At 64.0% G+C, this 114,083-nt stretch carries 113 protein-coding genes, 4 tRNA genes, 1 other RNA gene and 1 pseudogene (1 of these 119 only partly in view); 57 read left to right on the top strand and 62 right to left on the bottom strand.

Going from position 1 to position 114,083, the window contains the following annotated elements; genetic code table 11:
* Positions 1-25 precede the first annotated feature (25 nt).
* A complete protein-coding gene (locus AC1D75_RS01740; RefSeq protein ID WP_495513602.1) occupies positions 26-1,378 on the bottom strand; it encodes a cytosine permease in 1,353 nt (450 codons plus the stop codon).
* A gap of 194 nt (positions 1,379-1,572) precedes the next feature.
* On the opposite strand from AC1D75_RS01740, the gene AC1D75_RS01735 reads away from it, so the two are divergent.
* Positions 1,573-2,244: a GntR family transcriptional regulator gene (locus AC1D75_RS01735; protein WP_495513601.1), complete on the top strand. Its 672-nt coding sequence runs from the start codon at positions 1,573-1,575 to the stop codon at positions 2,242-2,244.
* Between the two features lie 37 nt (positions 2,245-2,281).
* Here the strand turns inward: AC1D75_RS01735 and AC1D75_RS01730 are convergent, their stop codons facing one another.
* Positions 2,282-3,337, bottom strand: coding sequence for a beta-ketoacyl-ACP synthase 3 (locus AC1D75_RS01730; RefSeq protein WP_495513600.1), 1,056 nt, complete (start codon positions 3,335-3,337; stop codon positions 2,282-2,284).
* Positions 3,338-3,585: 248 nt separating this feature from the next.
* On the opposite strand from AC1D75_RS01730, the gene AC1D75_RS01725 reads away from it, so the two are divergent.
* Positions 3,586-4,611 (top strand): alpha/beta hydrolase, encoded by a 1,026-nt coding sequence (locus tag AC1D75_RS01725; protein WP_495513599.1) that lies wholly within the window; start codon positions 3,586-3,588, stop codon positions 4,609-4,611.
* A gap of 13 nt (positions 4,612-4,624) precedes the next feature.
* Here the strand turns inward: AC1D75_RS01725 and AC1D75_RS01720 are convergent, their stop codons facing one another.
* Together AC1D75_RS01720 and AC1D75_RS01715 are read right to left on the bottom strand one after the other, a co-directional pair.
* Entirely contained in the window at positions 4,625-5,539 is a 915-nt protein-coding gene (locus AC1D75_RS01720) for an oxygenase MpaB family protein (protein ID WP_495513598.1), read from the bottom strand.
* Between the two features lie 135 nt (positions 5,540-5,674).
* Positions 5,675-6,262, bottom strand: coding sequence for a TetR/AcrR family transcriptional regulator (locus tag AC1D75_RS01715; RefSeq protein WP_495513597.1), 588 nt, complete (start codon positions 6,260-6,262; stop codon positions 5,675-5,677).
* Between the two features lie 71 nt (positions 6,263-6,333).
* Here AC1D75_RS01715 and AC1D75_RS01710 point away from each other — a divergent pair, with 71 nt between their 5' ends.
* On the top strand, positions 6,334-7,764 hold the full coding sequence (locus tag AC1D75_RS01710) for a guanine deaminase (RefSeq protein ID WP_495513596.1): 1,431 nt from the start codon (positions 6,334-6,336) through the stop codon (positions 7,762-7,764).
* Between the two features lie 8 nt (positions 7,765-7,772).
* Positions 7,773-8,729 (top strand): antibiotic biosynthesis monooxygenase, encoded by a 957-nt coding sequence (locus AC1D75_RS01705; RefSeq protein ID WP_495513595.1) that lies wholly within the window; start codon positions 7,773-7,775, stop codon positions 8,727-8,729.
* A gap of 72 nt (positions 8,730-8,801) precedes the next feature.
* On the opposite strand, the gene AC1D75_RS01700 is transcribed toward AC1D75_RS01705, so the two are convergent.
* Both AC1D75_RS01700 and AC1D75_RS01695 read right to left on the bottom strand, forming a co-directional pair.
* Positions 8,802-10,262, bottom strand: a complete 1,461-nt coding sequence (locus AC1D75_RS01700; protein WP_495513594.1) for an aldehyde dehydrogenase — start codon at positions 10,260-10,262, stop codon at positions 8,802-8,804.
* 161 nt (positions 10,263-10,423) lie between these two features.
* Positions 10,424-10,711 (bottom strand): annotated as a pseudogene (locus AC1D75_RS01695) (hypothetical protein); the annotation flags it as partial.
* 96 nt (positions 10,712-10,807) lie between these two features.
* Between AC1D75_RS01695 and AC1D75_RS01690 the strand changes: the two are divergent.
* Entirely contained in the window at positions 10,808-11,722 is a 915-nt protein-coding gene (locus AC1D75_RS01690; RefSeq protein WP_495513593.1) for an alpha/beta hydrolase, read from the top strand.
* A gap of 15 nt (positions 11,723-11,737) precedes the next feature.
* Here the strand turns inward: AC1D75_RS01690 and AC1D75_RS01685 are convergent, their stop codons facing one another.
* Together AC1D75_RS01685 and AC1D75_RS01680 are read right to left on the bottom strand one after the other, a co-directional pair.
* Positions 11,738-12,052: an ANTAR domain-containing protein gene (locus tag AC1D75_RS01685; RefSeq protein WP_495515946.1), complete on the bottom strand. Its 315-nt coding sequence runs from the start codon at positions 12,050-12,052 to the stop codon at positions 11,738-11,740.
* Positions 12,053-12,083: 31 nt separating this feature from the next.
* The gene (locus AC1D75_RS01680; RefSeq protein WP_495513592.1) at positions 12,084-12,461 is read right to left on the bottom strand and encodes a hypothetical protein; all 378 of its coding nucleotides are present in this window, start codon (positions 12,459-12,461) and stop codon (positions 12,084-12,086) included.
* 236 nt (positions 12,462-12,697) lie between these two features.
* On the opposite strand from AC1D75_RS01680, the gene AC1D75_RS01675 reads away from it, so the two are divergent.
* From AC1D75_RS01675 to AC1D75_RS01665, 3 genes are all read left to right on the top strand, one after another.
* A complete protein-coding gene (locus tag AC1D75_RS01675; RefSeq protein WP_495513591.1) occupies positions 12,698-13,144 on the top strand; it encodes an Hsp20/alpha crystallin family protein in 447 nt (148 codons plus the stop codon).
* 83 nt (positions 13,145-13,227) lie between these two features.
* Positions 13,228-14,271, top strand: a complete 1,044-nt coding sequence (locus AC1D75_RS01670) for an isopenicillin N synthase family dioxygenase (protein WP_495513590.1) — start codon at positions 13,228-13,230, stop codon at positions 14,269-14,271.
* 122 nt (positions 14,272-14,393) lie between these two features.
* Positions 14,394-14,957, top strand: coding sequence for a dihydrofolate reductase family protein (locus AC1D75_RS01665; RefSeq protein WP_495513589.1), 564 nt, complete (start codon positions 14,394-14,396; stop codon positions 14,955-14,957).
* A 17-nt stretch (positions 14,958-14,974) separates the two neighbouring features.
* On the opposite strand, the gene AC1D75_RS01660 is transcribed toward AC1D75_RS01665, so the two are convergent.
* Together AC1D75_RS01660 and AC1D75_RS01655 are read right to left on the bottom strand one after the other, a co-directional pair.
* Complete coding sequence (locus tag AC1D75_RS01660; protein ID WP_495513588.1) at positions 14,975-15,976, bottom strand: magnesium transporter CorA family protein; 1,002 nt, start codon at positions 15,974-15,976, stop codon at positions 14,975-14,977.
* 18 nt (positions 15,977-15,994) lie between these two features.
* On the bottom strand, positions 15,995-17,083 hold the full coding sequence (locus AC1D75_RS01655; protein WP_495513587.1) for a D-alanine--D-alanine ligase family protein: 1,089 nt from the start codon (positions 17,081-17,083) through the stop codon (positions 15,995-15,997).
* Between the two features lie 79 nt (positions 17,084-17,162).
* Here AC1D75_RS01655 and AC1D75_RS01650 point away from each other — a divergent pair, with 79 nt between their 5' ends.
* From AC1D75_RS01650 to AC1D75_RS01640, 3 genes are read left to right on the top strand one after another with little or no spacing between them, the layout of a single operon-like run.
* Positions 17,163-18,488, top strand: a complete 1,326-nt coding sequence (locus AC1D75_RS01650; protein WP_495513586.1) for a UDP-N-acetylmuramoyl-tripeptide--D-alanyl-D-alanine ligase — start codon at positions 17,163-17,165, stop codon at positions 18,486-18,488.
* 10 nt (positions 18,489-18,498) lie between these two features.
* Positions 18,499-19,614: an acyltransferase family protein gene (locus AC1D75_RS01645; RefSeq protein WP_495513585.1), complete on the top strand. Its 1,116-nt coding sequence runs from the start codon at positions 18,499-18,501 to the stop codon at positions 19,612-19,614.
* A gap of 35 nt (positions 19,615-19,649) precedes the next feature.
* Entirely contained in the window at positions 19,650-20,903 is a 1,254-nt protein-coding gene (locus tag AC1D75_RS01640) for a hypothetical protein (RefSeq protein ID WP_495513584.1), read from the top strand.
* Between the two features lie 15 nt (positions 20,904-20,918).
* Here AC1D75_RS01640 and AC1D75_RS01635 read toward each other — a convergent pair whose 3' ends face one another.
* Positions 20,919-21,371 carry an acyl-CoA thioesterase gene (locus AC1D75_RS01635; protein WP_495513583.1) on the bottom strand — a complete coding sequence of 151 codons (453 nt, stop codon included), beginning with the start codon at positions 21,369-21,371 and terminating at the stop codon, positions 20,919-20,921.
* A gap of 142 nt (positions 21,372-21,513) precedes the next feature.
* On the opposite strand from AC1D75_RS01635, the gene AC1D75_RS01630 reads away from it, so the two are divergent.
* Positions 21,514-22,497 carry an alpha/beta hydrolase gene (locus AC1D75_RS01630; RefSeq protein ID WP_495513582.1) on the top strand — a complete coding sequence of 328 codons (984 nt, stop codon included), beginning with the start codon at positions 21,514-21,516 and terminating at the stop codon, positions 22,495-22,497.
* A 99-nt stretch (positions 22,498-22,596) separates the two neighbouring features.
* Here AC1D75_RS01630 and hisC read toward each other — a convergent pair whose 3' ends face one another.
* Positions 22,597-23,661 carry a histidinol-phosphate transaminase gene (gene hisC, locus AC1D75_RS01625; RefSeq protein WP_495513581.1) on the bottom strand — a complete coding sequence of 355 codons (1,065 nt, stop codon included), beginning with the start codon at positions 23,659-23,661 and terminating at the stop codon, positions 22,597-22,599.
* Positions 23,662-23,778: 117 nt separating this feature from the next.
* Between hisC and AC1D75_RS01620 the strand changes: the two genes are divergently transcribed.
* The 3 genes from AC1D75_RS01620 (at position 23,779) to AC1D75_RS01610 (ending at position 24,468) form a co-directional block, all read left to right on the top strand.
* Positions 23,779-23,870, top strand: a tRNA-Ser gene (locus tag AC1D75_RS01620).
* A 55-nt stretch (positions 23,871-23,925) separates the two neighbouring features.
* A tRNA-Arg gene (locus AC1D75_RS01615) sits at positions 23,926-23,998 on the top strand.
* Positions 23,999-24,096: 98 nt separating this feature from the next.
* A complete protein-coding gene (locus AC1D75_RS01610; RefSeq protein ID WP_495513580.1) occupies positions 24,097-24,468 on the top strand; it encodes a hypothetical protein in 372 nt (123 codons plus the stop codon).
* 91 nt (positions 24,469-24,559) lie between these two features.
* On the opposite strand, the gene AC1D75_RS01605 is transcribed toward AC1D75_RS01610, so the two are convergent.
* From AC1D75_RS01605 to AC1D75_RS01540, 14 genes are all read right to left on the bottom strand, one after another.
* Positions 24,560-25,096, bottom strand: coding sequence for a glutathione peroxidase (locus tag AC1D75_RS01605; protein ID WP_495513579.1), 537 nt, complete (start codon positions 25,094-25,096; stop codon positions 24,560-24,562).
* A gap of 88 nt (positions 25,097-25,184) precedes the next feature.
* Positions 25,185-25,496, bottom strand: a complete 312-nt coding sequence (locus AC1D75_RS01600; RefSeq protein WP_495513578.1) for a hypothetical protein — start codon at positions 25,494-25,496, stop codon at positions 25,185-25,187.
* Between the two features lie 181 nt (positions 25,497-25,677).
* Complete coding sequence (locus AC1D75_RS01595) at positions 25,678-26,223, bottom strand: phage tail protein (RefSeq protein WP_495513577.1); 546 nt, start codon at positions 26,221-26,223, stop codon at positions 25,678-25,680.
* Positions 26,224-28,161 carry a putative baseplate assembly protein gene (locus tag AC1D75_RS01590; protein WP_495513576.1) on the bottom strand — a complete coding sequence of 646 codons (1,938 nt, stop codon included), beginning with the start codon at positions 28,159-28,161 and terminating at the stop codon, positions 26,224-26,226.
* Positions 28,162-28,166: 5 nt separating this feature from the next.
* A complete protein-coding gene (locus tag AC1D75_RS01585; RefSeq protein WP_495513575.1) occupies positions 28,167-28,628 on the bottom strand; it encodes a GPW/gp25 family protein in 462 nt (153 codons plus the stop codon).
* A gap of 6 nt (positions 28,629-28,634) precedes the next feature.
* Positions 28,635-28,916 (bottom strand): PAAR domain-containing protein, encoded by a 282-nt coding sequence (locus AC1D75_RS01580; protein WP_495513574.1) that lies wholly within the window; start codon positions 28,914-28,916, stop codon positions 28,635-28,637.
* 11 nt (positions 28,917-28,927) lie between these two features.
* The gene (locus AC1D75_RS01575; RefSeq protein ID WP_495513573.1) at positions 28,928-30,634 is read right to left on the bottom strand and encodes a VgrG-related protein; all 1,707 of its coding nucleotides are present in this window, start codon (positions 30,632-30,634) and stop codon (positions 28,928-28,930) included.
* Positions 30,635-30,639: 5 nt separating this feature from the next.
* Positions 30,640-31,404 (bottom strand): CIS tube protein, encoded by a 765-nt coding sequence (locus AC1D75_RS01570; RefSeq protein WP_495513572.1) that lies wholly within the window; start codon positions 31,402-31,404, stop codon positions 30,640-30,642.
* Positions 31,401-31,841, bottom strand: a complete 441-nt coding sequence (locus AC1D75_RS01565) for a phage tail protein (protein WP_495513571.1) — start codon at positions 31,839-31,841, stop codon at positions 31,401-31,403. Before AC1D75_RS01565 ends, AC1D75_RS01570 begins: the two co-directional genes overlap by 4 nt.
* A gap of 43 nt (positions 31,842-31,884) precedes the next feature.
* A complete protein-coding gene (locus tag AC1D75_RS01560; RefSeq protein WP_495513570.1) occupies positions 31,885-33,897 on the bottom strand; it encodes a hypothetical protein in 2,013 nt (670 codons plus the stop codon).
* Between the two features lie 74 nt (positions 33,898-33,971).
* Positions 33,972-34,115, bottom strand: a complete 144-nt coding sequence (locus AC1D75_RS01555) for a DUF6760 family protein (RefSeq protein ID WP_495515945.1) — start codon at positions 34,113-34,115, stop codon at positions 33,972-33,974.
* 11 nt (positions 34,116-34,126) lie between these two features.
* A complete protein-coding gene (locus AC1D75_RS01550) occupies positions 34,127-34,558 on the bottom strand; it encodes a hypothetical protein (protein ID WP_495513569.1) in 432 nt (143 codons plus the stop codon).
* Positions 34,551-35,003, bottom strand: a complete 453-nt coding sequence (locus AC1D75_RS01545; protein WP_482136936.1) for a phage tail protein — start codon at positions 35,001-35,003, stop codon at positions 34,551-34,553. Before AC1D75_RS01545 ends, AC1D75_RS01550 begins: the two co-directional genes overlap by 8 nt.
* A gap of 34 nt (positions 35,004-35,037) precedes the next feature.
* Positions 35,038-36,570: a phage tail sheath subtilisin-like domain-containing protein gene (locus AC1D75_RS01540; RefSeq protein WP_495513568.1), complete on the bottom strand. Its 1,533-nt coding sequence runs from the start codon at positions 36,568-36,570 to the stop codon at positions 35,038-35,040.
* Positions 36,571-36,734: 164 nt separating this feature from the next.
* Between AC1D75_RS01540 and AC1D75_RS01535 the strand changes: the two genes are divergently transcribed.
* Positions 36,735-37,376, top strand: a complete 642-nt coding sequence (locus tag AC1D75_RS01535) for an eCIS core domain-containing protein (RefSeq protein ID WP_495513567.1) — start codon at positions 36,735-36,737, stop codon at positions 37,374-37,376.
* A gap of 5 nt (positions 37,377-37,381) precedes the next feature.
* On the opposite strand, the gene AC1D75_RS01530 is transcribed toward AC1D75_RS01535, so the two are convergent.
* Complete coding sequence (locus tag AC1D75_RS01530) at positions 37,382-38,353, bottom strand: cation diffusion facilitator family transporter (protein ID WP_495513566.1); 972 nt, start codon at positions 38,351-38,353, stop codon at positions 37,382-37,384.
* Positions 38,354-38,509: 156 nt separating this feature from the next.
* Here AC1D75_RS01530 and AC1D75_RS01525 point away from each other — a divergent pair, with 156 nt between their 5' ends.
* The 5 genes from AC1D75_RS01525 (at position 38,510) to AC1D75_RS01505 (ending at position 42,332) form a co-directional block, all read left to right on the top strand.
* Positions 38,510-38,851 (top strand): ArsR/SmtB family transcription factor, encoded by a 342-nt coding sequence (locus AC1D75_RS01525; protein ID WP_495513565.1) that lies wholly within the window; start codon positions 38,510-38,512, stop codon positions 38,849-38,851.
* Positions 38,848-39,303 carry an SRPBCC family protein gene (locus tag AC1D75_RS01520; RefSeq protein WP_495513564.1) on the top strand — a complete coding sequence of 152 codons (456 nt, stop codon included), beginning with the start codon at positions 38,848-38,850 and terminating at the stop codon, positions 39,301-39,303. The genes AC1D75_RS01525 and AC1D75_RS01520 overlap by 4 nt, the downstream gene beginning before the upstream one ends.
* Before the next feature lie 11 nt (positions 39,304-39,314).
* Entirely contained in the window at positions 39,315-39,671 is a 357-nt protein-coding gene (locus AC1D75_RS01515) for a nuclear transport factor 2 family protein (RefSeq protein ID WP_495513563.1), read from the top strand.
* 133 nt (positions 39,672-39,804) lie between these two features.
* A complete protein-coding gene (locus tag AC1D75_RS01510; protein ID WP_495513562.1) occupies positions 39,805-40,197 on the top strand; it encodes an SRPBCC family protein in 393 nt (130 codons plus the stop codon).
* Positions 40,198-40,427: 230 nt separating this feature from the next.
* Positions 40,428-42,332: a hypothetical protein gene (locus AC1D75_RS01505; RefSeq protein WP_495513561.1), complete on the top strand. Its 1,905-nt coding sequence runs from the start codon at positions 40,428-40,430 to the stop codon at positions 42,330-42,332.
* A gap of 5 nt (positions 42,333-42,337) precedes the next feature.
* Here AC1D75_RS01505 and AC1D75_RS01500 read toward each other — a convergent pair whose 3' ends face one another.
* The 6 genes from AC1D75_RS01500 to gad form a co-directional block, all read right to left on the bottom strand.
* Entirely contained in the window at positions 42,338-44,377 is a 2,040-nt protein-coding gene (locus tag AC1D75_RS01500; protein ID WP_495513560.1) for an ATP-binding protein, read from the bottom strand.
* The gene (locus AC1D75_RS01495; RefSeq protein WP_495513559.1) at positions 44,374-44,982 is read right to left on the bottom strand and encodes a Pvc16 family protein; all 609 of its coding nucleotides are present in this window, start codon (positions 44,980-44,982) and stop codon (positions 44,374-44,376) included. The genes AC1D75_RS01500 and AC1D75_RS01495 overlap by 4 nt, the downstream gene beginning before the upstream one ends.
* Positions 44,983-44,985: 3 nt before the next feature.
* Positions 44,986-45,612 (bottom strand): response regulator transcription factor, encoded by a 627-nt coding sequence (locus AC1D75_RS01490; RefSeq protein ID WP_482136946.1) that lies wholly within the window; start codon positions 45,610-45,612, stop codon positions 44,986-44,988.
* Positions 45,613-45,662: 50 nt separating this feature from the next.
* A complete protein-coding gene (locus AC1D75_RS01485; RefSeq protein WP_495513558.1) occupies positions 45,663-46,958 on the bottom strand; it encodes a trypsin-like peptidase domain-containing protein in 1,296 nt (431 codons plus the stop codon).
* 49 nt (positions 46,959-47,007) lie between these two features.
* On the bottom strand, positions 47,008-48,072 hold the full coding sequence (locus AC1D75_RS01480; RefSeq protein WP_495513557.1) for a DUF6777 domain-containing protein: 1,065 nt from the start codon (positions 48,070-48,072) through the stop codon (positions 47,008-47,010).
* A 121-nt stretch (positions 48,073-48,193) separates the two neighbouring features.
* The gene (gene gad, locus AC1D75_RS01475; protein ID WP_495513556.1) at positions 48,194-49,564 is read right to left on the bottom strand and encodes a glutamate decarboxylase; all 1,371 of its coding nucleotides are present in this window, start codon (positions 49,562-49,564) and stop codon (positions 48,194-48,196) included.
* A 132-nt stretch (positions 49,565-49,696) separates the two neighbouring features.
* On the opposite strand from gad, the gene AC1D75_RS01470 reads away from it, so the two are divergent.
* From AC1D75_RS01470 to AC1D75_RS01445, 6 genes are all read left to right on the top strand, one after another.
* Positions 49,697-51,055, top strand: a complete 1,359-nt coding sequence (locus AC1D75_RS01470; RefSeq protein ID WP_495513555.1) for an MFS transporter — start codon at positions 49,697-49,699, stop codon at positions 51,053-51,055.
* Positions 51,052-52,548, top strand: a complete 1,497-nt coding sequence (locus AC1D75_RS01465) for a pyridoxal phosphate-dependent decarboxylase family protein (RefSeq protein ID WP_495513554.1) — start codon at positions 51,052-51,054, stop codon at positions 52,546-52,548. The genes AC1D75_RS01470 and AC1D75_RS01465 overlap by 4 nt, the downstream gene beginning before the upstream one ends.
* Before the next feature lie 54 nt (positions 52,549-52,602).
* Entirely contained in the window at positions 52,603-53,856 is a 1,254-nt protein-coding gene (locus AC1D75_RS01460; RefSeq protein ID WP_495513553.1) for an alpha/beta fold hydrolase, read from the top strand.
* A gap of 99 nt (positions 53,857-53,955) precedes the next feature.
* Positions 53,956-54,900: a hypothetical protein gene (locus AC1D75_RS01455; protein WP_495513552.1), complete on the top strand. Its 945-nt coding sequence runs from the start codon at positions 53,956-53,958 to the stop codon at positions 54,898-54,900.
* Between the two features lie 13 nt (positions 54,901-54,913).
* Positions 54,914-55,666 (top strand): class I SAM-dependent methyltransferase, encoded by a 753-nt coding sequence (locus AC1D75_RS01450; protein ID WP_495513551.1) that lies wholly within the window; start codon positions 54,914-54,916, stop codon positions 55,664-55,666.
* A gap of 243 nt (positions 55,667-55,909) precedes the next feature.
* The gene (locus AC1D75_RS01445) at positions 55,910-56,461 is read left to right on the top strand and encodes a putative glycolipid-binding domain-containing protein (RefSeq protein ID WP_495515944.1); all 552 of its coding nucleotides are present in this window, start codon (positions 55,910-55,912) and stop codon (positions 56,459-56,461) included.
* A gap of 30 nt (positions 56,462-56,491) precedes the next feature.
* On the opposite strand, the gene AC1D75_RS01440 is transcribed toward AC1D75_RS01445, so the two are convergent.
* Entirely contained in the window at positions 56,492-57,451 is a 960-nt protein-coding gene (locus tag AC1D75_RS01440) for a prephenate dehydrogenase (RefSeq protein ID WP_495513550.1), read from the bottom strand.
* Positions 57,452-57,545: 94 nt separating this feature from the next.
* Here AC1D75_RS01440 and AC1D75_RS01435 point away from each other — a divergent pair, with 94 nt between their 5' ends.
* The 4 genes from AC1D75_RS01435 (at position 57,546) to AC1D75_RS01420 (ending at position 59,132) form a co-directional block, all read left to right on the top strand.
* On the top strand, positions 57,546-58,055 hold the full coding sequence (locus tag AC1D75_RS01435) for a tRNA adenosine deaminase-associated protein (protein ID WP_495513549.1): 510 nt from the start codon (positions 57,546-57,548) through the stop codon (positions 58,053-58,055).
* Positions 58,056-58,070: 15 nt separating this feature from the next.
* On the top strand, positions 58,071-58,529 hold the full coding sequence (locus tag AC1D75_RS01430; protein WP_495513548.1) for a nucleoside deaminase: 459 nt from the start codon (positions 58,071-58,073) through the stop codon (positions 58,527-58,529).
* A 225-nt stretch (positions 58,530-58,754) separates the two neighbouring features.
* Positions 58,755-58,964 carry a CsbD family protein gene (locus AC1D75_RS01425; RefSeq protein WP_482136958.1) on the top strand — a complete coding sequence of 70 codons (210 nt, stop codon included), beginning with the start codon at positions 58,755-58,757 and terminating at the stop codon, positions 58,962-58,964.
* Positions 58,965-59,041: 77 nt separating this feature from the next.
* Positions 59,042-59,132: transfer RNA gene (locus AC1D75_RS01420), tRNA-Ser, on the top strand.
* Positions 59,133-59,194: 62 nt separating this feature from the next.
* Here the strand turns inward: AC1D75_RS01420 and AC1D75_RS01415 are convergent.
* Positions 59,195-60,187, bottom strand: a complete 993-nt coding sequence (locus AC1D75_RS01415) for an NAD-dependent epimerase/dehydratase family protein (RefSeq protein WP_495513547.1) — start codon at positions 60,185-60,187, stop codon at positions 59,195-59,197.
* A gap of 176 nt (positions 60,188-60,363) precedes the next feature.
* On the opposite strand from AC1D75_RS01415, the gene AC1D75_RS01410 reads away from it, so the two are divergent.
* The 8 genes from AC1D75_RS01410 (at position 60,364) to AC1D75_RS01375 (ending at position 67,218) form a co-directional block, all read left to right on the top strand.
* The gene (locus AC1D75_RS01410; RefSeq protein ID WP_495513546.1) at positions 60,364-60,978 is read left to right on the top strand and encodes a TetR/AcrR family transcriptional regulator; all 615 of its coding nucleotides are present in this window, start codon (positions 60,364-60,366) and stop codon (positions 60,976-60,978) included.
* A 330-nt stretch (positions 60,979-61,308) separates the two neighbouring features.
* On the top strand, positions 61,309-62,655 hold the full coding sequence (locus AC1D75_RS01405; RefSeq protein WP_495513545.1) for an aromatic ring-hydroxylating oxygenase subunit alpha: 1,347 nt from the start codon (positions 61,309-61,311) through the stop codon (positions 62,653-62,655).
* Between the two features lie 29 nt (positions 62,656-62,684).
* Positions 62,685-63,164, top strand: coding sequence for a hypothetical protein (locus AC1D75_RS01400; protein WP_495515943.1), 480 nt, complete (start codon positions 62,685-62,687; stop codon positions 63,162-63,164).
* The gene (locus AC1D75_RS01395) at positions 63,161-64,447 is read left to right on the top strand and encodes a cytochrome P450 (RefSeq protein WP_495513544.1); all 1,287 of its coding nucleotides are present in this window, start codon (positions 63,161-63,163) and stop codon (positions 64,445-64,447) included. The genes AC1D75_RS01400 and AC1D75_RS01395 overlap by 4 nt, the downstream gene beginning before the upstream one ends.
* On the top strand, positions 64,444-64,653 hold the full coding sequence (locus AC1D75_RS01390) for a ferredoxin (RefSeq protein WP_495513543.1): 210 nt from the start codon (positions 64,444-64,446) through the stop codon (positions 64,651-64,653). Before AC1D75_RS01395 ends, AC1D75_RS01390 begins: the two co-directional genes overlap by 4 nt.
* A gap of 41 nt (positions 64,654-64,694) precedes the next feature.
* Positions 64,695-65,450 carry an SDR family NAD(P)-dependent oxidoreductase gene (locus AC1D75_RS01385; RefSeq protein ID WP_495513542.1) on the top strand — a complete coding sequence of 252 codons (756 nt, stop codon included), beginning with the start codon at positions 64,695-64,697 and terminating at the stop codon, positions 65,448-65,450.
* Between the two features lie 44 nt (positions 65,451-65,494).
* Complete coding sequence (locus AC1D75_RS01380) at positions 65,495-66,865, top strand: ABC transporter substrate-binding protein (protein ID WP_495515942.1); 1,371 nt, start codon at positions 65,495-65,497, stop codon at positions 66,863-66,865.
* 185 nt (positions 66,866-67,050) lie between these two features.
* Positions 67,051-67,218 carry a hypothetical protein gene (locus AC1D75_RS01375; RefSeq protein ID WP_495513541.1) on the top strand — a complete coding sequence of 56 codons (168 nt, stop codon included), beginning with the start codon at positions 67,051-67,053 and terminating at the stop codon, positions 67,216-67,218.
* Positions 67,219-67,235: 17 nt separating this feature from the next.
* Here the strand turns inward: AC1D75_RS01375 and AC1D75_RS01370 are convergent, their stop codons facing one another.
* The 18 genes from AC1D75_RS01370 to AC1D75_RS01285 form a co-directional block, all read right to left on the bottom strand.
* Entirely contained in the window at positions 67,236-67,715 is a 480-nt protein-coding gene (locus tag AC1D75_RS01370; protein WP_495513540.1) for a carboxymuconolactone decarboxylase family protein, read from the bottom strand.
* On the bottom strand, positions 67,712-68,809 hold the full coding sequence (locus AC1D75_RS01365; RefSeq protein ID WP_495513539.1) for an NAD(P)H-dependent amine dehydrogenase family protein: 1,098 nt from the start codon (positions 68,807-68,809) through the stop codon (positions 67,712-67,714). The genes AC1D75_RS01370 and AC1D75_RS01365 overlap by 4 nt, the downstream gene beginning before the upstream one ends.
* A 48-nt stretch (positions 68,810-68,857) precedes the next feature.
* Complete coding sequence (nuoN, locus tag AC1D75_RS01360) at positions 68,858-70,459, bottom strand: NADH-quinone oxidoreductase subunit NuoN (protein ID WP_495513538.1); 1,602 nt, start codon at positions 70,457-70,459, stop codon at positions 68,858-68,860.
* On the bottom strand, positions 70,456-72,021 hold the full coding sequence (locus AC1D75_RS01355; protein ID WP_495513537.1) for an NADH-quinone oxidoreductase subunit M: 1,566 nt from the start codon (positions 72,019-72,021) through the stop codon (positions 70,456-70,458). The genes nuoN and AC1D75_RS01355 overlap by 4 nt, the downstream gene beginning before the upstream one ends.
* Positions 72,018-73,901 (bottom strand): NADH-quinone oxidoreductase subunit L, encoded by a 1,884-nt coding sequence (gene nuoL / locus AC1D75_RS01350; protein WP_495513536.1) that lies wholly within the window; start codon positions 73,899-73,901, stop codon positions 72,018-72,020. The genes AC1D75_RS01355 and nuoL overlap by 4 nt, the downstream gene beginning before the upstream one ends.
* Before the next feature lie 7 nt (positions 73,902-73,908).
* The gene (gene nuoK / locus AC1D75_RS01345; protein ID WP_495513535.1) at positions 73,909-74,208 is read right to left on the bottom strand and encodes an NADH-quinone oxidoreductase subunit NuoK; all 300 of its coding nucleotides are present in this window, start codon (positions 74,206-74,208) and stop codon (positions 73,909-73,911) included.
* Positions 74,205-74,990 carry an NADH-quinone oxidoreductase subunit J gene (locus AC1D75_RS01340; protein WP_495513534.1) on the bottom strand — a complete coding sequence of 262 codons (786 nt, stop codon included), beginning with the start codon at positions 74,988-74,990 and terminating at the stop codon, positions 74,205-74,207. The genes nuoK and AC1D75_RS01340 overlap by 4 nt, the downstream gene beginning before the upstream one ends.
* Before the next feature lie 33 nt (positions 74,991-75,023).
* Positions 75,024-75,557 (bottom strand): NADH-quinone oxidoreductase subunit NuoI, encoded by a 534-nt coding sequence (gene nuoI, locus AC1D75_RS01335; RefSeq protein WP_495513533.1) that lies wholly within the window; start codon positions 75,555-75,557, stop codon positions 75,024-75,026.
* Positions 75,550-76,788: an NADH-quinone oxidoreductase subunit NuoH gene (nuoH, locus tag AC1D75_RS01330; RefSeq protein WP_495513532.1), complete on the bottom strand. Its 1,239-nt coding sequence runs from the start codon at positions 76,786-76,788 to the stop codon at positions 75,550-75,552. The genes nuoI and nuoH overlap by 8 nt, the downstream gene beginning before the upstream one ends.
* Positions 76,785-79,190: an NADH-quinone oxidoreductase subunit G gene (locus AC1D75_RS01325; protein WP_495513531.1), complete on the bottom strand. Its 2,406-nt coding sequence runs from the start codon at positions 79,188-79,190 to the stop codon at positions 76,785-76,787. The genes nuoH and AC1D75_RS01325 overlap by 4 nt, the downstream gene beginning before the upstream one ends.
* Positions 79,187-80,512: an NADH-quinone oxidoreductase subunit NuoF gene (nuoF, locus tag AC1D75_RS01320; protein ID WP_495513530.1), complete on the bottom strand. Its 1,326-nt coding sequence runs from the start codon at positions 80,510-80,512 to the stop codon at positions 79,187-79,189. The genes AC1D75_RS01325 and nuoF overlap by 4 nt, the downstream gene beginning before the upstream one ends.
* A 1-nt stretch (position 80,513) precedes the next feature.
* Positions 80,514-81,344 carry an NADH-quinone oxidoreductase subunit NuoE gene (gene nuoE, locus AC1D75_RS01315; RefSeq protein WP_495513529.1) on the bottom strand — a complete coding sequence of 277 codons (831 nt, stop codon included), beginning with the start codon at positions 81,342-81,344 and terminating at the stop codon, positions 80,514-80,516.
* On the bottom strand, positions 81,341-82,624 hold the full coding sequence (gene nuoD, locus AC1D75_RS01310; RefSeq protein ID WP_495513528.1) for an NADH dehydrogenase (quinone) subunit D: 1,284 nt from the start codon (positions 82,622-82,624) through the stop codon (positions 81,341-81,343). The genes nuoE and nuoD overlap by 4 nt, the downstream gene beginning before the upstream one ends.
* Positions 82,624-83,319 carry an NADH-quinone oxidoreductase subunit C gene (locus tag AC1D75_RS01305; RefSeq protein ID WP_495513527.1) on the bottom strand — a complete coding sequence of 232 codons (696 nt, stop codon included), beginning with the start codon at positions 83,317-83,319 and terminating at the stop codon, positions 82,624-82,626. The genes nuoD and AC1D75_RS01305 overlap by 1 nt, the downstream gene beginning before the upstream one ends.
* Positions 83,316-83,870: a NuoB/complex I 20 kDa subunit family protein gene (locus AC1D75_RS01300; protein WP_482136979.1), complete on the bottom strand. Its 555-nt coding sequence runs from the start codon at positions 83,868-83,870 to the stop codon at positions 83,316-83,318. Before AC1D75_RS01300 ends, AC1D75_RS01305 begins: the two co-directional genes overlap by 4 nt.
* 42 nt (positions 83,871-83,912) lie before the next feature.
* On the bottom strand, positions 83,913-84,308 hold the full coding sequence (locus tag AC1D75_RS01295) for an NADH-quinone oxidoreductase subunit A (protein ID WP_482136980.1): 396 nt from the start codon (positions 84,306-84,308) through the stop codon (positions 83,913-83,915).
* A gap of 268 nt (positions 84,309-84,576) precedes the next feature.
* Positions 84,577-84,996: a response regulator gene (locus AC1D75_RS01290; RefSeq protein ID WP_495513526.1), complete on the bottom strand. Its 420-nt coding sequence runs from the start codon at positions 84,994-84,996 to the stop codon at positions 84,577-84,579.
* 38 nt (positions 84,997-85,034) lie between these two features.
* Entirely contained in the window at positions 85,035-87,197 is a 2,163-nt protein-coding gene (locus AC1D75_RS01285) for an MMPL family transporter (protein ID WP_495513525.1), read from the bottom strand.
* 199 nt (positions 87,198-87,396) lie between these two features.
* On the opposite strand from AC1D75_RS01285, the gene AC1D75_RS01280 reads away from it, so the two are divergent.
* Positions 87,397-88,206 carry a crotonase/enoyl-CoA hydratase family protein gene (locus AC1D75_RS01280; RefSeq protein ID WP_495513524.1) on the top strand — a complete coding sequence of 270 codons (810 nt, stop codon included), beginning with the start codon at positions 87,397-87,399 and terminating at the stop codon, positions 88,204-88,206.
* Between the two features lie 96 nt (positions 88,207-88,302).
* Here AC1D75_RS01280 and AC1D75_RS01275 read toward each other — a convergent pair whose 3' ends face one another.
* The 4 genes from AC1D75_RS01275 to AC1D75_RS01260 form a co-directional block, all read right to left on the bottom strand.
* Positions 88,303-89,469 (bottom strand): thiolase family protein, encoded by a 1,167-nt coding sequence (locus AC1D75_RS01275; RefSeq protein ID WP_495513523.1) that lies wholly within the window; start codon positions 89,467-89,469, stop codon positions 88,303-88,305.
* Between the two features lie 51 nt (positions 89,470-89,520).
* Positions 89,521-90,678 (bottom strand): acyl-CoA dehydrogenase family protein, encoded by a 1,158-nt coding sequence (locus tag AC1D75_RS01270; protein ID WP_495513522.1) that lies wholly within the window; start codon positions 90,676-90,678, stop codon positions 89,521-89,523.
* A 106-nt stretch (positions 90,679-90,784) separates the two neighbouring features.
* The gene (locus tag AC1D75_RS01265; protein ID WP_495513521.1) at positions 90,785-91,231 is read right to left on the bottom strand and encodes a hypothetical protein; all 447 of its coding nucleotides are present in this window, start codon (positions 91,229-91,231) and stop codon (positions 90,785-90,787) included.
* A 137-nt stretch (positions 91,232-91,368) separates the two neighbouring features.
* Complete coding sequence (locus tag AC1D75_RS01260) at positions 91,369-91,872, bottom strand: hypothetical protein (protein WP_495513520.1); 504 nt, start codon at positions 91,870-91,872, stop codon at positions 91,369-91,371.
* 125 nt (positions 91,873-91,997) lie between these two features.
* Between AC1D75_RS01260 and AC1D75_RS01255 the strand changes: the two genes are divergently transcribed.
* From AC1D75_RS01255 to tgt, 4 genes are all read left to right on the top strand, one after another.
* The gene (locus tag AC1D75_RS01255) at positions 91,998-92,792 is read left to right on the top strand and encodes an enoyl-CoA hydratase/isomerase family protein (protein WP_495513519.1); all 795 of its coding nucleotides are present in this window, start codon (positions 91,998-92,000) and stop codon (positions 92,790-92,792) included.
* 96 nt (positions 92,793-92,888) lie between these two features.
* Entirely contained in the window at positions 92,889-93,512 is a 624-nt protein-coding gene (locus AC1D75_RS01250) for a TetR/AcrR family transcriptional regulator (RefSeq protein WP_495513518.1), read from the top strand.
* A 49-nt stretch (positions 93,513-93,561) separates the two neighbouring features.
* Entirely contained in the window at positions 93,562-95,907 is a 2,346-nt protein-coding gene (locus AC1D75_RS01245; RefSeq protein ID WP_495513517.1) for an MMPL family transporter, read from the top strand.
* Between the two features lie 67 nt (positions 95,908-95,974).
* Entirely contained in the window at positions 95,975-97,237 is a 1,263-nt protein-coding gene (tgt, locus tag AC1D75_RS01240) for a tRNA guanosine(34) transglycosylase Tgt (RefSeq protein ID WP_495513516.1), read from the top strand.
* On the opposite strand, the gene AC1D75_RS01235 is transcribed toward tgt, so the two are convergent.
* On the bottom strand, positions 97,238-97,882 hold the full coding sequence (locus AC1D75_RS01235; RefSeq protein WP_495513515.1) for an RDD family protein: 645 nt from the start codon (positions 97,880-97,882) through the stop codon (positions 97,238-97,240).
* A 137-nt stretch (positions 97,883-98,019) separates the two neighbouring features.
* Entirely contained in the window at positions 98,020-98,937 is a 918-nt protein-coding gene (gluQRS, locus tag AC1D75_RS01230; RefSeq protein ID WP_495513514.1) for a tRNA glutamyl-Q(34) synthetase GluQRS, read from the bottom strand.
* A gap of 33 nt (positions 98,938-98,970) precedes the next feature.
* On the opposite strand from gluQRS, the gene AC1D75_RS01225 reads away from it, so the two are divergent.
* Both AC1D75_RS01225 and AC1D75_RS01220 read left to right on the top strand, forming a co-directional pair.
* The gene (locus tag AC1D75_RS01225; protein ID WP_495513513.1) at positions 98,971-100,011 is read left to right on the top strand and encodes an ATP-dependent DNA ligase; all 1,041 of its coding nucleotides are present in this window, start codon (positions 98,971-98,973) and stop codon (positions 100,009-100,011) included.
* Positions 100,008-101,042 carry a DNA polymerase domain-containing protein gene (locus AC1D75_RS01220; protein ID WP_495515941.1) on the top strand — a complete coding sequence of 345 codons (1,035 nt, stop codon included), beginning with the start codon at positions 100,008-100,010 and terminating at the stop codon, positions 101,040-101,042. The genes AC1D75_RS01225 and AC1D75_RS01220 overlap by 4 nt, the downstream gene beginning before the upstream one ends.
* A gap of 74 nt (positions 101,043-101,116) precedes the next feature.
* Here the strand turns inward: AC1D75_RS01220 and AC1D75_RS01215 are convergent.
* Positions 101,117-101,205, bottom strand: a tRNA-Ser gene (locus AC1D75_RS01215).
* Between the two features lie 93 nt (positions 101,206-101,298).
* On the opposite strand from AC1D75_RS01215, the gene ffs reads away from it, so the two are divergent.
* The 5 genes from ffs to AC1D75_RS01190 all read left to right on the top strand — a co-directional run bounded on the left by ffs (position 101,299) and on the right by AC1D75_RS01190 (position 108,119).
* Positions 101,299-101,395, top strand: an RNA gene (gene ffs / locus AC1D75_RS01210) — signal recognition particle sRNA small type.
* Between the two features lie 82 nt (positions 101,396-101,477).
* A complete protein-coding gene (locus AC1D75_RS01205; protein WP_495513512.1) occupies positions 101,478-102,758 on the top strand; it encodes an aspartate aminotransferase type Ic in 1,281 nt (426 codons plus the stop codon).
* A 48-nt stretch (positions 102,759-102,806) separates the two neighbouring features.
* Positions 102,807-104,132, top strand: coding sequence for a glycosyltransferase 87 family protein (locus tag AC1D75_RS01200; protein ID WP_495513511.1), 1,326 nt, complete (start codon positions 102,807-102,809; stop codon positions 104,130-104,132).
* A 38-nt stretch (positions 104,133-104,170) separates the two neighbouring features.
* Positions 104,171-105,514 carry a glycosyltransferase 87 family protein gene (locus AC1D75_RS01195; RefSeq protein ID WP_495513510.1) on the top strand — a complete coding sequence of 448 codons (1,344 nt, stop codon included), beginning with the start codon at positions 104,171-104,173 and terminating at the stop codon, positions 105,512-105,514.
* A 115-nt stretch (positions 105,515-105,629) separates the two neighbouring features.
* Complete coding sequence (locus tag AC1D75_RS01190; protein WP_495513509.1) at positions 105,630-108,119, top strand: DNA polymerase III subunit gamma and tau; 2,490 nt, start codon at positions 105,630-105,632, stop codon at positions 108,117-108,119.
* An 82-nt stretch (positions 108,120-108,201) separates the two neighbouring features.
* Here the strand turns inward: AC1D75_RS01190 and AC1D75_RS01185 are convergent, their stop codons facing one another.
* Together AC1D75_RS01185 and AC1D75_RS01180 are read right to left on the bottom strand one after the other, a co-directional pair.
* Positions 108,202-109,527: a class I SAM-dependent methyltransferase gene (locus AC1D75_RS01185; RefSeq protein WP_495513508.1), complete on the bottom strand. Its 1,326-nt coding sequence runs from the start codon at positions 109,525-109,527 to the stop codon at positions 108,202-108,204.
* On the bottom strand, positions 109,524-110,936 hold the full coding sequence (locus tag AC1D75_RS01180; RefSeq protein ID WP_495515940.1) for an FAD-binding oxidoreductase: 1,413 nt from the start codon (positions 110,934-110,936) through the stop codon (positions 109,524-109,526). Before AC1D75_RS01180 ends, AC1D75_RS01185 begins: the two co-directional genes overlap by 4 nt.
* Positions 110,937-111,058: 122 nt before the next feature.
* Here AC1D75_RS01180 and AC1D75_RS01175 point away from each other — a divergent pair, with 122 nt between their 5' ends.
* From AC1D75_RS01175 to AC1D75_RS01150, 6 genes are all read left to right on the top strand, one after another.
* Entirely contained in the window at positions 111,059-111,499 is a 441-nt protein-coding gene (locus tag AC1D75_RS01175) for an SRPBCC family protein (RefSeq protein ID WP_495513507.1), read from the top strand.
* 90 nt (positions 111,500-111,589) lie between these two features.
* Positions 111,590-112,450, top strand: coding sequence for a pseudouridine synthase (locus tag AC1D75_RS01170; RefSeq protein ID WP_495515939.1), 861 nt, complete (start codon positions 111,590-111,592; stop codon positions 112,448-112,450).
* An 11-nt stretch (positions 112,451-112,461) separates the two neighbouring features.
* Positions 112,462-112,809 carry a hypothetical protein gene (locus tag AC1D75_RS01165; RefSeq protein ID WP_495513506.1) on the top strand — a complete coding sequence of 116 codons (348 nt, stop codon included), beginning with the start codon at positions 112,462-112,464 and terminating at the stop codon, positions 112,807-112,809.
* An 81-nt stretch (positions 112,810-112,890) separates the two neighbouring features.
* Positions 112,891-113,211, top strand: coding sequence for a YbaB/EbfC family nucleoid-associated protein (locus AC1D75_RS01160; RefSeq protein WP_482137332.1), 321 nt, complete (start codon positions 112,891-112,893; stop codon positions 113,209-113,211).
* Positions 113,212-113,217: 6 nt separating this feature from the next.
* Positions 113,218-113,829 carry a recombination mediator RecR gene (recR, locus tag AC1D75_RS01155; RefSeq protein WP_482137001.1) on the top strand — a complete coding sequence of 204 codons (612 nt, stop codon included), beginning with the start codon at positions 113,218-113,220 and terminating at the stop codon, positions 113,827-113,829.
* Positions 113,830-113,837: 8 nt separating this feature from the next.
* On the top strand, positions 113,838-114,083 hold the 5' end (the start) of the coding sequence (locus AC1D75_RS01150) for a uridine kinase family protein (RefSeq protein WP_495513505.1). The gene runs 318 nt beyond the window's last position; the window shows 246 of its 564 coding nt (coding positions 1-246); the start codon lies at positions 113,838-113,840; its stop codon lies beyond the right edge, outside the window.

Below are 114,083 nucleotides of genomic sequence, written 5' to 3'. Positions count from 1 at the left end.
CGAGATCGGGTGGTGTGATCGGTGGTCACACGGTGGACGGGACGGTCGTCTTCCGGACGATGCGATCGTGCGCGAGGGCTATGAGGGCGGCGACCACAATGCCAACAACGACCACGCAGAGTTCGGGTAGCAGGTAGTGCGCGGCGAGAGCAGCGGCCGCGCCGAGACCCCATGCGATGAAGGCGCCGGCCTCCCAGGCCCGGTCCGAACTGCGGGAAGCCTTGCGGCGCAACATCTGATCGGTGATCAACACCGCGCCGAGTGGCGGCACGACGACACCGAGCAGGTTCAGCCATTCCTCGAAGTGACTCCAGACTCCTGCCACCGCGAGGACGACGCCGATCGCACCCAGCAGCACGGTCAACGGCCGCATGCGGACACCGGTCAGCTGACTCCAGCCGACTGCGCCGTTGTACAGGCAATGCGTGCACACCGACCCAAGATTGATGAATACGAATGCCACGGCCAGTGGGACGAGTACGCCGCCGTGATCGATCAGGATGTTCAGGAAGCTGCCACCGGCGGTACCGGGATCGTCGGAGGCACCCATGGCCACGATCACTCCGCCGATCGCCAATGCGATGGTGTTGCCCACCGGGAAAGCGCTGAATGCGGCGAGGAAACCTTCACGGCCGTTCTTCGACCAGCGGGTGAAGTCGGCGGTCATCGTGCCCGAGTCTGCGAACAGCGCAACAACCAGCGTGACGGCGGCACCGAAGCTGAGCGCGCTTGCACCGGCCCCACCTGAGTACGAGGCGAAATCGGAGGCACCCGGCGTCGAGGACGCCTTGACGATCGCCACGATCCCCAACACGAGATACAGCGGCGCCGCGATGATCCCGATGACCGTCAGTGCGCGGATGCCGAGGAGTGTGGCCAGGAGATAGCCGACTCCGGCGATGAGCGCGATGAGGGTGGCGTTCCAGCCCATGCCGCTCTCGAGCGTCGACCCGGTCAGGCCGGTCTGGAAGGCGAACCAGCCGATCACGACCGTGGCCAAGAAGGCGGCCGGAATGCGATAGCCGCGGGCACCGAAGGTGCGGGCCGCCATCAGTGCGAAGTTCTCGCCGGTCTTGCCTGCCTGGTGGCTCAGTATGCCGACGTAGGCCATCAGGATCAGATTTCCGGTGAGGATGGCTGCCATGCCGAGCCAGAAGCCGAGCGAATACACCACCATGCCGCCGAAGACCGCGCAGGTCAGGATCATCGGGAAGCCGAGCCATACCGCCGACACGGAGAACAGTGACTTTCGTGCTGCGGTCGGAACCGGTCGGTCCTCGTACTCCTCGAAGGGATCGATGGGTGGCGGGGTCTCGAGTGTGTCGTTGGGCAGGTCGGCTCCCGAATGGGCGTCAACCGTGCTCGCGTGGGGGGTCATGAAGATCCTTCCGAGACGGTGCGTGCAATTTCCTATAGGAAACAGCCCTTGCTGTCGTCTTTGGTTTCACGTTTGTGAACTGGTTGTTAAACCGAGTACGGGCAGCGTTTGGGTGTTCTTGCCGGGTTTCGGGGTCGTGGTTTATCCGACTGCGAAGCCCGCGGGTGACCGCAGTTACATATAGGATTCGCGGCATGCCATCGAAGACGCCTGCCGACGCGGTGCCGGTCGCCGACCTGATCAGGGCGGACGTGGAGGAAGAGATTCTCACCGGCCGGATGACGCCGGGGAGCAAGGTGAATGCGGACGAGCTCGCTCGTGCTCGCGGGGTCAGTCACATCCCGGTCCGGGAGGCATTGCGTGCGCTGGAGGCCGATGGGTGGGTTGTCCGGCGCCACCATCGGGGCACGTTCGTTCGCGAACGGGACCGCGATGAGATGGCCGACCTGTTCGAGGCGCGGCTCATCGTCGAACATCAGGCGACCCGGTTGGCGGCGCAGCGCCGTACTTCAGAACAGCTGACGGAGCTCGAAGAGATCGTGGCACGGCAGGCCGTCGCCGAAGATCCCGCAGTCCTGGCCGCGATCAATGCGGAGTTCCATGTCGCCATGGCGTCCTGCGCACAGAACGCAGTGTTGTCGTCGATGGTCACCGACCTCAACAAGCGGGTGCGCTTTTTCTATCTGCCTGCGGCTGGGAGTCGGCGTGGCGACTCTGTGTCCGAGCACCGTGCCATCCTCGCCGCAATTCGTGATCGCAGACCAGAGGACGCTGCCGCGTTGCTGACCGAGCACATCCGCGACACCCGCGATGACGCCTCGCGTCGGCTCGAATCACACGCGGAATTGGTGGCTTTCGGCGAATAAGAGTTCGGGTGGGCCTCGCCAAAGCCACCGATTCCGGCTAGAAGCTGGCCTCGACCGGCGCCGGGGGCAGGGTAACGACCTGGCCGGCGTAGCTCAGGCCGGCACCGAAGCCCAGGAGCAATGCAGTCTGGCCGCCTTTGGCTTTCCCGGTCACCAGCATCTCTTCGATGGCCAGCGGGATCGATGCCGCTGAGGTGTTTCCGGTGGTCTCGATGTCGTTCGCGACGGGAACGTCGTCGGGCAGACCGAGGTTGGCCTTCATCAGCGTGTTGATCCGGGCGTTGGCCTGATGCGGGATGAAGATCTCGATGTCTTCCTTCGCAACTCCGGACTGTTCGAGGACCTTGCCGAGTGCCTTGGGCAGAGTGATTGCCGCCCAGCGGAATACGCGACTGCCCTGCATCTCGACGACCATCCGCCCGATCGGGTCGGTCTCGGGGTCCTTGGACTGGAACTCTTCGGCGCGGTTCATGTACTCGGGGATGTCGTAGTTCTGCGAGATGGCGTCGCTGTTCTCGCCGTCGCTGCCCCAGACGGTGGGGGAGATGCCATTCTCCGCGCTCGGACCGACCACGACCGCTCCGGCACCGTCGCCGAAGATGAAGGCGGTGTTGCGGTCGGTGGGTTCCATCACCACCGACATCGTCTCGACCCCGATCACCAGTACGTGCCGGGCCGAGCCGGACCGGATCATGTCGGTCGCCAAGCCCAGGCCATAGCCGAAACCACCGCAGCCCGAAGCGACGTCGAAGGCCGGGATCCCGTTGATCCCGAGATCGAGAGCCACCACCGGGCCGCCATGGGGAATCTTTGTCTTCCAGCTGCCGGTCGCCAGGATCAGGGCGTCGACGTCCTGGCGGTCGATGCCACTGTTCTTGATGGCACGATCGGCAGCTGCGACGGCCATCGATCGTGCGGTCTCGTCTCCGCTGATCCACCGGCGACTCCGGATACCGCTGCGTTCGAAGATCCACTCATCCGTCGAGTCGAGGATCTCGCACACCTCGTCATTGGTGACGATCCGTTTCGGTCGGTACGCGCCGATCCCCAAAATCGAGACGTTGCGATGGCCAGTGGTTGCCGCGATGTTCATGCCTGATCCGAGCCCCTTCGATCGGTTCACCGAGTTCATCGATTTTTCGCAGGGTACGCGCTCTCAGTGCCTGTGCGGGGGAGGCGCTACGCCTTTCAGTTCCTGTCGAAGCAAATGTGATCGGTTGCGCGCCAACTGTCATCGTAGGGCGCCTGGGTGGAGACGTACCCACCCGTCGGCTACATTCTGCAAAGGGGTGGGGTTCGGTGCGTAGTGCATCGAGCATTTCGAAAGGCTGACCAACCTCGATGCGCATCACCTCCACAGTCGGGGCTCTCGCTCTGACTTCACTCGTCGCTCTGACAACTGCAACATTCGGCACGAGTACCGCCTCGGCGGACACCGACGATGCCGATTCGCAGGCCTACATCACCAGCATCGAAACCCTCACAGATCAGCACTGGGTGATCAACGTGTACTCGCCTTCGATGGACTCCATCGAAGCGCTTGATGTGCTCGTCCCTGCCGACCGCAGTGAGCCGAGCCCAACCCTGTACGCGCTCAACGGCGCCGGCCAGGGTGCGGTGGAGAAGTCCGGTTGGTTCGAGGCCACCGACGTTGTCGACTTCTTCGCCGACAAGGACGTCAACGTGGTTTCCCCACGGGGCGGCACATTCAGTTACTACGCCGACTGGATCAAAGATGACCCGGAACTCGGTCACAACAAGTGGGAAACGTTCCTGACGAAGGAACTGCCGCCGGTCATCGACGCCGAACTCGGCACCACGGGCGTCAATTCCATCATGGGTATGTCGATGAGCGGCTCGTCCTCGTTGTTCTTGGCCGCGCTCAACGGCGACCTCTACCAGGGCGTCGCATCGTTCAGTGGGTGCGCCCGGACCACCGATGTCGTCGGACGCGAATACATGAAGTTGGTCGTCGAGACCCGCGGTAAGGGCGACATGACGAACATGTGGGGCGAGCCGGAGAACCCACTGTGGGCCGAGCACGACATGTACCTCAACGCAGACAAGCTCCGCGGCAAGGCGATCTATCTGTCGAGCCGAAACGGGCTGCCCGGCAAGTACGACAACGAAGACAACGTGCGGCTCAACGGCCAGGTCGACAGCCTTACGGACCAGATCATCCTCGGCGGCGGCATCGAGGCCGCGACCGGCCTGTGCACCCGGCAGGTCGCTGACCGGCTCAGCGAACTCGGGATTCCGGCGGTGACCGATCTCGATCAGCCCGGCAGCCATTCCTGGGGTTACTGGGAAGAGGACCTGCGCAAGTCCTGGCCCACGCTGGCAGCATCGATGGGTATTGCGGTCTGAGGCTTTCGGTGACTCAGCGGCCGTTGTGGATGCGGCGCGGGTCGACACCTTCGCGTTCCCAACCGGCTGCCGCGTACTTGATGTACAGCCGGCGCACCGGAAGGCGGTTGAAGATCGGATTCGCCGCGCGCAGGGCTGCGGTGAAGCGGTCGTAGCGCTTCTGCATCTTCGGGTTCCACTCCAGCTCACAGACATCGCGCATCTGCTGGGGCACGGTGCCGATGACCACGGTGCGGACGACCGCGTTCAACGGACGTGACAGCACCATCCAGATGGGCGCCGGAATCGATTTCGGGCGGGGCAGGCCTTTGCGGAGGTATCCGGTGGCGTAGGTGATCGTCTTCGTCGGCACAAAGCGGTCCAGCATCGAGTCCCAGTATTCGCAGAATTCCGAGTAGGTCTCGGGCTCGTTGCGCGAGCTGACACCGTAGAGGCGGTACCAGGCCTTGCCTTCTTCGAAGATCTGCGCCTTCTCGGCGTCTGTCAGTCGACGGATGAAAGTGTCTGCCGTGTAGATGACCTGGTCGATGAATGTTGCGTGCGCCCAATAGAAGAGCTCGGGATTGAGTGCGTGATAGCGCGATCCGTCGCTGTCGATCGTGCCTTTGATCGGTTTGTGGAAGTCGCGGACCCGGCGGCCCCACTCGTGGGGGTTCGCGCTGTAGATGGTGTTCATGATCGGGGGCACCGTGCGCTGTGCGCGGCCGGTGAAATCGGAGAAGATCACCGAGTGGTCTTCGACGCCTTTGGCGAGCTGTTCGATGCAGTTCTCGGTGCCTGCGGTGCGCTGGAAGCAGAAGGCGCTGCGGATGTCCCCGTAGAACTTCCAGACCAATGAGTCCGGCCCCAGCGGCGGCGCCGAGGTGGCGTCTCGATCATCGATCGGCATGGGTGCGGCCTCACGAACCGCGCTGTCGAATGCTGTCATGGCGACGCCCCCTGTGCTGACACAAATCTGTAAATACGTTCCAACTGAAGTGACGATAGCAGTTTGTATCGGCGGTCGTGCGAGCAAACTAGGGTGGCCGTGCGACGGGTGTGGAACGGATAGCCGCGAAGTGTGTCACCAGATCATCGGTGCAAGAAACTTCTCTGCGAACTGACGGGTGGCGGCGGCGTCGGACAGATCGAGTGCGCGGGAGCGGGACATCGCGAAGGACGCCACGAGGCGCATCTGCAACTCGGCGGCGAGTCGGAGGTCACCGGCCGGCATGGACGCACCGGCCTTGCGCAATGTGTGCGCGATGGCATCGCTGAACGAGTCGATGACCGCGTCGGACTGCGACCGCTCGAATCCGATCAACAGGTCGAGCGCTTCGGGCTCGTCCGCGATCAGTCGCCGGGCAAGCGGGTTGGTCCGGAAAGCCTCGATGGTCTGGGTGAAGGCCTCGACCACGGCAGCGCGGGGGTCGAGGCCCTCAACCGAAGCTGCCACACCGCGCATGAAGTCTGCTTGCATCCGCGCTCCGACGGCCGTGAGGAGATCTTCTTTGCTGGGAAACCGGCGGTACAGGGTGCTCCGGCTGACCTGGGCCTGCTGTGCGATCCGCTCCACGTTGGCGCCGCGGACGCCCATGGAGGCGAACTCCGCGACTGCCGCCGTGAGGATCGCCTCTTCCTGTTCCTGGTGGGTTGCGTTGGTGCGTTGCACCTTTTCAACCCTACCGATCAGACGTTGGTGAGTGATTGACGACATTTAATTATGGTGACCGCCGAGCGCGAATGGCGCCGGGGTGCTTTAGTGATTCGGTGAAACACCTCTACCGCGGACAGATCTTTCATATCGCCGGTTCGCCGAAAGTGACCGCAGCGCACGACGCACTTGTCTTCATCGAAGACGGTGCTCTTGTGGTCGAAGAAGACGGAACCATTTCCTGGTGCGGTGAATTCTCCTCGCTCCCAGATGAACACGATCATTCGGTGGTCGTCGACCATCGGCCCGGATTCATTCTCCCTGGTTTCGTCGACACCCATATTCATTTCCCGCAGACATTCGCCGGTGACGCGTATGGCGGTGGGCAATTGCTGGAATGGCTCGAGCGGTGCATCTTTCCCTCCGAATCGAAACTCGGTGATCCCGAGTTCGGGCAGCTGGCCGCCGCCGAGTTCACGCGCAGGCGGGTCCGGGCCGGGACCACCGCTGCGATGGTGTTCGGGTCGGCGTACCCCCACGCGCAAGACGCGTTGTTCGAAGAGACGCAGCGACGGGGGCTCCGCATCGTCAGCGGTCGTGGAATCCAAACCCGTGGACCCGATTCCGCGGGTCCTCTGCTGACAAGTGAAGAAAAGGCGATCGAGCTGACCGCGGCAGAGGTCGACAAGTGGCATGGCGCCGACACCGGAGACGTCGCGACCGCACTGTTGCATGTCGCACTGGTGCCGCGGTTTTCACTGTCGGTGACACCGACAACGCTGGCTGCATTGGGTGAGCTGTACACCGACCTGCGATCGAAGGGCGTGTACGTCCACACGCACCTGAACGAGAACAATCGGCCGGGTACCGGTGAGGTCGACGCGACCAAGGCTGTCTATCAGGTCGACAACTATCTCGACACCTATGACGGAAAGTTCTTGCCGGGCTCCAAGATCGGTGGCGACTCGCTCCTCGGACCGCGCACGATCATGGCGCATTCGGTGCATTGCCAGGACGGGGAATTGGCCCGCATGGCGGAGACGGGAACCTCGATCTCGCATTGCCCGACCTCGCAGCTGTTCCTGGGGTCGGGCACCATGCCGTGGTTGCGGACCGTGGCGTCCGGAGTGAACATCTCCCTCGGAACCGATCACGGTGGCGGCGACGAATGGCTGATCTCGCGAGTCGTCAACGACGCCTTCAAGGTTCACATCACCGAGCCCGGTGATGCCGGCGTTTCGATGCATCCGGCGGAGATGCTGTTCGTATCAACCCTTGCCGGTGCCCGCGCGCTCGACATGGAGGACCGGTTCGGCAACTTCGACATCGGCAAGGAAGCCGACTTCATCGTGATCGATCCCGAGCGGTGGCCGCCGCTGTACAACGCGGTCACCCACGGTGTTCGTGCTGACGACGCCGAATTGGCCCGGGATCAGTTGCTCTTTGCGCTCCTCATGCAATTGCGTGAACCTGCCATCGCCACGGTGTACGTCCAGGGTCGCAAGATCGACGAGGACTGATTCCGTAGATGATCGATACATCCGGTGAGGCAACCGTTTTTGTTGCCTTTCACCCGGACTCCGACAACGACTTCGCGGATTGGTCCGGGCAGGTGCGGGCGGTCGCGGAGAATGCGGTGGGCTATCGGCATCTCGCGGTGGCCGAGGAACGGCAACCGGCGATGGCGTTGACGTTTGCCGACGAGGCAGTGTTGCAGGCGTGGCTGGACTCACCGGAGTGGTGCCGGTTGCTCAAGGTGGGGACAAGCCGTGGCATCCGCCGCGAGTTCAGTGATCTGGTCACCGTCGACGGTGAGCAACCGCCATCCGGTGTGGGCATCTTCGTCCACCGGGTGGAACCGGATAACCTGGCCGGATTTATTGCAGCGCAGAGCAAGTTGATGGATCTGAGTGCAGCCGCACCGGGTTTCGAGTACTCGATTCTCACCGGACCACGTCTCGCCGCCGACGGAATCGAAGAGTGGACCGCCGTGGTCAAGTTCCGCACCGACGCTCTGCTGAACCGGTGGCGTGATGCTCCGGAACGCGCGCAGGCCCTTGGTGAACTGAGGTCGAGTCTCGAGGAGGACTTCTCCTCGTCGTTCGAGGCGAACTCGTTCGGTTCGATCGTGCGGGTCGCCGACGGCCGATCGGCGGCAACACCCGAATGGAAAGTCGGGATGATGGTGCTGCTGGTGCTCTACCCGACAGTGATGGTGCTGTCGCGTTTCGTGGGGCCGTACTTCGACCAGTGGGGCGCCGAGCCCTGGTTGTCCATGTGGCTCAGCCAGATTCTGTCGGTGTCACTGCTGACGTATCTCTTCATGCCGATGGCCACCGCGGCGTTCTCGTTCTGGCTGGATCCTTTTCGAGGATCGTCACTCAAGATGTCGCTCGTCGGTGTCCTCGCGGTGCTTGTGCTCTACGCCGCCACCCTCACGTTGTTTGCCAACGTACGGTGGCTGCAATTCTGGGACTATGCCTGAGCGATAACTGCGGCGGCACTTGGGTAGTGCCTGGCCGGGCCTCCCCGCCCGACCAGGCACTGGTCTGGGGGATCAGCGGAAAATGGTCTTGATGTTCTGGTAGGCGGACATCGCACCGGGGCCGAGTTCGCGACCGAAGCCGCTGTCCTTCACCCCGCCGAATGGTGCGAACATGTCGATCAGGTAGGTGTTGACCCCGATCGTCCCGGTCTGGATCTGCCGGGCGACATCCATGCCGCGGTCTTCGTCGGTGGTCCACACCGATCCGCCGAGGCCGTACGGCGAATCGTTGGCGATCCGGATCGCGTCGGCGTCGTCGTCGAACGGAATGATCGACAAGACGGGGCCGAAGATCTCTTCCCGCGCGATTTTGAAGCTGTTGTCGACGTCCGCGAACACGGTGGGTTCGACAAACCAGCCGTCGTCCAGACCGGCGGGCCGGCCACCGCCCGTGACCAGCCGTGCACCCTGTTGCTTGCCCGAGGCGATGTAACCCTCGACGCGGTCGCGGTGCTGCGCGCTCACCATCGGGCCCAACGTGGTCGCCGGATCGAGTGCATCACCGACCACCAGGGTGCTGACCAGCGCCTCGAAGGCGCCGACGACCTCGTCGTAGCGGCGCCGCGGCGCGAGTATGCGGGTGCCGAGGAAGCACGTTTGGCCGTTGTTGAGCATGGTCGCGCCGAAGAGTTTCTCGCCGATGACAGTGAGGTCGAGATCGGCGTCGTCGAGAACGATGGCGGCAGACTTGCCGCCCAATTCCAGGTTCACCGGCCGCAGCAGCCGCCCGCAGACCTCCGCGATCGCACGGCCGGCACCGGTGGAACCGGTGAATGCGACCTTGTTCACGTCGGGATGCTGCACCAGATAGGCGCCGGTCTCGCGGCCGCCGGTCACGATGTTGAGCACGCCGGCAGGCAAACCGGCAGCTTCGGCGGCCTGCGCCAACAACTCGGAGTCGAGAACGGTTTCCGGTGAGGGCTTGAGAACCACGGTGCACCCGGCGGCCAGGGCCGGCGCGTACTTGAACGCGGCGAGGCATTGCGGGAAGTTCCACGCAGCGATTGCCGCGACCACGCCGATCGGTTCCTTGCGGGTGGTCGAGGTGCCGCCCAGCATGTGCGGATTGGTCTCCTCTGCGATCGACTCGCGGAGCAGCGACGCGTAGTAGCTCACCGTTGCGATCGGGAAACCGCCTTCGAGCTGGCCGGCCGTCGAGATCGGCATGCCGTTCTGCTCGGAGACCCGCGCGGCGATCTGTCCTGCCCGCGCCGTCATCTCGGTGGCCAGTCGGTCGAGGGCATCGGCGCGCGCTGCCGGCTCCCAGGTGCGCCACCCGGTGGGATCGTCGAATGCCCGGCGGGCAGCAGCCACGGCGGCGTCCACATCGGTCGGGCCGGCATGTGGAACAGAACCGATCGGTGCGCCCGTGCTCGCGGAGAGGACCTCGATTCGATCTGTGGTCGAGGGTGTGGCCCACTTGCCGTCGATGAACAGCGAACTGACGTGGACGGCCTCGGCGGCACGGGTCATGATCGAACTCCTTGCGATGCGGGTCTGCAATCGACGTCAGTGTGCCATGCTCCGCAGCCGAGAATGCCGGTTTACATAAATTGGTCCCACAGGTTGTTGATCAGCAAAGATCGGTTTCCTCATTCACTCCCGTGATCGATGTCCGGAATCACCTCGGGACCGTCCTCCTCGAGCTCCGCGTCGACGACTTCTTCGGACAGCGTGTCTTCTGGCGCGATGGCCACCGGAATGTCGGGCTGATTTTCGATCTCGACATCGGGTACCTCTTCGGCCAATTTCTGGTCCAGAGACTCACCCTCGGCTTGTTCGCTGGGTGTGGTGCCGAACTTGTCGGCGTCCTGCCAGTTGTCCGGCGGGTCCACGACGCCGTCGTCGTCGAGGTTTCGCTCGTCCGGGTCCAGGCTTTCGCTGGGGCTCAGGGTGTCTCCGGGTCCGTCTTCGATACTCATGCCTGCAGCGTGCCCGCTCACGGTGGTCGCAAAACATCCCGCACCGCGGAATTTGGTCTCACGTGCAGGTTCATCGCGGCGCAGTACATTGGGCCGATGGCAGTCGATGATGCGACCTCGGCCTTACTGGCTCGCTTGGCGGAGGCCGGTGAACCGCGGATTGATCAACTGGCGGTGCCGCAGGCGCGCGAGGTCTTCGCCGCACTCGCCGAGTACTTGGAGCCGGGGCCAGATGTATATGCGGTTGCCGAGGACACCGTGGTGGCCGATGACGGGTACCGGATTCCGGTGCGCGTCTACAGCGCGACCGAGCAGCCTCGTGGGGTGATCGTCTACTTCCATGGTGGTGGTTGGGTGCTCGGATCCACCGCGGTATATGACTCCACCCTCAGGCGGCTGGCCGCGGTCGCCAATTGTGTTGTGGTGTCGGCTGATTATCGCCTGGCGCCTGAATATCCATATCCCACTGCTGCACATGACGCGTGGGACGTGACGAATTGGACGGCAGCGAGTTGGCCCAGTCTGCCGCTGATCGTCGCGGGGGACAGCGCAGGCGGCAACCTGGCCACCGTCGTCGCACAACGCGCTGTCCGTGAATCCGGTCCCCTCATTGTGTTGCAGGTCCTGATATATCCCATCGCCGATCATGATCTGGATACGGTCAGCTACCTCGATCCCGCGAATCAACTACTTCTGGACAGAGATTCGATGATCTGGTTCTGGAATCACTACGCACCCGACCCGGACGTCCGGAGCCAGGCGGACGCGTCTCCATTGCGGGGAGTTCTGGCCGGATCGCCGCCGGCGCTGATGCTGATACCCGAATACGATGTGCTGCGAGACGAGGGTGAGGCGTACGCCGTGGCCCTCGGAGACGCGGGAGTGCCGGTGCAACTCAACATCTTTGACGGCCAGATGCATGGGTTCGCCCAGTTCCCGGGAATCCTGCCCGCGGCCGACAAGGCGTTGGGGCTGATCGCCGAACGGGTCACAGCGGTCACCGACGGGTGAGCGTCGTCCGGTGTGTCACACGCCGGATGAGTCTGCCTCCGGCAGGAGGATGTCGGAACCGGCCTCCACCACTTGGCGAGCGAGCACGGCAAGTCTGATGTTGGAATCCTGCGAGAACCTCCGGAGAAGTGCGAAGGGCTGATCGGCATCGATGCCGAACCGTTCCATGATCATGCCCTTGGCCTGCCCGATCACGTCTCGGCTCTCGGCCGCGAGCTGTAACTGTTCGTTCTCGCGTGAGGCGGCGAAGGTGAGAGCTGCGTGGGCCGTGAACAACTCGCCGATCAGCTTGGAATCGGCATCGAATCCACCGCCGGTGTGGCTGTACATGTTCACGGTTCCGATCCTGTTCACGCCCGCGTCAAATGGCAGGCAGAGCATGGCACCCAAACCGGCCGCGGTTGCCGATCGAGAGAATCGGCCCCACCGCGCGTCGCGGGAGACATCCTCGATCAGCACGGTTTTCGTGTTGGGTTACCGAGTGCAGGCTGGGCACTTCCTCGAGGCTCACCTGAAGACTGTCGCAGGTGCCTGCGAACCCGTCGATCGCCACGGTTCGCTCGATCGTCTCCTTGCTCGCGATGACGATGCTGACACCGTCGGCGGTCGGCATGAGATGCTTCGCCTTCGTTGAAATAGCCTCCGCGAGTGCACGAATATCACCGCGTTCTGCGTAGAGTTCCCGAGCGATCGCGGCCAGATCCACGGGGAGGGTTTTTACGTTCTCGTTCATGGCCATCCTTCGCGCTGCACGAATTCCGGCTGTCGATATTAGCTCGCTGACGGCCGGTTCCCGCGATGCACCCCCTCTGCCGAATATGGCCAATAGGTCTGTGCGGCAGCAGCTCCCGGCAGAAAAATTTTTGCGCGGAAGGGCTTGGCACTCCCGCCTGTGGAGTGCTAAAACTATCGGGCACAGTGATTTGGTCGCCCGCCAGGGTGGCGGGCCATGAGCGACGTAGGAGGTGGGTTGCTGTGCTTCGATTCGATCCTTTCAGTGATGTTGATGCGTTGACCCGCGGATTGCTGGGTGCCCGAACCGAGGGGGCGGGATCTTCGCGAACTCCCCGGTTCATGCCGATGGATCTGTGCAAACTCGATGGGCACTATCTGCTGACGGCTGATCTCCCCGGCGTGGATCCGGGTTCGGTCGATGTGAACGTCGACAACGGTGTCCTGACGCTCTCGGCGCAGCGCACCGCCCGGTCCGATGACGGCGTGCAGTGGTTGACCAATGAACGGTTCTTCGGAAGCTATCGTCGCCAACTGTCGTTGGGTGACGGAATCGACACCGCCGGAATCAGCGCGCACTACGACAATGGTGTTCTCTCCGTGACCATCCCGATCGCAGAAAAGGCCAAGCCTCGCCGCATCGAGATCGAACACTCCGACAACGTTCGCTCGATCGAGTCCAGCGGCTGACAACTCGCCAGAGATCGTCGCTCGACATGCGGGCTCCGTGGGCGCTGAACTAACGTTGACGCAAGCGCTGCGGAGGAGTTCGGATGACATCTGATTTTGTGGTCCCCACTGTCGACATCACGGCATACGTGAGTGGGGGAACTGCCGCCGAGCGGGCTGTCGTCGCTGAGCGCATCGACGCGGCCTGCTCGGCGGTCGGTTTCATTCAGATTGTCGGACACGGTATTTCGACCGCGGTGGCGGATGCCTTCGCTGCAGCGATGGACGGCTTCTTCGCCTTGCCGCTCGACGTCAAGAAGGCGTATCGGACACCTCCGCGCATCAATCGCGGTTACACCGCGCCGAAGTCGGAGTCCTTGTCACTGAGTCTCGGTGTCGAGTCCGCCGATCGAATGAACGACTTCTTCGAGGCCTTCAACGTGGGGTCCTGTGCGGCCGACTATCCCGATCATCACCTCCCGCAGGACGACTACGCCGAAAACCTCTGGCCGACAGAAGCTCCGGAGTTCGAGGCGGGGGTATCGGCCTACTATGCCGAGGCGGCCAGGGTGGCACGCACGCTCACCCGGATCTTTGCCGATGCCCTGGATCTGGAGCCTGACTTCTTCGCCGGGTTCACCGACCATTCCCTCGACGTATTGCGGATGAACAACTACGCCTTGCCTCCCGGCGAGATCGACGTCGACGGTGAGCTGACCGGGATGGGTGCGCACACCGATTACGGGATCGTCACCGTCCTGTGGGCTGACCAGGTGAAAGGTCTTCAGGTCCTCGGCCACGACGGGATCTGGCACGACGTCTCACCCGCCGACGGTGCGCTGCTGGTCAATCTCGGCGATCTGATGGCGCGCTGGACCAACGAACGCTGGATGTCCACGCTGCACCGGGTGAAACCGCCAATTGTCAACGGCGTCATCGAACGTCGACGTTCGGCGGCCTTCTTCCACGACGGCAACATCGACGCGACGATCAGCACCCTGCCGTCGTGCATCGGCGACGGCAGCAAATACGAGCCGGTGACGGTGGCCGATCACCTCGCGGCGAAGCTCGCCGGATCACGTGCCGGGGTGGCCAATGCCGCGGCCGAACGAGAGGCCGCCCGCGTCCGGGCTTCTGCCACGACTTGACCCCGATCGCACCCCGATGATGTGGTCTTTTGGCGGCGGCCACCTGCGCGTTTGTTCGCCAAAAGGGCACACTATCGGGAGCGCGCAGGACAGACTTTCCTTCAGAACCCTGAAGGAGGCGCATGGCAAAGCTCATCTACTCGATGCTCACCTCGCTCGACGGCTACGCCGAGGCGGCGGAGGGCGACCTCGGCGTCGGGGCCGCCGACGACCCAGAGGTGCATACCTTCATCAACGACCTCTTCCGCCCAGTCGGCACGTATCTCTACGGACGCCGGATGTACGAGACGATGGTCTTCTGGGAGACCGCGCATACCGAGCCCGATGCGCCTGCGCACATCGTGCAGTACGCCCGCGACTGGCAGGCCGCGGAGAAGATCGTGTACTCCACGACACTGGAATCGGTGTCCAGCGCGAAGACCAGGATCGAGCGGACCTTCGACCCGGACGCGGTGCGCAAGCTCAAGGCCGAGGCTGATCGGGACCTCACCGTCGACGGCCCGAACCTCGCGGCCCAGGCGATCGCGGCCGGACTGGTGGACGAATACCACCTGTTCATCACCACGAGCGTGGTCGGCGGTGGCAAACGGTTCTTCCCCGACGGTGTGCGACTGGATCTCGAGCTGGTCGAGGAGCGCGCTTTCGACAACAGCGGACTGATCTACGCGCGCTACCGAACACGCTGAGCCGCCGGCGGCTCCGACTAGAGCCAGTCCTTACGCCGGAAGAGCATGTAGAGAATCGTCACGGAGGCGACGATGATGACCACGCTGATGGTGAGGCCGAAAGTGTTGCCGAATCCCGGGAATCTGACGTTCTGACCGAAGAACCCGGTCACCGCCGTCGGCACCGCGATGATGGCGGCCCACGAGGTCAACTTTTTCATCACCGAGTTCAGCCGGGCATCCTGCAGTGACAGGTTTGTCTCGAACAGCGTTGTCACCATGTCGCGCAACGACTCTGTCCACTCGGTGGCGCGTAGAACATGGTCATAGAGGTCGGTGAAGCTCGCATCGAGCGCCGGATTGGCCCTGTTCTCGAGTCGGTTTCGCTGGATCAGGTTGACCACTTCGCGCATCGGGAGCACCACCCGGCGGAGTTTGACCAGGTTCTTGCGTACCCGGTATGTGCGTCGCTGGAGGTCCTGGCTGTTGTTGTTCTCCTCGAAGAGCAACGACTCGAGATCCTCGATGCTGTCGTCGAGCATCTGGACCGCGTCGAAGTGACCGTCGACGACGACGTCGAGCAGTCCATGGACCAGCACCCCGATGCCGAGCTTCTCGTCATCCATCGCATCCCAGCGCTGTGTGACCACATCCATATCGAAGTCTTCCGACAACCGCACCGTGATCAACACGTTTTCCTTGATGAACATGGAGATCCGGTGGATGTGTAAGGCGCCGTTGGTGGACAGCGACGGATCTTCGTGGATGTCCACGCCGTAGACAGTCATGAACTTGTGGTGCGGATAGCTGACCGCTTTGACGCGCTCGGCATCAGCGAGGGCGTCTTCCACGGCCCAGGTGTTGAGATCGAGTTCATCGGCCAGCTTGCAGAGGGCTTCGTGGCTGGGATTCACCAGATCGGCCCAGGCCAGCGTGGTGTCGTCGGCCAGACAGTCGGACAGTGATTCGATGTCGAAACCGTCCTGGAGTTTGCCGTTTCGCCAGATCCGGCCGCGCACGTTTTCGATCACACTTTTCATCGTGCCATCCGGGCTACCTCAGTGGTCGGTGGAGAACCCCGACCGCACCTGGTGTCGCTGCTGTGCGAGGTCGACGAGCCGGTTGATCAGGTCGCTGTAGCCGAGGCCGGAGGCCTCCCAGAGCTTCGGATACATCGACGCCGGGGTGAACCCGGGAATCGTGTTGATCTCGTTGAGAAGCCAGCCGCGACCGTTCTCCTCATAGAAGAAGTCGACGCGGGCCATACCGGAACACCGCAACGCAAGAAATGCGCGTTCGGCCAGCAGGCGGACCTCGGCGATCTGGTGATCGGGCAGTTCCGCCGGGATGACCAGACCGGCTGCACCGGTGACGTACTTGTCCTCGTAGTCGTAGAACTCTGCGCCGGGGAGGATCTCGCCGGGTACCGACGACTTCGGCTCCCGGTTGCCCAGGACGGCGACCTCGATCTCGCGGGCGGTCACCGCCTCCTCGATCACCACGACCTCGTCGTAGCGCAACGCCAGCTCGATCGCGGTGGCCAACCCGGCGCGGTCGGTGGCCTTCGAAATGCCCACCGAGGAACCGAGATTGGCAGGTTTGACGAAGACCGGCAGGCCGAGGGTGTCGATCGCCCGTTCGATCAGGTCGTCGACATCACCGGAACCGGCACGGTATTCGACCCATTTGCACTGCGGGATCTGGGACTGCGCGGTGACGACCTTGGCCATCGCCTTGTCCATGCACACAGCCGAGCCGAGAACCCCGGCGCCGACGTAGGGGACGCCGGCCAACTCGAGCATGCCCTGGACGGTGCCGTCCTCGCCGTGCGGTCCGTGCAGCAGTGGCAACACCACGACCGTCTCGTTGTCGGCGCGCTGCAGTGCCGAGAGCGGGTCGATCTCAGTGCCTTCGGGCTCGAGTACGCCCGGCAACTCCAGTGTGGCGTCGGCCAGTGTCGCGATCGCCTTGTCGTTTCGGATCCACTTCCCGTCGCGGGTGATGCCCACCGGGATCAGCTCGTACCTCGAACGGTCGGCCGCGGCGAGGACGTGTGCCGCGGTGATGCACGACACGTCGTGCTCCGCGGAGACACCACCGAACAGCACAACAAGACGGATGCGGTCGGATGATGCGGGATTGGCCATGCGGCCACGATAGGCCAGCGCCGAACCGGACATCGCCGGTGGTTGGTGGTCACGCCCGCCCGCCCGGTAGCGTCGATGCGTGCGATTCAAGGCGAGTGACGTGGCAGCGGCGACCGGTGGAAAACTCTTCGGCCCCGATTTGGAGATCGACGGCGCGAGTATCGATTCTCGCGGCATCAGGCCAGGCCAGCTGTTCGTGCCGATTGTTGCCGAACGCGACGGACATGACTTCATCCCCGGCGCGCTTGCGACCGGCGCGACGGCGTACCTGACCGCGCGGGCGGTTGACCAGGGCGATGCCCAGACCGCAGCCATCAAGGTCGCCGACACTGCACTGGCCCTGGCTGACCTGGGCCGCGCTGCTCGGGCCCGGCTGACGGGTCCGGTCGTGGGCGTGACCGGTTCGGTGGGCAAGACATCGACCAAGGACCTGCTCGCGGCGGTCCTGGCGACCACGTTCGTGACCGCGGCCAACGAGCGTTCGTTCAACAACGAGCTCGGACTGCCGCTGACACTGCTCGGGGCCCCCGACAACACCGAAGCGGTGGTCGTCGAGATGGGCGCCCGTGGCATAGGTCATATCGAGTTGCTGTGTGACATCGCTCGCCCGACCGTCGGCATCGTGACCCGCGTCGAAGGTGTGCACCTCGAATTGTTCGGAGATCTCGATTCGGTGGCGCGCGCCAAGGGCGAGTTGATCGAGGCGCTGCCCGCCGACGGACTGGCCGTGCTGAACGCCGACCATCCGGTGGTCGCTGCGATGGCGCAGCGCAGCGCAGCCCGGGTGCTCACCTTCGGGCTGTCGTCGAGCGCCGATGTGTACGCCGACGACATCGTGATGGACGCCGAACTGCGGGCGCGTTTCACGCTGCACACACCGTGGGGCACCACGCAGGTCGCGTTGGAGGCCCGTGGAGAACACCAGGTCGCCAATGCACTGGCCGCCGCTGCTGCGGCCGGTGGCATCGGCGTGGGCATCGAGCAGATCGCCGCCGGGCTGGGCGGTGCGGCCATCTCCGGACTCCGGATGGAACTGAGCCGTACCGACGCCGGGGTGCAGATCCTCAACGACGCCTACAACGCGAACCCGACATCGATGTCGGCCGCACTCGATTCGTTTGCCACCCTCGATGCCCGGCGTCGGGTTGCGGTGCTCGGCGTGATGGCAGAACTCGGTGGATCGGCAGCGGCCGAACACCTGGCCATCACCGAGCGGGCCCGGGGGCTGGGTATCGAGGTGATCGCAGTGGCGGCTCCCGACTACGGACCGGATGCCACCCACGTTGACGACGTCGACGCAGCCGTTGCCGCCCTCGGAGATCTGCGATCCGGAGATGCGGTCCTGGTCAAGGGAAGTCGCGTCGCGGCCCTCGAGCGGGTGGCCGACGCTTTGTCAGCCCTCTGATCCAGGCCTGATGACACCGCGCCCCGGATTCACCCCGTCACTCACGGGTGTCCGGGGATTGGCCGCGATGCTGGTGTGCGCCACTCACGCCGCATTCTGGACGGGCAAATACACCAACGACTTCGAGGGCTGGTTCTTCGCCCGCCTCGAGGTCGGTGTGACGATCTTCTTCGTGTTGTCGGGCTACCTGCTGTTCACGCCCTGGGTGCGCTCACTCCAGCAAGGTGTGCCCAAACCTGATGTGCTGCGGTATTTCTGGCGCCGCGCGGTGCGTGTTCTGCCCGCCTACTGGCTCACGGTTCTCGGTGTCTACCTCATCTTCGTGTGGCGTGACGACATCTCTGATGTCGGGCACGGGCCGACCGGGCTCCTCCGCAATCTCACACTCACGCAGACGTACGGATTCGGTTATCTCCATTCGGGTTTGACGCAGATGTGGAGCCTCGTCGTAGAAGTCGCCTTCTACCTGATGCTCCCGGTGTTCGCGTGGCTGATCGGACATCTGATCTGCCGTGGAGGTTGGCATCCGGGCCGGATGATCGTGGCCATCGGTGGGCTGATGATGATCACCCCTGTGTGGGCGCTCATCACGGCGGGCGGGGGTATCGACGTGACCGCGCGATTGTGGCCACCTGCCTTCCTCGCGTGGTTTGCCGGCGGAATGCTGCTGGCCGTGCTCGCCCGGGTGGTCACGATCTGGCCGCCGACGTTGTCGGTGCTGGTGGGGATCGTCGCGTTCGAGATCGCCTGTATGTCGATCGCGGGGGAACCGACCATCACCCCGGCATCCACCTCGGCGACGATCGTGAAGTCGGTGCTCTACCTGATCGTGGCGTTGGCCCTGCTCGCGCCATTGGCGATCGGCCCGCGCGGACACTGGTGGGACCGGACGCTGTCACAGCCGGCGGCGGTCTGGTTCGGCGAGATCTCCTACGAGTTTTTTCTTGTGCACGTCATCGTGATGGAACTGGCGATGGATCTGCTCGGATATTCGCTCTTCAGCGGTTCGGTGGTCGGCGTGTTCATCGTCACGTCGGTCCTGTCGACCCCGGTTGCCTGGGCGCTTCATCGGGTGACCGCACCGCTCTGGCGTCGGGAAACGGCCCCGCTCGAGCGCATCCGGTAATACTGGTTGAAAGCCCGCAACTCCCGGAGGCCCCGATGGTCGACAGTTCTGCCTTTGCCGCCTCAGGCGGTGCCGCGAACATTCGCCGCTGGTGCGAGAACTCTCGTATACCGGGCAGGCAACCCGATCTGTCCGATCCAGCGGCCATCCTGATCGCGTCCGGATTCCTGTCCGACCAGGCCCGGGCAGTACTTGTCCGTCGCAGCACCGCCGGTCTGGCGGTCCCGGGGATCGGTGGGTTCGGTGAGCTGCGGCGTCTGCAGCGTGAGCTCGGACAGCTCGAGGATCAATTGCGCAATCCCCGGGTCCCCCGGGTCGCGGCGCTGGTGGTGCGCTCGCGGGTGGTGGCCCTCACGCGGCGGCGGGATGCCGCTCGTAACCTCGTGACGGCATCGAAACCGGTTTTTGCCGGAACGGTCCGCGGCATCCGGCGCGAACGCCGGGAGGGCCTTCACCTTGACTTGAGTGACCGGGAGCGGTTGTTCAACGGGCTGCTGTTCACACCTTGCCCCAACGCGCTCGACGTCAACTACCTGCGGCGTGCCACCGCGATGGCGGCGAGTACCGCGGCGGGCGTCATCGGGCAGCTGACCGACAACCGGTCGAAGGCCGGCCAATGGGTGGCCGGGAAAGCAGCAACCTTCGACGACGCCGAACAAGATGAAACATCTTCTGGCAGTTCTCGGTTCGTCGATGGATACGAGACGTTGCTCTACGTTGCGGGCAACGCGTATGACCGGATCGTGCGTTCGCCGGTCTGGCACAGTGACCATTTCGCGGTTCAGCGCGGCCAGATCAATGTGCATGCCGAGATCGCCGAGATCGCAACCGATGTCATCAACCTGCGAACCGTTCGTATCGAACTCGATCGTGTTCGGGCCGTGGCCAATTCGGACCAACGTCTTGCCGAGCAGTTGCGGTCGCGGGAGGCCGAGTTGCGGCCCGTCTGGTCGCAACTGATCGATCGGGTGGCGGCGCTCTGGGACGTTGCCGATGCGGTGGCCGCCGCGGCGGTGGAGCTGAAGGTTCTCGATCAGGTGAACTACGCCGGAACCATCGACCAGCGCATCGACCACCTCATCGCCCGGTCGGGTGAGCGGGAGTTGTCGGCGGAGAACACACGGCGTCTCGGTGAGCAGCTCGGTGCCGGACGGGAGCATCTACGTGACTACCGAAACATCCTGCAGGGAAACGTGACTCCGTTTCCCGACGAAGGCTCCTCGGCTGCGGTCCCGCCCATCCCGGCGCCGCCGCGGGCGGCAGGTCCGCGTAAGCAGATCGAAAACTGAACGCGGGCAGCATGTTCAGTCCCGGGACCACTGCCTGAGGTAGTCCTTCTCGACGTCGGTGAGCCGGCGGAGGCGTTGTTTTTCCACGTCGACAACTGCCATCTGGGTGCTGGCCACGCAGGCCGGTTTGCCGGTGGCTTCGGCGTGTGCCGAACGAACTTCGTATCTGATGGTGAAGTCCACGGAGCGGAAACCCTTGATCCACATGCTGATCCGCAACGGGCTGTCCTCGTGTCGGAGCTGTGCCTGATAGCGGATCTCGACGGTGACGATCATCGCGCTCTTGATGAGCGGTGCATACTGTTCACCGGCGCTCATCAGCCAGGCCACCCGGGCTTCTTCCATCAGGGTGACCATCCGGGCGTGATTTATGTGACCAAACGCATCCATGTCCGACCACCGCACGGGGACCTCGGCAACATAGGCGAATGAGTCTGCGGCATTTGAGGTATTCGTCGGATTTTCCATATCCCACATGATCCATGCCGCATTTCTGAACTGGAACCCTCGCCCGAAAATGGGCTCTGTGAGTTGGCTGAGAGTTTTCCATCGTTCTGTACCCTCGGTAGCCTTCGGTCCGGGGATTCGACAACAGGGGAGTGGTCAATTCATGGAGCGCGTTGCACGTGTGATTCAGGCTATGGGTGGACTGGTGGCGTCTGCCGCGTTGGCCACGTCGGGGGCTGCAGTGGTGACCGCGGCGCCGGCGACGGCTGAGATCGAGACCGTAACGCAGGTCGGTCCACAGCGACAAGACCTGACGATTGCTTCGCCGGCGATGGGTGGCGACGTCAAGATCAGCGTGCTGACACCCGCCGATCTGACCAGTCCGCGAGGCACGCTGTATCTGCTCGACGGTGCGGGCGCCAAGGACCGCGTCAGTGACTGGCTGACCAAGGGCGGTGCAGAGGAGTTCTTCGCGGACAAGGACGTCACGGCCGTGCTGCCCTCGGGTGAAGGCGCGTTCTATACGAACTGGCAGAGTCGGGACGCGGTGTTCGGCCAACCCCAGTGGGAGACCTTCCTCACGAAGGAGCTCCCGCCGCTCATCGACGCGACGTTCAACGGCAATGGCAACAACGCGATCGCCGGACTGTCGATGGGTGGGCAGGCCGCCTACGCGCTCGCCGCGCGAAAGCCGGATCTGTACACCGGTGCCGGGTCGCTCAGTGGCTGCCCGCCGGTGACGGGCCTGGTAAACGAGAGTTATGTGCGCACCACGCTGGCCAAGGACGGCGCCGACGCCACCAACATGTGGGGGCCATTCGGTTCATCGGGATGGACCGACCACGACCCATCGCACCGGCTCGACGCGCTGCGCGGCAAGAACCTCTTCATCTCCGCGGGCTCTGGGATCCCGGGTCCGCTCGATCAGACGACGAAGCTCGACGAGGGTCTGACCCGGGAACAGATGATCGCCGCAGGCGTGACTCTCGAAGCCGGCGCCTACCGCTGCTCGGTTGAGTTCGCGGTGCTGATGCGGGCCAGTGGGGTGGAGGCCACGTCGAAGTTCCGCGCCGTCGGCACCCATTCGTGGCCGTACTGGAAGCAGGATCTCAAAGCGATGTGGCCGGTACTGGCCCGCGGGCTCTGACCGGAGGTCGTTACTCGTGCGCCTGAGTCGGCCGCTGCGGCGCCGGAGGTTGCCTGTGCATCCCCGAGGTTGCCCTAGGGCCTCCGACGGCGGCTGCGGCTAGCTGCGTGCGGCTCGAGCGCGGGCGAAGTCGAGGAATGTGTTGTTCTCGCCTTCCTCGGTGATGGTCACCCGCACGCCGTCGCCGTCGAACGGCCGGATGATGACGCCGGCCTCTGCTGCGTCCCGGGCAAAGGGCAGCGAGTCGGAGCCGAGATCGAGCCAGACGAAGTTGGCCTGGCTCGGCGGGATGCGGTAGCCGGCCGACCGCAATTCGGAGGTGACACGGTCACGTTCGAGAGCGACCGAACCGGTGCGCGCGAGAAGTTCTTCCTTGGCGTGCAGGCTCGCGATGGCAGCGGCCTGCGCCAGTGAGTTGACGCTGAACGGCACGTGGACCTTCAGCAGTGCATTGGTGACAGACGGGTCGGCGACCGCGTAGCCGACGCGGAGGCCGGCAAGGCCGTAGGCCTTCGAGAAGGTCCGCAGCACAACCAGATTCGGATAACGGCGGTGCAGTTCGATGGCGTCGTAGCGTAGAGACTCGTCGGGCCGCATGTACTCGAAGTAGGCCTCGTCGAGGGCGACCAGGACATCGGAGGGGACTCGGTCCAGGAAGGCGATCAGGCTGGCGGTGTCGACAATGGTGCCGGTCGGGTTGTTCGGGTTGCAGATGAAGATCAGCCGGGTGCGCTCTGTGATCGCGGCAGCCATCGCAGGCAGATCGTGCACCAGATCGTCGTTCAGCGGCACCTGCACCGGCGTGGCCCCGGCCACCCGGGTTGCCAGTGGATAAGTCTCGAACGACCGCCACGCGAAGAGCACCTCGTCGCCGGGGCGGGTGGCGATGGTGATCAGGTTCTGGCAGAGCGTCACCGATCCGCAAGCGGTCTGCACGTTCTCGGGGGCGACGTCGAGGTGCTTGGCCAGTTCTTCCGTCAACGCGACCGCGCCGTTGTCGGGATAGCGGTTGACGCGCGACGCCGCTTCGGCGATGGCCGCAGCCACACTGGGCAGCGGACCGAACGTGGTTTCGTTGCTCGCCAGCTTGAGGGCGCCGGGGATGTTCTTGCCCGGGACGTAGGCGGGCACATCGGCTAGGTCGGGACGAATACGCGGGGTCACCGATCCAATCTAGCGCTGCGACGTCACGTCGCCAGAAAGTGCCGCTGATCAGACGGTTTGCTCCGTTCGGTGAAGCGTGTGTAATCTTTGGTCCGGCAGTTCGAAAGGACTCCACCAGGAGGCGTGCCAGAGCGGCCGAATGGGACTCACTGCTAATGAGTTGTCTCGCTAAAACGAGACCGGAGGTTCAAATCCTCTCGCCTCCGCCAGTACGACCGAATGGATGCACGACCAGTTAGACCGTTGGACAACTGAACACAGCACGCGCCCGTAGCTCAACGGATAGAGCACTTGACTACGGATCAAGAGGTTAGGGGTTCGAATCCCTTCGGGCGCACAACGGAAATCCCGGTGATGATCATCACCGGGATTTTCTGTATGTGCAACGGGGTGGGTCGATACGCGAATTGGTGTGATGTCAGCAACAATTGGGCGATGACCATCTATGTCTCGAGTCCGCAGATTCCCTACATCCTGACGTTCGAGGATGTCGACCGCGATGAGGTCGCCCGCGAGATCCAGCGCAGCATCGTCGGTGCGACGGAGACGATCGAGGTGCCGGGGACCACGGACTATTTCGAGGAGGTCGTGCCCCCGTTGGTGATCGCACTCGATGCCGCCGATGCCGCGTTTGTCATCAACTGGGGGCAGGTGGCGTTTGTGGAGATCACCGAGGACGATCCGAATGAGGTGACACCGGGAGCGTTCGGGCGGCCATATCTCGAACTCAGTACCTCGGACGGGGTCTTCGATGAGGGTGACGAAGAGTTCGAAGACGACTTCGATGAGGACGCTGAGGCCGGGTAGTCCCGTACCACGTAAAGACCGAAGCCACCGCGGTCTTCAATTGACCGCGGTGGCTTCGGATTTGAAGTTGGGTGTCAGGTGACACTTTCGATCAGGAAAGCACGCTCTCGAGATCCGCACTGATCTCTTCGGGCGTGACGGTGGGTTCGTAGCGTTTGATGACGGCGCCGTCGCGGCCGACGAGGAACTTGGTGAAGTTCCATTTGACCTCGTCGGTTCCAATTGCTTCGGGACGCGACTTCTTGACGTGGTCGTAGAGGAAGCCGGCATCCGGGCCGAATTCTCCGGGAGCCTCGGCGCGCAGGTAGGTGAACAGCGGATCGGCATCTTCTCCGTTGACTTCGACCTTGGCGAAGATCGGGAAGGTCACGTTGAAGTTGACGTTGCAGAACTCGGCGATCTCGTCTGCCGTTCCGGGCTCCTGGCCACCGAACTGATTGCAGGGGAAGCCCAAGATCTGCAGGCCCTTGTCCTTCTTGTCGCGGTAGAGCGCCTCGAGACCTTCGTACTGCGGGGTCAACCCGCACTTGCTCGCCACGTTGACAACCAGAAGAACCTGGCCCTCGTAGTCCTTCAGTGATTGTGTGCCGCCATCGGCAGTGGTGGCGGCGAAATCATGAGTGCTCATCGAGTTCTGTTTCCTCACATCTGAATCTGGTGGGCAAGTGCACTCCACGTTAGCGTGGAGATTGACATCCCGATGCGTTGAACGTTGCTCAGCTGGACACGAGAGCTGCCTGTACCGCCGCGGCGAACTCGCGGCCGGGCCCGCCGAAGACCCTGGTGTCGGGAAAGTACATCGAGGCCAATCCGCTCAGCAGTGAACCGCATGCCCCCGGTCGCACCGCGACCGCAAACCACATCCCCATCGAACATCCCTGGATAGTCCGCGTCCAATCTCCATGCTCGTCGATGGCGCTCGCGATCCGGAGGACTTCTTTGGGATCCTTGACTCCGGGTACGCCATCCAGCTTCTGGACGGGCGTCTGCTGATCTGCGGCTGATGGCGGGTAGGTGATCGAATGCATGGGACTCTCCTGTGCGATGGGAGTTGGCCGCTTGGCCAACATACTGACCGTCGCACGGGAGGGGTGTGTTCGTTGCAGGTCAAGCCACTATTGACGGAGTTTTAGTGCGCGCAAACACAGATGAGCGTTCATTGAGTTAATAGTCACCATGTCCAAAAGTATGGTGAATAACAAATGTTGTTCAGTTGGACTCCGAGGTCACTTGGACGCGATGGTGTATGTGAGCCGGTTTCACCATCGCAACGACTGCGTCGAGACGACGTTGATCGATAGTCGACGGGTCGTCGACCCGCACTGTGACAGTCACAGATACTTCCCCGGCCGGGGTGCCGGTCGAGGTGGGAGACGTTGAACTGACCACGCCTCCGGTCTCGTCGATCTCGGGTATCACCCCGAACGCGGCGGTTACGGAATCGCGCAGCCCCGTGGTCGTCCCGCGCCAGCGCAGCGCCTCGGCACCTGCCGAGATCAGCTCGCGTTTGCGGTCCGCACTTTCGTGGCCCTGCAGGGTCAGGCCGATCCAGCCGGCCAGCCAGTTCAGGGTGTCGGGAGGTGCGGTTGCCGGATCGAGGTAGGCGGGAAAGGAATCGAGTACCAGGAACACCGGCGCGAGCATGTCGTCGAACGACTCGCAGAGTCCCTGGGCGTAGAAGTCGTCGTGATAGATCCCCGGAAGGGTCCCGAGAACGGGGATCGGGGTCTGAAGAGATGCGAGCCGCCCGCGCATCTACAACACCCTGGCCTGATGCTGATGTGAATGGACCAGCCCGTTCGCCGGCAGTTGCAGCCGGTCGGTCGGCTGACCGCGTCGGCCCGTCGCCGGGCCCACCGGAAACAGCTGAACGGTCACCTCGCCGCCCATGTCGATGCCGGGGACCGCTGCCAGTGTTGCGCTGATCTCCGGGATGCCCACCGGTCGTCCGACGGGCCAGCCGGTGCCCGCGTGGCCGCCGACGAGTGGATGCAACATCCGGTACAGCGCGCGAAGCACATCCTGCTGGACCGTCTGCTTGTCGAATCCGGCCAGTGCCGACACACTCACGACGATGGTGAGCCCGATGTACTGCGGTGGCTCGAGAAGCAAACGGGTGCCGATCAGTCGTCGGCGGTCGAGATACTCCGCGATCCGATCCATCGTCTCCGGCAGTGGCGTCAGATCCCCGAGCCGGATCTGGCCGAGTTCGTCCGAGGCGACATGTGGCACCACCAGCACCCGCACCTCACCGGCCGCGGCATCGGCGGTCAGGCAGTGCACCCGGGCGATCTCTGGTGCCGCCTGTCGGGTGAGCTCCTCGAAATCCTCTGCAGTCACGGCACGTCCGCGTGATCGCAGCACCACCGGTCCCCGGAGTTTGAGCTCTTCGACCGTCTCGGGCGCCGCGCCACCGACCGCGGCGGTTCGGTTCTCCACGCGGGTGATGTACGGGACGCTTGTCTTGAGAACCCGAAGTTGGCCGGCACCCACGTTTCCTCGCGTTCCGCCGCCGATCCGGTACTCGCGCAGCCCCAGGACCGCACCTTTTCGAGGAATCGCACCGAACCCGCGCACCGTGCCATCGGCGTTGCGGACCGACGGTCCGAACACGACCTCACCGGATACGGCATCGAGGTGGAACACCCGGTCGTCGTCACCGGAATCAGCGAAGTCGTCCACCGCATGCCATTCGGTCCTCTCCTGCCCATCGGTGACGGTGAGCACCCCTGGCCGGGTGCCGGGCACGACGGGTTGTTGTTGCAGCGTGAACCGTTGTGCGGCAGTGCCGTCCGATAGGCCGAGGACCTCGCCGGTCACCGAGCGTGAATGAGCCGCGGCAACCGTGCCGCCCACGGTGCACGCCGAGATCGCGTCGATGTGCGGCGATCTGGAATAGGTCGGCTGATCGGGAAGCGGTTCGAGGAGACGGCAACGCAGCCACCCCGCGCGGTGGCCGGCGATCAGGGCATTCGAATGATCCTCTGGCACATGGACGATGACATCCCCGGGCTCGTTGAATCCTCCGGTGTCGTCACGGTCGAGGTCGCAGTCGACCCAACCCCGCTCGGTGAGTGCCTCCCATCGCAGTGGGGGCCGACGGGGGTCGACACCCACTCCGGAAACCCGGCAGGAGATCCGTAGCAGTACCGCGCAGGACGGCACCGGATTGCTCAGGCCGACGAGCAGTGCATCGTCGGGGGTCGGCGAGGCGGAGAAGCAGTCGAACCCGCCGTGTCCCAACGACAGGGTGCGGTCGATGACCTCGCCGCCCGATGGCGCCGAGAAGACCTGCTCTGATGAGCAGGGCACCACGTCCAGCGCGCGGTCGGTCGAAAACACAACGGGCTCTGCGATATCGGTGCGGTCGGTGCTGACCTCGCTCGCGGACCGTACGGTGACGGTTTGTGTCTGCGGTGCCGACAGCCAGAACGTCACCCTGGTCCGGGCCGAGGACGCCGGACGCATCTCCAGGCCCAGTAGATCCAGGAACTCGAGGTAGTTGCGTTCGGGGACCCGGTTGAGGCGGTAGATGAGCTGGTCGACCATGTGCGCGACCGCTTCGATCAGCGTGATGCCGGGATCGGAGATGTTGTGATCGGACCACTCGGGGAATCGCTGTCGCACCAATCGGCGGGCATCGTCCACCAGGTTCTGGAATCCGCGGTCGTCGAGATTCGGGGCCGGGAGCATGACGGTCACCTGGCTTTCTGGCTGTTGGAGCCAGTCTCCGGGGAGACGGCGGGGGTGTGATCTGGCTCGTCGGGGATGACATAGAACGGGAAAACCAGGTTCCGGATGTCGTTGCGGCCGTGGATGCGATAGCCGACGTCGATGTAGAACGTCCCCGAGTCGGTCCCGTCGAAATCGACGATCACGTCTTCGACGTCGATGCGCGGTTCCCAGTCCTCGAGTGCGGTACGTACATCGCGTGCGATGGCGGCGGCGGTCGCCGATCCGGCAGGCGCGAAGATGTGATCGTTGACGCGGCAGCCGAATTCCGGGCGCATGGGGCGTTCGCCAGGTGAGGTTCGCAGGATGATCTCGATGGCCTGCTCGATGTCGGTGCCGCCGGTCGCCAGCGCGAACGCTCCGGTCGGGTCGGTGCGGAGCGGAAAAGCCCAACCCGCGCCGATGAAATCTGCACCAGTCGTGGACATCCGAGATCACCCGCCGATCAGGACGGTTGGGGCGCCGGCCACGATGGGTGCGCCGCACGCGGACATGTCGCCGACCCGGGCCGCGGGGCGGCCGCCGATCAATACCGTCGGAGATCCGGGCGGGACGATGGCGCTGGGCGGATGCACCGCCGGTGGCGGGAACGAGCAGATGTGGGGTGTTCCGACGGTCGCGGCGGGGCGGCCCTCGATGAGGACGGTGGGCACTCCGGGTGGCCCGACGACCCCGGGATGTCCGGTGGGATCTGAAACCCGTGCTGCAGGTGGCATGTTCGGTCCTCTCAGTTCAGCTTGATCGGGGTGCCGGAGATGGTGAGAGGGCCTGACGCCGAAAGTTCTGCTGTGGCGCCCGCCTTCACCGAGACTCGCTGTCCACGGAGTTCGAGTTCACCGGCACCGGCGTCGATGACCACACCGGTCTTGCCCTCGATGTGGACCTTGCCGTCGCTGTGCACGGTGACCGCGGAACCGACGGCGTCGAGTTCGATTCGCACCGATTCCGAAGCGCTGGACAGGACCACGCCTTCGGTTCGCCCAGCCTGGTCGTTCAGGTCGATTCGGTGGCCGAGGCGTGACACGAATGACCGCCGATTGACCATTCCTGATCCCGGGTCGATGAGTGTGACGCCCTTGGCGTCCGGGGTGTCGACTCCGTTGAACAGGCCACCGAGTACATAGGGATGGTCGGCGTTGCCCTGTTCGAAGGCGACCAGTACCTCATCTCCGACTTCCGGAAGAATCAGCGCCCCTCGGTCTTTGCCCGCTCCGGCCTGGACTGTGCGGGCCCAGCCGCTCACGTAGTCGTCGGAGAGCTGGGGAAAGGTGAGCTTGACACGGCCCGCGGACATCGGATCGTTGACGTCGGTCACCTGGCCGATGACGACGCCGTTGCCGACTCCGCTGCCGGGCGTGGCGGTCAGTCCCAACAGGCTGCGGTCGTGGCTGCTCGAGACGGTGAACGCGGTGGTGAATCCGGTTGCGGGATCGAATCGGTGGCGGGCGCTGCTCACCACGAACTTGCCGTCGAAGGGCTCGCCCAGGTTCTCCAGGGATACCGAGCTGCCGGCACGGAGCTTCGGGTTTCCGTATGCGACGGCATCGATCTCGGCGAAAGCTCCTGCTATGGAGGCAGATCGGGCCGAGGCAGCCGTGTCGGCCTCGGCCTGGGTGCGCAGACCGGAGTCGTTGCCGACGTAGACGGGACCGCCGAAGGTCGACGCGAGTTGTGCGGGGTCGATGCCGGGGACCTGTGCGCTGGTGGTGGTGGCCTCTGCCGTCCCGACGATGGGTCGTTTGGTGGCCACGTCCCAGCCACGCATCTCGACCTTGCTGACCTGCTGGCCGGCGGTCAGGGTGGACCGCAACCGCGTGATGTCGGTGCCGTACTGCAAGACCAGAGGATTCTCCGGATCGCCCGACGGCGCCGTGTCGGCGTGTGCCGGTGGCGCAAAGTCAAGCGCGCCGTCGCGGACGGCCACTTCGTACCCGATGTCGCGGGCCAGCGCATTGAGGAACTCCCAATCTGTCCGGCCCCGTTGTGAAATGTGTTCGAAGACCGTTGGTGAGGGTTCGATCCGGCCAGGCTTCAGGCCGGCCCGCCGGGCACATTGTGTGGCGGCATCCGCAGCCGTCGCCTGCGTGTACGAGGCGGTGTGCCGGGCGCGAAACAGGCGGTGGGACTGGTCGTAGCCACGAATTGTGGTGAACGTGCCCGACTTCTCGAAGTCTGCCTCCACCGCTGTCACCTCGCCGCTGATCAACGGCGCCGGTTCCGGGTTGTGGTCGGTGACCACGGAGATCAGAACGACTGCGCCGATCTTCGCCCCGGCCTCGGACAGGACCGTGCGTCCCGGATCGCGGAATCTCAGGGTGAACGCGTCGGGCAACGTGGTGCTGGTGTCGACGTGCGCGGATACCAGTGAAGTGCTCAGGTCGGCCGCAAGTACCGAGCCGTCGATGGTGATGGTGAACCCGCCGGTGGTGGCCATTGACGTCACCCCCGCGCCGCGGCGAGATCGTCTTTGGCGGGCAGGCGGAGCACGGTACCGCTGGGCACCCGCATCGGGTCGTCGATCTGGTTGACATCGGCGATGCGCCGCCAGAGATGTTGGTCGCCATACTCGCAGAACGCCAAGCCGGCCAAGGTCTCCCCGGCAACGAGGACATGGGTGCGGCGGGCGGAGGCCGCCCGCGACGTCGGATTCTGGCCACCTTTGCCACCGGGCATCTCCTCCAGCTCGACGGTGCACACGGCGCGTAGCGGGGTACCGCTCGTCGAGAACAGTGTGAACTTTGCACTGACCTTGGTGATGAAACCCGGAAAACTGGTCAGCCCACCCCATTTGAAGACCACCAGGGGTGGGATGGCGGTGGCCGTACCCGATGTCGAGGCGGTGGGAACGCAGCACGACATCAGTTTGTCGACCTTTTCCATCACCGAGTTGTCCTGCTTTGCACCGGCATCGAGGAACATCTCCAGCGACAGCTTGCAGGGTTCGGCACCCATGAACTCTGCGGCCCCGGCTTTGGCAGCGCCTTTGGCGGGCTTGCTCTCCCACTTCGCCGATTTCGCGATCGTCACCTCCTTGGGATTGAACTGGAACTCGATCGCTCCGAGCTTTCCGCCCGGTTTGGCGCCGCCGGGCGCCTTCTTGGCCTCGAACAATTCGAGTTCGGCGTGTACCACGGACGGCGAACCACCACCGGCCGAGTCTTTGGATGCCGGGGCCGCGGACCGCAATGCGATGGAATCACTCATGCGGCACTGCCTTTCACTCCGGTGATGCCGCGATGCGTCAGCTCGAGGGTCTCGGTGGCGACCTTGGGGGTGTCAGGGTTCAAAGTGGGTCCCGTCCAGCGGACCGGCAGGACGCCTTCGAGAGCCCACTCCGCGACGATCTCCCCGGCAGAGTTCCGGGCCGCAATCGTTGCGGTCCCTGGTGTGTAGCCACTCACCACATCGGTCACCCACTTCACGAGCTTGTGGCTGTCGTTCGAGACCGGCCGGGTGAGTTTGATGTTCGTGAACTTGATACGGGTCGGGAGCTGCCACACCATGCCGTTGTTGCCACCCTCTTCACGTTGCTCCACGACAATCTCCAGACCGAGCCCCTCGCAACTCGCGAAGTCGCCGAGTGGTGCGCTGTCGACGTCGACGGTGAAGCAGACGCTCACCGCCGGATCGGTGTCGGTCATCGTCGTATTCTCCTGTCCCGTGCTGGATGTCAGTGTTCGATGGTCATCGTTCGGTCAGCAGTCCGCTTCTTTCACGGTCGAGCCAGAGCTCGGCGCGAAGGCGTGCGGTGAGGGGTTCATAGAGTTGCCGCGCCAGCTCTTCGATATCAGGTGCCGCGACTGCCGGTGCGGCTGCCGGTGCGGGTGCGGGAGCAGCGGCCGCTCCCGCACCCTGCGCCACCGATCGGGCTGCGGACAGCGCTGATGCGGGTACACCCGAGGCATCGGAGGTCGCCTGCGTCGCGCGATCGATCAACCCATCGAGTACTCCGGCGGCATCGGGGACTCCTGGCAGGTCTGAGACGTCGGGCAGATTCGGGAGATACTGAGCCCCGGGGAGTTCGGGCATCTTTGGGATACCTGGGATGTCCGGTACACCGGAAATGTTTGGGATACCTGGAATGCCCGGGAGACCCGGGATCCGGGGCATTTCCGGGTGGTTCGGAATTGCGGTGGGCAGACCGGTCGGCATTGTCGGTACGTCCGGGAGAGTGCGCTTCACCTGATCTGCAACGCCGGCCGATCGATTGGCCGGTGAGAACATCTCCGCCAGTGGGACCGGGTTCGATGGCAGCGACGGTAGCGATGGGAACATCGAGCGTTGCACGCTGGGAGCAGGACCTGATGTGTGCTCAGGTGCCGTATCGACAGTCCGGGATACCGGGCGTCCGACAGCGCTTCGACGACCCGGTGATGATGTCACGCGCTGAACGGACGCGATGGCGTCTGCATGTTTGACCGGAGTTGTTGTCGGGCGGATGTTTTGAGCAGATTGCGCGTTGTCGGGTGGATGGAGGGACGTATTCGAAGACGGCCGGGGTGTGGCACGCGTCCAACTGGGTTGATACACAGGCGCGGGTTCGGGGGCCGGGGATGAAGGGGTTCCGGACGGCGATGGTGCGTCGGTCACAGTTCGTTGCATCGCGCTGCCCACTGCGCGCCAGATGGCGGGTGTGGTGTTCGGTGAACCGTCGACCATGCGCAAATCACCGTCAGCGGCACCCAAAGTGCCGCTGACCGTGCCGAAATCACTGGGCACCGTGTCAATGGTGCGTACCGTGCTGTGCACATCAGGGGATTCGGGATGCGCCGTGTCATTCGCGCTCGTTGGTCTCGGCACAAACGCCGGTGGTCGGGGAGCGAGGCCATTGGCTTGAGGCGTAGTCGGTACGACCGCGGGCGGGGCAGCATCGGCGGAACCTCGATGGACTTTCTGGACCGCCGAAGAATGGCGCGGACTGGTCATATGTCCACTGACCGGATTGGTCCGCGCGGTGTCAACACCAGCACGCTGGATGGTCTGATGGATACGCTCGGAGGTCGGTTCGGCCCACCGGATGGTGTCTTCGGCACGCTCGGTGGGTGGCTCAGAACGCTTGGCAGTCGTTTCGACCCTCTGAACGGTGCGCTCGGCACGTTCGAGGGGTTGGTGGGCGCGCTGGAGGGTCTTTTCGGCACGGTCGGTGGTGATTGCGACGCGGTCGGCAGTGGGGGTGGGGATGGGGGTGGTGAAAGATGTCTGGGCTGAGCGCTGGATGGGCAGGGGTGCCGCACGAGGCACGGGCGCGGCGCTCACCGGCAGTGAGGCCGGTGCGGCGATGTCGTCCACGATCACTCCTGCAAGTACCGGTGGTGTGTTGTCGCTGTGCGAGGGGAGATCGGTCACCACGGGCATCTCTCGGGCTGCCTGGCCTTCGACGGGCGGCCTGGTCGTGATGGCCGGTGTAGGAATGGCCATGCGCTGCAGGGGCCCTCGAGTGGCAGATGCAGGCTTCGCCGATGGGGGAGGGCGGAGTGCGGGAGCTGTCGGTGCCGCGGGGGGAGTCGGTTCCGGTGTGGTCTCTGGGGCCAGCATGGCCGGATCGTCCGCCAGATCGACGGTGGTGCACAGCGGATGTCCGAAACATGGATCTGCCGACGTCGTCAGTGACGAGGTGAACCCGCCGACGTCGGTGGTGGTGGCGATCGGTGATGTTGTCGTCCGGACCGGCGGCGGCAGGTGCCGGGCGCGCTGCACGGGGACCGCATACACGGATGTCGCGGGTGTTGCGGGGGTGTGGGCAGTGCGCCCCCAAGGCCACCAGGTCGGCATCATCGGGTCCCTTCGTCGTTGTTCAGCTGAGCGATCTGTGCGACATACTTCGCCCGCTCAGCGTGTTCCAGATCGAACAGTTCAGCTCTGGCCCAATGGAAGTGGTAGGCAACGTACGAGACCTCGGCATAGAGTCGTTCGATCCCGTACGTCGCTATTCCCCCAGGCGCCCACCGGAAAGGTCGACGGAGAACTCGGCGTTACAGTTCGGACAGATGACGCCGGCCCGGGTGTGCCCCTCTTGGTTCACCCGGCGATACATGTCCTGCAGAAACGCCAGATCTGTGGCAAACATGTTCTCCACCAGTCCGGCGTGGACGTCATCGATGCCACCGATGCGGGTCACCACGCGGCTGATCAGGATCACCGTGAGGTAGCCGGGGTTCTCGCGGACGCGGTCATCGCGTTGGGAGACGAGCTCGTCGCGAGCGGTTGCCAGTCGCATTGTTCCTTCACGGTGGATGGTCCCCGCTGAATCGACATAACCCCTCGGCAGTACAAATGCGAACTCGGTACGCAATTCATCGCCATCCGAGGAGTTTTCGTCGGAGCGATCGATCACCGCGACAGCATTGGTTCTACGCACCGTCGACCTCCACGCGCTCGTAGGTGAGGACGAGTTTTTCGGTCAGCACGCTGGTGTCGCCCGCTTTGAGGGAGTTGATCTCCAGGCTCTTTGGCCAGGCATTGGTGACCTTGTAGCGCTTGACCGCGGTGCCCTCGTAGTCGTAGACCACGATCGCCCCGCCCTTGCGGACGTCGCTCATCTTGCCTAATTGTGAGTCTTTGACCCACTTGTCGAAGCTGTTGTCCTCGGTGAGGGGCCGGGTGAGTGTGACTTCCCCGGCCTTCCACCGGCCGGGGAGCTTCTTGACGGTGTACTTGCCGTCGGCGGCGGTGTTCGACTTGTACTCGATCACATCCTGTTCCATCTTGAGGCCGGTGACCTCGGTGATGCTCTTGATCTGGATGCCATCGAATTCGAGCCCGAAGGAGTGGCCGACGGAGCTGTCGAATTCGGGGAGGGCCATGGTGTCACTTCGCTTTCAGCAGTGGTGGATTGGGCTATTCGGCAACAAGGCTGGTGCCGCCGGAGTACTGGGACAACCGGAAGATCACGAACTCGGCGGGTTTGACGGGCGCGACGCCGATCTGGCAGACCACCTCGCCCGCGTCGATGCCCTCGGCGGGGTTGGTCTCCGCATCGCACTTGACGAAGAAGGCCTCGTCCGGTGTCCCACCGAACAGGGCGCCGCGCCGCCACTCGTTGACCAGGAATGCGCTGATCGTGCGCCGGAGTTTTGCCCACAGCGCGGGATCATTGGGTTCGAAGACCACCCAGTTGGTGCCGTCCAGGATGGACTCTTCGAGGTAGTTGAAGAGCCTGCGGATGTTCAGGTATCGCCAGGCCGGGTCCGACGACATCGTTCGGGCACCCCAGACGCGGATCCCGCGTCCGGGGAAGGCCCGAATACAGTTGATCCCCACTGGATTGAGCAGATCGTGCTCACCTTTGGTGATCTGGGTCTGTAGGGTTACTGCACCCCGGACAACTTCATTTGCCGGCGCCTTGTGGACGCCGCGGGTGTCGTCGTTGCGACCCCAGATCCCGGCAACAAAACCGGATGGCGGGAGGAACACTCCCTTGCCTGGGCTGACCCAGGGCCAGTACAGGGCGGCATATTTGGAGTCGTATCCGGTGGTATCCACTCGCCATTGTTTGACCTGTTGCGCGGTGAGTTCCGGCGGGGTGTCCAGGATAGCCATCCGGTCGCCCATCAACTCACAGTGCGAGATCATGGCCAGTTGAACGGCTTTCACGGTGTCGACGTCGATGGCTCCCTGCTGATGGGCCGTCATCAGATCCGGGATGCACACCATCGTCACCTCGTCGATGGCCTCGAGTCCGGAGAAACCGCTGCGCGCGGCCACATCGCCGACGTAGTCGTCGGTGGACAGCGTCGACGGGACGATTGCGGTGGGTGCAGGCACGACAAGAGTTGCGCTCTGGCCGGGGGACAACTCGTCGGAGGACTTTCCAGAGAGAGTATCGATCTTGACGAGTTTCGACGCGGCGTTGACCACGGTTTTCACGCTGGTCTGCCCGCGACCGGCGGTGATCCCATTGTGTTCTTCGACCACTTCGTTGCCGCGCCGGATGAGCAGCTTCATGCTCCCCTCGGGCGGCGATTCACCGTCGGCTTCGACGATGTCGACACGCAGACTTCCGTCTACCGCGCCGGCATCGATTGCCGTCACCTTCAGATTCCCGATCTCTGCCTGTGGCACAGGCGATTCCAGTGCTCTGTTGCCGGATCCGTCGCCCTCGGACAGCGATCTTCCGATGCGGACGATGTAACAGTTGCCGCCGCCATTCTGGAAGTAGGCGAAAACCGACTGTGCCAGTGCAGCATTGCCGAGATATCCGCCGAACGTGTTGGTGAACTGTGTCCAGTTGCTCACCAGGGTTGGTGTGTCGAAGGGACCGGATTCGGCGAGACCGACAAAGGCGGCAACCGCGGTCCCCACCCCCTCGATGGGGCGTGATCCCGAATCGACTTCCTCGACGTACACACCGGGGGAGAGGTAGGAAGGCATTGCGACTCCTTGCTGGGCAGTTGATGTCCTGATCATTGCCGCGCCGGATCGATGGCATAAGTGGCCTTCGGACTCCCATGAAGGCAGGGCGGTGTGCACAAAAGGGCAGAGTTGCCCGACGACGTCGGATGTTGCCCGGTCCGGTCGTAATCTGGTGATAGAAGGTGACTTCGACGACTGGAGCAGTGATGGCCGATCACCACAGTGAACACGTGTCGGGTGTCGGACCGGCCAGTGCGAGCCGATCGGAGCGGCGGGCCGATCCGATCCGGACAGGTGGCGTCAGCCGTGAGGAAGTACTGGGCAGCAAAGGATTACGAGACCTGCAACGTACCGCGGGTAACGCGGCCGTCACCGAGATGCTCGAGGGTCGGTCGCCGATCGACGGTGTCATTGGTGCGGGAGGCGGCCGACCGTTGGAGCCTGCGGTGCGGGCCGACATGGAATCGCGGCTCGGGCATGACTTCGGGGATGTTCGCATACACGACGACGGGGCTGCGCATCAATCAGCGGCGGCGGTCGATGCCCACGCGTACACCGTCGGATCCGACGTTGTGTTCCAGCGAGACCTCTACGACCCGAGCTCGACCAATGGGCGGGTGATGCTGGCCCATGAACTCACCCATGTGGTGCAACAGCGCAACGGACCCGTCGACGGGACACCGACGTCCGACGGGATCAGCATCTCCGACCCGTCAGATCGCTTCGAGCAGGAAGCAGTCGCGAATGCCGATCGGGTGGCCGGCGCGGACGCGCCGCCGGTACAACGTGCCGAGGACCAGCGCGCGGACCTCGACAGCGAATGAGACCGTCAGGAATCGGGAATCAGATCGGGCTCGTCGGGTGTCGCGAGCGTCAACACCGCTTCGATGACACGCGGGTCGTTCTCCAGTTCGGCCTCGATTCTCCGTAGGGCGATGGCAACCGAGGATTCGTCGTTGTTGCCGGTGATATCGATCGCGGCCACCAGGAATAGTGCAGCGGGCCCGGCATATTCGATGTGCAGGTAGGTGACCCGATCGACGTCGGGGTGCGCGAGGAGCCTGCGGAGCACCCGCCGGCGGGTTGCGTTGTCGACGGTTTGACCGAGCAGGAACCGACGATTCTGGTTGATGAGGACCACGGCGACCACACCGAGCAGGATTCCCACCAGGACAGAGCCAAGGGCGTCGTAGGTTGGTGAACCGGTGACCTGATTCAGGAATACGCCGAGAAATGCGATGGCCAGGCCGATCAACGCGGCCGAATCCTCGGCGAACACGGCCCTCAATGTCGGGTCTGATGTCCGGATGACCTGGTCCAGCAACCTGATTCGACGTTTCTCCGCCCCTTGTTTGGCCTGATGGTAGGACCGCAGGAACGAAATGGCCTCGAGCACGGCGGAAATGGCGAGAACGACGTATGCCACCCCGTAGTCGCGTGCCGGCTCCGGTGAGAGCAGCTCGGAGATACCGTGCTGAATGGAGACTGCCGAACCGACCGTGAAGAGCCCGAACGCCGCGAACATCGACCAGATGTAAGCTTCGTTGCCGTATCCCCGTGGATGCTGGACATCCCGGGCTCGGTGGGAGCGGCGTTCGGCGATCAGCAGCAGGATTTCGTTGCCGGTGTCGGCCCAGGAGTGTGCCGCCTCGGCCACCATCGAAGCTGATCCGGTGATCACTGCTGCGCCGGTTTTCGCGATGGCGACCAGCAGGTTCGAGATGAAGGCGATGAGCACCGTCAGAAAGCTCTCGCTCTGGCCGGCTCCGGAGGAGTCGATCCGTTCAGTCGGCTTCGTCATGTGAACCTCCCGTTCCGAGGGTATTCGCCGTCGTCGGGTTGGGGACGATCTCCAGATCTTCGACCCTGGCGAACACGGCATGCCCGAGCGGACGGGCGAACCGTCATTCAACAAATAAACCTTTGTGCAAATAATGGTTTGTGTTAACGTGGCGACGTGAGTTCCTCGATGGCGGTTCAACACCTCGACTCCGCTTTCACCGCGCTCGGGGATCCGGTGCGGCGTGCGCTCATCGCCCGTCTGGCGCTCGGTGACGCCACGGTCGGCGAACTCGCGGAGCCCTTTGACCTGACCCAGCAGGCGATCTCGCACCACGTGGGTGTCCTGCGGAAGTGCGGCCTGGTCGAGCAGCGGCGCGAGGGCACCCGCAGGCCCTGCACTTTGAGCACCGCCCGCCTGGCTGCGATGAGCACGTGGATCGACGACCAGCGCCGCATATGGGACGACAGACTCAACGTGCTCGAGACGCACCTGGTGAACGAGGGAGAGGTCCGTTGACCGACGCCACATCGCAACTCATCGGCGACGAATTGATCGCAGAGCGGAGCCTGCCGGTACACGTTGACCGGGTATGGGAGGCCTTCACGTCACCGGCGGGCGTTGCGGCGTTCTGGGGTGGGTCTCACGCCACGGTGCCAGTCGATTCGGTGATCATCGACCTACGCGTCGGGGGTGAGTTCTCAATGGACACCTGCGGATCGGGCGGGACGGCCAGTCGACTTCGCTTCACATATGTCAGCGTCACCGACCGCTCGGAGCTCGTGTTCGACGAACCCGTCACGGGGCTCCGGACCACCGTCCGCATGGGCGTCACCGCCACCGGAACTGACCTGACCATTCATCAGAAGCGTCTCCCGGCAGAGCTTCAGACCGCACAGGCGGCACAGGGGCTCGCTTCAATTCTTGATGCGCTCGCCGTGTACTTGTCCCCCGGATCGATCACGAGATGATGGATAACAAAATGACCAAGACCGGCCAACGAGACCTGGTTGCCGAATATTTCGAAGGGTTTCGCAAGAGCGACCACCCACGCATCCTGGCAACTCTCACCGACGATGTGGAATGGGTGATCCACGGTCACCGAACCACCCGAGGCAAGTCCGAGTTCGACGGGGAGATTGAGAACCCGGCGTTCACGGGCAGCCCAACACTCGACCTCGAACGCGTGTATGAAGACGGGCAGGTGGTGGTGACGACTGGCGTAGGTGGCGGGGCGTCCGTTGAGCACGGCCCGTTTCAGTTCGCCTTCAACGACATGTTCACTTTCCGGGACGGTCTCATCGCCCGGGTGGACTCTTACGTCGTTCCGCTTTCCTGATCCGAGCGGATCAGAGGTACAGAGGAGGAGGAAATGACCAGCGCCCTGGACCCCGGTCGACCGTTCACCGGCAGCGAGGGAGAGCTGTTGGAGAACACCGCCCAGTACCGGACAGAGATGAAGGGGTTTCGCAGTGCGTAGTCGCCACCTCAGCCGGGTGATCCCGGCCCAGGCCGCCGATGTCTATGAGTTTGCGGCGAATCCGGACAATCTGCCCAAATGGGCGGCCGGACTTGCGAAGTCCGAAGTGACCCGTGACGGTGACACGCTGTTCGCGGACTCCCCGATGGGCACGGTGGCCGTCCGTTTCGTACCCCACAATGAGTACGGCATCCTGGACCATGACGTGATACTGCCTTCCGGGACGACGGTCAACAATCCCATTCGGGTACTGGCCCATCCCGAAGGGTCCGAGGTCGTGTTCACCATCCGACAAATCGAGTTGAGCGACGACGAGTTCGACCGTGACTGTCGGTTGGTGGAAGCAGATCTCGCTCGCTTGGGCGAACTTTTCACGACCAGATGAGGTCGGGCAGGCTGCCGGCTTGATTCTGTGTTGCGGCAGAACGACGTCCGGTAATTGCCATGCGTCTGAAGCCGCACGTCGGGATGGCTCCTGCCATCAGTGCCGAGAACCCTGCCCGTAAGGGCAACGTGTCTTGGCTCTTTCGTGATGGGACCACTCGCCGACGCCAGGCACGCTTGTCCTATGCGATGTGCAGAAACGGAATACCGAGTCGACGCCGACGGTGGGCCATGAGCACCCTGGCCTGCCCAGAATGTGGATCCGGCAACGCGCCCGGCACCCAGTTCTGTGTGGAGTGTGACACCTACCTGGGTTGGACGACGGCACCGTCGGCGCGGGCAGCGATCACGCCATCGTCTGGAGCACCGCCCGCCGGGACCACGACGGCGCCGCGGACCTCGCCGGACGCCGGCCGAGTTGTTGTCCCGACTGTCGAAACCAGCACGACCTGCGCAACTCTGGAACCGGATGTCGGGGTGACAGTGGAGCTTCGGATGTACAACCCTTCTCCCATCGTCGACGGCTATCGCGTCGAGTTACTCACGGCACCAGAGTGGTTGATGGTCGAGCATGGTGAGATCCGGCTGATGCCCCACACCGATTCGATGATCCCGGTGACATTCACACTCGCCGAGGGCAGTGTGGTGGTGGCACAAACGGTCAGTGTGCCGCTGCGGGTGCGGTCGCTGACCGATCCGGACAAGTTCACCGATGCCGAGATCGAACTCGTCATCCCGCGGGCCGGTCGGCCGGTGGCCGCCGGCGCACACCCCACGCTGGTACGTCTGGTCGACGAGACAGCGGGGACCGTCCGTATCGATCTCGACAACACTGCCAGCAACTACCCGCAGACGGTGATACTCGGCGGCACCGATGCCGAAGGCGTGGTGCGATTTTCGTTCACACCCCCCTCGGTCGAGGTCCCAGCCGGGGGGACATCCAGTGTCGACATGCGTTTCGAGACCCCGGTACTCGACTACGGAACCCAGACCTCGCGACAGCTCACGGTCACCGCCACCAGCGGCGAGGACTCCACCGATACCCAGATCACGGTGAACCAGCAGCGATCACCGGCTCCCGAAGACGTACCGGCGGAACTGCGTCTGGAACCCAGCGTCCTACGGGTCACCGACTACCCCGCGGCCGACCTCGACGTGGTCATCGACAACCGGCGGGGCAGCGCCGACCGGCAACTCACCCTCGGTGGTCGGGACCCGGAGAACAAGGTTCGATTCAACTTCGCCACCACATCGTTGTATGTGCCTGCCGGGGAGATCGCGGCTGTCCGTCTGAGTGTGCAATCGACACCACCGCCCGAGGGCGAGGAAGTCTCAAAGCCGTTCACCGTCATGGCCGCCGATGAGAACGAGGAACTGGAGGCGAACGGCACACTGACGCTGATCACCTCGACCTCCTCGATCACCACCGCATCGTTGCGGCTGCATCCGGCCAGAGTTCAGCGTCGGAACAGCGGCTCGGCACGGTTCAAGGTCATCGTGGACAACGCCAGATCGAGTCGACCGCTCAATGTCGAACTCGCCGGATCCGATCCCGAGGCGGAAGTGCGATTCGCCTTCAGTCCGGCACGTTTCGAAGTTCCTGCCGGCCAATCGATGTGGGCGTGGTTGTCGGTGAACGCGAGTCAACCGGAGCCGGGAGGCAAGATCGAGAGATCGCTGACCGTGGAGGCCTCGGACGGCAGGGACCGGATATCCGCCGAAGGCACACTCGTGCAACACACTTCGGACTGGATGCCGGTGGCGCGGGTTGTCCTCACCGTTCTCGGTGGTCTCACCGCAATCATCGGTGCGCTTGCCCCTTGGACGATCAACCTGCCCGACTACTACTTCGACCGACTCCTGAACCCGAGCGCCGAGGCGGACTTCGTCGAGCAGTCACAACCCGCGGCACGCCTCGCCGTCCTCGTGCTCGCCGGACTGATGATGTGGGGCATCACCGGGAAGACCGGCAAGCTGACCCGGACCTCGGCGATCCTGTTGGCCACGACGGTGATCGGCTACCTGGTCTACCTCACGGTGCAGTACGGCACCGGTGGACCGATGTACGGTGCCATCCTCGTGGTTGCCGGGGCGGTCCTGGGCGGGCTCGGCGGACTCTGCATCCGCAATCGCTGAACGGGTCAGGCTCGGTCGGCCAGGTACCCGCCGAACTCACGTTCACCGATCAAACGCCCCAGCTTACGATATTCATGGGCGATCGCCGCCACGACGTCGGCGGTGGTGATCGAGCGATCCTCCGCAGCCGCGCGGTAGCCCGCCGTCACCGATGCCGATCGAATATTGCCGCCCGCCAACGTGAATGCCCGCGCGCAATGGTCCAGGTCGATATCCGGGGACGCCGGCACCGGAGGCTGCAGACACCGCTGCCACAAATCGAGGCGGGCGTCGCAATCCGGTTGCGGGAAATCGATCAGGGCGTCGAGTCGGCGGGTGAACGCATCATCGAGGTTCGACCGCAGGTTGGTCGTCAACACCGCGAGACCGTCAAACGACTCCATCCGCTGAAGCAGGTACGCGGTCTCGATGTTGGCGTACCGGTCCTGCGCGTCCCGAACCTCACTGCGCTTGCCGAACAATGCATCGGCCTCATCGAAAACCAGTACAGCGTTGACAGATTCGGCCTCGTCGAAGATCTTGTCGAGGTTCTTTTCCGTCTCGCCGATCCACTTCGACACCACGCTCGACAACCCGACCGTGTACATCTCGAGTCCCAGGTCGGCCGCGATCACCTCGGCGGCCAAGGTCTTCCCGGTTCCGGATTCGCCGGCGAACAAACCGATCACCCCGCGACCGCGGGCACCGCCTCGGCGCATGCCCCATTCGGTCAGGACGCGGTCGCGGTGCCGGGCCCGGGCGGCGAGGTCGTGGAGCGAGTCTTCCACCAGCGCAGGAACAATCAGATCTGTCCATCCGACGGCGGGCGTGATCCGGCGGGCCAGACGTTCGAGCCCGGCGGCGTTCTGGGCACGGGCCCCGGCCTGCAGGTGCGTTGCGGAGACAGCGTCGCCGGTGGCGCGGGCAGCGATCTGTGCCGATGTCACCGCTCGACGGACCTGGACCGGCGTCAACGCGAAATGACCGCCCACCTCCTCGGCGGGAACCGCGGAGGACGTGTCTCCGAGGGCAGCTGTCCACAGCGACAACCGATCCGACTCGGTCAGGCGGGGTGCATCCAGGACGAGTGGAACCTTTCCGCACCACAACGGATTCCATGGTGCCCGCCCCACGATGATGACAGGGATCGTGAATTGCGAGAGTTGTCCGACGACCGTTGCGATGTTGTCGCCCAGCGCATCGGCCGGCGCGAAGACGACAACCGCGCCACGGAGAAGGGCCTCCCGCCGGACCGCGAGAAGGATTTCGGCGAGGTCCTCGGACCCGAAACGTTCCGCGTCGATCCCGAGATCACTGCGGCCTGCCGAAACCACAGCGGTTGCGGCCACCGCGGCACCGGCGCCCCCGGTCTGGTCGCGGATGTAGATGAGAGAGCACCCGCCGGTGATGGCCGTGGCGATGGTGTCGGCCATCGGGGTCGAGAAGTGGCCGTAGTCGCAGGCCACGTGTTGCAGGACCGGCTCGAAAGTGTTGTTGCCCAGGAGATGTGCGGTGACACGATCAGGAACCCGCAACGCACGGGTGAGGAACGGCCGGTCGATCTCTTCGACGTCGATCAGGCCGTGGTCGATCAACGGCGCACCGGGGGTCAGGCGCATCCGGGCCGACACCGATATTGCCGAGACCCCGGCCAGGGTGAGAGCCAGATCAACAGTCGCCCGCCGTCGTGACACGTCGTCGTTGAGGTAACCGTACAAACGCTCGAATCGTGAATCGAGGTCGGGCAACAGGCAGATGACGAGCAGTTCGGTGTCGAGTTCGGACAGGCCTGCGGTCGCGGACAATTCACGTAGCCGGATCACCGCGCCGGACTTCTCGGCGGCCACCGCGGCCGCTTCGGCGGCGCTCCTGGTCCCGTCGTCGGCAATGCCGGGATCCGGGTGGGGGCTCAGTAGTCGATCGACCGCGTCGTCACCGAGATAGAGGCCACGAAACGGATCGTCGGGTGTCGGGTCGTTACTGCGCCGATGGTGGACGACCTCCCGAATCCGGTTCTCCACCAGCCGCGCCCGGGCCAGCAGGTAACGGGCGCTTTCGGTGTTCACGGCGACCGGCGATGGGTCTCGCGGGCCGGCGAGCCACCGAGGCCTTCGGCGACCACAACGGTGGGGTGGAGCACCGGCGGTCCGACCGGGAACGGGCGCGGTACCGCCAGCGGTGCGGTGATCACCACATCGAGTGACGGTTTCAGCTCTCCACCGAGCGCGCTCCACACGTCGGCGAACGACCGGTCCTCGGGTGGCGGCAGCGCCACCGACATCGGGACGGGCAGCCCGGTCTCGGCGAGCACACCTTCCACGTGCCGGGTCGGAATCGATTGGTATTGAAGGAAACACGTCAGCAGCCGGGCCAGTAGGCCGTGTTCGTCCTCGGCGCGCTGAGTCCATGCCGCCACAAGGTAGGACAGTTTGAAGTAGCGGGGCGGCAGGTGGCGGGCGGTGACGTGATTGCCCGAATACTCGTTGACCATGCCGCTTTCCCGGCGCCGCAGATCCTCACGGATGTCGTAGAGGAAGACGTCGACGGTGGGTCCGGTGCGTTTGCCCGCCCATTCTTTGGTGGGGGCGTCGAAGGTGACCTCTACGCCGGCACCGTGCAGTGCATCGTCTTCGATGATGGCGCGCAGCGCCTGGTCGACATCGGCAATCACCGTTCAGATCAACCCCTCACGCATCGCATACGCGACCGCGTGCGAGCGATTCCGCAGTTGCAACCGCGTTGTCACATCGTGCAATACGTTCTTCACGGTCCGTTCGGAGAAACACAACTGCCGGGCGATCGCGGTGGTGTCGAGACCCTCGGCGACCAGCTTGAGGACCTCGACCTCGCGTTCGGACAGGCCGGAGAACCGGAGGCCACGTGGGGCCAATACCTGGCGTTGCAACCGGCCGACCTGATCGAGCAGGCTGCCGAGCAGATCCGCCGGGACCACGCCGCCGCCGGCAGCGACCCGGCGGATCTGGGCGATCAGTGCGTCCGCGTTCGCGTCGGCGCGGCGTACCAGGCCGCTGACCCCGGACTCGGCGGCGGCCACGACGGTGGTGTCGTCGAGGACGCCGAGTACCAACATCGTTCGCGGAATACCGCCGCGTTGCAGCGCGCGAAGGTTGCGTTTGACGGCGTCGTCGAAGCAGTCCGCGACCACGATGGCGACCTCGGCGGAATCGACGTCGGATTCGTCGACCAATCGGATCTCTGGACGCATGTGGAGTTGGCTGGCGACTCCGGCCTGCAGGATGGTGTCGTTCGAGTACACGTAGGTGAGGATGCGATGTTGCATGTGTCGACTCCCGGCTGACGATAGCGATGATTGTGGTGGCTCGTGGGTGGTCATTGTTGGGACTTTCCGCAACGACCGCAGAAGGTCTGTCCTGGGCTGAGGTCGAATCCGCAATTGGTGCAGCGGATTCCGGAGCTCTGGGGAAGCGTCGCAGTGGATCCCGCACCGCCAGGCGCCGGTCCGGCCGGAGCGGCACCTGCCATCGGGGACGGAGGTGTGGGCGCCGCGCCGGCAGGCAGAGCGCCCCCGGGGATGTCGGCGTCGGGGCCACCGGTGCGGTGGGTGCGCAGGTAATAGATCAATCCGGCGGCGGCGAGTCCGGCCACGACAACACCGATGACCACCAGCATCCAGGGTTGAAAGCCACGAGACGTCGTGTCGCCGGCCTGTTCTCGCTGCCGAACTGCATCGGTTCGCATGTCGAAGGCCTGGGGGTAAGTGGGTGCCAATTCGAGTGCGGAGTCGAAGTTTTCGACGGCACCGGCGTAGTCGCCTGCATAGTAGTTGTCGACCCCGGCGCGGTAACTGGCATCTGCCGGAGACAATTCGGGTTCCACTCCGGCGTCGGCGAGCATTTCCAACAGTCCGCTGACCGGGGCGATGTAATTGAAGGACTCTTCTTCACCGGCGGGGGAGAAGCTGTTGATCCCCAACACCCGCCCGTCCAGGTCGACGGTGGGACCACCGCTCATCCCTTTCGACATGGCAGCGCTCACCTCGTAGACAGGCGCCGTTTCAACGGTTTTGATCGCACTGATGGTGCCGCTCTTCGCGGTCGGTTCCAGGCTGAAATCAGTTACCTCATCTGTGCTCTGTGGATATCCGACCGCCAACACCGCGGTACCGACCGACGGGTCGCTTCCGTCTGTGAGCTCGGCGGACGGCAGGTTGTCGGCTTCGACCTTCAGTAGGGCGACATCACCTTTACCCAGCGGCCGTGCGTCGAGCACCGTGGCGGGAACGGGTTCGACGTTCTCGCCGGACTGGCCGGCGCCGAGTACCGAGACCGTGATGCCGCTCTGGTCGATCTCCCGGAGGACGGCGGACGAGTCGGTGCCGGAGGCGTTGGCGATGTCGTCGGCGTGGAACGTGGCGTCAACACAGTGACCGGCGGTGGCGATGTACCCGCCGGAGTTCACCACGAACCCGGTACAGCGGGACACCGCCTGATAGCCGCTGGCCGTCACCGCGGTCTCGAGGTAGACGATGGCGGGCCGGATCACCGCAGCAGCTTTGGTCTCCGGGGTGCTGGTGGGCTCTGCCGAAGCAGCACCACCCCCGAACATGCTCAGCGTGGCGGTGATCGCGGCGACTGCTGATACTGCGGTGATCCGGTTGGCGTGCAATGGTTTTCCTTTGTCCGGTCCGGGAAGTGTTCTCCGAAGAACGCAATTGCTATTCGGTGGCGGGTGGTTGTCCGGGTTCGACCTGGACATCGGTTTGTCCGTCGGTTCCGCCGGTGTCCGGGTACTGACCTTCTTGTCCGCCGGTGCCGTCCCCCTCGTCGGTTCCGCCTCCGGTTCCGTTCTCGGTACCGTCGCCGGGAATCTCTTCGGGAATCTCTTCGGCATCGGGTTCGACGGCGGGCGCGTCTTGTTCGGCACCCGGATCCACCTGATCGTCGGTACCTCCGGAGTCGTCCGAATCGACAGCGGCGTCCTCGGGTTCGGCGGGATCCGTGCCGGTCTCGACGTCCGTCGTCTGGCCTTCTGCGACGACGGCGCCGTCGACCACGGCAACTTCTTGGACGGTCATATTCGGCGCTGCGGACGGTGCCGGGGTCACCGTGATGGCAAGCGCGGGGTCGAACTTCGGCCAGGCCTGGCCGACGTAGGAGGCGGTCTCCCGATCGGATTCGGGCTCGGCCAGCGGATTGCCGCACTCGCATCGAACCTTGGGGGCACCATGACTGTCGACGAGGACTGCGGTCCCCGCCTGCAGAACCGATTGGAAAGGCTGAGCCTGGCCGTCGGAGTAGCCGTGATTGGTCACATTGGTGTCGGTGGTCAGGACCACGGGGGTCAGCGAATCGACATAGGCCGTGGCGTCGCCGGTCCCGACGACATCGGACCAGGCCTGCGCCTGCTCGGGATTGGACGCCAAGAAACTCTCGAGCTGTGCGCGATCGCAGACCGACAATTCGCTGGAACCGCCGTACAGGCCGGGCTCATCGCCGGACACCTGCGAGGTGTCTTCCCCGGAAAGTGGGGTAACGGTCGTCGAATCAAGTGTGTCGGCGGTGGCGGACAGATCCACCGGCGCGGTCACCGACTCGGTCCACGGCGAATCGCCACTGGACTGAGCGGCCTCGAGGACAACCTGATTCGCCTCGGACGGCACGTCTTTGGAGCAAGCCGCGACGATCATGACGATGCCGGCGACGAGCACTGCGAGAGTCACCGTCGACGACTTCAGGAGAACCAGAAGTGACGTTTGCGGGGTACCGGTTTGTCGGGACATGCACTGATCGTGGGCCGGCGGCGTGTCCGATACGCGAGTAGCGCACTACCCGAATATGCGGGGGCCTTTCACCGCCGGACCGCGTATGACCGTGGCGACCCGGGTGGTCGCCCCGGCCGGTTCAGTGTGCGAAGTGTTTTTTCTGAGGAAGGTGGCCGCTGGCCTTGAGCTTGCGGAGGTCGGATATGACCTGGACGAGGTGTTGGTGCAGGACCCGGGCCATGTCGCGGGAGAAGCCCTCACGGACGACCACCCGCAGAACCGCCAGGTCGGAGACATTGTCGGGCATCGTGTAGGCAGGCACCTGCCAGCCATAGGCGCGCAGGGCGTGACTGATGTCAAAAGCGGTGAACTCGCAGGATTCGTGGAGTCTGAACGTCACGACCGGGATGGCCGAACCGTCTGTGATGATCTCGATTTCGTCTTCCTTGGCGATTTCCGCGGCGAACCATTGGCCGGTGTCGGACAGCGACTGCATGATGTCGGTGTAGCCCTGACGGCCCAGGCGCAAGAAGTTGTAGTACTGCCCGATGACCTGATTGCCCGGCCGGGAAAAGTTCAGGGTGAACGTCGGCATGTCGCCGCCGAGGTAGTTGACCCGGAAAACGAGGTCCTCGGGCAGCCAATCGCGGCTGCGCCAGACAACAAATCCGACGCCGGGGTAGGTCAGGCCGTATTTGTGTCCGGAGACGTTGATGGACACCACCCGGGGGACACGGAAGTCCCATTCCAGTTCGGGATGCAGGAAGGGGAGCACGAAGCCGCCGCTGGCACCGTCGACATGGATCGGCACGTCTACGCCACCGTCGGCGGCCAGCTTGTCGAGGGCGTCGGCGATCGCTTTGACGGGTTCGAGTTCGCCGGTATAGGTGGTACCGGCGATGACGACCACACCGATGGTGTTCTCGTCGACGGCGTCGACAACCTGCTCGGGGGTGATGACGTACCGCCCCTTCTCCATGGGGAGGTAGCGGGGTTCGACTTCGAAGTAGCGGCAGAACTTCTCCCACACAACCTGCACATTGCTGCCCATGATCAGGTTCGGCGTGCCGGATGTTGCGGTGCGCTTGGCTTTCCAGAGCCACTTGAGGGCCAGTCCGCCGAGCATGACCGCTTCGGAGGAGCCGATGGTGGAAGTGCCGGTGGCGCTGGATGCGTCGACCGGATCGAGGCCCGGCGCGTTGAACAGGTCGGCGACGATGGCGACACAGCGTTCTTCGATGGCCGCGGTCAGCGGGTATTCGTCTTTGTCGATCATGTTCTTGTCGAACGTCTCGGCCATCAACTTCTCGGCCTCGGGGTCCATCCACGTGGTGACAAACGTGGCGAGGTTGAGGCGAGAGTTTCCATCGAGCATGAGCTCGTCGTGGATGAATCGGTACGCGACTTCAGGATCCATCGATTCGGCGGGCATCTGAAGGGCCGGTATGCCCGAAACCGCAAAGCGGCCGGTATAGGCGGGAGTGATGACTCCGCGGTCGAGGTCTGACATCTCAGTGAACTCCATCGTTGGCAGATGAATGGGAAAGGCTGAGCGTCGAGCCACCCGATATTACCGCCGCCTCCGCCGGTCAGCAGGGGAATCAGGCAACCGCATTGCGATTTCAGGGCTTACTGTGTGAGCGTGATCGTGCGATCAGAGACCCATGCGCCCGGCCTCGACCGCGGCGTGGTTGCCGGGTATGCCGCAGGCAGTGTGGGAACAGGCGGTTTTGGTGTCCTGCCAGGACTGGTACTCGCGTACTACCTCACGGACACATTGGGTGTGGCCGCCGCGTTGGCCTCGCTGGTGGTGATCATCCCGAAGATCGCCGATGTGCTGCTCGACCCGTGGATCGGGGCGAACAGCGATCGGATGGTGGGTCGCGACGGTAACCGCGTGCGGCTCATGCTCATCGGTGCACTTGCCCTGCCATTGCTGTTCATCGCGATCTTTTCGGTGCCGACGGTGCTCGGACCAGCGGCGGGTGCGATGTGGGTGCTGGTGGCCTTTCTGCTCGCTGCGGTCGCATACAGCCTCTTCCAGGTTCCGTACATCGCGCTGCCTGCAGAACTCACCGCCGACTACCACGAACGCACGCGGCTCATCTCGGTGCGCATCGCGGTGTTGGCCTTGACAATTCTGTTGGTGGGCGCCGGTGGACCGGCGGTCCGGGACGGTCTCGGCGGCGACGCCGCGGGCTACCTCGCGATGGCTGCCGTGGTCGCGGTGGTGATCTGCGCGGGCATGCTTGCCGCGACGCTCGGCGCAGCCCGAAAAGCATTGCCACCGGCGAAGTCCGGGCAGATGATCGCCACCTTCGTGGCCTACCGCGATGGTCTGGATGCGCTGCGCGACGTCCGGCGGTTCCGGGTGCTGGTGACGGTGTTCGTGATCCAGGCGCTGGCGACAGCCGTCATGCTGGCGGGTGCGCAGTATGTGGCGACCTATGTGCTCGACAACGAAGGCGCTCTGAGCATCCTGTTCGCAGCGCTGGTCGCGCCCGCACTGCTGGTGATGCCGCTCTGGTATCGCTTGGCCCATGCCCGCGGAAAGACGGCCGGATTGGTCTGGGCCTCAGCGATATTCATGTGCGCCACCCTGCTGTTGACGTTGCTGGTCTGGGCGCCGGGCTGGTGGGTGTATCCGGTGGTCGGCCTCGCCGGGGTGGGATACGCCGGGATGCAGGCGTTTCCGCTGGCAATGCTGCCGGACGTCATCGACGAGGACGCGCAACGGAGTGGTCGCGAGCGGGGCGGCGCCCTGGCCGGTGTGTGGACCGCCACCGAGACCGCGGGCCTGGCACTGGGCCCGGCCGTGTTCCTCGGAGTGCTCGCGGTATCCGGATTCGTCTCGTCGGACGGGGACGATCCGGCCCCGCAACCCGACTCGGCCGTCACGGCGATGGCGCTGGCATTCTCGTTGCTACCCACCGTGTTGGTCGCCGGAAGTCTGTGGGTGCTCCGCGGCTATCGCGACGCCGCCGTGGAGGAGAGGAAATGATGACGCCGGAAATACCGATCGCGGACCGGGGTCGGTCAGTGCTACGACGGTTGGAAGACCTGCGGGCACACGACGCACCGACCCACGGCGGCCGGATCCTGTCCTATGTCTACGACAGCGGGCTGGCCGAACTGGACCGGATTGCCGCCGACGCCGCTCGTCAGGTGCAGCCGGTGAACGGCCTCGACCCCACGGTGTTCACCTCGGTCGCAGTGATGGAGCGCGAGTTGATCGCCTTCGGTCGCAACGTATTCCATGGTGATGACACCATGGTCGGCACGGTGACCAGCGGCGGTACCGAGAGTTGCCTGCTGGCGGTCAAGGCGTCCCGCGACAGCGTTGCCCGTCCGCGCGGCACCGGCTCGCTGGTGATCGCGAGCACGGCGCACGCGGCCTTTGTCAAAGCCGCAGCGCTGCTGTCCCTGGAGCTGATCCGGGTACCGGTCGACCTCGACACCACGCGGGTGAGCGCTGCCGCCGTCGCCGCAGCGATCCGCGAAGATACGGTCCTGGTGGTGGTCTCGGCGCCCAACTACCCAACAGGTGCCATCGACCCGGTCGCCGACATCGCGAAAGTCACCTCGCAGCAGGGCATTCCGCTGCATGTGGATGCCTGCCTCGGTGGATTCGCCCTGGCTTGGTGGGAGACCGATGACATCCCGGTGCCGCCCTGGGATTTTCGCGTACCCGGGGTCACAAGTATCTCTGCCGACCTCCACAAGTATGGCTACGCACCCAAAGGTGCTTCACTGCTGCTTCACCGTGATCGTGACCGACACCGGGCCCAGTACTTCGGAATCACCGACTGGCCCGGCTATCCGGTGGTCAATCCGACGCTCCTGGGCTCGAAGTCGGTGGCGGGGACGGCCGCGGCCTGGGCGATCACCCAGACACTCGGCGTCGAGGGTTATGCCGCGCTGGTGGCCGGGATCAGGCGTTGCACCGACGCACTGCTCGGGGCGATCGAGAGTATCGACGGACTGTGTGTGGTCGGTGAACCTATCGGTCCGGTGTTCGCGGTCGCGGCGGACATTGCCGCGGTCGCGCCGGTCGATCCGCACCGATGGGCAAATGCGGTGCGTGAACGTGGTTTCACCCTGCAGATGCAGCCGTCGTTCACCCAGACCGATGGCTCGGTGCTGCCGGCGACCACACACTTCACGGTGACCCCGGTGACCGAAGCCGTCCTCGACGAGCTGGTCGCGGCTCTTGCCGACGGAGCCGACGCCGTGCGGGGACAGTCCGCTGCCGGGCCGCCGGAGGCGTTGCGGGAACTTGCCGCCGCCATCGACCGTGGCGACCTGGCGGTTTCCGATATTCTGGCGCTGCCGAGCGCTGCTGTCGGTGAGGCGCTGGCCGCGGCCGGGCTCGACCCGCAGGGCGACGGCGAGCTCGACATGGCGACGGTGCTCGCTGCCGTCGAGGCATTGCCGCGTGAGGTCACCGCCAAGATGCTGGTGGAGTTCCTCGCAGGTCTGGTGGCCCCGAATTGATCACCGTGAACATTTCTCTTACGACGGGCTGTGTTCACCGGTAGCGTCCACCGGGTGTCGCAGCCCAGACGTTTCGGTGCCCTGTTCGCCCTGCTCACCATTGCAGCCGCCGGGGTGATCACCGCGGCACCGCCGGTTGTCGCTGCGCCGGGGGACTTCTACAACACGAGCTCGGTGACGCCCGGTGAACCGGGGACGGTTGTGCGGCGGGAGGCGCTGGTGCCGTTCGGTGGGCTGGGCGCGGGGCATCGGGTGCTCTATTCGACCACCGACACCTTCGGCGCACCGATCCTCGTATCCGGTACCTCGCTCGAACCGGATGCGGTGTGGACCGGTCCGGGCCGAGTGCCATTGGTGGTGATCGGGCCCGGAACGCAGGGTCAGGGCGATCAGTGCGCACCGTCGAGGAACTTCGAAAAGGGATTCGGGACAACCGATATCGGCGGCACGACCAGTATTCAGGCCAACTATGAGGGATTCTTCGCCACGAGCTTCCTCGCGCAGGGATTCCGAGTTTTCGTGACCGACTATGTGGGGCTGGGAACTCCCGGCGTACATACCTATGCAAACCGTGCGGAAGCCGCGCACGCGATGCTCGACGGGGCGCGCGCAGCGTCTCCCGGGACCGGTCCGGTTGTGCTGTGGGGACATTCGCAGGGCGGAGCTGCCACCGCGGCCGCGGCCGAGCTGGCGCCGGAGTATGCGCCGGACCTGAATATCGCTGCCGGCTATGCGAGTTCGCCACCGGCAGATCTCCTTGCGGTGCAACGGTATATCGACGGCACCGGGCTGATGGCGGCTATCGGCTACACCATCAACGGATTTCTGGCGCGCTATCCGGAATTGCGCGGCCCTCTTGATGCACATTTGAACGACCACGGCCGCGCGGTGCTCGCCGATGTCGCCCAACAATGCCTGCTCGACTCCCGCAATGAGTACGGGAAACAGAGCACCGCCGGGTGGACCACCGACGGGCGCAGGCTCGACGAGGTGATCGCAGACCTGCCGACAGCCAGGGCCGTGGCCGACGAGCAGCGGATCGGCCGCCGAACGCCCGCCGCGCCGATCATGGTCACCGGTGCGGAGAACGACGACTTCATTCCCTATGCGCAGACCGCCACGCTGGTTCGTGACTGGTGTGCCCGAGGTGCGCCCGTCGTCCTGAACACCGACCGGATCCCCGCGGTCAATCCGGGTAGCGGCAACAACCACCTCGCCCCGGTGGTCGCCGATTACCCCGCGGGACTGCAGTTTGTACGCGACCGGCTGGCCGGACTGCCGGTCGAGGGTAACTGCGCCACCGTCTGATCCCGGTGGCGGAGTTGTCCCCGCGACGGCTGGGCAACGGCACAAACGTCAAGCGCCGGTAATGTCTGAACCCAGACCACCGACGTGAGGAGTGCACGCATGGGTCCCGGAAACGGAAACGATCCCGAGAATCCTGACCAGCCGACTTGGGGTGGTGGGCAGGACCCTGCGCAACCGCAGCAACCGTATTGGGGTGCGCCACCGGACCCGCAGGGCCAGGGGCCGAGCGGCACCACCCAGATGCCATCGCAGGATCCTCAGTACGGGCAGGCGCCGCAATACGGACAGGATCCGCAGTACGGACAACCGCAATACGGGCAGGATCCGCAGTACGGACAACCGCAATACGGGCAACCCCAATACGGGCAACCCCAATACGGTGGCGATCAGTACGGCGACCCCCAACACGGTGGCGATCAATACGGTCGGCCGGTTGTCGGTGGCCAGCCCGCCTACAGCCAGCAACCCGACTACAGCCAGCAATACCCGAACGCACCGTACGGCGGAGGTGGCCCACCCTACGGTGAACCCCCGTATGGCGGCTACGGAAACGGTGGTCAGCCCCCGGGCAACGGCGGAAACAAGAAGGCCGTACTGATCATTGCGGCGGTTGTTGCCGTTCTGGTGCTCGTCCTTGGCGGCATATTCGCCGCGGTGGCGTTGTCCGGCGATGACGGTGACGATTCGACCGCCGGATCGTCGTCGGTCGCCACATCGACCACGACGTCGGCCGATGAGACCGAAACCGACACGACCACAACAGAAACCACAACCACCAGCGAAGAACAGTCGGGCGACGTTACGTATGAGGTCACCGGCAATGCCTTCGTGATCACCTACACAGATGCCGAAGGCGTCGAGCAGACGGACGACGACCCGACATTGCCGTGGACCAAGTCGTTCGAAGGCAATCCGGAAGAACCCCTTGTACTCGGTGCGATTGCAATCGATGGCAGCGATGTCACGTGCACGATCAAGGTCGGTTCGAAAACGGTTTCCGAGGAGACGGGCCCGCTGGCGGCTTGCGTGAGTCTGGACTGGTGAGGCAACCGAACTCGTGACGGATCCGGACAAGCGCGCGCAGATGTCGACCTCCTTCGGGGAACAGGCGCGTGCGTACAGTCAGGGACGACCCGACTACCCGACCGAGGCAGTCGCCGAACTGCTCGACCCGGGTGCGCGGGTCGTCGCTGACATCGGTGCCGGCACAGGCAAACTCACTGCATCCCTGATCGAATCGGGTCGCACGGTGTATGCGGTGGAGCCAGATGCGGGGATGCTCGATGAATTGACGGCGCGCCTGCCGACGGTGCACGCGCTGATCGGAACGGCCGAGCAGATCCCGTTGGCGGACAACATCGCTGACTCCCTCGTGTTCGGTCAGGCGTGGCATTGGGTCCGTCCAGACGAGGCGGTGGCCGAGGCCGAGCGGGTTCTGCGGCCCGGCGGCACAGTGGGGTTGATCTGGAACATCCGTGACGAATCCGTGCCGTGGGTGCGCGAGTTGACCGGGATCGTGGCGGCCAGCGAAGGCGAACTGTATGTGGCCGCCGGCGTCCCCGAACTGGGCGGCGGATTCGGGCCGTTGGTACACCGGATCTCCCGATGGGACCGCACGTTGACCGCCGGACAGTTGATGGCCATGGTGGCCTCCCGTAGCGCGGTCATCACCGCCACCGGCCCCGACCGGGCCCGGATACTGTCCGAGGTCGAAGTGCTGGCCGACCAGGTGGCCGATGAGTCCGGGACCATCGTCCTGCCCTACCTCACGCATACCTACCGTTCTGAATTGAATCCGCCGCAGGCATGAGCACCGCTCGAGCAGCGTTCGCCGGATTCATCCCCTGGTCTGGTACCCCGAGGGCACGCTGCCCTCGATGCCGCCGGCGCGGACGAGCGGGCAAAGTTTCGAGGGTCTGATCGGCACTTATCCCCGGTTGGGTCGATAACCGACAACCCGGTCGCCTACCGTGGAGTCGTGAGTTCCCCAGACGTGTCCCAAGTGCCCGCTGAGCCTGCGCCCACGGTGGCGGGCAATGGCGATTTCAAGACCATGATGACCTGGCGCGGCATCGGTGCCGAACGCCTGGAACAGGTCCGGGTGACGGTGACCGGCAAACGGATCAAGGCCTATGGCCGGATCATCGCCGCGGCCACCGCCGATCATGAGGCATTCAGTGCCTCCTACGACCTGATCACCACGGACGCCGGTCTCACCAAGCGACTGTCCCTTCACCTGGTGCGGGCCAGCGGCGACACGCAGATCTCCATCACCCGAGACGGGCAGGACGTGTGGCTGGTCCAGACCGCTCGCGGTATGCAGCGCAGCGACTTCGGCGGTGCCCAGGACGTCGATCTGGCGTTGAGCCCCTTCTTGAACGCGCTGCCGATCCGTCGCCTCGGCCTGCAGGAGGCGTCCACGGCGCCCACCACGGTGCCGGTGGCATACCTCTACATTCCGTCCGGCGAGTTCTCGGCGGAATCGTTGCAGTACACCCCGGGCGAGACCGGAATCGGCATCGTCTCGCCGATGGCCCAGGCCACCATCACCGTCGACGAGAACGGCTTCGTCCGTGACTACCCCGGCCTGGCCGAGCGCATCTAGTACCGGCCACGAGACTTCACCCTCTCGGCACTAGCCGGTCCAGATGGCCCCGTCGCGGGCCGCATTACGCAGCTCGGCCTCCCAGCCGGGCGCCCCGATGGACACCGACACCGGCGGTCCGTCGACTCCGTTGACCCTGTCGTAGTGTTTGCGGGCCCGATGCCCGTCGGCCACCAGCGTCTCGACGGTGCCCTCGTCGCGCAGTTGGTCGCGCGCATACGTCAGCCGATCGATGGTCTCGCTGAGTGCGATCAGCAGCTCTGTCGAATTCGCCTCGAGCATGGCCCGCTGCGCCGTCGGCGACGTCCCGGCCACGCGGGTGACGTCCCGGAACGATCCGGCTGCCAATCGCAGAGCCAACTCGCCCTCGCCCGCGCCCACCGCGGCGGTGACCGCTGCCGTCAGATGTGGCAGGTGCGAGATCCCGGCGACGGCCCGGTCGTGTTCGTCGGAGGCCGCCGCGACCACCCGTGATCCGACATCGAGAGCCAGGTGCGCGACGGTCTGCCAGACCTGCGGATCGGCGCCGTCATCGGTTCCGACCACCCACACCGCGCCGGTGAACAGCTCGGGGTCGGTGGCAGGCCATCCGGACTCGGAGGTACCGGCCATCGGGTGTCCACCCACGAACCGGTGGGCCAGGCCGTGAGTGCGCGCCGCGTCGGCAACAGGTTGTTTCACGCTGACGACGTCGGTCAGCGGACAGTCAGGGGCATGCTCGGCCACCTGCGCGACCAGTGCGTCGATCGTCGGGGCCGGGGTCGCCAGCACGATCAGAGCAGAACTGTCCGCGGCCCGCAGCAGCGTCGCGACGAGATCGGACGAGGCGTCGAAGCCGTCGGCGACGGCGGCGTCCACCGTCTCCTGGGACCGGTTGTATCCGAAGGCGGTCCGACCGGCGGCCGCCGCGGCGCGGAGCAGGGAACCGCCGATCAGGCCGAGGCCGAGAACGCAGATTTGTGGCCGATGTGTCGGAGCGGTGTGTGTCACCTGTTCAGATTCGCATATCGCGGCTTCCGGCAATGCCGGGTGGCGCTGGTCAAGGGAGTTGGGTTTACCCGCGCCGCCCGCTACCGTGACCGCTATGGCTGGTGCGCGCGCGGATGAAGTAGATGGGTTTGCCATTGCGGTCGTCCGAGAGGACGGCAAGTGGACCCTCACCGCATTGGACAGCAATTCCCTCGGTGAACTGACGGAGACCGAGAATCTCCTGCGTGGCCTGCGCAGTGCGGGCGCGGTGTTCGGTCTGCTCGATGTCGACGACGAGTTCTTCATCGTCGTGCGTCCGTCGCCCTCGGGAACCAAGCTGTTCATCTCCGACGCCACCGCGGCCATCGATTACGACATCGCCGCCGATGTGCTCGAGGTCCTCAACGTCGACATCCCGGACATCGATCCCGACGAACTCGCCGACGTCGAGCCGTGGGAAGAGGGCGATCTCGCGATCCTCTCGGACCTCGGACTACCCGACTCGGTGATGAGTGTGATCGTCGGCGACACCGACCTGTACGCCGATGAGCAGATCGGGATGATCGCAGCGCGGTTGGGCTTTGCCGACGAGCTCGCGAAAACCCTTGAGGGTCTGGGCCATTAGACCTCTGGGGCGAGCATGAACATCGATGAGCAGTTGATCGAGGCCGCGCTCGCCGCAGCCGCACACGCCGATCCGCGGGATGTCCCGGTGGGCGCGGTGATCTTTGATCCGCAGGGGCATGTGATCGCCTCCGCGGCGAATGCGCGCGAAGCCACCTCTGATCCGACGGCGCATGCCGAAGTCCTTGCCATCCGGGCGGCTGTCGCAGTGCTGGGCGATGGCTGGCGGCTGACCGGATGCACCATTGCAGTCACACTCGAGCCGTGCACGATGTGCGCGGGCGCGATTACCCTGGCTCGGCTGGAGCGGCTTGTGTTCGGCGCCTGGGAGCCCAAGACGGGCGCTGTGGGGTCGCTCTGGGACGTTGTCCGCGACCGTCGCAACACCCATCGGCCACAGGTGCGTGGCGGTGTTCTGGAGGACAGATGCGCTGACGTCCTGCGCGATTTCTTCGCCTCCCACAGACCTTCCTGACCTGGTTCCCGGAACGCGATCTTCCTGAAGCGGGCGTCGAACCGGCGCGGTCGGCTGGTCAGATCACATCCGCGGCCTGTTGTGACGGCTGGGCGGTGGCCAGATGACCCCGAAAGTGGCACGTTGGAATTCGGTACCCAGGTGTTTACGGGTACCGGTCGGCTGGGTATGCGACTTGCATGCCGAAGAACACGGCCATCTGATCGAACCTGAAGGAGGATTGTCATGGGTGTTAGCGACGATGCAAAAAACAAGGCAGAAGATCTCAAGGGCCGCGGCAAAGAGGCCGCAGGAAGCCTGTCCGGCGACGATGAGCTGAAGGCCGAAGGCAAAGGCGACCAGGCCAGCGCGAGCGCCAAGCAGAAGGTCACCGACGCTGCCGACGCGGTCAAGCACAAGGCTGACGACCTCAAGAACAAGCTCACCGGCCACTAAAAGTCGAGCAGACTGCAAAAACCGGCCCTGACCAGCCGATTGCAGTCCTAGGCCGCCGCTGCGGTAATGTCTTCCGCGGTGGCGTGTCCGAGCGGCCGAAGGTGCAGCACTCGAAATGCTGTGTACGGTAACCCCGTACCGAGGGTTCAAATCCCTCCGCCACCGCCATGAGAATCCCCCCACCTCTCAGGTGGGGGGATTCTTGGTTTCGATGTGTTTGGGGTCGGGGATCAGCCGATGTCGTTTGCGCGGTAGAAGGTGACGGCGTCGCGTACCGAATCCTCGAATGGCGTGGTCTTCCAGCCGAGTTCACGTTCGGCCTTACTGTGGTCCAGTGCGCACATGTAGTCCCACATGTTGAACGCCCGTCTGACGAAGATGATGTCCCGCCGGATCAGTTTGCCGATCACCTGAAGAACTGACGCAGTTGCCAAGACCACAGGCAACGGCAATCCGAGCCACGGCGCTCGCTTCCCGCCGGCCGCAGTTGCCAGGGTGTGCAGTTCGCGCGAGGTCATGTATGTGTCAGAAATGATGTAGCGCTGCCCGTTACGGCCATGATGCATCGCCAGCACCATCGCTTCGGCGGCGTCGTCGATCGCGACGACCTCGTGCCGCAGACCGCGGAAGTAGAACGGTGCCTTGCCGGCCGAGATCCTCGCCAACATGCCGCCGTGCGGGGTCGGCTGCCAGTCGCGGGGCCCATAAGGGGTGGAGATGCAGAGTGCAACCGCCGGTAGTCCCTTGTTCGCGGCATAGCCCAACACCAAGTTCTCTGCGTCGACCCGGCACTGTGTGTACGCGCCGCCTTCGTCGTACCAGTTGAACGGATCGTCTTCGGTCACGGCTGTGCCGTCGGTGCGCACCGCAAGTGTCGCGATGGTGCTCATGAAGACGAACTTCTCGAGTTCGGCGTCGACCGCGACATCGAGAACGTTGCGCAATCCGTCGACGTTCGTGCGAAACAGCGGCGCCGGATCTCTCAGCCACGCCCGCGCGTCCACGACGCAATAGAAGACGACGTCGCACCCGGCCATCGCGGTGCGCAGGGCCTCGGCGTCCCAGACATCGCCGTAGCAGCGCTCGACGTCCAGATCCTCGATGCCCTTCACTGAACTGGTCTTGCGAAGCATCACTCGGACGTCCTCGCCGCGCTCGGCCAGTTTCCTGGTCACGTTCGAGCCAACGAAGCCGCTGGCCCCGATCACCAATTTCTTTGCCATTGAATGCCTTTGCGTTGTTGATCGACCCGCGACTGGCGGGGGTCGGAGAGGGGAGGCAACACGATTTGATCGATTGATCAAATCGTGTTGCCTATGATGCGGGTCACATTGTGGCGTGTCAAGGGTGGCGGGTGGCGGTTCTGATCCGTCACCTGCCCGTATGCGAGGATGAGCGAATGGTCGAACGTTGGACACGCGAGCGACGTCTCGAACACACTCGCGGTCTTTTGTTGGATGCGGCCGAAGAGCTGTTTGCGCGCAAGGGTTTTGGCTCCACGCCGCTGGAGGACATCGCGGAAGCCGCGGGATACACCAGAAGTGCGATCTATTCACACTTCGGTACCAAGTCCGAGCTTTTCGTCGCCGTCATCCAGCGCAGTCGGGAGCGGTTCCTGGATGGCTTCACCGACCTGATCGCGTCCCTGCATCGGTTGGATGATCTCAATCTCGATGTCCTCGCGGACCGTTGGCGCGAGCTGAGCCTGAGTCAAGACGGCCCGGATCGGGCTGCGCTGGGGTACGAGTTCACCCTGTTCTTGCTGCGCAATCCCGATGCCCGCGAGCGCGTTGCGGCCCAGCGGCTCGAGGCGATCCGGTCCTTGGGTGAATACATCACAAGGGATGTCACCCGGATCGGCGCCACCCTGACCATTCCGGCGGAAACGTTGGCGCACGTGATCATCGCGACCAATGATGCCGTGACGCTCAACAGCAGCGTCGACGACGAAGACCTCTACCGTCCCTTTTTGCAGATGGTCGTCTCCAGCATCGTGCCGCCCAGCGGCGGGTAGATGCCCCGGCCGATCGGCCTCACTCGAAGTCCAGACCACCTGCGGTTCCAACGCAGGTGGCCTTTTTTTGATTTGAATACCCCTCTACCTGCGGAAATGTTCCCAAAAAGACGGTCTTGCACTTTATGTACATCTTTGTACAATAGTGCTGTGGATCACAGCTAGCCCATGATCCCGGCCATACACAGCAGCCAATGTTCCGATCGACATCTCGCCACGAAGGTTCACTCAGCGCGCACCGGTCAACGGGTGGCGCGCGATGACCGCACTCGCATATCGATGTCGCTCGGACCGCTCGGCTGTCACCACCGACGAAGAGAGCGTGAACCAATGGAAACAGCGAGGACCGGAGAATGGGTCGACGAGGCCCGCGGGCTTGCCGAGTACGAGTCCCATGGGTTTCCCACCGAGATTCCGAATTCCGAATACACCTCTCCTGAGTTCCAGGAGCAGGAGCGCGACAAGATCTGGATGAAGGTCTGGCAATTCGCCGGTCGCGTAAGCGAATTGCCCAATGTCGGCGACTGGAAAGAGTACAAGGTCCTCGACCAGACCTACATCATCGTGCGCGGCAAGGACGGCCAGATCCGCGGATTCGTAAATGCATGCCGGCATCGCGGGAATGTGTTGTGCCAGGGCGCCGGTAACGCCAAGCGCGGATTCCTCTGTCAGTACCACCTCTGGTCCTACGACCTGGAAGGCAAGCTACGCGGCATGCTCCGCGAGAATTCGCAGGGTGAGGTCGACAAGGATGACCTGTCACTGGTCTCGGTGCCGGTGGATACCTTCGGTGGCTTCATCTTTCTCAATCCCGACCCCGACGCCGCGCCGCTGTCGGACTATCTCGGTGCCGAGGTTTCCAAGCTGCTGGAGCCGTACTCCCTCGAAGAGATGACCACGGTCATGAACGTGCGAGAGCGGATCAATTGCAACTGGAAAGTTGTCATGGACGCCTTCGAGGAGGGTTACCACATCTCGGGTATCCATCCCGAACTGCTGAATGTCATTGCGTTGGACCCGAAAACGAGCCGATACCGCTTCTTCGAGAATCACAGCGTGGCCTGCGCGCCGTTTGATGTGGCGAACTCGATCTCTGCGGATGACGAGATCATGGGAATCAAGGCACTTCCGGAGACCTTCCCGGGAACCGCGGCGGTGTTGCCGCGCTTCGATGAACTGGTCAGCGCCTATCAGGGTGCGGACGGGAAAGTCAGCTTCCCTGAAGGGGTGACCGGCCGGACGATCTTGCAGCAGGCCACCCGTGACACTTTCACCGGCATGGGTCTCGACGTCAGTGGGCTCACCGAAGCGCAGATGAGTGACAACCACGGATGGGTGCTGTTCCCGAACTTTTTCATGACAGTTCGGGCCGGCGAGGCGCATGTGGTCATGGCAGTCCCTGATCCCGACGGTGATCCCAACTGGTGCATCTGGCACGTGGCCAGTTTCATGTGGTTGCCCGAGGAGTTGCGGGATGTGTACAAGGCGGAGCTGATCGAGGTCGATGAACCCGGCAGTTACAAGTACTTCCTTGCGCTGCAACAGGACTACGAGCAGATGCCCAGGCAGCAGCGGGGATTGAAGAACAAGGGGCTCAAGTACATGTCCTTGGTGCGAGAGGAAATCGTCGTCTCCCACTTCCATTCTGTTCTGAACAAACACATCGCAGGCCTGTGAAGTTTGACATGCCTCGAATTGGAGAAGAAATGACAGTGTCTTTGAAGGACGTCAACGATGTTATCGACAATTACACCGGGCTATCGCGCAAGGCTTTGGAATATGGTCTCGTCACAAAGGAGATCGTGGCGGGAGCAGCCAAGGAGCCCGGGTTTTCGGTCGATAGTTGGGCTCCCCTGGCTGACCTGATCGCGGTTGACGTCTTCGAGCGTGTTGGCAACTTCAAAGAGGTCATGAACTGGACCGACTATGTGAACTTTCTGACCGCCTGGGCCGGCAATGCCGACTGGGACTGCTCATTCAAGCGGGTCACCGAGAGCGGAAGCACCGTATTCCTGGAGCTCGAGGAGCGCAGCACGATCGGGGAGTTCAAGAGCGTTGTCAACTCCGTGTCGGTCTACGAATTCGACGAATCGGGAAAGGTCACACATATCGACGTGTATCTGCAGATGGCGCTGCCGGAGGGTGACATGTTCGGTAGCTATGAGGGGGTGACGATTTCAGAGTGAGTGCACCCGAGAACCTCGATGAGGTCGACTTCTTCATCGACAACGAATTGCTGTCGGATCCGTACGACTATCTCGCGGCCGTCCGCAATGAATGTCCGGTACGGAGAGAGAGCCACCACGACGTGGTGATGATCACCGGCTACGAAGAGGCCCTGGAGATCTACAACGACCCCGCACGCTTCTCGTCGTGCATCTCGGTCGCCGGGCCCTTCCCCGGCTTCCCGGTACCCCTTGAAGGCGATGATATTTCGGAGCTGATCGAGAAGCATCGCCCCCAGCTGATCATGAATGATCAACTGCCTACGATGGATCCGCCCGTTCACACCGCCCACCGGGCACTGCTTTTGCGGATGATCACACCAAAGCGGTTGAAGGAGAACGAGGAGTTCATGTGGAGACTGGCGGATCGCCAGCTCGATGAGGTGCTCGTCGATGGCCGATGTGAGTTCAACGGCGGATTTGCCACACCGTTCGCGATGCTTGTCATTGCCGATCTCCTGGGTGTGCCGGAGGCCTCGCACGACGAGTTCCGCGACGCGCTGCTCAGTGGACCGACCATCGGGAGCAGCACCGGTGACGCGATGGAGCATTCCCCGCTGGGGTACCTCTACGAGAAGTTCACCGAGTACATCGAGGACCGTCGCAGTGCTCCGCGCGGCGACGTCCTCACCGGTGTCGCCTCGGCAACATTCCCGGACGGGAGTGTTCCAGAGGTGTCCGATGCAGTGGCCGTCGCAGCGAATCTCTTTGCTGCAGGCCAGGAAACGACGGTGCGTCTGCTCAGTTCAGCCGTGAAGATGATCGCCGAGGACGTCGAGCTCCAAGCCAGGTTGCGCGCCGACCGCAGCCTTCTCCCGGCATTCATCGAGGAGGCGCTGCGTTACGAGAGCCCGGTGCGTGGCGACTTTCGGTTGTCGAAGGTCCCGGTGAATGTCGGCGGAGTCGATGTGCCGGCCGGGACCACCCTGATGCTGATCAACGCGGCGTTGAACCGGGATCCCCGAAAGTTCCCCGAACCCGACGTATTCGACGTCGATCGGTCGAACGCGCGGAGCCACGTTGCGTTCGGCCGCGGTATCCACAGCTGCCCGGGCGCACCCTTGGCCCGGGCCGAGGCCGTGGTGAGTTTGGAGCGCCTTCTCGACCGGACTGCTGACATCTGGATCGACGAGGAGCATCACGGTCCCCCCGGGGATCGCCGGTACAGCTACCTTCCGACGTTTGTCCTGCGTGGATTGACCCACTTGCACATCGGGTTCAGCCCGGCTGGTGGCGGCTCGTGATCCTTCATGTCGACTCCGATCGGTGCGCCGGTCACGGGGCATGTGTTGCCACCTGCCCTGAGGTTTTCGCCTTCGCCGACGACGGCTTTGCGGAGGTGGTGATGGATCGGATTCCAGACGAGCTCGCCGAACTGGCGGGGCAGGCCCGGAGTCATTGCCCGGAACAGGCAATCCGGCCGGGATCGTCCACCGCTGCAGCGGAATAGAAAGTGTTCATCCGATTCAGTGTCTGAAAGGACTACAGATCATGCCCTTTGGGGGAACCACTGCGGTTGTGACCGGCGGTGCGTCGGGTCTCGGCCTGGCCATCGCCGAGGGTCTGATCGCCCGCGGAACTCAGGTCGCCATCTTCGACATCCAAGCCGAACAGCTCGAACTCGAGGTCAAGCGTCTGCGAGAAGCGGGAGCCACGGTCAACGGTTACGTGGTCGATGTCTCTGATCGCGGCCAGGTCCAATCCGCAATGGAACAAGTGCGATTCGACTTCGGACCGGTGCTCATCTTGATCAACAACGCCGGGATCGAACAGTTCGGGAAGTTCGACGAGATCTCAGACGAGTTCTGGGATCGAGTGATGGCGATCAATCTTCGCGGACCGTTCATCTGTACGCAGGAAGCGCTGCCCGACATGAAGGCGGCGCAGTGGGGACGGGTGGTCAACATCTCCTCGTCGAGTGCGCAGGGCGGACAGTCGCAGATGGCGGCCTACGTCAGCTCGAAGGCCGGGTTGATCGGTCTGACAAAGAGTTTGGCGCTGGAGCTGGGTAGGTTCGGCATCACCGTCAACACGGTTCCACCGGGAATGGTGGTGACGCCACTACTGGAGAAGGCAATCGCGGAAGGGCGTTTCACCGCCTCGCTGGAGCATTTCGCCAAGATCACCCCGGTCAAGCGCGCCGGTCGGCCCGAAGACATCGCCAACGCGACGGTCTTTCTCTGCCAGGACGAGTCGTCGTACATCACGGGCCAGGTCATCGGTGTCAATGGTGGTCGAAGGACATGAGCGCCGTGTACATGAAAGGAACAACGAACGTGAAAACCCATCGTATGTTGATCGCCCTGATGGCATCCGTGCTGCTGGTGGCCGGATGTAGCGACCGTGGCGGCGGCGGTGCCGAGGAGGCCGGGGGTGGAGGCGAAACGGCTGCTGCCGGTACAGTTTCCAGCAGCTTCGGCGACCTCGCCGACGTCTGTCAGGAAGGCGACGCGAAGGGCTCTCCGACTCAGGGGGTGACCGACGATCAGATTCAGGTCGGTGTCTTCTCGGACGTCGGTTTCACAAAGAACGAGGAATTTGTCGCCGCCGCACAGATTTTCAGCGATTGGTGCAATGACAACGGTGGTATCAATGGCCGCGAGATCGTTGCCAACATACGTGATACCAAGTTCATGGATGTCCGCAAGCAGATGGTCGAGGCCTGCGCCACCGACTTCGCGCTCGTCGGAGGCGGCGCCGGGCTCGACGGACTCGGCGTCAAGGAGCGGCTGAGCTGTGGGCTACCGACATTCACCGCTCAGGTTGCCCAGGTGGCGTCCGCAGGCGCCGATCTGGAGATCAGTGCCGATCCGAGCCTGACCCCGGGTTATGACCCGTATTACGGTTACCGATCCTGGCTGATCAACGACGCCTATCCGGGTTCGAAGAACCTGGTGGGCATCATCAACGGGGACTCCCCGGTGACCAAACTGATGGGCGAGCAGGCGGTTGAAGCCGTGGAGGCCGCCGGAGGGAGCTTCGTCTACAACGACCTGTATCCCGCGATGGGCGTCTCGGACTGGACGCCCTATGCGCAAACCATCAAGAGCAAGGGTGTGAAGGGGTTGATCTGGTACGGCGAGTTTCGGCAGTTGGCCAAACTCGAATCCGTGCTGACCTCGATGGACTACAAGCTCGACTGGATCGACACGAACAACAGTGCCTATGGCGAAGAGTTCATCGGACTGCTGGGCACGTCCGCCGAGGCGCAGAACAACTATCTGGATCTCGGTGGCAATGCACCGTTGAACAGTGATGCTCCGGCGATCAAGGAATTGCTGGCCCTGCAGGCTGAGTACGCCCCGGATTCCCTGTTGACGCTGCCTGCGATCAGGGCCATGTCCTCGTGGTTGCTCTTCGCGAAGGCGGCGGCATCCTGTGGCGACGATCTGACCCGGACCTGCGTCTATGAGGCGGCCAAGACCGAGACCGCGTGGACCGGGGGCGGTTTGCACGTGCCGCACAACCTGGCCGAGCCGATCCCACCGTCGCCCTGCTTCAACGTCGAGGTGGCACGGCCGCAGGGCTGGGAGGCCGCGGACTTCGGACCGGATGTCGATGGCCTCTACCGCTGCGATATCCCGCCGCTGAAGTACACGACCGACTTCGGTCAGCCGATGACACTGGCGGATGTCGGAAAGAGTATGGCCGACATCAAGTAGGTGCCGAACTGTTGCCGGGCAGGGGACCGTATCGCCGTGGTCTTGCGGTTGTCCGATTTCCCGTTACACTTGTGCTCTGAATCACAGTAGCAACGCCGGGTGCACTGAATCACAGCTTGATTCTCGTCCAGTGCAACCCCTGACTTGCTCGCCTGGTGATGACTGACCGCATAGGAGATGTTGCAGTGGCCGAACGCCTGTACTACTCGAATCCGCCGATGGGTCCCTCGACGCTTGTCGGGGAGGGCGGGGCCAGGCTCCATGCCATCGTCATGTCACAGAAAAATCGGTGGCGTATCAAGCTGGCGAGTTCGGACTTTCGGTCGATAGTCGGGCTTCCCTGGGTGGTCTGAACGCCGAAGGCTTGCGATCAGTGGTTCGGCAGCACGCAGGCGGTGTCCAGGCCGAGAACGCGGTTGAGGCGACCGAAGGCCAGCCACGAACCCAGGCACATGCTCAGCTCAACGATTTCGCGCTGCTCGTAGGCGGCGGTCATCCGTGACCAGAACTCGTCGTCAAGCCCGTGATGGTCTACCGCATACCGCTCGGCGTACTCGGCCGCCAGGCGGGTGCGGACGTCGAAGGCGTCAGTGGTGCGCCAATTCTCGACCGCATCGTCGAAGTTCGGCTCCACCTTCACGCCGTCCCGCTCGGTCCGCCAGTCCTGGCAGAACACGCAGCCGTTGATCTGAGCGATCCGGAGGCGGGCCGCTTCGAACTCCCGAAGACCCAGTGTGGAATCCGAATAGACCTTCATCGAGAAGTTGGCCGCCGCACCACCGATCGCGGGCACCATCTCACCCCACACGTAGGAGATCGGGTCTTTGCCGTCGGGTACGTCGATTCTCATGTCGGTGTCTTTCTCTTCAGTTTGCCGAGAGCCGGCGTGAGTGGAACGTCGAGTGCGTCGTACAGGCCGGGGCCGGCCGCGCGGAGCCAATTGATCGAGTTCACCAATCTGCCCACCGCCGTGGCGTTTCCACCGGCGGCACGGTTGCCGCCCTCATCGGTCGCCTCGACACTGATCTCTATCCGCGGACGACCTTCGATGATCACCTTGTGCGCGCCGTCCCCACCGTCGGGCGGCATCGGCCAGTCCGGTGCGCAGGAGGGGTGGATCCGGGTGATGTGTTCGATGACGATCAGCGGTTCACCGTCGACGATGCCCTGGATCTCGAAACGCAGGGCTCCCTGGGTGCCCGCGGCGAACGTCCCCATCTGCGCGGTCTCGATCGTGGTTTCCAGTGGCCGGCGAAGGAGGGTTTCCCGGATCTCATCCACCTCGACCCCGAGGGCGCGGGCGATGAGCCGAATCTGCCCACCCCACACCATCGTCGGGACACCTTGCGCCACCATCGGCGGGTCGTAGTCCATGGGTTGCCCCATCCCGATGAGATAACGCACCGAGTCGGGCTGGTCGTAGGTTGTGTAGTCGAAGATCTCCTGGCAGCGGACCTGATCCACGGTCGACGCCAAACCACTCGCGAGGATCGGCAGGATGTCGTTGCCCCACCCGGGATCGACTCCGGATACGAAGAGGGATCCACCGCCGTCGTCGATGGCGGCGAGTACGGGGTCGCGCAGCTGCGCGGGGGCAGAGGTGGGGTCGTAGAGCGCATAGAGCGACGGGCTGACCACCGTCGCGCCGACCCGGATCGCCCGGGTGATGTCGGAGAGAGCGTCGTCGGGTCTGACGTCGCCGGACGCCGCATAGACAACGGACTCGGCGCCGGCCAGGGCTTTCTCGACGTCGTCGGTGGCCATCACCCCAAGACTGCGGCCGACGTCGGCGATGTCGCCGGCGTCTCGCCCGACCTTGTCGGGGTTGTGCACGATGACCGCGGTGAGTTCGAGATCGGGATGGGCGTCAACCGCGCGAATCGCGGCCCGCCCGACATTTCCGGTTCCCCACACCACGGTCCGGACCGCGCTCGGACTACTCATCAGGCCAGAATATAGAACACGTTCCACTTTTTCCGGCGGTCCGAGATGTCAGCGATAGAACACCGCGGCATTGTCGGCGAGATCGAGTAGCGGTTGCGGGAAAATGCCGATCAACACGGTGGCGGCGGCGCTGATTCCGATGGTCACGGTGGTGGCGAGATTGGGTGCCACCACCGTCGGGGCATCGGAATCGGTATCGGGTTCGGTGAAGAACATCAACCCGATCACCCGGATGTAGAAGACCACGGCGATCGCACTGCTGAGTACACCGACGATCACCAGTGGTACGGCTCCGCTGGAGGCAGCAGCTTCGAATACCGCGAACTTGCTGACAAATCCACTGGTCAATGGGATTCCGGCGAAAGCCAGCAGGAACAGTGCGAACACTGCTGCCACCATCGGCGAACGCCGACCGAGTCCGGCCCAGCGCGACATGGCGGTCACCTCGCCCGCACTGTCCCTGACCAACGTCAGTACCGCAAAAGCTCCCACCGTGCTGAAGCCGTAGGCCACCAGGTAGAACATGGTCGACGACAGGCCATCTCGGCTGATTGCGATCACGCCGGTCAGGATGAATCCGGCGTGGGCCACCGAGGAATAGGCCAGCATCCTCTTCATGTCGGTCTGGGTGATCGCAACAACGGAACCGAGGACCATGGTCGCGATCGCCACCGCCCACATCACCGGACGCCAATCATCCTTGAGGTCCGGTAGCGCGACGTAGAAGACCCGCAGGACCGCACCGAACGCAGCGATCTTGGTGGCGGAGGCCATGAAGGCGGTGATCGGGGTGGGAGCGCCCTGGTAGACGTCGGGGATCCAGTAGTGGAACGGCACGGCGCCGATCTTGAAGAGCAGCCCCACCGACACCAGTCCGGCACCGATCAGCGCCAGAGTCCGATCGGCGGTGTCGGCGTCGACGGCTCCGGCGATCTCATCGAGCTGAACAGACCCGGCGTACCCGTAGAGGAAGGCGGCGCCGAACAGGAAGAACGCCGACGAAAAGGCCCCGAGCAGGAAGTACTTGAGTGCTGCCTCCTGCGACAGCAACCGACGCCGGCGGGCCAGCGCGCAGAGCAGATACAACGGCAGCGACAGCACTTCGAGGGCGATGAACATTGTCAGCAGATCGTCCGATGCCGGGAACAGCAGCATCCCGCCGACCGCGAACATGACCAGTGGGAAGACCTCGGTCTGGATGATCCCGGCCCGCGTTGCGGTGTGCTCGTTCTCGCTGCCGGGTACGGTCGCGGCGGCAGAGGTGAACGCGTCCAGGACACTTCGTCCGCCCGATGCGGCGGTGCCCACCCCGGCGGCCGCTGCAACTCCGGCCGACGTCCGCTGCGCGATGAGCGGGATGGCCAATGCCGACACGACCAGGATGGTGCCCTGCATCAGCAGCGCCGGGCCGTCGACGGCAACCGCACCCACCGCTGCTGATGCATTGGTACCGGAAAGTGCCACAACAGCTATGAACGCCGCGGCCAGGCCGCCGATGCTCAACACCAGTTGTCCGACATAGCGGTGACGGGCCGGTGCAAAGGCTTCGACCAGCACGCCGACCACTGCCACGCCGAACACGATCAGCATCGGTGAGAGCTGGGCGTATTCGATGGACGGTGCGGGCAACACGTCTGCAGCGGAGTTCATCGTGGTCCTCCGTCGGGTTCGGCGACAGCGGGCGCCGGATCTTGTTCGTCGATGACGGTCAGGGTGTGGCCGACAGCGGGATCGATCACGTCCAGGGCAGGTTTGGGATAGATGCCGAGCACCAGCAGCAGGGCGAGGAGCGGTGCCACGACCATGAGCTCACGTCGCTTGAGGTCGCCTATCTGTTCGTTGCCCTTCGACACCGGACCGGTCATGATGCGCTGGAACATCCACAGCACGTAGAGGGCAGCCAGGACCAGGGCGATCGAGGCGCAGACCGCGGCCACCGGATAGCGCGTGAAAGTGCCGATCAGGACAAGGAATTCGCTGACAAAGGGTCCCAGGCCCGGTAGTGACAGGGTGGCAAGCCCCGCGACGAGGAACGTTCCGGCCATGACCGGAGCGACCTTCTGGACCCCGCCGTAGTCGGCGATGTTGCGGGTGCCTCGCCGGGTCACCAGGAAGCCTGCGATGAGCATGAGTGCGGCCGTGGCGATCCCGTGGTTCACCATGTACAGCGTCGACCCGGCTTGTCCCTGACTGGTCAGCGCGAAGATACCCAGGATGATGAAGCCGAAGTGGGAGATCGACGTGTACGCGATGAGTCGCATCATGTCGGTCTGCCCGATCGCGAGGATCGCGCCGTACACGATGCCGATCACGGCAAGTGTGATGATCAGCGGCGTGAAATACCTAGTGGCATCAGGAAACAGCTGGACGCAGTAGCGCAACATCGCAAACGTGCCGACCTTGTCGACAACGGCCATCATGAGCACAGCACTGGCCGGTGTCGCCTGAACGGCTGCGTCGGGCAACCAGGTGTGGAGTGGCCAGAGCGGGGCCTTGACCGCAAAGGCGAACATGAATCCGAGGAATAGTGCCTTGGCCACGGTGGGATCGATGTCGAGTGCGCCCGACGAGATCGCGGCTACGATCTCGCGGAAATCGAAGGTGCCACCGCCGTGATCGACGGTGACCACGTACAGCCCGATCACCGCCGCCAGCATGACCAGTCCGCCGACGAGGTTGTAGAGCAAGAACTTCACCGCCGCGCGTGTGCGTTCTCCGGCCTCGCGGGGACCACCGAATCCGGCGATGAGGAAGTACATCGGGATCAGCATGGCTTCGAAGAAGATGTAGAAGAGCAGGATGTCGAGTGCGGTGAACGAGATCATCACCATCGCCTCGACCAGGAGCATCAGTGCCACGTAGCGGTGTGTGGCCCGCCTGCGCTCCGGATCGGCGTCATGCCAGCCGGCAACCAGCAAGAGCGGCAACAGAACCGCCGTCAGGATGACCAGGGCCAATGCGATCCCGTCGATTCCCAGCGAGTATGTGGCTCCGAAAGCCGGTATCCACGATCTGGATTCGACGAATTGGAACTGTGCACCCCCGGTGTCGAAGTCGATCGCGAGGCCGATGGAGATGGCGAGTACCACCGCCGAGGTGGCCAGGGCGATCCACTTCACGTGCTCGCGCATCCGTGGCGGCAAGCCGAGGATGATGACGGCGCCCACGGCGGGTACCGCCCATAACAGTGTCAGCCAGGGAACGTCGCTCACCACACCCTCACCACCATCATCATCGCGACCACCAGAGCGGCGCCGGCAAACACCGACAGCGCGTACGAACGGACGAAACCGGTCTGGAGGTGACGCGCGCCCGTCGAGACCGCCGACACCGCGGTTGCAACGCCGCGGACGATACCGTCAACACCTCTGGTGTCGACCGCACCCAATGTGGTGGTGAGCTTTTGGCCGGGACGCATGAACACTTCCTCGTTGAATGCATCGCCGTAGAGGTCCTGGCGGGCGGCCTCGGTCAACGGTGTCACGTCGTCAGGGGCGACTTCGGGAACGGTGCGCCCGGCATACTGGCGGTAGGCGATCCCCACCCCGACGAGCACCACGGCCAGGGTGCTGACGGTGATCACCCAGACCGGCACCCCGAGATGTTCGTGGTGTTCCCCGACAACGGGTTCCAGCCAGTCTTGCAACGAGCTGCCGAGTACCAGGAGTCCGCCGGCCCCGACCGAGCCAAGTGCAAGCACGATCATCGGGGCGGTCATCAGCGTCGGCGACTCATGGGGGTGCGTGTCGGGTGCCCACCGCCGGTCTCCGAAGAAGGTCAACAACATCACGCGTGTCATGTAGTACGCGGTGATCCCGGCGCCGAGCACCGCCACGGTACCGAGGATGATGCCCTTGGTACCACCTGCCGCCCAGGCGGTTTCGATGATCTTGTCTTTGGAGAAGAAGCCGGAGAACGGTGGGATGCCGATGATCGCGAGGTATCCGAGGCCGAAGGTGACAAACGTGATCGGCATCAGGGTCCGCAGTCCGCCGTACCGGCGCATGTCTGTCTCGTCGTTCATGCCGTGCATCACCGAACCGGCGCCGAGGAAGAGTCCGGCCTTGAAGAACCCGTGGGTGATCAGGTGCAGGATGGCGAACGCGTACCCGGCCGGCCCCAGCCCGGCGGCGAGGACCATGTAGCCGATCTGGCTCATGGTCGATGCTGCCAGTGCCTTCTTGATGTCGTCCTTCGCGCAACCGATGATCGCGCCGAAGAGCAGGGTCACCGCGCCGACGATCACCACGGCCAGTTGGGCATTCGGGGCCAGGTTGAAGATCGGTCCCGAGCGCGTGATGAGGTAGACGCCCGCGGTGACCATGGTGGCCGCGTGGATCAGCGCGGAGACCGGTGTCGGGCCCTCCATGGCGTCACCGAGCCAGGATTGCAGTGGGACCTGGGCCGATTTCCCGCAGGCTGCGAGTAGCAGCATGAGTCCCAGCGCGGTCAGAGTTCCTTCGCCGGCCTCTCCGGCGCCACCGAACACCTCGGAGAAGCCGACCGAGCCGAACGTCGCGAACATGATCATCATGCCGATCGCCAGACCCATGTCGCCGACCCGGTTGACCACAAAGGCCTTCTTGGCGGCGGCTGCCGCAGCGGGCCGCTCGTGCCAGAAACCGATCAGCAGGTACGAGGCCAGGCCGACGCCCTCCCACCCCAGGTACAGGCCGAGGTAGTTGTCGGCGAGCACCAGCAACAGCATTGCCGCCAGGAAGAGGTTCAGATACGCGAAGAACCGGCGTTTTCCGGGATCGTCCGCCATGTAGCTGACGGAATAGATGTGGATCAGCGACCCGACGCCGGTGATGAGTAGGACAAAACACATGGAGAGCTGGTCGAGCTGTAATCCGAAGTCGACCTGCAGTTCTCCGACCGGGACCCACGTGAACAGGGTCTGACCCATCGACCGGTCGTCGGTGGACTTGCCGAGCATGTCGATGAATGCGGCGACGCCAAACGCAAATGACGCCAATGCCATCAGGCAACCGAGTAGATGTCCCCACCGGTCGGTGCGCCGACCGCCCAGCAACAGAACCGCGGCCCCGGCGAGCGGCAGTGCCGGAAGAACCCAGATGAGTTTGTCCATGGCCGGCTCAGAGTTTCAGCAGATCGGCGGCGTCGACCGAGGTCGAACGACGGGTGCGGAATATCATCATGATGATCGCCAGGCCGACAACAACTTCCGCGGCGGCGACGACCATGGTGAAGAACGCGATCACCTGGCCGTCGAGATTGCCGTGCATACGGGCGAAGGTGACAAACGCGAGGTTGCAGGCATTGAGCATCAACTCGACACACATGAACACCACGACGGCGTTCCGGCGGACCAGAACACCCGCGGCCCCGATGGTGAACAGGAGCACAGAAACATAGAGGTAGTTCTCCGGATTCATGATCGGCGCTCCGTGTCGCGGATTCCGGGACCCGGACCGGTTGGGTCGCGGGGAACGAGGACGTCGCTGACCGACAGGTCGGAATAGGAACCATCGGGTAGGCGCGCAGGCATGTCGACCGCATTGTGGCGGGCGTAGACACCGGGATTGGGCAGGGGTGTGGCGCGTTCACCGTCACGGAACCGGTTGATGGACATCTCCCTCTGGGTTGCCTTGGGGCCGAGTCGTTCCCGATGGGCGAGCACCATCGCGCCGAGGGTGGCGGTGATCAGCAGCGCGCCGGTCAGTTCGAACGCCCACAGGTATCGGATGAAGATGATCTCGGCCAGACCTTCGACGTTGCCACCCGCGTTGGCCGCCTCGACTCCGGCAAACGTGGTGACCGAGGCGCTGCCGACACCGGCGATGAGGAGGATTCCGAATCCCAGTCCGGCCACGATTGCCCCGAGGCGTTGTCCCCGAATGGTTTCGACCAATGAATCCGTCGAGTCGACACCCACGAGCATGAGGACGAACAGAAAGAGCATCATCACCGCGCCGGTGTACACCACCACCTGCGCGACGCCGAGAAACATCGCACCCTGTGCAATGTAGAAGACGGCAAGGATGATCATGGTCATCGCCAGGAAGACCGCCGAGTACACCGCTTTGGCCGAACACACCACGCCGAGGGCGCCGAGGACGGCGATCGTGCCGAGGATCCAGAACTGCACTGCCTCAGCGGTTGACGTCTCGGTCAGCGGCTGCGTGACAAGTGTCGATGCGGACAACAGGCTGTTCATTGCGATTCTCCTTCGGGTGTCATCGGCGGGGTGTCACCGGGGCGTGCTCGGTGGCATCACCTCACCGATGACGTTGCCGCGGTAGTAGTCCTCGTCGGTGCTCCCGGGTGCCATCGCGTGCGGTGGTGGCGTCATACCGTCGGCAAGTGGGGCGAGGAGTTGGTCTTTGTCATAGATCAGGTCGGCCCGGTTGTCGTCGGCCATCTCGTAGAAGTTGGTCATCGTCAAAGCGCGTGTCGGACAGGCCTCCACGCACAGTCCGCAGCCGATGCACCGTAGGTAATTGATTTGGTAGACAACGCCATAACGCTCACCCGGTGAGTAGCGATCGTCGTCGGTGTTGTCGGCGCCCTCGACGTAGATCGCGTCGGCCGGGCAGGCCCAGGCGCACAATTCGCAGCCGATGCACTTCTCCAGTCCGTCGGCGTACCGGTTGAGTTGGTGGCGCCCGTGGTATCGCGCGGCAGTGGGTTTCTTGACCTCGGGATAGAGCTCGGTGGTGTTCTTCTTGAACATCGACAGGAAGGTCACACCGAAACCGGCCAGGGGCTCGAATGGGTTACGCATCGCTGCTCTCCTTGATCGGTGGGACCGGGAATCCGCCCGCCATGGCATCGAAGGGTTCTATGCGTTCGACGAGTTCGGGTTCAGCGCGACGGCGATCGCGCATGCCTCGGAACACTTTCCACAACACCGCGATCAGGGCCAGTGCCACGACCACCCCGACCACGCTGATGACGGCGGTGGCGCTGCTGTATCCCTCGTTGCGGAGCGCGCGGACGGTGGCGACGACCATCACCCAGGTCAGGGAGACCGGGATGAGGATCTTCCAGCCCAGCGCCATGAACTGGTCGTAGCGCAGCCGCGGCAGGGTGGCGCGCAGCCAGATGAAGAAGAACAGGAATCCCCAGACCTTGGCCACGAACCAGATCAGCGGGAACCATCCCGAGTTGGCGCCGTCCCAGAGCGAAATCGGCCACGGTGCATGCCATCCGCCGAAGAAGAGGGTGGCCGCCAGCGCCGAGACGGTGGCCATGTTGATGTATTCGGCGAGCATGAACATCGCAAACCGTAGCGACGAATACTCGGTGTGGAAACCACCGACGAGTTCACCCTCGGCCTCGGGGAGATCAAAGGGTGCGCGGTTGGTCTCGCCGACCATCGAGATCACGTAGACCACAAACGAGGGCAGCAGCAGGAATACGTACCAGGTGCCGTCCTGCGCCGCGACGATGCCCGAGGTCGACATGGTCCCAGCGTCCAGGAACACCGCGGCGAAGGTCAGGCCCATGGCGATCTCGTAGGAGATCACCTGCGCACTCGACCGCAGGCCACCGAGGAGGGGATAGGTCGATCCGGACGACCAGCCGGCGAGCACGATCCCGTAGACCCCCACCGACGTGACCGCGAGGATGTAGAGGACGGCCACGGATAGATCGGTCAGTTGCAGCGGCGTCTGGTGCCCGAAGATCGACACCTGCGGACCGAACGGGATGACCGCGTACGCCATGATGGCCGGTACCACCGAGATGATCGGTGCGAGCAGATAGATCGGCTTGTCGACCCCGGCCGGGATGATCCCTTCCTTCAGTGCGAGTTTCACCCCGTCCGCAAGGCTTTGGAGCAAACCCATCGGACCGACCCGGTTCGGCCCGACGCGGGTCTGCATCCAGGCCATCACCCTGCGCTCGGCGAGTATGCCGACCAGGACGGTCAGCACCAGGAAGACGAAGATCGCCAGGGCCTTGATGATGATCAGCCACCACGCGTCGTGGCCGAACGCGGACAGGTCGGTCATGAGCGTTCCACCCTGGCCGCCGGAGTGATCTGAACGGACTGTCCCACAGCCGGGCCCAGTGCCGAATAGACCGAGCTGCCCGGTGAGTTCAAGGGCAGCCACACCACACGATCGGGCAAGTCGGTGATCTCCAGCGGCAGCGTGATCGATCCCCGCTCGGTGCTCACCGTGACCAAGTCGTCGTCATGAACGCCGTTTTCGGCAGCGGTGGCTGCCGACAGCCGCACCACCGGACGGCGTGCGGTGCCGGCCAGGTGCGGTTCACCATCCTGCAGGCGCCCGGAGTCCAGCAGCATTCGCCAGGCGGCCAGGACAGCCCGGCCCGGTGAGGTCTCGGCCACGTCGGCAACTGCTGTCGCAGCGGGTGTTTCGAAGGCGCCGTCCCAGGCGCCGAGCCGACCGAGTTCGTCGCGTGAACTGGCCGCGTCGGGAAGGTCGATGTCGCGGCCCATCTGGCGCGAGATCGCGTCGAGGACCCGCTGATCGGGCATCGCACCGTCACTGGGCAGGGCGGCCTCGAACGAGCGTGGACGTCCCTCCCAATCCACGAACGTGCCACTTTTGCGAACCACGGGCGAGACCGGGAACACGACGTCCGCGTGGGCGGTGACGTCGCTTTCCCGCATCTCCAGGCTCACCACAAACGGCACGGCGACAAGTGCCGCGAGCGCAGCGTCGGGATCGGGCAGGTCGGCGAGTTCCACACCACCGACCACCACTGCGTCGACATCGCCTGCTGCGGCGGCCGAGAGGATCTCACCGGTATCGAGCCCCGGCGTAGGCGGCAGCTCGGTACCCCAGACCTGACGCACCTGGGCGCGTGCGATGCCGTCGTGGACCGGTCGACCGCCGGGGAGGAGGTTTCCGAGCGCACCGACCTCGAGAGCTCCCCGTTCACCCGCCCGTCGCGGTACCCATCCGATCGACGCCCCGGTGGCGTCGGCGAGTGCGCCCACGGCGGTCAACGCTCCGGGAACCTGGGCCAACCGTTCGCCGACCAAGATGACCGCACCCGGCTTGCGAAGCAGATCGGAGCCCTGGAGTTGTTTCAGCGCAGCAGGTTCGCCGCCGGGCGCGACCTTGACCAGACCACCCGACATCTTCCTCAGGCCATTGCCGGCAAAGGGCGCGATCGAGATCACGGTCAGTCCGCGTTTACGAACCGCCTTGCGCAGCCGCAGGAATATGATCGGCGATTCTTCTTCCGGTTCGAATCCCGCGAGCAGTACGGTCGGCGCCTTCTCGAGGTCGGAATAGGTCAGGGCCATGGGGCGGCCGGCGATCCGGGAGGCCAGGAAAGACGCTTCTTCGGCCGAGTGTGCCCGGCTTCGGAAGTCGACGTTGTTGGTACCCAATGCCGTTCGGGCGAACTTCGCGTACGCGTAGGCATCCTCCGCGGTGGCGCGGCCACCGACCAGTACCCCGGTTCGGGTACCTGCCGACTTCAGACCGGCCGCGGCAACGGCAACGGCCTGCGGCCAGGATGCGGCGACCAGGATGCCCTCGGCGTTGCGGATCATCGGCGTGGTGATCCGGTCCCGTGACGTCTCGTAGGTGAAGGCCCATCGGCCCTTGTCGCAGTTCCACTCTTCGTTGACCTCGGGGTCGTCTCCGGCCAGGCGTCGAAGCACCTTGCCGCGCCGATGATCGGTGCGTTGCGCGCAGCCATCGGCGCAGTGCTCGCACACACTGGGACTGGACACCAGATCAAAAGGGCGGGCCCGGAACCGGTATGCCGCCCCGGTCAGTGCGCCGACCGGGCAGATCTGCACCGTATTACCGGAGAAATACGATTCGAAGGGTTCGTCTTCGGCGATCCCGACCTGTTGCTGGGCGCCGCGTTCGAGGAAGTCGATGAACCGATCACCGGCAACCTGATCCGAGAACCGGGTGCAGCGCGCGCACAACACGCACCGTTCGCGGTCGAGAAGTACCTCCGATGACAGCGGAATCGGCTTGGGGAACGTTCGTTTGACGCCCTCGAACCGCGACTCGGCCGCCCCGCTCGACATGGCCTGGTTCTGCAGTGGGCATTCACCACCCTTGTCGCAGACCGGACAATCGAGGGGATGGTTGATCAGCAACAGCTCCATGACGCCGCGCTGGGCCTTCTCCGCAGCCGGCGATGTCAATTGCGTCCGGACCACCATCCCGTCCGAGACCGTGGTGGTGCACGAGGCTAGGGGTTTACGTTGACCCTCGACTTCGACAAGGCACTGTCGGCAGGCGCCCACCGGATCGAGGAGCGGGTGGTCGCAGAATCGGGGGATCTGCACACCGATCAGCTCCGCGGCACGAATAACCAACGTGCCCTTGGGAACCTTGAGTTCGGTGCCGTCGATGGTGATCGCCACAAGGTCGGTCACGGCTGAGTCGGGGGCCGAACTGTTGGTCAGCGTCATGATGCACCTACCTGGTCGAACAGCGCGGGGCTTGCCGGTTCGAACAGGGTTGACCTGGCCGGATCGAACCGGCATCCACCACCGTGGAGGTGTTCGATGTATTCATCACGGAAGTACTTGAGGGAAGACATGATCGGGCTGGCCGCACCGTCGCCGAGAGCACAGAACGACTTTCCGAGGATGTTGTCGGAGATGTCGAGGAGCTTCTGCAGATCAGCGCCGGTGCCGGTTCCGTTCTCCAACCCGCGCAGAATCTGAACCAGCCAATACGTGCCCTCGCGGCACGGCGTGCATTTACCGCAGGATTCGTGGGCGTAGAACTCGGTCCATCGCAGAACCGCTCGGACCACGCAGGTGGTGTCGTCGAAGATCTGTAATGCCTTGGTACCCAGCATCGAACCGGCCGCGCCGACGCCTTCGTAATCGAGGGCGACGTCGAGGTGCTCGGCGGTGAACAGGGGCGTCGAAGAACCGCCAGGCGTCCAGAACTTGAGTTGGTGGCCGGCTCGGACGCCGCCCGCGTAGTCGAGCAGTTCACGCAGGGTGATGCCGAGTGGGGCCTCGTACTGGCCGGGGGTGGTGACGTGCCCGGACAGTGAGTACAGCGTGAAACCGGGTGACTTCTCTGTGCCCATGCTCTGGAACCAGTCGTTGCCACGCAGGATGATCGGGGGCACGCTGGCGATCGACTCGACATTGTTGACCACCGTGGGGCTGGCGTAGAGACCGGCAACCGCCGGGAAAGGGGGACGCAGACGGGGTTGGCCGCGGCGGCCTTCGAGGGAGTCGAGCAGTGCGGTTTCTTCGCCGCAGATGTAGGCGCCGGCTCCGGCGTGGACCACCAGTTCCAGGTCGAATCCGGACCCGAGGATATCGCTGCCCAGGAGGCCGGCCCCGTATGCCTCGGCGACCGCGGTCTGTAGGCGACGCAGCACCGGAATCACTTCGCCACGAACGTAGATGAATGCGTGCGAGGCCCGAATCGCGTACGCCGCAATGATGATGCCCTCGATCAACACATGAGGTGTGGCCAGGAGCAGAGGTATGTCTTTGCAGGTTCCGGGTTCGGATTCGTCGGCATTGACAACGAGGTAGTGCGGTTTGCCGTCCCCCTGGGGGATGAAGGACCACTTCATCCCGGTGGGGAATCCGGCACCACCGCGTCCGCGCAGACCCGAGGCCTTCACCGTCGCGATGAGGTCGTCGGGGTCCATCGCCAGGGCCTTATCGAGCGCGTCGTAGCCCTCGTGGCTCCGGTAGGCGTCGAGGGTCCAGGATCGGGGTTCATCCCAGTGGCGGGACAGCACTGGTGTCAAAGGCATCTCAGCTCGCCTTTCCGGGAGGCACGTCGGCAGACGGTGCCGGGGCAGGCTTGTCGGCCTTCGACTCCGCGGCCGCCTGTTCGTCGTCGGGGCCTGCGACGTCGTCAGAAGCCGTGGCCTCCGGAGCCTGCATGTCGCGTTCTTTGGCGATGCGATGCCCGGCCAGCGTCGGAGCACCCGGTTCGGCCGCATCCGATGCCCCCTCGCGAGGGTCGCCGAATCCGGCCAGGATCCGGGCGGTTTCGCGGAACGTGCACAGTGGCGCTCCGCGACTGGGTGTCACCGGGTCACCCCGGCGCAGTGCGTCCACCAGGTCGCGACCGGATCCGGGTGTTTGGTTGTCGAAGAACTCCCAGTTGACCATCACCACCGGCGCGTAGTCGCAGGCCGCGTTGCATTCGATGTGTTCCAACGTGATCGAGCCGTCGGGAGTGGTCTGTCCGATCTCCACTCCGAGGTGTTCGTGCAGGTCGGCAAGGATCTGATCACCGCCCATCACGGCGCACAGCGTGTTGGTGCAGACCCCGACGAGGTAGTCACCGGTCTCTTCGCGCCGATACATCGAGTAGAAGGTGGATACCGCCGTGACCTCGGCGGGGGTGAGTCCGAGTTGGTCTGCGCAGAAACCGATTCCGGCAGGTGTGATGTATCCGTCCTCGCTCTGCACGAGATGGAGCAACGGAAGCAGGGCCGACCGCGCGCTGGGATACCGGGCGATGATCTGCATCGCGTCACCGGTCAGGCGAGCGGCCACATCGTCCGGGTATCGGTGGGATTCGGCGGCAACATCGCGCGGTGTACCGAAGTCGATGAAGACCGGTTCGGCGCTCATCGGTCCACACCCCCCATCACGGGGTCGATCCCGGCCACGGCGGCGATCACGTCGGAGATCATCCCGCCCTCGCACATCGCCGCCACCGCTTGGAGATTCGTGAACGACGGATCCCGGAAGTGAACCCGATAGGGGCGAGTGCCACCGTCGGAAACCATGTGGACACCGAGTTCGCCGCGGGGAGATTCGACCGGGATATAGACCTGTCCTGGCGGAATCCGCATCCCTTCGGTGACCAGTTTGAAGTGGTGGATCAAACCTTCCATGGACGAACCCATGATCTCGGAGATGTGTTTCGGGGAGTTTCCCAGACCGTCGTCGCCGACGGTGAGCTCGGCAGGCCACGCTATTTTCTTGTCTTCCACCATGATCGGGCCCGGACGAAGCCGGTCGAGACATTGCTCGACGATCTTGAGTGACTCCTTCATCTCCTTGACCCGGATCTGGTAGCGGCCGTACGAGTCGCAGGCGGTATCGGTGATGACGTCGAACTCGTACTTCTCGTAGCCGCAGTACGGAGAGGACCGACGCAGGTCATGGGCCAGTCCCGTGGCCCGCAAGATCGGTCCGGTGACACCCAGGGCCATGCATCCGGTGAGGTCGAGATAGCCGACGCCGCGGGTCCGGGCCTTCCAGATGTAGTTCTCGCTCAGCAGATCTTCCATGTCGCGCAGGCGCCCGGGTAGTACGCGGAGCACCTCGCGGACTTTCTCGACCGCCCCGTCGGGCAGGTCCTGGGCCAGCCCGCCGGGCCGGATGTAGGCGTGGTTCATCCGCAGACCGGTGATCATCTCGAAGACGTCGAGGATCAATTCCCGTTCGCGGAAACCGAAGAGCATTGCGGTCACCGCGCCGAGTTCCATGCCACCGGTCGCGAGCGCCACCAGATGGGACGAGACCCGGTTCAGTTCCATCAGCATCACCCGGATGACGTTGACCCGCTCGGGGATCGCGTCGGTGATATCGAGAAGTTTCTCAACCCCGAGGCAGTAGGCGGTCTCGTTGAAGAACGGGGACAGATAGTCCATCCGGGTGACAAACGTGACGCCCTGGGTCCAATTGCGGAATTCGAGGTTCTTCTCGATCCCCGTGTGCAGGTAGCCGATACCGCAGCGGGCTTCGATCACGGTCTCGCCTTCGAGCACGAGGATCAGACGCAGCACACCATGGGTCGATGGATGTTGCGGTCCCATGTTGACGACGATCCGCTCCTCGCCCGCGCCGGCAGCGGCGCTGACGATTTCGTCCCAATCCTGTCCGGTCGCGTTGTAGGTGGTCATCAGTTGTACGACCTCCGCTGGTCGGGCGGTGCGATGCGAGCACCCTTGAACTCGACCGGGATACCTCCGAGTGGGTAGTCCTTGCGTTGCGGATGACCCTCCCAGTCGTCGGGCATCTGGATCCTGGTCAACGCCGGATGGCCGTCGAAGACGATCCCGAAGAAGTCGTAGGTTTCCCGTTCGTGCCAATCGCAGGTCGGATAGATCGCGTACAGGGACGGGATGTGTGGATCGGCGTCCGGCACAGCAACTTCGATTCGAATCCGGCGGTTGTGGGTGATCGACAGCAGTGGATAGACGGCATGGAGTTCGCGGTCGGTCTCGTCGGGGTAATGCACACCGCTGACACCGAGGCACAGTTCAAACCTCAGGCCGGGTTCGTCGCGGAGCGCACCGGCAATCGCCGGTAGATGTTCGCGGCGCACGTGGATGGTCAGTTCGTCGCGGAACACCACGACCTTCTCGATGGCCACGTCGGCATCCGGTCCTCCCCGTGCGGTCAGAGTCCGACCGAGTTGGTCGACAACGTCGTCGAAGTAGCCGCCGTAGGGCCGGGATGTGCGCTCGGGCATGAAGATCGGGCTGACCAGGCGGCCGTACCCGGAGGTGTCACCACTGCCACTCGCACCGAACAGTCCGCGGCGGGTGCCGATCACCTCGCGTCCGGAGTCCTTCTCTGGTGTCGGGGGAGTCATCGCAGCAACCCCTTCATCTCGATGGTCGGGGTGGCCGACAGTGCGGCCTGTTCGGCTGCGCGGATCGCTTCGTCGCGATTGACACCGAGCGGCATCTCCTGGATCTTTTCGTGCAGCTTGAGGATTGCGTGCAGCAGCATCTCGGGCCGCGGCGGACACCCCGGTAGGTAGATGTCGACAGGGACGACATGGTCGACGCCCTGGACGATGGCGTAGTTGTTGAACATCCCACCCGATGATGCACAAACACCCATGGCCAGAACCCATTTCGGCTCCGCCATCTGGTCGTAGATCTGGCGGAGAACCGGCGCCATCTTCTGACTGACCCGGCCGGCGACGATCATCAGGTCTGCTTGGCGGGGCGAGGCGCGGAAGGCTTCCATCCCGAAGCGGGCGATGTCGAAACGTCCACCGCTGGTGGCCATCATCTCGATGGCGCAGCAGGCCAAACCGAATGTTGCCGGCCACAGTGAGCCTTTGCGCATGTACCCGGCCAGGCCCTCGACCGTGCTCAGCAGGAATCCGCTGGGGAGCTTTTCTTCAAGACCCATGATGGACACTCTCTTTCGGGCAGCGTGCTCGGTTCGAGCCGGTCAGTCCCAACTCAGTCCGCCGCGCCTCCATTCGTAGGCGTACGCCACCGAGACATTGAAGATGAACAGCGCCATCGCAATCAGGCCGAACACGCCGAGCGAGTCGAAGTAGACCGCCCACGGATACAGGAACACGATCTCGATGTCGAAGATGATGAACAGCATTGCGGTCAGGTAGTACTTCACCGGGATGCGCTGTCTGGTAACACTTCCCGAATCGATGTCGGTTCCCAAGCCGCCCAGTGGATTTGGGATAGGTTCGATGCCGCACTCGTACGCTTCTAGTTTGGCGCGATTGTATCGGCGGGGGCCGACGACGCCCGCGAGAACAGCTGACCCGACCGCGAATGCCACTGCGATCAGACCGAGTACAAATATCGGCACATACAGGTTCACGTGTGCGAGTTGCTCCTTCCCAGCGAGTGGTTGCGGAGTGGCGGCGACGCTCGGACAGGGCCGATTCAGGGGTCGATGTTCGTGCTCGGATCACCCAGGGGACCGTGTGTGATCTGAGACACACACTACCTTCGGCCGGGTCTGCGGCGACACCGTTACGGGCTGGGACGGCCGTGCTGATTTGTAATCGCAGTTATCTGGATCGCTCATAAAAGGACGGACGGCGTGAACTGTGGAAACGGGAACGATGAGAGGTCAAAAGATGGGTCTACGGGCGTGAACGCAGTACCGTAACCACGGCTTTCGTGAGCGCAAAGGGGTCGATCGGGCGGGAAACCACGGCCTCGGCCTGCGACCACGACGCCAGCCATCGATCTTCCACACGGCCGGTGAGCAAGATGATCGGCGGGCAGTCGACGATCTCGTCCTTCAGTTGCCGCGCGATGCCCATCCCGCCGGCCGGAGCCGCCTCACCGTCGAGGATCACCAGGTCGATGCTCCCGGCGTCCATCTCGCGGATCACTCCGGGGCCGGTGGCCACCTCCACGTAGAGGAAGGGGTCGAGGCCGTCAGGCGGGAAGTCGCCGAGGGCAGCGATGATCTGCCTGCGGGTGCTCGCGTCGTCGCTGTAGACGAGGACACGTTTGGCATCCAGGCGATTGTTGGTGCGTACCGGTGTTTCGGTCACGGGGCCGATGCTACTCGTCGGGGAGCCTGCGGATTTGGTCAATGAACAATAGGTTCCGGCGACTTCGGTCCGTCGCCTCCCGGGCCGGGTGCGTCTGCATCGGCGTCAGTCGCAGGCGGTTTGGATCGTTTCGTCGGCCACCAGAATGCGCTCCTCTGCAACACCGAGAGTCCGGGGACCAACATCGGCGCCATCACCAGTGAGGCCAGCAGTACACCGATTGCCACGCCGGTCCCGAGTTCCCGCAGATTGTCCAGCCCGGTGAGGATCAGCGAGGCGAAGGTCAACGCGAGGATGGTGCCTGCTGCGGCGGCCGTGGGTCCGCTGCCCGCGACGGCGATCCTGGCGGCCTCGGCAGGTCGATGGCCGTTCAGGAACTCTTCTCGGATGCGCTCGCTCAGCAGGATGTTGTAGTCGGTCCCGATGGCCACCACGAACAGATAGAGGACGATCGGCGTTGTGAAGTCGATCCCGTCGAGTCCTGCGGCGAACAGGAAGACGATGACAACCGCTCCGAGGGTGGCACCGAAGGTGAGACCCACGCAGACGAGCAGGTTGAGTGGTGCGAGCACGGATAGGAGCAGCAACCCGAGAATGAGGCCCACGATCACCACGGCCACCGGGAACACCCGTTTGCTATCCGAATCGAGTTGCGAGCGGACGTCCGCGAGTGTCGCCGACTCGCCCCCGACGAGTACTTCGGCATCGGGTATCGAGCTCTGGGCGGCCTTGTTGAGTGGACCTTTGGCGAGATCGAGTGCGCCGGATGTATATGGCCCGTCGGTCAGGATGACCTCCATCACCGCTGCTGTGCCGTCCGTACTGATCCTGGGTTCCGACACCGATGCCACACCGGGGACCTTGCTGAGATTGCTGCTGAGCGTCGCCAATTCGTCTTGTGGAACCGGCCCCTCGGTCTTGACGTACACCTGAGTGGGACTGAGTGCACCTTGGGGGAAAGATGCGGAAAGGGTGTTGTAGGCCTCGAGAGAGGGGGTGTCAGAAGGCATTTCGTTGAGCGTGTCGTATGTCGATTTGTATGACGGCGCGAAAACCGTCAACACGATCAGCCCGGCGGCGACGATCACCACCACAATTGCCGGGCGGTGTCCGACAAATCGACTGATGGGACCATAGGGCGACCGCTTCGACTCGGTGCCCGGACCCAGCGGCCAGAACAGGTACTTGCCCAGCACGGCGCAGAGTGCGGGTATCAATGTCAGGGCGGTCATCAGCATGAGCGCCACGGCGATGATCAGCCCGGGTGCAAGCGAATTCAACAAGCCGAGCCTGGCCAGGAACAGGGCGGCGAACGCGCCGATCACGGTGATGGCGGATGAAGCGACCACCCGTCCGATCACCCTGGTCGACTGGAGTAGCGCTTCGTGGTGGTTGGCGCCCTGTCGCAGATGTTCCCGATATCGGAAGAGCAGGAACACGATGTAGTCGGTACCAACTCCGAAGAGAACCACCAGCAATATGGCATCGAGGGTGTTGGGAACCTTGAAGTCGAACAGATCGGTGGCAAAGGCGGTCACGCCGCGAACCGCAAGGTAGACGATGCCGATCACGACGATGGGTACCACCGCGATGATCGGGCTGCGGAAGACCAGACCCAGGGTGAGCACGATGACGATGACGGTCGCGATGGTGATGATGTTCTCGGCATTGTCGTATGCCGAGTCGGTGTCGACCAGGATCGAGGCGTTGCCCGTCAGGCCGGCTCGAAGGCCGGTGCCCTCCAGCGCTTTGTCGGCGGCTTTGCGCACCTTTGGCACCGCGTCATCGACGTCGTCGGCGCCTGCCTGGCCGGCAAAGGACACCTGCAGGACGGCCACTTTTCCATCCGGCGAGAAGGACTCTTCGCTGCCGGTGACCGCGGTGACGCCCGGGATCTTCTCGTTCTGCAACGTGGTGGCGAGTCCGAGGGCGGTCTGCTGATCCGTGGTCGACAGTGGAGCACCATCGGTCCGTGAGATCACCAGCGTGCCGGTGGCGCCTGCAGAGGCGGGAAAGTATTCGTCGGCGAGTTTTTGCGCCTTCACCGACTCGAACGATTTGGGAAGAAAATCCTGATTGTTGCCGCTGGTGTGATCCCCGAGGCTGGGCGAGAACACGATGATGAGCAACGCGATCACGGCCCAACCCGCAATCACTCGCCACGGGTGACCGACAACGACGCGTGCGATGAATGCAAACATTCGAATCCTGTTCGCTGACAACGTGTCTGTCTTTTTCGGGTGGCCACTTGTTGCCGCCGGGTGAGGCGACCCGCCGCGCGGTGCGACGACGCATCAGAGCTGGCCAATTTTAACGTGATTCCAATTCGGCGAGTGTGCTTACTGAATATTCGGCTGCGCGCGGGTTAGCGGACCATCGTCTGGTGGATAGGATCGCGTGATGACTGCCGCGAACGATGTTGTCCTTGCCCAGACCGAGGGTCACGTCACCACCTGGACGCTGAACCTGCCGGAGAGCCGCAACCCGATCTCCGGGGACGAGGTGGTGGATCGGCTGGTCGAGTTGGTTCAGCTCGCGAACACCGATCCGCAGACCCGCGTGGTGATCCTCACCGGTGCGGGCAGTGCGTTCTCGGCGGGCGGCAATGTCAAGGACATGGTCGATCGCAACGGCATGTTCGGCGGAAAGCCGCATCAGATCTTTCAGGGCTACCGGCGTGGGATCCAGCGTTTGGCACGTGCGGTGTACACCTGCGAAGTGCCGATCATCGCGGCCGTCAACGGCCCGGCGGTTGGCGCGGGTTGTGACCTGACGCTGATGTGCGACATGCGCGTCGCCTCCACGAAGGCGTTCTTCGCGGAGAGTTTCGTCAAGCTCGGGATCATCCCGGGTGACGGCGGCGCGTGGCTGTTGCCGCGGGCTGTCGGCGCCGCGCGGGCTGCCGAGATGGCGTTCACCGGCGATCGCGTCGATGCCGCGACCGCATTGGACTGGGGGCTGGTCTCGCGGGTCGTCGAACCCGAGGACCTGCTGACCACCGCCCGGGAACTCGCCGCGCGGGTCGCCGTGAACCCGCCGCATGCACTGCGCGCCACGAAGCGGCTACTGCGCGAATCGGGTCGGCAGGATTTCGACGGATTCCTGGAACTGTCGGCGGCCCTGCAGGCCCTGTCGCATCCGACCGAGGATCATCGAGAAGCGCTGGCAGCCTTCAACGATCGACGCGTGGGGGACTTCACCGGAGAATGATCCCCTTGGCGTGCAGGCTCTTCCGATCACTCACCGGCACTGTGCAACTCCGGTATGCGGACGAAAAGCCTGCACGCGCAAGGGATGCGGGACGACTCAGACCAGTTCGATGATGGTCGCGTTGGCCATGCCGCCGCCCTCGCACATCGACTGCAGACCGAACTGAATTCCGTTGCTGCGCATGCGGTGGATCATGGTCGTCATCAAGCGCGCGCCCGATCCGCCGAGCGGATGGCCCAGTGCCATCGCGCCACCTTCGGGATTGAGCAGTTTGTAGTCGGCACCCGTGGCACGCTGCCATCCGAGTGATACCGAGGCGAACGCCTCGTTGATCTCGAAGGTCCCGATGTCGTCGATCGACATCCCGGCGCGCGCCAAAACCTTTGCCGTGGCCGGGATCGGGCCCTTGAGCATGGTGATCGGATCAGCACCGACCACGGCCACCGAATGCACGCGTGCCAACGGTGTCCAACCATTGGCCGCCGCGATCTCGCTGGTGGTCACCAGCAGTGCCGCAGACCCATCGGAGATCTGCGAGGCATTGCCCGCCGAGACGACGCCGTCTTCCTTGAACGGGGTCTTGAGCGCACCGAGCTTTTCGAGTGTGCCGCCACGGCGCACGCCTTCGTCGGTGGTCACCACCGTGGTGGTCCCGTCTTCGCCCGTCACCGTGATCGGCGCGATCTGGTCGGTGAAACGACCTTCGTCGATGGCGGTGGCCGCACGCTCGTGCGAGTCGAGGGCGTGCTGGTCGAGATCGGTACGGCTGAGCCCGAATTCGTCGGCGATCATCTCCGCGCCGGTGCCCTGATTGAACGCGAAGTTGTCATACCGTGCCCGGACCATCGGGCCGTATGGCTCCCCGTGGAGTCCGCCCGCACGCGTCGCCCCCATGACAACCCGTGACATCGACTCGACGCCACCGGCGACGGCGATGTCGTAGTGGCCTGCGATGACACCGGCCGCCGCGAGGTGAACGGCCTGTTGCGACGAGCCGCACTGGCGGTCGACGGTGAAACCGGGAACCTCTTCGGGCCAGCCTGCGGCCAGCAGCGCGTATCGGCCGATACATGCGGCCTGTTCGCCGACCTGCGAGACACAACCCCAGATCACGTCGTCGACGGTGGCGGGGTCGAGGTTGTTGCGGGCGGCCAGGGCTTGGAGAACCTGGGCCGACAGGTCAACCGGATGGACTCCGGCCAGTCCGCCGTTCCTTTTGCCCACCGGGCTGCGGACGGCATCGACGATCACTGCATCACGCATCTGCGTATGTCTCCTGAGGTGAGAGGGCTATTGATTGATGAACGAAGTTGGCTAGATACCAAGGGATTTCGCGATGATGGTCTTCATGACCTCACTGGTTCCGCCGTAGATACGCGAGACACGGGTGTCGGCGTAGAGGCGGGCGATGGGGTACTCGGTGACGTATCCGTAGCCGCCGTGCAGCTGCAGGCACTTGTCGATGACCCGGCCGGCGCCCTCCGTGCAGAAGAGCTTGGCTTTCGCGGCGTCGGGAACGCTGAGTTGTCGCTGGTCGTGCAATTCGAGTGCGTGGTCGGCCATCAAGACGATGGCATCGACGTCGGTGGCGCACTCGGCCAGAACGAACTTGGAGTTCTGGAACGACGCCAGCGGCTTACCGAAGATGGTGCGTTCCTTGACGTAGTTGATGCCGTGTTGCAGGGCTGCCTGGGCGGAGGCCGAAGCCTGTAGCGCGATGGTCAGACGCTCCTGGGCGAGATTGTGGGTGAGGTAGTTGAAACCTTCGCCCTCTTCACCGAGGCGATCGGCGACCGGCACCCGGACGTTGTCGAACGACAGCTCGGCGGTGTCGGAGGCCTTGAGCCCGATCTTCTCGAGCTTGCGACCCACCGAGAAACCCTCCGACGTGGTGTCGACGCACAGGATGGTCAGCCCCGAGCGCCGGTTCTCCGAGGTGCTGGATGCGGTCCGGCAGACAACCAGGATGAGGTCGGCGAGCGCGCCGCCGGTGATGAACGTCTTGGAACCGCTGAGGGTGTAGTACTCGCCGTCCTCTGACAGTTTGGCAGTGGTGGCGATGTTGGCCAGGTCCGATCCGGTGCCCGGCTCGGTCATCGCGATGGCGGTCATGATCTCACCGGAGATGAATCCGGGGAGCCAACGCTTCTTCTGCTCCTCGGTCGCGTATTCGACCAGGTACGGCAGGATCAGGTTGGAGTGCACCGAATACGAGCCGAACGTGACGCCGGCGCGGGCGGCCTCCTCGGTGACGATCGCCGTGAACTTGAACGAGTCCGAACCGCCGCCACCGAACTCCTCGGGGGCTTCGATGCCGAGGATGCCCAACTCGCCGAGTCGGTTGTAGAACTCGCGGGGCGGATGCCCCTGCACCTCCCACTCGTGGTGCACCGGAACGACCTCGCGATTGATGAAATCGCGAATCACCTTGCGAAAAGCTTCATGTTCTTCGTTGAACACTGTCCGAAGCACTGTGCCTCCATCCCCAGATGCCCGTGCTCCGGGAGATCCGACAGCACACAGCGGCGAATTCGAACATAGAGCACCTGGGGATGGAGCGATAGGGCTAAGTGAACGGTCAGCCCAGCGGGATCTGCATGGTCCCGTCGTTGAAGCAGCCGGTCAGTGTCTGGAAGTCCCCCGCGAAGCCGGGGCCATCTGTGCAGGTGGCACGGTTGACTCCGTCCACGGTGACCTGGCCACCGGGGCCGGCGATACCGATCGCGAGACCCGGTTTCACGCCTTCCATGTTTACCTCTGCTCCGGGACCGATGGCGATGGCTGCGGGTCCGGCGAAGTTGTCTCCGATTGCATAGGCGGTGCCATCGTCAAGCGTGATGGCCAGGGTCAATCCGGTCGGCCCGGAAGCGGCCGAGCAGTCCTCGGCTGTGGCTGATTGCCCTGGTAGGGCCGGGCAGATGGACACCGGGGCGGCGGATGCCCCCGGTGCAGCGGCAAAGGCCAATGCCGCGCTACCTGCGACAGCGGCGAGAACACCTGTGGTCGTGCGCGCAATTCGATTCATGGAAATACTCCTCATCTGGTGCGTTCTGGCGGGCACAGGGGCTTCGTGACGACGCCAGATGTAGATGGGTTTCCTGAAATATCGGATTTCTAAACCGATTCGAACTGGACTTCGAGTGAAGGTCGAGTCTCCGTGGGTTACTCGATCGAAAACGAGATGGTGTCGGCGCCACTGGTGCAGTTGGAAAGCACTCCGCGGGTTTGTGAGGGGCCGCAGTCCCACCCCTGGACCTGCTGGGGTTTACCGGTCGCGATCATGGGTGCGTATTCGTCGGCGATCGGCATCGCCACGGCGCAGTCGATCGAGCTGCCTTCGAGGATGATGACGTGCAACGCCCCGTCCGGTCCGTTCACGGTGTCGCAACGGGTGCCATCGAGGTCGGGCAGCAGTTTCGATTCCGGGATCGATGTTGCCGGGGGCAACGATGGCCCCGGGACGGCAGGCGCGTTCGAATTCTGAACGGCCGTACTGCCGGTCGCAGGCGGGATCGCAGCCGAGGTGTCGGTGGTGACAACCTGTGCCGACGACGGTGGCGAATCATCCGATTGTGCGGAGTCGTCGTCGGAGCAGGCGGTCAGTGCCAGTGCCAGGCTTCCGGCAACAATCGTGGCCCCGAGGAGTTTGGAGATCGCTGCGCGCATGCGCCAACCGTAGCGAACCGTGGGTACTTGCTCGCCGAAAGCCGGAACGGGGTCCGGCGCAGATCGTGCGCTGCTAGGAATCAATAGGTAGGTCCGAAGCGGAAGACGCAGGGAGACAACACGCGATGAGTGGTTCGTCGACGATCGATGGTGCACCGGTTCTGGTCGAGCACCTTGACGCGGTCCGGTTGATCACTCTCAACCGCCCACACGTCCGCAACGCCATCGACCTCCCGTTGCGAATCGCACTGGCCGAGGCCATCGAATCGGCCATGGACGATTCCGGTGTCCGGGTAGTGGTGATCACCGGTGCCGGAGGCTTCTTTTGTTCGGGCGGGGACATCTCCACGATGGGTCCGTTGTCCCCTGACCAGGCCCGAAGCCGTGGTCAGGCGGCCGCGCGAGTGGTCCGGGCGATCTGGAACGGCTCGAAACCCGTTGTGGCAGCGGTTGAGGGACCGGCGTTCGGCGCCGGGGCAGCGCTGGCGCTTGCCTGCGATCGGGTGGTGGCTGCACGTGACAGTTCATTCGGGACGACCTTCACCGCTGTCGGCCTCGCCGGTGACATGGGCATCTTCGTCAGCTTGCCTGCCCGGATCGGCATGCCTGCAGCGAAACAGTTGCTGATGTTGCCGCGTCGCATCGGTGGTGAAGAGTCCGGCCGCCTGGGGCTGGTCGACTCGGTGGTCGATCCCGGAACGTCGCTGGAATCTGCTCTGGCAGATGCGAATCGCCTTGCGCAGGGGCCGCCGCTGGCGCTGGCGGCCATCAAGTCGCAGATGGGGAAGTCCGCGCGCGATCGGTCGGGTGTGCTCGACGACGAGGTCGAGAATCAGGTTGCTCTGTGGCAGAGCGACGATTTCACCGAGGGTGTGACGGCATTCCGGGAGAAGAGACCGGCCCACTTCCGCGGTCGGTGACGCGGGTCACCAACGCACCTGGCGTGTGACCGATCCGTCAATATTGCACCCGTCAGAAAATTTTCAGAGCACTGCAATTTCCGTACGGTGGGTTGCATGGAGCAAATGGGACTTCGTGAATCCAAGAAGGCCGCCACGCGGCTCGCCTTGGCGACCGCGGTGCTCCGTCACGCCGCTGATGGTGGTTTGGAATCGGTTTCGGTCGACACCGTGGCGGCTGAGGTCGGCGTCTCGGCGCGGACCTTCCACAACTACTTCACCGGTAAAGAGGATGCGCTCATCTACTTTGTCGGTGTTGTCCTCGGGCGGATGGCCGACCACATCGAATCCCGACCGGCTGATGAATCCCTGTGGGATGCAGTCGAATACGGATTGACCGAGATTGCCTGTGATACGGACGCGGTACCGGGCCAGTTCGCCACCCTGATCCGGCTGCTCGAGACCGAGCCGACATTGGTCGCGCACAAGGAGCACAGCGACATGACCGATGTGCAGAAGGCCCGGTTCACCGAGGTCGTCACCGCACGCGGCCCGACAACTGCTCTCGGGCTTGTCGAACGGCTCGTCTTCACCAACGCACTCTGCACTCTGCGCGTGGCTCTGGAGATGTGGACCGAGGGAGCCGCTCCGCACGACGATCTGCGGCGATTCCTCGGTGAGGCGTTCGCGGTGACGAAGGCCGGTTTTACCGGACCGGCGCCGGGTCCCGCCAAACCCTGACCCCAAAAACCTCCTGAAACGAAAATCCCGATGGAAGGAAGCCCCGCACGTGGCTACATATCTTTACCGGATAGGCAGATGGGCCTATCTGAACAAATTCAAGATGGTGGCGATCTGGCTGCTTGTGCTCGTCGGGATGGGCGTGGCCGCCGCAACGCTCTCGAAGCCGACGTCAGAGAGTTTCACCATTCCCGGTGTCCCGTCGGTCACGGCCCAGAACGAGATGGTCGAGGCCTTCCCGGAGAAGCCGAAGTTCTCCGAGAACATCTCGATCAGCTACGTGGTGCAGGCGCCTGCCGGTAGCACGCTGACCGAGCCGCAGTACCAGTCTGCGATCAACACCATGGTTGATCAGATGAAGCAGTTCGACGGCGTGAAGGCGCCCGAGTCGATCGCGAACCCGTTTGACACCTATGGGACGCAGCAGAACCCCGGACCCGGGCGTGACGCGGTGGTGCAGTTCAACGAGCAGACCTTTGGTACCCCGGCGCAGGAGGCGCAGACCGACGCGCAGGTGACCTCGCCGATCAATGCCGACGCGACCATGGTCCAGTTGGGTGCCGCGTTTGATGCCGAGGCCGCAGCCGACGTCAGCGAAACCGCCCACACCCAGATGGATGAGATCGCCGATCAGGCCCGTGCCAGTGGTCTGACCGTCGAGATGTCGGGCACCGCACTGCCCCAGTCGGCAATGGGTATGACGTCCGAGCTGATCGGTGTCGCCGTAGGTGCCATCGTGATGATCCTGACCTTCGCATCGCTGGTTGCGTGGGGCATGCCTCTGATCACCGCGATCATCGGTGTGGGCATCGGCATGATGGGCGTCACCGCAGCAACGTTCTTCTTCGATCTGAGCTCCGAGACCCCGATCTTGGCCACGATGATCGGCCTGGCGGTGGGTATCGATTACGCACTGTTCATTTTGTCGCGGTACCGGCATGAGGTTCATCGGTCCAAGACCCGCGCCGAGGCTGCCGGCAAAGCTGTCGGCACGGCCGGATCGGCAGTGGTGTTCGCCGGTGCCACCGTGTTCATCGCCCTGGCGGCGCTGTTCATCGTCAACATCCCGTTCCTGACGGCGATGGGTCTGGCCGCGGCAGGCACCGTCCTGGTTGCCGTTCTCGTCGCGTTGACCCTGCTTCCCGCCATCCTCGGCATCTTCGGCGAGAAGGTGTTCGGCGGACGCATCAAGTCGCTCAACCCGCCGGATGTGACACCGCACGACCCGGCTCGCCGCCACAACGGTCAGCGCTGGATCAATCAGGTCGTCCGGCGCCCGGCGGTCTTCGCCATCGGTGGCATTGTGCTGCTGGCGCTGATCACGATCCCGATGACCGGACTCAAACTGGGGTTGCCGAACGATGGCAACGGTGATCCGAGCACCACACAGCGCCAGGCCTACGACATGGTCTCCGAAGGCTTCGGGCCGGGCGTGAACAATCCGTTTGTGGTGGTCGTCGACGGCAGCGGTATCGAGGGTGAATCGCAGCGGATCGAGGCTTTCGACGGTCTGGTCGACCAGATCCGCGGCGTAGACGATGTCTCCGCTGCCGTGATCAGCCCCGGAGACATCAGCAGCAACACCGAAACCGCCATCATCTCGGTGATCCCGGACAGTGCTGCCGGAGACGACGCAACCACGGACCTGGTCAAGGACCTGCGCGGGATGGAGTCCGACGTCGCCGAGAGCACCGGGCTGACCTATGGCGTCACCGGCCAGACCGCCATCGAGATCGATGTCTCCGACAAGCTATCGTCGGCGCTCGTCCCGTATCTGATCGTGGTCGTGGGATTGGCGTTCATCTTGCTGATGATCGTCTTCCGGTCGATCCTGGTGCCGTTGACCGCCGCGTTGGGCTTCCTTCTCAGCATCGGCGCGACCTTCGGTGCCACGGTGGCGATCTTCACGGACGGTGACCTGGGGCTGGTGGGCAATCCGCAACCGCTGGTCAGCTTCTTGCCGATCATCCTGATCGGCATCGTGTTCGGCCTGGCGATGGACTATCAGGTGTTCCTGGTCAGTCGTATGCGGGAGGCGTACGTGCACGGGAAGTCTGCCAAGGACTCCATCGTTGACGGCTTCAGTCACAGCGCCCGGGTGGTGGCTGCGGCAGCCGCGATCATGATCTCGGTGTTTGCCGCATTCATGCTGCAGGACATGGTCTTCATCAAGGCGATGGGCTTCGCGCTGGCCGCAGCGGTCTTCTTCGACGCCTTTGTCATCCGCATGACCGTGATCCCGGCAGTGCTCGCACTACTCGGGGACAAGGCCTGGTCGCTGCCGAAGTGGTTGGACAAGATCCTGCCCGACGTCGACATCGAAGGCGAGAAGCTGAACAAGACGCTGGCTGCCGAGGAGGCCGCCCGCGAGGCGGATGCCGAGGTGAAGATCTGACCCGCGTCAGATCCCGGCGCAGGAGTCTGTTTTGCCGGGCAGGGTCACCGGCTGCGAGGATGCAGCGGTGAGCAATATCGACGAAGGCCCCGACCGTACTTTCACGGTCGGGGCCACCCTGCCCGGCACCCTCGGCCGTACCGGTGTGATCAGCACCCCACACGGGGAGATCAAGACGCCGGCGTTTGTCCCGGTTGGTACCAAGGCGACCGTCAAAACCGTTGTGCCGGAAGCCGTCCGCGACCTCGGTGCGCAGGCGGTGCTCGCCAACGCCTACCACCTGTACCTGCAGCCGGGCCCGGACATCATCGACGAGGCCGGTGGTCTCGGAAAGTTCATGAACTGGCCCGGACCGACATTCACCGACAGTGGTGGCTTCCAGGTCATGTCACTGGGTGCCGGGTTCAAGAAGGTCATCGCGATGGACCTGACCGGGATGCAGAACGACGACGTCATCGCCGAGGGCAAAGAACGACTGGCCCGCGTCGACGATGACGGTGTGACGTTCAAGTCACATCTGGACGGATCGACCCATCGGTTCACGCCGGAGGTCTCGATGCAGATCCAGCATCAGCTCGGTGCCGACATCATCTTCGGGTTCGACGAACTGACCACGTTGATGAATACCCGCGCCTACCAAGAGACTTCGCTGGAGCGGACCCGACTGTGGGCGATTCGCTGTCTGGCCGAACACAATCGGCTCACCTCCGAGCGCAGCCACCGCCCGTTGCAGTCGCTGTGGGGTGTCATCCAGGGTGCGCAGTACGAGGACCTGCGCCGTAAAGCGGCCCGCGACCTGGTGACGATGAGCGAAAAAGATGTCGCCGAAGGCGGCCGCGGATTTGGTGGCTACGGCATCGGCGGTGCGCTCGAGAAGCAGAATCTCGGCACCATCGTCCGGTGGGTCAACGAGGAATTGCCGGTCGACAAGGCCCGGCACCTGCTCGGTATCAGCGAACCCGACGACATCTTCACCGCGATCGAAAGCGGTATCGACACGTTCGACTGCGTCTCACCGTCCCGCGTGGCACGCAACGGTGCGATCTATTCACTCGATGGTCGCTACAACGTGACCAACAGCCGGTTCCGCCGCGACTTCACGCCGCTGGACCCTGAGATGCAGAACTACACAACGCAATACACGCGTGCGTACATACATCACCTGTTCAAGGCCAAAGAAGGCCTGGCGGCCACACTCTGCACCATTCACAATGAGCACTTCATCGTGACGCTGGTGGAGCGGGCGCGCCAGGCCATCATCGACGGCAACTATTTCGAGTTCCGGGACGAGTTCCTCGGCCGGTACTACGCGGGCGCCGCAGCCAAGTGATCAGGCGGTCTTGACGACCGAGGTGCCGCCTGCGAACTTGTCGTGCCACCCCTGGTTTCGGGGGTCGCTGTTGATCGTGACGGCGATGGAGACGGCCAGACCGATCCAGATGAAGCCGAGGAACAGCGGCAGGAAGAATATCGGCAACCAGGCCAGGACGCCGACGAGCATCCAGCCGTTCCGTTTGGCAGATTCGTCGATGGTCGGAATGCCGCCTTGTGCACCAACCACTTTGAGCTTCAGCAGCTTCTTGGCGACGGTGGCGCCTTCTTGCTGGGTCTCGAAGTAGACGAAATACGCGTACGCCGCGAAGGACAGTACGAAACCGACGATCAGTGCGATGAACCACGGGGCCACCCAGAAGAGCGCCGTGTAGATGATGTTCATCGGAATCGCGACGATGAGCCAGTCGATGACCCTGGCGGCCAGGCGGATTCCCACATCGGCAGGCGCACCGGGACCGGGTTGCGGCCCGGGCTGACCGTACTGGGGATCTGGCCCGCCGTAGGGGGCCGCGGGTTGTCCGTAGGGAGATCCACCGTTCGATGGCGGCGGGTAGGAGCCCGGCTTTTGCAGCGGGGGAGGGTTGGCGTCCGGGCCGGGGCCGGGATACGGCTCGGATCCGGGGTACTGGGGACCACTCATGGGAACGTCCTCTCGCGGGGGGTATGCCCCCGTCGGTTGTCGATTTGATGAGTGACCTTAAGCCGGGAGTGTCGGCTGAAACGAGAGCCGAACCGATAGATATCCCGATTGAATGACCGTCGACCAGCCCGTGTGTATCAGTGGCGCAAGAGGTCTGCAGGGTCGAGAATCCACGGTTCGGATGGCAGGCTCGCCGGAACGAACCGGGCGAGCATCAGGTCGGCGGAGACCGACTCGCCGGGATCCGCGAGATTCAACGAGTTCGCGATCAGCGACAGGACACGCTGTGCGTCCACGCCGCCTGCCTCCAGATCGGCCAGGGTGACGGCGCCGTCGCGTTTGGCAAGCCGTTTGCGCTCGGTGTTCAGGACCATCGGGACGTGTGCGTACGAGGGAGGTGTCAGCCCGAGCATTGTTGCGAGATAACTCTGCCGGGGCGCCGAACTCAGCAGGTCGTCGCCGCGGACAACCTGATCGACGGCTTGGGCGTTGTCGTCGATGACCACCGCCAGGTTGTAGGCCGGGATCCCGTCGCCGCGACGTAACACGAAATCGTCGACCGGCCCGGTGAACCGACCCTTGAGCACATCGGACACGGTGAACTCGGTGACGTCGGCGCGCAGTCGGATCGCCGGTCGTCGTCCGGCGTCGATGTGGGCCTGCTCCGCAGCGGTTGTCAGATTCCGGCAGGTTCCCGGGTACGCACCCGCGAGACCGTGTGGCGCCGATGGCGCTTCCGAGATCTCGCGTCGGGTGCAGTAGCAGTTGTAGGTCAGGCCGCGATCATGCAGCTCAGCGATCGTGTTGTTGTAATTGGCGAGCCGCTGCGACTGCCACATGATCGGCGGATCCCAGTCGATACCGAGTTCGGCCAGGTCAGCGAGTTGTCGCTCGGCGGATCCGGCGGCCACCCGATCGAGGTCTTCCACCCGCATCCGGAATGTGCGGCCGGTGGTTCGAGCAAACATCCAGGCCAACAGGGCGGTACGAAGATTACCGACATGCAGGTCTCCTGACGGCGACGGCGCGTACCGTCCACCCCCGCGATAGTCCACCCCACGAGCCTACAAGTGGAAGTATTGACGGTCATGGACCTCCCTGTGATGCCGCCGGTGGTGCCGATGTTGGCCAAGGCCGCGGTAAAGATCCCTGATGAGCCCGGCGCCGAAGTGTGGTCGCATGAGCCCAAGTGGGACGGATTTCGCGCCATCATCTTCCGCGACGGCGACGAGGCGGTCATCGGGTCGCGCGGCGGCAAAGACCTGGGCCGCTACTTTCCGGAGCTGATCGAGGCGGCCCGAGATGAGTTGCCCGACAGGGTTGTTGTCGACGGTGAGATCGGCGTCCAGGCAGATCTGGGCGGCGTCCGACGCCTCAGCTGGGATGCGTTGTCGATCCGGATCCACCCCGCCAAGTCCCGCGTGACGATGCTTGCCGAGCAGACCCCGGCAATGTTCATCGGCTTCGATGCGCTGGCGATGGGGGACCGGGACCTGACAAGTGAGGCGTTCGCGGTCCGTCGGGCGGCGCTGCTCGAAGCGATACCCGGCGCCGGTCGCTGCCGGGTCAGCCGGGTGACCACCGATGCCGAGTTGGCGCACCAATGGTTCTCCGAGTTCGAGGGTGCCGGCCTCGACGGTGTGGTCAGCAAACGCCTTGATGGCCGCTATCTTCCGGGCAAGCGCGAGATGGTCAAGGTCAAGCACAAGCGCAGCGCCGACTGCGTGGTGATCGGGTATCGCGTCCACAAGAGTGGAACCGGACTCGGTTCGATGCTGCTCGGCCTGTACGACGAGGGGGAATTGCGGATGGTCGGTGGGGCCGGAGCGTTCTCCGACGCCAAACGGATCGAGCTGCAGCAACTGCTCGAACCGATGCGGCTGGACCCGGACAACGTCGCCGAAGGTGAACCCAGCCGGTGGAAGGAAAAGGGTTCGGCACAATGGATTCCGATCCGTCCGGAGCTCGTGGTCGAGGTTGGCTATGACCAGATGGAAGGGCAACGGTTTCGCCACACGGTTCAGTTCGTGCGCTGGCGCCCGGATCGCGAACCGGAGAGCTGCGGCTACGACCAACTCGAGGTGCCATTGACCTACGACCTGTTCGACGTACTGGAGGGGCAGAACTGATGGCCAGATCACCGGCGGAGGAACTCGATGTCGACGGAACGCCTGTGCGACTGTCGAATCCGGACAAGATCTACTTTCCGGAACTCGGTGAGAACGGTGGCCGCAAACGCGATCTCGTCGGGTACTACCGCACCGTTGCGCTGCAGGGTGCGCTGTTGACCGCACTACGTGATCGCCCGACGTTCCTGCAGCGCTTCCCCGATGGGATCGAAGGCGAAGAGATCTACCAGAAACGGGTCGCGGCCAAGCGTCCCGAGCACGTGGAGTCGACGTCGATCACGTTCCCGTCGGGGCGTAAGGCCGATGCAATCCGAACAAAAAGCGCACCCGATATCGTCTGGGCCGCCAACCTGGGAACGATCACGTTCCATCCGTGGCCCACCATCGCACCGGACAACGATCACCCCGACCAGCTCCGCATCGACCTGGACCCGCAACCAGGTACCGATTTCTCGGACGCGCGCCGGGTGGCGATCGACGTCCTGCATCCGCTACTCGACGAGCTGGGGCTGCACGGCTATCCGAAGACCTCGGGCGGCCGCGGACTACACGTGTTCGTGCCGATCGAACCGAAGTGGGACTTCATCTCGACCCGGCGGGCCGTCATCGCACTGGCCCGAGAGCTCGAACGCCGCGACAGTTCGGCGATCACCACGTCGTGGTGGAAGGAAGAGCGCGGGGAACGGATCTTCATCGACTTCAACCAGAACGCGCGTGACCGGACGATGGCCGCCGGCTACTCGGCCCGTCGCACCCCGACGGCAACGGTCTCGACACCGGTCACCTGGGAAGAGCTCTCTGACGTCGATCCGTTGGATTGCACCATCGCCACCGTCCCGGACTTGTTGGCCAGGCGTGGTGATCCCATGTCCGACATCGACTCTCATCGCAGCGGTCTCGAACCGCTCCTCGAAATGGTGGCGCGAGATGAACGGGATGGATTGGGGGACATGCCGTATCCGCCGAGCTATCCGAAGATGCCGGGTGAACCCAAACGGGTGCAGCCATCACGCGCCAGAGACGACACCTGACCCGTTTGCAGGGGAGCTGAAAAACGAAATCGCCCCGTATGGAAATACGGGGCGATCTCGATGTTTCGTCCTTCTGGCGGAGGATAGGGGATTCGAACCCCTGAGGGCTATTAACCCAACCCGCGTTCCAGGCGAGCGCCATAGGCCACTAGGCGAATCCTCCGTCCGGCAGCTTACCGGCTCCAGGCGCACTCGCCAAAAACGGGCTGCTCAGAGGGTAAGTTTTCGCTCTCTGCGGTCGGCCCGCTACACTCGATTCTGGATCCCGCGCGGCGAGCATCCTGTGAACTCCCCCAGGGCCGGAAGGCAGCAAGGGTCAGCGGGCTCTGCCGGGTGCGCGGGGTCCCCTACTTTGTTTCCGAGCAGATCCGCTGTTCTGCGCGTACCTCCGCGCAACCACAGTTCCGGGGCGGGGTCGTTCCGGGAAAGGCCGTAGTGAATTTCCACTCGATGAGTGCTGACCAGCTGACCGCCACCCAATCCGAGCTGCGTGCGAAGTACCAAGCGCTCGTCGATGCCGGCCTCAAGTTGGACCTCACCCGAGGCAAGCCTGCCCCCGCGCAACTCGATCTGTCGGCCGAACTGCTGTCACTGCCCGGTGCCGACGACTACCGCGACGGCAACGGAACCGACACCCGCAACTACGGCGGCGTCACCGGTCTGCCCGAGCTGCGCGCGATCTTCGGCGAACTGCTCGGTATCCCCACCGACAATCTCCTGGCAGGCGGCAATGCCAGCCTGGAGATCATGCACGACCTCGTCGTGTTCGCCCTTCTGCACGGCACTCCCGATTCCGCCGAGCCGTGGGGGCGCGGCCCGATCAAGTTCCTGTGCCCGTCGCCCGGCTACGACCGTCATTTCGCGATCAGCGAGTCCTACGGGATCGAGATGATCACCGTGCCGATGAACGACGACGGTCCCGACGTCGCCTTCTGCGCGGACCTGGTCGCATCGGATCCCCAGATCAAGGGCATGTGGTGCGTCCCGACGTACTCGAACCCGACCGGCGCGACCTACAGTCCCGAGGTCGCCCGCGGTCTGATGTCGATGAAGAGCGCAGCTCCCGACTTCCGCATCATCTGGGACAACGCGTACGTCGTGCACACCCTCGTCGACGAGCCCCCGGCCCCGATCGATGTCCTCGGGCTCGCCGCGGCTGCGGGTAACCCGAACCGGCCGTTGGTCCTTGCCTCGACATCCAAGATCACCTTTGCCGGGGCCGGTGTCTCGTTCTTCGGATCGTCGGCGGAGAACCTGGCCTGGTACCAGCGCCACGTCTCGATCAAGACCATCGGTCCGGACAAACTGAATCAGCTGCGTCACCTTCGTTTCTTCAAGGACGCCGACGGCGTCCGGGCCCACATGGCCAAGCATCGCGAGTTGCTGGTGCCGAAGTTCGCGATGGTGTTGCAGATCCTCGAAGAACGGCTCGGCGGCGCCAAGGTCGCGTCCTGGACCGAACCCGAGGGCGGCTACTTCATCAGCCTCGACGTCATCGACGGCACCGCGGCCCGCGTCATCACGCTGGCCAAGGAAGCCGGGATCTCGCTGACGGGTGCCGGCTCGGCGTTCCCGTACAAAAAAGACCCGAACAACCGCAACATCCGGTTGGCCCCGACGTTCCCCGGCCTCGAGGAGCTTCGTGTGGCCATGGACGGTGTGGCGACCTGTGTCCTGCTCGCGTCGGCGGAGCAGTTGCTCGAACAGCAGGGCTGACATGCACGCGTGTGGTGACCGGACAGGTCGTTGAGCGAGCACAATCCGATGGACTCCGAGTCCGTCACCGCAGAGTCGCACGCAGAGAAAACCGCAGGAAAATCCCATCCTGGACGGACCGTGCCGTGGCCTGCCGCCGTCGTGGTGGTCTCTGTCGTGCTCGGACTGCTGGCGATCTGGCTTCAGCATCTGGCGGTCCCGCTGGACGAACCTTATTGGGGCCTGTTCGGTAACCAGCTCGACCTCGAGGTCTACCGGCAGGGTGCCCAGGCCGTCATCGATGGGCACCGGCTGTACGAGGCCAAGCTCGTCGGAGTCATGGACTACACGTACGCCCCGGCGTCGGTGTTCGTGTTCGTCCCGTTTGCGTTGATGACCGTGGAGATGGCCCGGGTCGTGTGGATGGCGGGCATCTTCATCGCGCTGTACTTCGTGATGACGCTCAGCTTCAAGAATCTCGGCTATCGGATCACCTGGCCGGTGCGGACGATGGCGATGTCGCTGGTGTTGATCTCCACATTGATGGAGCCGGTACGCACCACGATGTGGTACGGCCAGATCAACGTGTTCCTGATGCTGTTGATCCTGTGGGACCTGCTGCGCGAAAAGGACAGTCGGCTGCGCGGTCTGGGTGTCGGGATCGCGGCAGGCATCAAACTGACGCCGCTGATCTTCGTGTTCTATCTGGCGATCAACCGGAACTGGCGGTCGGTGGTCGTCGCCTGCGCGGGACTCGTCGGAACCGTGGTCATCGGCTTTCTCGTGATGCCGCGTGACTCGTGGAAGTACTGGAGTGGGACGTTCATCGACTCCGAGCGGGTGGGCGCGCCCAATACCGTTGGCAATCAGTCCATCCGCGGCGCCCTGGCGAACCTGGGGCAGACGGACAGCCCGAACATCCTCGTGTGGGGCACGCTGGCGCTGGCGGCGCTGGTACTCGGCATGGTCGCGGCCTCCCTTGCCCATCGCGCCGGTCACGAGCTGCTGGCGATCACACTGGTCGGGATGACGGGCACGGTGGTGTCTCCGATGTCGTGGGGTCATCACTGGGTGTGGGTGGTTCCGATGCTGGTGATCGTGGTTCACCTGGTGCTGTCTGCACAGACGCCTGCGCTCCGGATCCTCGCCGCGGTGGGTGCGCTGGCGATGCTGCTCACCACCTTCGTCTGGCGCACCTACCTGGACCATCCGGTGCTTCAGATCGAGCGGGTTCTACCCAACGGCTACTTCACCGGACTGTTCCACAAGTTCGGGATCACCTGGCTCCGGTGGTTCACCTACGACCCTTACAACTGGATGTTCCTGGTGGTCGCTGTGGTCAGCATCATCTGCCTCACGGCAAGCCGCAGGGCCGAACGGGTGTCAGCAGGCTAACATTCCTGGCGAAGTCACTGCTGGGGGAAGGCGGAAAAGTGCCCACTGACGACGCCACGCCTTCTTCGACGCGACTGCGTTTCCCAACCAGTCCCTGGCTGCTTGCCGGGTTCGTGGTCGCCGCTGTGCTCGCGGTCTACGTCCAGGTCACCTTCATCCCGTTGGACACCAACGTCTTCGGCCTCTTCGAAAACCAGGTCGACCTGCATGTCTACCGTCAAGGTGCGCTGCACCTGCTGCACGGGCAACCGCTGTACGAAGCCCCGATGCTGCCGAACGGGTTGCTCTACACCTACACCCCGTTCTCCACGATCGTCTTCCAGCCGTTTGCCTGGCTCGCGGTCGGCTCGGCCGATGTGGTGTGGACCGTACTGATCTTCGCGGCGCTGTTCTATGTGATCGTGGCGTCCTTTCGGAGCCTGGGCTACCGCGTCGACTGGCGGTTGCTGGTGGTTTCCGCGGCGCTTGTGTGCTGCTCGACGTTGCTCGAACCGGTTCGGACCACGATCTGGTACGGACAGATCAATGTCTTCCTGATGGCGATCGTGCTGTGGGATCTGCTGCGGCCGGATGGCAGTCGGCTCAAGGGGATCGGCGTCGGTCTGGCAGCGGGCATCAAACTCACGCCGGGCTTCTTCGTCCTGTACCTCGCGATCACCCGGCGGTGGCGCGCAATCGTGGTCGCCGCTGTCACCGTCGTGTGCACGATTGCTCTCGGGTTCCTGGTGACACCCGGGCAGTCGTGGAAGTACTGGACGGATCGGGTGATCAACTCCGAACGCGTCGGGCCGATCGATGCACCCAGCAATCAGTCGATCAAGGGCGCGCTCGCCACAACGTTCAAAACCGTAGATCCCGATCAGCTGTTGTGGGCATTACTGGTGGTCGTCGCGGTCGTGATCGGTATGAGCGCGGCCTTTCTCGCCCATCGGCATGGGCAGGAGCTCCTGGCGCTGTGCCTGACCGGTATGACGGCGACTGCGGTCTCCCCGTTCAGCTGGGGACATCACTGGGTGTGGTTCGTGCCGCTGCTCGTCTATTTGATCCATCTCCCCATCGCGGCCTGGCGCGCCGGGCGGACCCGACTGCTGCCGGTGACGCTGTTGCTCCCGGCCGCGCTGTTCACCACGGCCTTCACCTGGCGCAACCACCTGCCGGGCGGCGCAATGGGATTCACGCCGTTCTACGGGACAGGCATGTTCATGACACCGTTCCCGGACTGGCTGCGGTGGTTCTCGGCCGAGCCGTATCTGTGGGTCTTCGGGGTCACGGCAGTGGCGACGTTGGCCGTGTGGGGGCCTGCCGAGTTCCGGAGGCTGCGGACTCCGAAGCCTGCGCCTGAACCGGTCGAACTCGCGGTCCGCGACAGTTTGCGTGACTAGCGGCGGCTTCTGATCTGGACACCGGTGGTCGGTGTGAACAATCAGCACACGATTGTCCGGCAGGCAACAACTGGCCGACCCCGCGGCCGTCGTACCTCGCCGGTAGTCTCGCACCGTGGCTCTTTACCGGACTTATCGCCCCGCGACCTTCGCCGAAGTTGTCGGGCAGGAGCATGTCACCGAGCCCTTGGGTGTCGCCCTGAACTCCGGCCGGATCAACCATGCCTACCTGTTCTCGGGTCCGCGTGGTTGTGGCAAGACGTCGTCGGCTCGCATCCTTGCCCGTTCGCTGAACTGCGTGGAAGGGCCCACCTCGACGCCCTGTGGCGTCTGCTCGTCATGCATCGCGCTGGGTCCGGGTGGCCCGGGCAACATGGACGTGATCGAACTCGACGCCGCCAGCCACGGTGGTGTCGACGACACCCGCGAACTGCGTGATCAAGCGTTCTATGCGCCTGCCGAGTCGCGCTACCGGGTGTTCATCATCGACGAGGCCCACATGGTCAGCAACGCGGGTTTCAACGCGCTGCTCAAGATCGTGGAAGAGCCACCAGAGCATCTGATCTTCATCTTCGCGACCACCGAGCCCGAGAAGGTCTTGCCCACCATCCGGTCGCGCACCCATCACTACCCGTTCCGGTTATTGGCCCCGGCAACCATGCGCGGATTGCTCGAACGCATCTGCACGAGCGAGCACGTCACCGTCGAACCGACGGTGTTCCCGTTGGTGATCCGAGCGGGCGGCGGTTCTCCGCGTGACTCGCTCAGTGTCCTGGACCAGCTGCTCGCCGGTGCAGGCCCGGAAGGTGTCACTTATCAACGGGCGCTGGCTCTGCTGGGTGTCACCGATGTGGCGTTGATCGACGACGCCATCAACGCACTGGCCGACCACGACGGCGCCGCGCTGTTCGGGACGGTCGAGGCCGTGGTGGACGCCGGACACGATCCCCGCCGGTTCGCGGTCGACCTGCTCGAACGTCTGCGGGACCTGATCCTGATGAACGCCGTCCCCGATGCCGCGCAACGAGGACTCGTCGAAGCCCCTGACGATCAGGTCGAGCAGATGGTCGCCCAGGTCGCCCGGCTCGAAGCGGGCACACTGACCCGTTTCGCCGAGACCGTCCACGACGCACTGGGGGAGATGCGCGGGACCACGTCCCCGAGGCTGCTCCTGGAAGTGATGTGCGCCCGGATGCTGCTGCCGGCCTCGTCGGATTCGGAGTCCGGTGTGCTGCAACGGATCGAGCGCATCGAGTCCCAGCTCGCCAGTGGCGTGATCGCCACTCCGGGTGATGGTGCGTCTGCGGTGTCCGGGTCTCCGTCGGTATCGTCGGCGGCTCCGATCGACGCGGCACCCTCGAAGTTTGTCCGACCGTCGCAGCGTAAACCGCAGGACGACGTCGCCGAATCGGAGCCGGAGGCCGCGCAGGCGCCTGTACCGACTCCGGTCCCCACTCGAGAACCCGTGCCGACCCCCACCCCGGAACCGGAACCGACTCCCGCGCCGCAGCCGAAACCTGAACCCGCGCCAGTCGCGGAACCTGCACCGGTTGTGGAACCTGCACCGGTCGTAGAACCTGCAGCGGTTCCGGAGTCTGAACCCGGGCCCGACCTTGCACTGGTGCCCGAGCCGGCCCCTGAGCCCGAGCTTGCGCTGGTGCCCGAGCCGACCCCCGAGCCCGAGGCGACCCCCGAGCCTGTGCCCGAGCCAGCACTCGAACTCGAGCCCGCGCTCATCCCTGCGCCGCAGCCGGTTTCGGTCGAGCCAGAGCCAGAGCCAGAGCCAGAGCCAGAGCCAGAGCCAGAGGTGGCGCCGGAACCGCAGCCCGCGCCGGAACCAGCGACCGCGGAACCAGCGGCAATGTTTGAAGTGTCGACACCGCCCGAGCCAGAAAAGGAATCGGAGCCCGCTCAGGAGCTCGAGTCGGCTTCGCCGTTCGATGATGTCCCGCCGCCGCCCGAACCTGATTTCGAGCCGGAGCCCGATCATCACGCTGAGCCCGCACCACAGGTCGAGCCGGAGCCCAAGGTCGCAGCCGCCGGGCTCGATCTGGCTGCGGTACAGGCGAAGTGGCAAGAGGTACGGTCTGCGGTCCGAGCCGCCAACAAGGTGACCGAGGTGATGCTCTCGGGTGCCTCGGTCCGTGGAATCGACGGCAGCACCCTGATCCTGAGTCACGACTCGCAACCGCTCGTTCAGCGGTTGAGTTCGCAGCACGCGGTGGACGTGATCAACGCGGCGATGACACATGTTTTCGGCGGCGACTGGCAGGTCCAGGTGCATGCGGCGTCCGCGATGCCGGCAATGCCGAAAACCCAGACCGCGCAAACCGATACCCGCAAGCCCGAGGCGAAACAGGCCACCTACACCCGGCCGAGCCGCGGCGCTCCGGCCACCCCGAGCGCAGGTGACGAAGAGTCACCCGAACCGGAGCCTGAACCGGAACCGGCTCCCGAGCCCGTCAAAGACGAAGACCTCACCGATGACGAGCGCAACGAAATGGTTGCCACCGCACGCAATTCCACACCGGATCCGCGTCAGGACCCCGAGCAGATCGCGATCGCGTTGCTGACGAGTGAACTCGGCGCCACGCCGATCAACTAGGCAAGCGACAAATACACCAGTTCCAGTCAAAAGCACACGTTGGAACGTGTGGCTTTGACTGGAACTGGTGCTTCTGCGGAGGTTAGGCCTGCCACCACGGGCGCAGCGGGAGTCCGCCGTTGCCGCCGTCGTTGTCGAGCTTGACGGCCAGCACCTGGTGGAGCTGAATGATGTTGCGGTCGAAGCCGAGTCGGCAGCCGGCCATATAGAGGCCCCAGAGCCGGGCGGTGCCTTCGCCGACTTCCTCGACGGCGGCATCCCAGTTGTCGACGAGGTTCTTGTTCCAGTCGCGCAGTGTCATCGCGTAGTGCTCGCGCAGGTTCTCCTCGTGGAGAACCTCCATCGAACCGACGTCCTGGATGGCGGAGATGATCGTGCCCGAACCGGTGAGTTCCCCGTCGGGGAACACGTAGCGGTCGATGAATGCGCCCGCCTTGCCCTTTGATCTGTTGTTGGGGCGGGTGATGCAGTGGTTCAACAGGATTCCGCCATCGCGCAACTTGGCCCGGATGAACTTGAAGTACGACGGATAGTTCGCGATCCCGATGTGCTCGGTCAGACCGATCGACGACACGGCGTCGAAATCTTCTTCGGTGATGTCGCGATAGTCGCTGTGTCGGACCTCGGCGAACTCGCTGAGGCCTTCGTCGATGATGGCCTGCTGTGCGTACTGCGCCTGCTCGGCTGACAAGGTCACACCGATGACGTGGACTCCCTGACGTGCGGCGTACCGGACCATCGAGCCCCAGCCGCAACCGATGTCGAGCAGTCGGTCACCGGCCTTGAGCTTCAACTTCTCGAACACCAGGCGGTATTTGTTTTCCTGGGCCTCTTCCAGGCTTGCGTCCCGCTCGGGGTAGCAGGCACAGGTGTAGGTCATCGACGGTCCGAGGACCAGCTCGTAGAAGGCGTTGGAGACGTCGTAGTGGTAGTGGATGGCCTCGGCATCGCGGGTCCGGCTGTGCCGCAGACCCTCAGCGATCCGGCGCCACCGTGGCAGCTGTTCCTGTGGTGGTGGTGCAATCAGTTTGAAGTGTTCCAGACCGATCGAGCGGGTGATCTGTGCCATCACGCGGGCCGAGGGGCGCTCGAAGTGGATGTCTTCGGCGAGGGCACGCAGGGCGTCGTAGGGGTCGCCACCGGGCGCACCGTGCAGCTTGAGGTCGCCTGCGATGTAGGCGCGGGCCAGTCCGAGGTCTCCGGGAGCTGTTGCCAGATACGTAGTTCCCCGGGGCGTCACCAACTCCACGCCGTACTCGGCGTCCTCGGGACCAGCCGAGCTGCCGTCGTACGCAGTCACCCGTACGTTCAGATCTCCACCCGCAAACGCTTCGACGACCTCGGCCAAGCTGAGCTTGGGACCTACCACCGATCCGGAAGTGAGGTCATTTTCTTTGAATGTCGTCACTGACGTTGCACCGCCTTTGCGTAGAGGTCGAGGAGCCGCGACCCTGGGTCATAGTGTTTCTTCAACAGGCGGTAGGGCTCCCCGCCGTACAGTTCATCGAACTCTTCTTTGCCGTAAAAAGACTCGGAATACAGCGACTTGTGACCACCGAGTTCGGACACCTTGATCTCGATCAGGCGATTTGCGTAGCCCTCGGGTTGGTCATCGCGCTTGGGTACCGCCGACCAGAAGCCCACGTTGACGTAGGTCCGGGCAGGTTCGAGTGGGTACAGCGGCCACGGCCGTTGGGTGTCGGCACCGGGCAGCGCCGGTTCGCGAAGTCGTAGTGGGCAGAGCCAGATCGGTTCGATGGGGATGTTCTCGAGAAACCATGCGATGAATTCGGCGGTCCGCTCGATCGGCACCTCGATGTCCTGCACCACCCGCTCATTCGGGGGCTCACCTTTGCGGGCATTGAGCTTGTCGCCGACGTTGAATCGATGATCGAGACCGATCAGTTTCCAGTAGAAGCTGCTGCGCAACAGCTTCTTGGGCCACAGCCGTCTGATGCGAGGGTTCTGCGCACCGAATGCGCGAGAACACCAGAACCAGTCGGTATCCCAGCGCCAGAGGTAGTCCGAGATGGTGAGGCGGTCGCGGATGGGTGTGGAGTCCGCGGAGTGCTGGATGGACCGGTAGAAGATCTGATCGCCGGTGTAGTCGCTCACCGGGCCGCCCGCGGTGGTCTGCCGGCCGAGGGTCAGGTAGCTCTCGGCGGCCGAGAAGACCACACCGTCAAGATAATCCACGCGTTCATCGTCGAACTCGCCGGCGTCGACGATCTGTGCCATCGCGGATTGGAGTGCCTCGACCGTGGTGAAGCGGACATGGCGCAGTTCCACAAATGGTGCGACCTCTTCGAGTTCGATCCGCAGTCGTGTCGAATAGCCAAGAGTGCCGTAGGAATTGGGAAATCCGAAGAACAGATCCGAATTCTCGCTGGTTGGCGAGGTGGTGACGATCTCGCCCGCACCGGTGAGGATGTCGATCTCGAGGACCGACTCGTGCGGCAAACCGTTGCGAAACGACGTCGACTCGATACCGAGGCCGGTCACCGCGCCGCCGAGGGTGATCGTCTTGAGCTGTGGAACGACCTTCGGGGCAAGTCCGTATTTGAGCGTGGTGGCGACGAGTTCCTCGTAGGTGCACATGCCGGCGACATCCGCGGTGCGCGCGGCCACGTCGACGGAGATCACCCGGGCGAGTCCGGAGACGTCGAGGCCGGGGTACGGATTTTTGGCTCGTTTGCGGAAGAGGTTGGATGTCTTTTTGGCCAGACGGACCCTGCCGGAAGCCGGAATTGCCCGGTAACTCGCCAGCAGCGTCGCGACTCCTTCATCGAAGGCGGCGCGACCGGACACGGAACCCATAACCCTCGGCACGCATAAGAGCCTAGGACTACCGTCCAGCGCATGCCACTTCGGAGGGTCCGCATGTGGTTCTGGCAGGCTCAGGGGTCTGAAGCATCATAAAACCGGAAGGTGATTTTTTCGTGGCACAGGTAACCGCATCACAGTCGATTGAGATCAATGCCGCGCCCGAGCAGGTTCTGGCGGCACTGTCCGACTACCAGACCGTTCGACCGGCCATCCTTCCCGCGCAGTATCGCGACTACGCCGTGGTCGCCGGTGGGGTCGGTGCCGGGACCGTCGCCAAGTGGACTCTGCAGGCGACGTCGAAGCGCTCGCGCAATGTGCAGGCCTCTGTGGACCAGGTGGGTTCGACGATCACCGAGACCGACGCGAACTCGTCGATGATCACCACCTACCAGGTACAGCCGCTGGGCACGGGCTCGAAGGTCACCACCGTCACCACCTGGCAGGGTGCAGGCGGTATCGGTGGCTTCTTCGAGAAGACCTTCGCGCCGAAGGGTCTGGGCCGCATCCAGGCCGAGGTGCTCGGAAACCTGAAGTCGCACGTCGAACGCGGCTGATCGGTCAGATTCGGGCCCGCTGAAGAATCCCTGTTGAGGAACCGTAGACCGTCGCCACTGCCCTTGCGGGACGGTGTCGACCCGACCCGAGTGGTGCTGCGGCGCTCAGATGTCACCGTTGCCGAGGCCATGCTGGCGGCACCGGCCTGCGCCGGCCTCTCGGTGGCCGACCTGTCGGTGCGGGCCGCGCAGGGTGAGGTGCTCGACATCGCAGGCGATCGAGTCGATCTGACCGCGCCTGCCCAGGTGGGACGCCCGATCTATTTCTATCGCGACCTGCCGGACGAAACGCAGATCCCGTTCGAGATGCCGATCATCCACATCGACGACAACCTCGTGGTGGTCGACAAGCCGCACTTCTTGGCGACCATGCCGCGCGGCGCGCACGTGGTGCAGACCGCCCTGGTGCGGTTGCGCAGAGAGCTCGACAATCCGCAGATCAGCCCGGTGCACCGGCTGGATCGGCTCACCGCGGGTGTCCTGATGTTCAGTCTGCGGCCGCAGGCCCGGGCGCCGTACCAGTTGTTGTTCGCCGATCGCCGGGTGGACAAGGAGTACCGCGCCCGGGCGCCTCTGGCCGACGGCCTCGAGTTGCCCGCGACCGTTCGGAACCGCATCTTGAAGGACTCCGGTGACCTGCGGGCCCGGGTGGTTCCCGGTGAGGTGAACGCGATCTCGCGCATCGAACTGACCGACACCGCCGGTGACCACGGTGTCTACCGTTTGCTCCCGCAGACCGGCCGCACCCATCAGTTACGGCTGCACATGTCCGGCCTCGGAATCCCGATCGACGGTGATCCGCTGTACCCCGAGGTCCGGCCGGATGTGGCGGCCGCACCCGATCACGGTGACTTCTCCAGCCCTTTGCAACTGCTGGCCTACGCTGTGGAGTTCGACGACCCACTGACCGGGCGGCGCCGTCGCTTCGAGAGCGTCCGCAACCTGCACTGAAGGGAGGGCCCATGGCCATTGTCGTTTCCTATGACCGCTACGAGGACCTCGCCTGTGAGGTTGTCGTCTTTCTCGACGACGAGTCCGGCGACTGCTTTCAGGTGCAGCGTGACCTGCCGCAGACACCGTCGAGTACCCCAGAATCTGCGATTTACCAGATCAGCACGGGTACCGGGCCTGCGGTGGAGCGGGGGATCGTGGCCTGGCAACGCGACGGTGACGAGTTCGAGTTCGCCCTCTCCCCGTTGGCGTCGCGGATGTTCGGGGGCAACGCGCGACTGCGATTCGAGGCGCAGCCCGCCGACGGCGATACCATCGATGACATCGCCGCTGCGCTGGAACGCATGACGCGCGGGTGAGTGCCCGTGGGCGCTGACGCAACAGGTTCGACAACAGACGATCCAACGCAAGGACAAGATCAAGTGCAACCAGACAACCCGATGGCCGGACTCCTCCAACAGGCTCAGGAGATGCAGCAGCAACTGCTGGCCGCTCAGGCCGAGATCTCGGCGGCCGAGGTGACCGGCACCGCTGGTGGTGGCCTGGTGACCATCACCGGTAGCGGCACCGGTGAGGTGACCTCGGTGACGATCGATCCCAAGGTGGTCGACGCCGATGATGTGGAGACCCTGCAGGACCTGATCGTGGGAGCTCTCGCCGACCTTGCCGACAAGCGTGATGCGCTGACGCAGCAGAAGATGGGTCCGCTGGCCGGAGGCCTCGGCGGTCTCGGCGGCGGTTTCCCCGGCCTGGGCGGGTAACCACCGGTGTATGAAGGCCCGATCCAGGACTTGATCGACGAGCTGGCCAAGTTGCCGGGACTCGGTCCGAAGGGTGCTCAACGCATCGCCTTTCACCTGATGGCTGTTCCGGCAGGCGACATCGATCGGCTGACCGCGTCGCTGGTCCATGTCCGTGACGATGTGGTGTTCTGCGAGGTCTGCGGCAACGTGTCCGCACAGGCGCGCTGCCGCATCTGCCGTGACGCGCGCCGCGATGCGAGCAAGATCTGCGTGGTCGAAGAACCCAAAGATGTGCAGGCGATCGAGCGGACGAAAGAATTCTCCGGTCGCTACCACGTACTCGGCGGCGCTCTCGATCCGCTGGGCGGTATCGGTCCGGATCAACTCAGGATTCGGGAATTGCTGCGCCGCTTGGGAAATCAGGAAGACGGCGTCGACGTCAGCGAGGTGATCGTGGCCACCGATCCGAATACGGAGGGCGAGGCCACCGCCACCTACCTGCAACGCATGCTCCGAGATTTCCCCGGGCTGTCGGTGACCAGGCTGGCCTCGGGCCTCCCGATGGGCGGCGACCTGGAGTTTGCCGACGAACTGACACTGGGCCGGGCGCTGTCCGGTCGTCGTGTGCTGACCTAGGCGCCTGCATGGTCGACCAATCCTGGACGGATAGCCTTGCCCGGCAGCTGAAATCGGGCATCGTTGCGATCGACGGACCGTCGGGTGCCGGGAAATCCACGTTTGCCGATGCGCTGGTGGCCAGGCTCGAAGAGCTGCGGACCCGGGTCGTGCTGATCCGTACCGATGACTTTGCCACCTGGGACGACCCGGTGGGATGGTGGCCGGAGCTGGAAGAAGAAGTGCTGCGGTCGTATTGGCGCGGGCACGATTTT

This window comes from Williamsia sp. Y712 (assembly GCF_059445525.1).
The sequence above is the reverse complement of the archived record's forward strand: the minus strand, read 5'-3'. Positions and strand labels throughout refer to the sequence as shown.

Bases quoted from the DNA above. Each gene is read 5' to 3' on its own strand.
- AC1D75_RS01480 (WP_495513557.1), bottom strand. From the start codon at position 48,072: ATGTCCCGACAAACCGGTACCCCGCAAACGTCACTTCTGGTTCTCCTG.
- nuoN (WP_495513538.1), bottom strand. From the start codon at position 70,459: ATGAACTCCGCTGCAGACGTGTTGCCCGCACCGTCCATCGAATACGCC.
- AC1D75_RS01415 (WP_495513547.1), bottom strand. From the start codon at position 60,187: ATGGCAAAGAAATTGGTGATCGGGGCCAGCGGCTTCGTTGGCTCGAAC.
- AC1D75_RS01570 (WP_495513572.1), bottom strand. From the start codon at position 31,404: ATGAGTGATTCCATCGCATTGCGGTCCGCGGCCCCGGCATCCAAAGAC.
- AC1D75_RS01325 (WP_495513531.1), bottom strand. From the start codon at position 79,190: ATGACGCTGACCAACAGTTCGGCCCCCGACTCAGCCGTGACCGACCTT.
- AC1D75_RS01740 (WP_495513602.1), bottom strand. From the start codon at position 1,378: ATGACCCCCCACGCGAGCACGGTTGACGCCCATTCGGGAGCCGACCTG.
- AC1D75_RS01280 (WP_495513524.1), top strand. From the start codon at position 87,397: ATGACTGCCGCGAACGATGTTGTCCTTGCCCAGACCGAGGGTCACGTC.
- AC1D75_RS01660 (WP_495513588.1), bottom strand. From the start codon at position 15,976: ATGAAAAGTGTGATCGAAAACGTGCGCGGCCGGATCTGGCGAAACGGC.
- AC1D75_RS01370 (WP_495513540.1), bottom strand. From the start codon at position 67,715: ATGAGAATCGACGTACCCGACGGCAAAGACCCGATCTCCTACGTGTGG.
- AC1D75_RS01630 (WP_495513582.1), top strand. From the start codon at position 21,514: ATGGAGCGCGTTGCACGTGTGATTCAGGCTATGGGTGGACTGGTGGCG.
- AC1D75_RS01225 (WP_495513513.1), top strand. From the start codon at position 98,971: ATGGACCTCCCTGTGATGCCGCCGGTGGTGCCGATGTTGGCCAAGGCC.
- AC1D75_RS01200 (WP_495513511.1), top strand. From the start codon at position 102,807: ATGGACTCCGAGTCCGTCACCGCAGAGTCGCACGCAGAGAAAACCGCA.
- AC1D75_RS01305 (WP_495513527.1), bottom strand. From the start codon at position 83,319: ATGACTCCCCCGACACCAGAGAAGGACTCCGGACGCGAGGTGATCGGC.
- AC1D75_RS01300 (WP_482136979.1), bottom strand. From the start codon at position 83,870: ATGGGTCTTGAAGAAAAGCTCCCCAGCGGATTCCTGCTGAGCACGGTC.
- AC1D75_RS01600 (WP_495513578.1), bottom strand. From the start codon at position 25,496: ATGCATTCGATCACCTACCCGCCATCAGCCGCAGATCAGCAGACGCCC.
- AC1D75_RS01405 (WP_495513545.1), top strand. From the start codon at position 61,309: ATGGAAACAGCGAGGACCGGAGAATGGGTCGACGAGGCCCGCGGGCTT.
- AC1D75_RS01710 (WP_495513596.1), top strand. From the start codon at position 6,334: ATGGCGCCGGGGTGCTTTAGTGATTCGGTGAAACACCTCTACCGCGGA.
- AC1D75_RS01410 (WP_495513546.1), top strand. From the start codon at position 60,364: ATGGTCGAACGTTGGACACGCGAGCGACGTCTCGAACACACTCGCGGT.
- AC1D75_RS01735 (WP_495513601.1), top strand. From the start codon at position 1,573: ATGCCATCGAAGACGCCTGCCGACGCGGTGCCGGTCGCCGACCTGATC.
- AC1D75_RS01635 (WP_495513583.1), bottom strand. From the start codon at position 21,371: ATGGAAAATCCGACGAATACCTCAAATGCCGCAGACTCATTCGCCTAT.
- AC1D75_RS01645 (WP_495513585.1), top strand. From the start codon at position 18,499: ATGACACCGCGCCCCGGATTCACCCCGTCACTCACGGGTGTCCGGGGA.
- AC1D75_RS01165 (WP_495513506.1), top strand. From the start codon at position 112,462: ATGGCCATTGTCGTTTCCTATGACCGCTACGAGGACCTCGCCTGTGAG.
- AC1D75_RS01545 (WP_482136936.1), bottom strand. From the start codon at position 35,003: ATGGCCCTCCCCGAATTCGACAGCTCCGTCGGCCACTCCTTCGGGCTC.
- AC1D75_RS01610 (WP_495513580.1), top strand. From the start codon at position 24,097: ATGACCATCTATGTCTCGAGTCCGCAGATTCCCTACATCCTGACGTTC.
- AC1D75_RS01580 (WP_495513574.1), bottom strand. From the start codon at position 28,916: ATGCCACCTGCAGCACGGGTTTCAGATCCCACCGGACATCCCGGGGTC.
- AC1D75_RS01445 (WP_495515944.1), top strand. From the start codon at position 55,910: ATGATGACCTGGCGCGGCATCGGTGCCGAACGCCTGGAACAGGTCCGG.
- AC1D75_RS01590 (WP_495513576.1), bottom strand. From the start codon at position 28,161: ATGCTCCCGGCCCCGAATCTCGACGACCGCGGATTCCAGAACCTGGTG.
- nuoD (WP_495513528.1), bottom strand. From the start codon at position 82,624: ATGACCACCTACAACGCGACCGGACAGGATTGGGACGAAATCGTCAGC.
- AC1D75_RS01530 (WP_495513566.1), bottom strand. From the start codon at position 38,353: ATGACGAAGCCGACTGAACGGATCGACTCCTCCGGAGCCGGCCAGAGC.
- AC1D75_RS01730 (WP_495513600.1), bottom strand. From the start codon at position 3,337: ATGAACATCGCGGCAACCACTGGCCATCGCAACGTCTCGATTTTGGGG.
- AC1D75_RS01685 (WP_495515946.1), bottom strand. From the start codon at position 12,052: ATGTACAGCCACACCGGCGGTGGATTCGATGCCGATTCCAAGCTGATC.
- AC1D75_RS01705 (WP_495513595.1), top strand. From the start codon at position 7,773: ATGATCGATACATCCGGTGAGGCAACCGTTTTTGTTGCCTTTCACCCG.
- AC1D75_RS01260 (WP_495513520.1), bottom strand. From the start codon at position 91,872: ATGCGCGCAGCGATCTCCAAACTCCTCGGGGCCACGATTGTTGCCGGA.
- AC1D75_RS01605 (WP_495513579.1), bottom strand. From the start codon at position 25,096: ATGAGCACTCATGATTTCGCCGCCACCACTGCCGATGGCGGCACACAA.
- AC1D75_RS01430 (WP_495513548.1), top strand. From the start codon at position 58,071: ATGAACATCGATGAGCAGTTGATCGAGGCCGCGCTCGCCGCAGCCGCA.
- AC1D75_RS01725 (WP_495513599.1), top strand. From the start codon at position 3,586: ATGCGCATCACCTCCACAGTCGGGGCTCTCGCTCTGACTTCACTCGTC.
- nuoH (WP_495513532.1), bottom strand. From the start codon at position 76,788: ATGACCGACCTGTCCGCGTTCGGCCACGACGCGTGGTGGCTGATCATC.
- AC1D75_RS01585 (WP_495513575.1), bottom strand. From the start codon at position 28,628: ATGTCCACGACTGGTGCAGATTTCATCGGCGCGGGTTGGGCTTTTCCG.
- AC1D75_RS01265 (WP_495513521.1), bottom strand. From the start codon at position 91,231: ATGAATCGAATTGCGCGCACGACCACAGGTGTTCTCGCCGCTGTCGCA.
- AC1D75_RS01575 (WP_495513573.1), bottom strand. From the start codon at position 30,634: ATGGCCACCACCGGCGGGTTCACCATCACCATCGACGGCTCGGTACTT.
- AC1D75_RS01700 (WP_495513594.1), bottom strand. From the start codon at position 10,262: ATGACCCGTGCCGCCGAGGCCGTCCACGTCAGTTCGCTGTTCATCGAC.
- AC1D75_RS01365 (WP_495513539.1), bottom strand. From the start codon at position 68,809: ATGAGTAGTCCGAGCGCGGTCCGGACCGTGGTGTGGGGAACCGGAAAT.
- AC1D75_RS01455 (WP_495513552.1), top strand. From the start codon at position 53,956: ATGGGTCCCGGAAACGGAAACGATCCCGAGAATCCTGACCAGCCGACT.
- nuoF (WP_495513530.1), bottom strand. From the start codon at position 80,512: ATGCCTTTGACACCAGTGCTGTCCCGCCACTGGGATGAACCCCGATCC.
- AC1D75_RS01540 (WP_495513568.1), bottom strand. From the start codon at position 36,570: ATGCCTTCCTACCTCTCCCCCGGTGTGTACGTCGAGGAAGTCGATTCG.
- AC1D75_RS01515 (WP_495513563.1), top strand. From the start codon at position 39,315: ATGACCAAGACCGGCCAACGAGACCTGGTTGCCGAATATTTCGAAGGG.
- nuoE (WP_495513529.1), bottom strand. From the start codon at position 81,344: ATGAGCGCCGAACCGGTCTTCATCGACTTCGGTACACCGCGCGATGTT.
- AC1D75_RS01435 (WP_495513549.1), top strand. From the start codon at position 57,546: ATGGCTGGTGCGCGCGCGGATGAAGTAGATGGGTTTGCCATTGCGGTC.
- AC1D75_RS01720 (WP_495513598.1), bottom strand. From the start codon at position 5,539: ATGACAGCATTCGACAGCGCGGTTCGTGAGGCCGCACCCATGCCGATC.
- AC1D75_RS01670 (WP_495513590.1), top strand. From the start codon at position 13,228: ATGACATCTGATTTTGTGGTCCCCACTGTCGACATCACGGCATACGTG.
- AC1D75_RS01255 (WP_495513519.1), top strand. From the start codon at position 91,998: ATGAGTGGTTCGTCGACGATCGATGGTGCACCGGTTCTGGTCGAGCAC.
- AC1D75_RS01565 (WP_495513571.1), bottom strand. From the start codon at position 31,841: ATGACCGACACCGATCCGGCGGTGAGCGTCTGCTTCACCGTCGACGTC.
- gad (WP_495513556.1), bottom strand. From the start codon at position 49,564: ATGTCAGACCTCGACCGCGGAGTCATCACTCCCGCCTATACCGGCCGC.
- AC1D75_RS01595 (WP_495513577.1), bottom strand. From the start codon at position 26,223: ATGCGCGGGCGGCTCGCATCTCTTCAGACCCCGATCCCCGTTCTCGGG.
- AC1D75_RS01340 (WP_495513534.1), bottom strand. From the start codon at position 74,990: ATGAACAGCCTGTTGTCCGCATCGACACTTGTCACGCAGCCGCTGACC.
- AC1D75_RS01160 (WP_482137332.1), top strand. From the start codon at position 112,891: ATGGCCGGACTCCTCCAACAGGCTCAGGAGATGCAGCAGCAACTGCTG.
- nuoI (WP_495513533.1), bottom strand. From the start codon at position 75,557: ATGCGTAACCCATTCGAGCCCCTGGCCGGTTTCGGTGTGACCTTCCTG.
- AC1D75_RS01655 (WP_495513587.1), bottom strand. From the start codon at position 17,083: ATGGCCAATCCCGCATCATCCGACCGCATCCGTCTTGTTGTGCTGTTC.
- AC1D75_RS01505 (WP_495513561.1), top strand. From the start codon at position 40,428: ATGAGCACCCTGGCCTGCCCAGAATGTGGATCCGGCAACGCGCCCGGC.
- AC1D75_RS01180 (WP_495515940.1), bottom strand. From the start codon at position 110,936: ATGGGTTCCGTGTCCGGTCGCGCCGCCTTCGATGAAGGAGTCGCGACG.
- nuoL (WP_495513536.1), bottom strand. From the start codon at position 73,901: ATGGACAAACTCATCTGGGTTCTTCCGGCACTGCCGCTCGCCGGGGCC.
- AC1D75_RS01380 (WP_495515942.1), top strand. From the start codon at position 65,495: ATGTTGATCGCCCTGATGGCATCCGTGCTGCTGGTGGCCGGATGTAGC.
- AC1D75_RS01690 (WP_495513593.1), top strand. From the start codon at position 10,808: ATGGCAGTCGATGATGCGACCTCGGCCTTACTGGCTCGCTTGGCGGAG.
- AC1D75_RS01665 (WP_495513589.1), top strand. From the start codon at position 14,394: ATGGCAAAGCTCATCTACTCGATGCTCACCTCGCTCGACGGCTACGCC.
- AC1D75_RS01490 (WP_482136946.1), bottom strand. From the start codon at position 45,612: ATGCAACATCGCATCCTCACCTACGTGTACTCGAACGACACCATCCTG.
- AC1D75_RS01400 (WP_495515943.1), top strand. From the start codon at position 62,685: ATGACAGTGTCTTTGAAGGACGTCAACGATGTTATCGACAATTACACC.
- AC1D75_RS01425 (WP_482136958.1), top strand. From the start codon at position 58,755: ATGGGTGTTAGCGACGATGCAAAAAACAAGGCAGAAGATCTCAAGGGC.
- AC1D75_RS01640 (WP_495513584.1), top strand. From the start codon at position 19,650: ATGGTCGACAGTTCTGCCTTTGCCGCCTCAGGCGGTGCCGCGAACATT.
- nuoK (WP_495513535.1), bottom strand. From the start codon at position 74,208: ATGAATCCGGAGAACTACCTCTATGTTTCTGTGCTCCTGTTCACCATC.
- AC1D75_RS01235 (WP_495513515.1), bottom strand. From the start codon at position 97,882: ATGAGTGGTCCCCAGTACCCCGGATCCGAGCCGTATCCCGGCCCCGGC.
- AC1D75_RS01385 (WP_495513542.1), top strand. From the start codon at position 64,695: ATGCCCTTTGGGGGAACCACTGCGGTTGTGACCGGCGGTGCGTCGGGT.
- AC1D75_RS01680 (WP_495513592.1), bottom strand. From the start codon at position 12,461: ATGGCCATGAACGAGAACGTAAAAACCCTCCCCGTGGATCTGGCCGCG.
- AC1D75_RS01465 (WP_495513554.1), top strand. From the start codon at position 51,052: ATGATGACGCCGGAAATACCGATCGCGGACCGGGGTCGGTCAGTGCTA.
- AC1D75_RS01275 (WP_495513523.1), bottom strand. From the start codon at position 89,469: ATGCGTGATGCAGTGATCGTCGATGCCGTCCGCAGCCCGGTGGGCAAA.
- AC1D75_RS01250 (WP_495513518.1), top strand. From the start codon at position 92,889: ATGGAGCAAATGGGACTTCGTGAATCCAAGAAGGCCGCCACGCGGCTC.
- AC1D75_RS01285 (WP_495513525.1), bottom strand. From the start codon at position 87,197: ATGTTTGCATTCATCGCACGCGTCGTTGTCGGTCACCCGTGGCGAGTG.